The following is a 92,171-nucleotide window of genomic DNA, read 5'->3' on the forward strand; positions in this document are numbered from 1 at the left end:
CGCGGCCCCAACATCGACCGCACCACCTACCAAGCCACCACCGAGATCAACGTCCTGATCTTGACAGAAGCCACCCAGCCCTAACTGAACGGCGTTGGAACTAGATCACCGCCGGGTCAGCACCTGCGGACCGCTCTCCGTGATCGCGATGGTGTGCTCCGAGTGCGCCGTCCGCGACCCGTCAGCCGACCGGATCGTCCAGCCGTCCTCATCGAACTTGATCTTGTCGGTGGTCGCGCACAGCCACGGCTCGATCGCGATCGTCAGGCCGGGCTCCAGCCGGGCGCCACGGGCGCGCCGGCCGTCGTTGGCGATGTGCGGCGCCTCGTGCATGGTGCGCCCGACGCCGTGCCCGCCGAACTCCATGCTCACGCCGTACCCGTACTCGCGGGCGACCCCGCCGATCGCCGCCGAGATGTCACCGATCTTGTTGCCCGGCTGGGCGGCCGCGATGCCGGCCTCGAGGGCGACCTCGGTGGCCTCGATCAGCTTCAGGTCGGCGGGCGCGGGCGTACCGGCGATCACCGAGAGCGCGGAGTCGGCGACCCAGCCGTCGATCGACACGGCCATGTCGATGCTCAGCAGGTCGCCGTCGCGCAGCCGGTAGTCGCGGGGCAGCCCGTGCAGCACCGCGTCGTTCACCGACAGGCACAGCACGTTGCGGAACGGGCCACGGCCGAACGACGGCGAGTAGTCCCAGTAGGACGACACCGCGCCCCGCTCCTTGATCCGGCCGCGGGCGTGGTGCTCGAGGTCCATCAGGTTGACCCCGACGGCGGTCATCCCGGCCAGCTCCGCGAGCAGTTCGCCGACGAATTCCCCGGTGACGGCCATCCGGGCGATCTCGCCCGAAGTCTTCAGTTCGATCATGATAAGCCTCCCTAGCGGTATAGTTATACCACCCGCTGGAGAGACCCACCCCCAGAGCCCAGGCGTGGCTGGTGGCGACGACGCCGGCCACGATGGACAGCTCGGCGTCGTCGCGCGGGCCGAAGACCATCACCATCCCCGGGGTCAGCCGCACCCCACCGTTTGGCCACCGGATCGGGCGGCAGCGCCACGTGCAGTGAGCCGTCGAACTCCGGGTGCAGGTGAGCGAACTCGCCGGCCCGGGGCACGATGACAACGTCGTCACTGGCCGGGTGCGACGCCTCGAGGTGGAACCCGCGGGTGCCGGGCACCGAGATCGCCGACGGGCCACTGGTCACCCCGGCCAGTGCCATGATCCGGGTGAAGAGCTCTTCCTGCAGCCCGGCCGGGGCGTTGTCACTCTCCTGCCGCTGCGGGAGGGCGCTGCTGACCCGGGGTCGCGGTCCGCTGCGCGCCGGCAGGCCGGTCCAGGTGGTCCTGGAGCCATCCGGCGAGCGCCTGCACGGCGGGAGCGGCCAGGCCGTGGCCGACCGGATCACGACGGGCGTTCGCCGACGCACCGGACTCGCCGAGCAGGTAGTCCCACGTGCGGTCAAGCAGCTCCCGCGGGATCACCGTGTCGTGCTCGCCCTGCGCGACCAGCACCGGCAGTCCGCTCAGCCGGGCCGGTGTGGTCGGCACTCCCGCGTCGAACGGCAGCGTGCCGTAGAGGATCGCGGCGCCCGCGTAGCGCGACGGCTCGTCCAGGATCAGCCCACCGGCGAACGCGGCGCCACCGCTGAAGCCGACCAGCACCACCGGTCGCCCGGCCGGCGCGACCGTGGCGAGCCAGCCGGTGAACCAGTCCATCGTCGCGCGCAGCGACTCGGCGATCGGCCGGCCGATGCCCCGGTTGGCGAACCACGCATACCCGCCGCCGGCCGCGATCGGGGCGCGGACCGCCGCGTACGCGAAAGGGGCCGGCAGATGATCGGCCAGTGAGAGGATCTCCTTCTCGTGCGACCCGCGGCCGTGCAGCAGCACGATCAACGGTGCCGACGGATCGGCCGAGCCGGCCGTGGCGACGACCGGCGCCGCAAACCCGGAGCTCATGCCGCCTGCAGCGAACGCTTGGCCAGCCCGAGGGCGTAACCGTCGATCGTGGTGACCGGCGGCGCGGCCGGGTCGGTGGCGGCGCCGAGCGTGACGAACAGCGGCGTGAAGTGCTCCACGGTCGGGTGCGCGTACGGCATGCCGGGCGCCCGCGACCGGAAGTCGGCGAGCTCGTCGACCGCACCGCGGGTCAGCGCGTCGGCGGCCCAGTTGTCGAAGTCCGAGGACCAGCCGGGCACCTTGTCGAGGTTGTTCCAGTCGATGAACGGCAAGCCGTGCGTCATATAGCCGGAGCCGATCACCAGGACGCCGGACTCGCGCAGCGCCCGCAGCCGCCGTCCGAGATTCATCAGCCGGTCGGGGTCGTGGGTGGGCATGCTCAGCTGCAGGACCGGGATATCGGCGTCCGGGTACATGATCTTCAGCGGGACCCACGCGCCGTGGTCGAGCCCGCGGCTGCGGTGCTCGTGGACCGGCTCGGCGTCCGGCATCAGCTTCGCGACCTGGGCAGCCAGCTCGGTGGCGGCCGGCGTGTCGTAGCGCATCCGGTGGTACATCGGGTCGAAGCCGCCGAAGTCGTAGACCAGGTCGCTGGGCCGGGTGCTGCTGAGGCTCAGCGGCGCGGACTCCCAGTGCGCGCTGACGATCAGGACCGCCTTGGGCTTGGGCAGCGCCCGCGCCCAGCCGTGCAGCTGGGTCATCCAGTCGGTCATCTCGAACAGCATCGGCGCGCCGTGGCTGATGTAGAGGCTCGGCAGCGGCCCGTCGTCCGGCGTCCAGGCCCGGTGGGCGGGAGCGGCAGCGGCGCGGCGCAGGTGGGCGGCGAACGGGTGCTGAGCGGGGATGCGCCGGTCCGCGGCCGCAGTCGTGCTGGTCATGACGACTCCTCGAAAGCATTGGTTGTTGCTACAACTAACACCGTACGGCAGGTTTGTTGTAGCGACAACTTTTTCGGCGTGGTGTGACCCGACACTCGATCGGGGCAAGATCAGACAGGGCCGGGATCCTGTGCTAGCGTGACCTCGTTGCAGTTTTGATTTCCGTAGACGTTTTTGGGCGCCTGATGGGTTATCTAAACCATCGGGCGCTTTTTTCGTTTTTCGTGTCGGTTCCGACGCGGGTCATCAACGCAGCGGCGCAAGGGACCGCATAGTGTGGTCTTGAACACCTGCGAAGGAGCAGACAATGGTTACAGGCACCGTGAAGTGGTTCAACGCCGACAAGGGCTTCGGCTTCATCACCCCGGACGACGGCGGCGCTGACGTCTTCGCCCACTTCTCTGCGATCGCGTCGAGCGGCTTCCGCAGCCTCGACGAGAACCAGAAGGTCGAGTTCGACGTCACCCAGGGCCAGAAGGGCCTGCAGGCGGAGAACATCCGTCCGCTCTGAGCTTTAGCTCTCTGAACGGCGGCCCGCTTTCGAGCGGGTCGCCGTTTGGCGTTTCCCGGGCCTTGACAGGATGTCCGGGTGCGCGCCGTAGTGATCGACACCGTCCGGGCCCGGCCGGAGGTTCGTGACGTCCCCGAACCCATCGCCCCGGACGGTGGTGTGGTCGTCCGGGTGCTGGCGACCGGTATGTGCCGCAGTGACTGGCACGGCTGGGCCGGCCACGACGAGATCACCTTCCCGCACGTGCCCGGCCACGAACTCGCCGGCGTGGTCGCCTCGGTCGGCGCCGGGGTCGAACGCTGGCGGGCCGGCGACCGGGTCACCGTCCCGTTCGTCTGCGGCTGCGGGCACTGCGAGTGGTGCCGGAGCGGTCAGGCCCAGATCTGCCCCGCCCAGCAGCAGCCCGGATTCACCCACTGGGGTTCGTTCGCCGAATACGTCGCCCTGCACGCGGCCGACACCAACCTGATCGCGATCCCCGAACGGGTGGACTTCGTCACTGCGGCCGCACTCGGCTGCCGGTTCGCCACGGCGTATCGCGCCCTGGCCGGCCGCTCCCGGGTGACGGAAGGCGAGTGGGTGACCGTGCTGGGGGCGGGCGGGGTGGGACTCAGCGCCGTGATGATCGCCCGCGCGCTCGGCGCCCGGGTGATCGCGGTCGACCGGAACCCGGAAGCCCTCGCTCTCGCCGCCGCCCTGGGCGCCGAACACACCCTGCTCACCAGCAGCATCGCCAGCAGCCGCACCGCCGGTACCACCAGCACCGGCAGCACCGCCCTCGACATCCCTGCCGTCGACAGCGGCGGCCTCGACATCCCGGCGGTCGGCAGCGGCATCGTCGATGTCCCGGCCGCGGTGGCCGGCATCACCGGTGGTGGTAGCCACGTCGCGGTCGACGCGGTCGGCAGCGAGCAGACCTGCGCCGACGCGATCCTCAGCCTGCGCCGCCGGGGCCGGCACGTCCAGGTCGGCCTGTTGCCCCCGGTCGACGGCCACCCGCGGGTACCGATGGCCCGGGTGATCGCCTGGGAACTCGACCTGCTCGGCAGCCACGGTATGGCGGCGGCCGACTACCCGGCCATGATGGCACTGATCGCGGACGGCTCGTTGCAGCCGCAACGCCTGATCGAGCGCACCATCGGCCTGGCCGAGGCGGCTGCAGTGCTGCCCGATTTCGATCAGGCCACGGTCGCCGGCATGACAATGCTCGACCCAACCCGCCCCTAACCCCGCCGCAACTCCACACACAACACGGCGCGACTTCGAGCGTGGGGACTTTCGGTGCGGGGCGCACCACAACTTCACACGCAACGCGGGGTCAGCCCGAACGTGGGGACTTTCGGTGCGGAGCGCACCACAACTTCACACGCAACGCGGGGTCAGCTCTAGCGTGGGGACTTTCGGTGCGGAGTGTGCTGTGACTTCACATGCGACGCCGGGGGCTAGCGGGTGCTTTCGCGGGCTACGAAGTGGGCGGTGGGGGCCTGGTAGACCGTGGGCTCGGCGCCGGCCAGCGCGTCGAGGAGCGCTCGGGCGGCCAGCTCGCCGATCCGGCCCACGTCGTGGCTCATCGCGGACAGCGCCGGGACCGCCAGCTGGCACAGCGTCGAATCGTCCCAGGCGACCACCGAGACGTCCTGCGGCACCTTGACCCCGCGCTCGCGCAGCTCGTCGAGCACCGCCAGGGCCATCAGGTCGTTGTCGCAGACGAACGCGGTCGCGCCACCGGTGAGCAGGCCGCCGGTCTGTGCGCGCCCCGACTCGTACGAATAATCGCCCTCGGCCTGCAGCAACCGCAGGCCGCGCGCGGCGGCCTCGGCCTCGGCGCCCTCGCGGCGCAGTTGGGTGTGCGCGAACGACATCGGCCCGCTGATGTGTCCGATCATCTCGTGCCCGCCCTCGGCCAGCAGCCGGACCGCCTCCCGGGCGAACCCGGCGTCATCGGTCCACACCGTCGGCAGGCCGGACGCCGTGGACGGGGCACCGAGCACCACGGCCGGCAGGCCCAGCCGGTGCACCAGGGCGACCCGGTCGTCCTCGGGTGACAGGTCGACCAGCACCACACCGTCGACCTGCGCGCCGGCCGCCCACCGTTCGTAGGTCTCGCACTCGGCGTCCCGGTCGGTGACGACCTTGACCAGCACCGAGACGCCGGCCGGGGTGAGCACACGCTCCAGGCCCTCGAGGAACTCGTGGTAATACGGCTCCTCGCCGAACACCCGCGACGCACGTGCCAGCACCAGGCCGACCCGCCGTTGTGCCTGTGCCACCACTGCCTCCGGTTCTGCTCGCCCGGCGATACGGTACCGCGACCGCGACCGGCCCGACCGCACCGACAAGACCGCGACAGGCCCGACCGCACTGCCAAGACCGATCGCACCGTTAAGACCGCGACAGGCCGGGCCACGCCGACCGCACCGACCGCACCGACCGCACCGACCAGCCTGATCTTAAATATCCTTAAATTAGTAATCTATCGATTGATTCGGGGCGATCACGCGGTGATGCTGGCGGGAGATCTCTTCCCCCTCTCCCCCGAGGAACCGATGAAAGTCACCCGACGCACCCGCACCGTCTCCGTCGTGACCACCGTCGTCGCGGCGCTGCTGCTGGGCGCCGCCATGATCCGCACCGCCGAGAACGCCGACGCGTTCGCGGTGACCAGCAAGGCGACGGTGCTCAGCTACCTGAAGTCGATCAGCGGCACCGCGATCGTCAGCGGCCAGCACAACAAGGAGCCCGCCAGCGCGCCGCTGCAGTACAGCCAGCAGGCCTTCGACGTCACCGGCCAGTGGCCGGGCCTGTGGGGCGGCGACATGATGTTCAACCCGGCCGACGTGGCCAACCGCCAGCGGGTCGTCGACCAGGCCAAGGCGCAGTGGGCCAAGGGTTCGCTGGTCGCGCTGACCTGGCACGCCTGCTCCCCCACCGTCGGCGAGAGCTGCGCGTTCACCGGCGGCGTGAGCACGAAGATCTCCGACGCGCAGTTCCAGGAGATCGTCACCGGCGGCACCGCGCTCAACACCACCTGGCGTAACCGGATGGCCGCCGTCGTCCCGTATCTCAAGCAGCTCAAGGACGCCGGCATCCCGGTGCTCTGGCGGCCGTTCCACGAGATGAACGAGACCTGGAACTGGCGGCGCCAAGATCTACCAGCAGATGAAGGACTACTTCGACAGCCAGGGCCTGGACAACCTGATCTGGGTCTGGAACGTCCAGGACAACCCCACCGCCAACTGGGCGCAGTACTACCCGGGCAGCACCTACGCCGACGTGGTGTCGCTCGACGCCTGGTACAAGAACTACCCCTCGGCGGCCGACTATCAGCAGCTGCGGGCGATCGACGGCAGCAAGCCGATCGCGATCGCCGAGATGGGCAAGCTGCCGACCGCGGCGCTGCTGAACAGTCAGCCGCAGTGGGCGTACTTCATGATCTGGTCGGAGCAGCTGCGCAGTCTCAACACGAACACGGAGATCCAGACCGCGTACTACCTGCCCCGCGTCCTCAACCAGGGTGAGATCAACCTGGGTGGCGGGACAGCCACCGCAGCACCCACGACAGCGCCGGGCGCCACGAGCGGGAAGATCCGGGCGGTGGCCGCGAACAAGTGCCTCGACGCCGCCACCGTGGTGCAGATCTACACGTGTGACACCAACGGCACGGCTCAGCAGTGGACCGTCGGCGCCGACGGCACCCTCCGGGCGCTCGGCAAGTGCCTGGACGTCACGGCGTCCGGCACCGCCGACGGCACGAAGATCCAGATGTACGCCTGCGACGCCGGCAACGCCCAGCGCTTCACGTACAACGCGACCACCAAGGACCTGGTGAACGTCGGTTCGGGCAAGTGCCTGGACGTGGTGGGCGAGGCGAGCGCAAACGGGACGCGGCTGCAGCTGTGGACGTGCAACGGCAAGGTCAACCAGGACTTCACCCTGCCGGTCTGATCAGGTAGAGGAAGAAGTCACGCTGCCTGCGCGGTGTGATCCATGGCCGGCTGGTACAGCGAGCTGCGGCCCTTCCCCGCCCCCTTGGACGCGTACATGGCGACGTCGGCCCGGCGCAGCAACTCGCCCGGGCCGGCGTCCGGCCAGCTCGCGGCCAGCCCCACGCTGCACCCGACCGGCAGCTCATGGCGCCCGACAACAACCGGCGCCGACACCGCCGCGGACACCCGGGTCAGCACCCCGCCGGCGTCGGCGGCCGATTCCGGCCCGAGCAGCAGGGCGAACTCGTCGCCACCGAGCCGGGCGACCAGATCTCCGGCACCGACCGCGGAACGCAGCCGCTGACCGACGGCGATCAGCAGTTCGTCGCCGACGTGGTGGCCGAGCGTGTCGTTGACGCCCTTGAAGTCGTCCAGGTCGATCAGCGCGACGGCGGCCGGCTCGCCGGAGGCCAGCGCGGCGTTCAGGCGTTCCTCGAACAGCCGCCGGTTGGCCAGGCCGGTGAGTGCGTCGTGGCTGGCCTGGTGGGCGAGCTGGTGTTGCGCCGCGCGCAGGTCGCCGAGGCTGGCGTCGAGCTCGCGCAGCAGCCGGGCGTTGTCGTAGAACGCCAGGATCTGCCGGCCGACGACGATCGCGGTAAGTGTGACCCCGACGATCGTGACCACCGTGGACCGGCCGCCGGTGTGCAACAGCAGCCCGTCCGTGGCGGCGACGGCGAGGTACGGGGCCAGGCTGAACGGGCGGCGTGGCGTGCGGTCCGGCGCGGTCCGCCCGAGCAGCGTACGTTCCCGTTCGATCGTCAGGCTGAACAGGAAGAACGTCAGCGGCACACTGACCGCGATCGCGTTGAGGTCGGGCCGGGCGGCCAGCCGCGGCAGCAGACCGCCGACCAGCGACGAGACGACCACGCAGCAGCCGAGAAAGTACATGGTGCGCCGGTCGACGCCGCGCGCGCCGGCGATGGCGAGCTTGCTGAACGCCAGGGCGGCCGCGCACGCGAAGAGCATCAGCCCCATCACCGGCCCGGCCGAGCCGACCGCCGAGACCAGCTCGTTGAAGTTGCGGAAGTACAGGTACCAGCCGAACAGCCCGACGGTCAGCATCACCACGGCGGCGTCCAGGCCGAACCGCACCACGGCGGTGCCCCGGATCGGAATGCGGGCCGGCAGCCGGAGCAGCGCCCAGAGCACGACCAGGATCGCGCAGCCGAACAGTCCGTTCGCCGGCCCGGCGAGCGTCACCGTCTGCGGCTCGACGAGGGTGTCCCACCCGGTGACCAGGACTGCGGCCACGATCACGAACTGGGCGACGGCCAGCAGCCGCCAGAATCGACGTCCCTCGGCGGACAGCTCCGGGTTGCGGGTCAACCGCCGCAGCTGGAGCTGGTTGACCACGATGACCAGCGGCGCGAAGATCCACCCCAGCCAGCCCGGGCCGGCCTCACCGGGCGCGTTGGCGGCGAACCACACGATGCTGAGCAGCGCCAGGACGCCGGAGATCGCGGTGGGCAGGAGGTGACCGGCCCGCCCGTGCGTTCGCAGCATCCGCAGGTGCCTCCTCGTCGCGTCGAGGTGCCCATCGGCAGACATGGCTGCGGAATGAGAAAAGGGTGCCGCCCGCAGACGGCACCCTTGCGCTCTACTCGTCCCCGGCGAGGACCGTGGCCAGGTCGGTGACCACCCACGGCGCCTTGACCAGCGCCGGGTCCAGCTCGACCGGGCCACGTACCCGGACCGTCGCCGACTCGCCGGGCAGCAGGGTGAGGAAGCCGCGGTCGGCGACCGCCTCCGGGTGGATCCGGTCGGCCTGCAGCAGCACGTCCCGCGCCAGGCCGTCGGCCCGGATCAACACATCGAGACCGCCGGGCACCGGGTCCGCGGTCACCGTCAGGGCCGCGTCAGGATGGGGGAAATCCTTGTCCGGTACGGCGAACCAGAGCGCCCTGGCCTGATCCAACTCGGCCACCAGGAACTCGCCGTCGCCGATCGCCGTCACGTCGCGCGGGATCTCCACCAGCGTGACCTGCCGGGCCGCGACCTCGACCGGTACCGCCCACGCGGCCCGCAACTCCCCGCCGGTGGTCCGCCGGTGCACGGCGAGCCGGCCGGCCCACCCCGCGGGGCTGTCGTTGAGCACCGCCACCACCAGGCCACCGTCGCGCGGTTGCACGGTCAGGCCCCGCGCGGCATGCAGGCTGGCGAGCTCGAAGTAGAGCGGCTTGTACCGCCCGGCCCCGTCGATCGCCGCCCACGAGGTGACCGGCCACAGGTCGTTGAGCTGCCAGAGAATGCTGCCACCGGTGTGCGGCCAGTACGAGCGCCAGTGCTCGACCCCGGCCCGGATCGCCCGCACCTGATTGAGCTGGGTCAGGTAGTGCCAGGCCTCGGTGCTCGACGGCGTGCCGAAGTGCGGGGCCAGCCCGCGGGCCAGCTTGCCGTTGCCGTCCTCGGCCTTCTGGTGGTGCAGCACGCCCGGCGAGTCCGGCAGCATCGGGTCGTCGGAGACCGCGTCGCGCAGCGTGGTCCACGCCGGCGGCGCCTGCCAGCCGAACTCGGCGACGAACCGGGGCGCCGAGTCGCGGTAGTTGAGGTAGTCCTCGCGGTTCCACACCTCCCACGAGTGGAACGTGCCGTGACCGGTGTCGTTGGGCAGGTGGTCCCAGGAGCCCGACCAGGGGCTGCCGGCCTGGTAGGGGCGCGACGGGTCGAGGTCGGCGACGATCGCCGGGAGCGTCTCCAGGTAGTACCGCTCACCCCAGCTCGCCTCGTCGCTCCAGCCCATCGCGCCGTGCAGCCACAGGTTCTCGTTGTTGCCGCTCCACGTGATCAGGCTGGGGTGCGGGGCGAGGCGGGTCACGTTCTCCCGGGCCTCGGCGACCACCTCGGAGAACAGTGGCTCCTCCTCGGGATAGTCGGCGCAGGCGAACAGGAAGTCCTGCCAGACCAGCAGGCCGAGTTCGTCGCAGACCTCGTAGAAGGCACGATCCTCGTAGATCCCGCCGCCCCACACCCGGATCAGGTTGACACCGGCGGCGACCGCCTCGCGCAGCCGGAGCTCGTAGCGCGCCCGGGTCATCCGGGCCGGGAAGATGTCGTCCGGGATCCAGTTCACGCCCTTGACCAGCACCGGCTCGCCGTTGATCTCGATGACGAAGCGGGAGCCGGCCGCGTCCGGGCCCCGGTCGATGGATACGCCGCGGAACCCGGTGCGCCGCTGCCAGCGGTCCAGGAGCACGTCACCGGTGGACAGTTCCACCGTGAGGTCGTGCAGGGGCTGCGAGCCGTAGCCGATCGGCGCCCATTGTCGTACAAAATCGGGGTTTGCCGAGAGGGACAACCGGGAGTCGCCGGGCGGCAGCTCGCCGCGCGCCACCTCGCGGCCGTCCAGCAGGACCCGCACGGACAGCGGCACGTCGTGCAGGCGCTCGGCCTCGATCGTCAGGTCCAGCCGGCCCGCGCCATCGGACCAGGTCGCCAGCGGACGGACCGTGGCGAGGCGGGCGACGCTCCAGCCCTCGAGGCGGACCGGCCGCCAGATGCCCGCGGTGACCAGCGTGGGACCCCAGTCCCAGCCGAAGCTGCAGGCCATCTTGCGGATGAAGTTGAACGGCTCAGGGTACGCGTTGGCGCGCTCCCCGAGCAGCTCACGGACCCGTTCGGCCTCGGTGTACGCCGAGGTGAAAAGCACGTCCAGCGGCTGCGGCGAGCCGTCGAGCAGCGCGGTGACGTCGTAGCGGTAACCGCGGTGCATGTTGCGGGTCGCGCCGAGCGGGGTGCCGCCCAGCGCGACGGCCGCGACCGTGTCCAGGCCGTCGAAGACCAGGTCGACACGCTCGTGCGCGGGCCCGTCCCAGGCGATGTCGCGCCGGTACGCCCAGTCGGCGCGCCCGACCCAGCCCACCGTCGTCTCGTTGTCGTCGAGGAACGGGTCCGGGATCGCGCCGGCGGCGAGCAGGTCGGTGTGCACACAGCCGGGCACCGTGGCGGGTAGCTCGTGGTCGGCGCCGCGCAGCGTCCACGCACCGCCCAGGTCCTGCTTGGAGATCATGGTGGGTTCCCCCGTCACTTGGTGGCACCGGCGGTGATGCCGTTGTAGATGAAGCGCTGCAGCAGCAGGAAGATCACCACGGTGGGCAGGAGGACGATCATCGTGCAGGCGGCGATCGTCTCCCACTGCGCTCCGTAGGGGCCCTTGAACCGGAACAGCGCGGTCGAGATGACGCTGAGATCGGGCGATCGCAGGTAGAGGAACGGGATGTAGAACTCGTTGTAGACGGCGATGCCCTTGATGATCACCACGGTGGCGATGGCCGGCTTCATCAGCGGGAGGATGATCTTGCGGTAGATGGTGAACCGGTTCGCGCCGTCGATCATCGCGGCCTGGTCCAGGCTCTGCGGGATCGACTGCATGAACTGGATGAAGATGTAGATCGACACGATGTCGGTGCCCATGAACAGCACGATCGCCGACCACTGCGTGTTGACCAGGCCCAGCGACTTGACGATCTGGAACGTGGCCACCTGGGTGGTGACCCCGGGCACCAGCGCCGCGACCAGGAACAGCCCGAGCACCGCGCGCTTGAAGCGGAACGTGAACCGGCTCACCGCGTACGCCGCCAGGGTGCCGATCACGACCGTGCCGGTCAGCGACACCACCAGGATGATCGTGGTGTTCCAGAAGCCGCGCAGCATGTTGCCGGCGGTCCACGCCACCGCGAAGTTGTGGAAGTTGAACCAGTTCCGCGGCGGGGTGAGCGGGCCGGTGGCGTTGTACTCGGCGTGCGTCTTGAGCGCGGCGAACAGCACCACCACCAGCGGGACGAGCACCACCAGCGAGGCCAGCACGAGGGACGCGTACTTCGCGGCGCGGAGGAGCTTGCTCATGTCAGCGTCACCTCGTCGTCAGGCAGGATCCGGCGCTGGATCCAGGTGAGCAGCAGCACGATCAGCAGCAGCACCACCGCCATGGCCGAGGCCAGGCCGATCTGCCGGAACTGGAACGCGGTCTGGTACGCCTGGACCACGAACGTGCGGGTGCCGTTCGCGCCGCCGGTCATGATGAACGGGATCTCGAAGACCGCGAGGCTGCCGGAGACCGCCAGGATGAAGGACAGGCTGATGATGCGGCGGATCCCGGGCGCGATGATGTGCCGGAACTGGTGCCACCGGTTCGCGCCGTCGATCTCGGCGGCCTCGTAGATCTCACCGGGGATCGACTGGATCGCGCCGAGGAACAGCACGAAGTTGAGCCCGGTGAACCGCCACACCGACGTGCCGGCCAGCGAGAAGTTCGCGATGTCCGGGTCACCCAGCCAGAGCCGGGTGTGCTCGCCCAGGCCGACGAAGCGCATCAGGGTGTCGAGGGTGCCGTCCGGCTGGAACAGGTACAGGAAGACGAAACCGACCGCGACCCCGTTGAGCAGGTACGGGAAGAACAGGATGCCCTTGAACAGGTTCTTGAACCGGACGTTGAACGAGAGCACCACCGCGAAGTACAGCGCGATCGCGATCTGCGCGAACGACGCCACGAAGTAGTACAGGCTGACCAGGAAGACCCGCCAGTACTGCTCGTCGGTGAAGACCCGGACGTAGTTGGCGAAGCCGACCGGGTCCATCGTGACGTCCAGGCCGTCCCACTTGTGGAAGCTGTACCAGAGCATGTTGCCGACCGGCACGTAGGTGAACGTGATCAGCAGGATCAGCGCGGGCGCCAGGTACCACCACGGCCGGCTGCGAGCGATCACTTCATGACCTGGGACTGAGCGGCACCCCACCGCTTGTTCAGCTCGGCGAAGTACGAGTCCTTGTCACCCTTGGCAGCGCCGCGAGCGGTGTCGATCAGCTTCTGCCGGTAGATCTCGCCCTTGAGGTCGATCTCCGACTCCTTGATGATCTCGTCTTCCTTGCCGGAGTTGGTGACCGCCGCCGGGACCTCCAGCAGCTCGACGCCGGTGCCGGTGAACGCCTGCAGCGCGGCCGGCAGCGGCTGGCTGATCGCCGGCGGAATGGCCTGCTGGTCGGTGGCGAAGCCGGAGTCGTTGACGAACCAGTCCAGGAACGCCTTGGCGGTCGCCTTGTTCTTCGAGTTCTTGCTGACCGCGGCCATTTTGTCGCCGTCGATCGCGGCGTGGAACTTGCCGCCGGTCTGGTACGGGAACGGCCAGAGGCCGATGTCGTCCGGGTTCGCGCCGGCGGCCTTCGCGGCCTCCTGGATCTGCGGGACCGCCCACGAGCCGAGCAGCATGGCCGCGGTCTTGCCGGTGGCCAGCATCGGCTTGGACCCTTCCCAGTTCGTGGTCAGCGGGTCCTTCTCGCTGAGCTTGCGGTTCACCACGTCGTAGAGCAGCCCGTCCGCGAGGTACGCGATCTTGCCGGGCTGCCAGGGGCTGGCGTCGGCCGGGAACTTGTCGTTGATCGCCGGGTCGGCCAGCACGGCCCGCTGGCTGTTCCACTCGCCGAGCGGCCAGGCGTCCTTGTAGTTGGTGTAGTACGGGACGGCGCCGGTCTTGGCGACCGCCGCGAGCCCGGCGAGGAACTCCTCCGGCGTCTTCGGCGGCGCGGTGACCCCGGCCTGCGCCCAGATCCGCTTGTTGACCACGAAGCCCTTGGCGATCCCGCCCAGCGAGAGCCCGTAGACCTTGCCCTGGTAGGTGGCCGGGCTGGTGAACCGGTACTTGGCCTTCAGCTCCGCGTCGGTGCCGAGCGGCTCGAAGAACTGGCCGTACTGGTCCAGCGCGACGGTGCTGGGGATCAGCAGCACGTCGCCGTAGGCGCCGCCGCTGAGCTGGGTGGTGACGTCGTTGTCGTAGTTCGTGACGCCCTCGAAGGTGACCTTCGTACCGGGGAACTTGGCCTCGAAGGCCGCGACGTACTCCTTGAACTTCGTGTCGACCAGGTCGGTCCGGTTGGTCAGGACCGTGATCGAGCCCTTGACCTCGCCGGAGAAGTCGCCGGTCGTGCCGGTGTCCTCGCTGCCGGCGCCGCCGGTGCAGCCGGTCACCAGGGCGAGCGCTGCCACCGTGCCGAGACCGAGGAAGTGCCTTCTATTGATCATGCTGGAATCCGTCCGCTGAAGAGGTCGGTGAGGCGCGCCCAGCATGAGACGGCCGTTACAGCGCTGTCAAGATTAGATTACTAATTTATTTTGGATTCTCCCCGGGACCGTGCGTCACACTCGGGATCTACCGCGGCGGTAAGTTAGCGACGGAGCGGACTGGCCGCTCGCGCAGGACATGAACCGGAGACACCCGTTTATGGCTCGTCGAGAAGCACCCGCAGCCGGACCGGGAAGTCGCGCTCTGATCGTCGACGTGGTCCGGTCCTCAGTGGCCATCAGCCGGGTCGAGCTCGCCGAGCTGACCGGGCTCACCCAGCCGTCGATCTCCAACATCGTCCGCGACCTGATCGCCGACGGCATCATCCACGAGGTCGGCTCGGCCGACTCGGTGCTGGGCCGGCGCCGCAAACTCATCGCGATCAGCCCGGCCAACCGGTTCGGCGTCGGCTTCAACCTCGGGCCGGACACCGTCACCTGCGTCGCGATCGACCTGACCGGCGGGGTGGTCGGCCGCGAGGTCGTCCCGCGCCTGCCTGACGAGATCTGGCGCGCCGACCGGCTGGCGGAGCGGTTCGACGCGTTCACCGACGGGCTGGCGCTGCCCCGCGACCGGATCGAGGGGCTGGCCATCGTCATGCCGGCGCCCGGCCCGGGCGGAGCGGATCGGCCGCAGCCCGGCGGCGGCCATTCGCAACCCGGCCAGGCACATCCCGGCCAGGCGCCGGGCGCAGCCGGGCTCGGCCTTTCGCAGGGCGCCGGGCTCGGCCTTTCGCAGGCAGCCGGGCTCGGCCTTTCGCAGGCAGCCGCCGGGCTCGGTGACGACTCGGCTGAGGTGCGCACCGAGCTGGAGAAGCGGCTCGGCGTGTCGGTGCTGGTGGAGAACGACGCGGCGGCCGCGGCTCTCGGCGAGTTCTGGAGCCGCCGGGTGTCCCGCGAGCAGGCCTTCGGCTGCATCTACCTGTCCACCGGCATCGGCGCCGGGTTCGTCTTCGGCGGGGCGCTCTACCGCGGGGCGAGCTTCGGCGCCGGCGAGCTCGGCCACGTATCCATCGACTACGCCGGGCGCTCCTGCCCGTGCGGCAACCTGGGCTGCGTCGAGCAGTATGCGTCGATGCGCGCCATCGTGCTCGCCGCGCGGGAGCACCCGGGCCTGCGCTCCCGGCTGCCGTTGGACGGGAGCGAGTCGAGTGCCTACGACGCCGTCGCCCGGGCCGCGGTCAACGGCGACCAGGACGCCTACCAGGTGCTGGACCAGGCGGCCGAACGGCTGAGCGCGGCCGCGACCTCGATGGTGAACCTGCTGGATCTCGGCCGGCTGGTGCTCACCGGGCCGGGTGTGGCCCGCGCCGGGTCGATCTTCGCGCGACGGTTGCGCGGTCACCTGGAGCGGACCGCGCACTCCCGGCGGCGGCACGGGGTGACCGTGGAGCTGTCGGCGCAGCCCCGGGACGCGGCCGGCATCGGCGCCGCGGCGCTGGTGGTGCAGGCCTCGGTCGCGCCCGGACACACCCCGGGCCAGACGGCCTGAGGCCGCCCTTCCCCGCTCATGGCGGCCTCCGGGCCGCGCCCGACCCTCACGGCCACCCCCGGCACGGCGGCTGACCAGCCTCCCCCTGCCTCCCGGCCGCGTCTCGGTCCCGGCCGCCCCACGCCTCGCGGCCGCGGCTCCCCTGTCTCCCGGCCGCGCCTCGGTCCCGGCCTCCCCGGGCCTCGCGGCCGCGCCTCGGCCCCGGCCGCCCTCGATCGCTGCTTACTTAAATTATTAATGCACCTATTGACACGTCCGTAACAGCTCCCTGAAGCTGTCGTCACACAAGCGACGCTCCCCCGAAGGAGGTCCACCCCCGTGAAGATCCCCGTTCGCGCACTGACCGCGACGCTGGCCGCCTCCGCCCTGATGGCGACCGCGGCCGTCTCGGTCGCCGGCCCGGCACAGGCGTTCCCCGCCACGTCCAAGCAGACCGTCATCAACTATCTGAAATCGATCACCGGCAACCACATCGTCAGCGGCCAGCACAACAAGGAGCCGGCCACCTCACCCGGCCAGTACACCCAGCAGGCGCACGACATCACCGGCCAGTGGCCGGGCCTGTGGGGCGGCGACATGATGTTCAACTCCACCGACGTCGCCAACCGGCAACGGGTCGTCGACCAGGCCAAGACCGAGTGGGCCAACGGCTCGCTGGTCGCGCTGACCTGGCACGCCTGCTCCCCCACCGTCGGGGCCACCTGCAACTTCGACGGCGGCGTCAAGACCAGCATCACCAACACCCAGTTCCAGCAGATCGTCACCGGCGGCACCAGCCTCAACGCCACCTGGCGCAGCCGGATGGCCGCCGTCGTCCCGTATCTCAAGCAGCTCAAGGACGCCGGCATCCCGGTGCTCTGGCGGCCGTTCCACGAGATGAACGAGACCTGGAACTGGCGGCGCCAAGATCTATCAGCAGATGAAGGACTACTTCGACAGCCAGGGCCTGGACAACCTGATCTGGGTCTGGAACGTCCAGGACAACCCAGCCGGCGGCTGGGCGGGTTATTACCCGGGCAGCAACTACGTCGACGTGGTGTCGCTCGACGCCTGGTACAAGAACTACCCCTCGGCGTCGGACTACTCGCAGATCCAGTCGATCGCCGCGGGCAAGCCGATCGCGATCGCCGAGATGGGCAAGCTGCCCACCGCGGCCCTGCTCGACAGCCAGCCCAAGTGGACCTACTTCATGATCTGGTCCGAGCAGCTGCGCGGCAACAACAGCAACGCGGAGATCCAGTCCGCGTACTACCTGCCCCGGGTCTACAACCAGGGCGAAGTCAAGTTCTGATCGGTCCGGCGCCGCTTGTCCGCCGACAGGCGGCGCCGGCCGTTCATCCCCGTGAAAGAGAACGACGGAGGAACGCGATGGCCAAGCGGCGGGTCGGTCTGGTGCTGGCCCGGGCCTCCCAGGTGCTCGGCGAGGAGCCGTACTACCACGAGTTCATCGAAGGGCTCGAGCGTGTGCTGACCCCGGCCGGCATCTCGGTGCTGGTCACGGTCGTCACCGATCGGGACGCCGAGAAGTCCACCTATCGGCGGTGGTCGGCCGGGCAGCTGGTCGACGGCGTGATCATGGTCGATCTCAGCCCGGGCGACGACCGGGTCGGCCTGGTACGCCGGCTGGGCCTGCGCGTGGTGGTGATCGGCGATCCGTCCACCGCCGGCGGGCTGCCGACGGTGTGGACCGACGACGCCGGGTTCGCGCGCGAGGTGGTCCGGTTCCTGGCCGAGCGCGGGCACGTGGTGCTCGGCCACGTCAGCGGGCCGCGTCGGCTCGCGCACACCCAGCTGCGCTCCGGCGGCTTCGCGATCGAGGCCGCCGCCCGGGGCCTGCGCGTGATCAGCGTCGAAGGCGACTACTCGCAGGAGCACGGCCGCGCGGTCACCGGGCAGTTGCTCACCGCCGGGCCGATGCGGCCGACAGCGATGGTGTACGACAACGACCTGATGGCCCTAGGCGGCCTGGACGCGATCCGGGACCACGGACTGCGCGTTCCCGACGATCTCTCAGTGGTCGCCTGGGACGACTCGGCCCAGTGTCAGCTGGCCGTTCCGGCCCTCTCCGCGATGAGCCACGACGTCAGCCGGGTCGGCGAGATAGCCGGCCAGGCAGTTCTCGACACCCTCCGGGGAGACACGCCTGCCGACGTCTACGAAGCGCCCCGGGCGCACGTCGTCGAACGCGACACCACAGTGAAGGAATAGGAACCGTTGACCCTCTCACCCCTGGACACCGGCTGGCTCCGCGAGGAGACCTCGCGCCTGCTCGATTTCGGACGCGCCTTTCCGCACCCGCGGGGCGGGGCGGCCTGGCTGCGCACCGACGGAACCCCGGACCTCGACGCACCGCGCCACACCTGGATCACCGCGCGGATGGCGCACGTCTACAGCGTGGCCACCCTGCTCGACGTGCCCGGGGCCGGCCCGCTGGCCGACGCGGCACTGGCCGGTCTCACCGGCGTCCTGCACGACCGGCGGCACGGCGGCTGGCACTCCTCGGTCACCTCCGACGACGTTCCCGCGGGCGACAAGACCGGTTATGACCACGCGTTCGTCGTCCTCGCCGCGGCCTCGGGCACGCTCGCCCGGCGCCCGGGCGCGGAGGCGCTGCTGACCGAGGCGCTCGACACCCTCGTAGGGCGCTTCTGGGAACCCGGACCCGCGATGTTCGCCGACCGGTGGGACTCCGGCTGGCAGCGGCTCGACGACTACCGGGGGCTCAACGCCAACATGCACGCGGTCGAGGCGATGCTCGCCGCGTTCGACGCCACCGGCCGGCCGGACTGCCTGGAACGAGCCCTGGCGATCACCGAGCGGACCGCCGGCCTCGGACGGCAGCACGGCTGGCGGCTGCCCGAGCACTTCGACGCCCGGTGGACGCCTCGGCTCGACCATCACCGGGACCGGCCGGACGACCCGTTCCAGCCGTACGGCGCCACGGTCGGGCACGCGCTGGAGTGGTCGCGCCTGATCCTGCCCCTCGAGGCCACCCTCGGCACCGCGGCGCCGGACTGGCTGCTCCCGGCGGCCGAAGCGCTGTTCGCCCGGGCCGTCGCGGACGGATGGGCGGTCGACGGCGCGCCCGGTTTCGTCTACACCACCGACTGGGACGGCACCCCGGTGGTCCGGCAGCGGATGCACTGGGTCGCCGCGGAGGCGATCGCCGCGGCCGCGGCCCTGCACACCCGGACCGGCGACGCGACCTACGCCCAGTGGTACGACACCTGGTCCACCTACGTCCGCGCCCATGTCCTCGACCTGCGGAACGGCTCGTGGTGGCACGAGCTGGACCCCGGCAACCGACCGGCCGATGCCACCTGGTCCGGCAAGCCCGACCTCTACCACGCCGTGCAGGCCACCCTGATCCCCCGCGCCCCGCTCACCCCCGGTCTGGCCGCCGCCTGCGCGATCGGAGCAGTCCGATGAGGCGCTTCCTGGTGGTCGGCGAGGCGATCGTCGACGTGATCTCACAACCGGCACGCGAGATGCCCGGCGGCAGCCCCGCCAACGTGGCAGCCGGCCTGGGCCGGCTCGGTCACGACGTCGACCTGTGGACCCACATCGGCGCCGACCCGGCCGGTGACCTGCTGCGCGAGCACCTCACCGGCTCCGGCGTCACCCTGCCGGCCCCGATCGCCGGCGTGAGCTCCCGCGCCCTCGCCGAGATCCAGCCGGACGGCTCCGCCCGCTACCGGTTCGCCGTCGACTGGCCACGCTGGCCGGACGGCCCGGCCCCCGCCGCACCCGCGCACCACCTGCACACCGGCTCGGTAGCCGCGCTCCTGGCACCCGGCGCCGACGACGTCGCCCGGCTCCTGCGGGATCGCCGCGCCACGACGACGATCAGTTACGACCCGAACATCCGGCCCTCGCTGGTCGGCACGCCGGACGACTGCCGCACCCGGGTGGAGGATCTGGTCGCCACCAGCGACGTGGTCAAGGCGAGCGACGAGGACCTCGCCTGGCTCTACCCCGGCGCACCACCGGCCGACGTCGCCCGGCGCTGGCTCGGTCTGGGCCCGGCCCTGGTCTGCGTGACCGCGGGCGCCGACGGCGCGTTCGGGGTCGCCGCCGACGTGCACGTCACGGTCCCGCGGGTCGCCGTCACCGTCGTCGACACGGTCGGTGCCGGCGACGCGTTCATGTCGGGCCTGCTCGACGCGCTGTGGCAGCGGAACCTGCTCGGCGCCGCCGCCCGCACCCGGCTCCGGCGCATCACCGGCGACGACGTGCACGACGTGCTCTCCCACGCGGCGCTCTCCGCCGCGCTCACGGTCGCCCGCGCGGGCGCCGCCCCACCCACCAGAGACGACCTCCTCGGAGCATCCGCATGAGACTCCCGGCCGCGCTCACGTTCCTCGCCGTCGGCCTGCTGGTCACCGCGTGCGACAGCGGCACCCCCACCTCGACCGACGACGCGCACGTGACCTCCTCGGGCGAGGGCCGCAACGGTGTCGGGGTGGTGCTGCCGGACACCGAGAGCTCACCCCGGTGGAAGACCGATCACCCACAGGCCCTGGCGGCCGCGTTCGAGGCGGCCCAGGTCCCGTACGAGATCCAGAACGCCGAGGGCGACAAGGACGTCTTCACCGCGATCGCCGCCCGCATGCTCGACAGCGGCGTGAAGGTCCTGATGATCGCGAATCTGGACTCGGTGAGCGGCAAAGCCGTGATCGACAACGCCCGGGCGCACCACGTCCCGGTGATCGACTACGACCGGCTCACGCTCAACGGCGGCGCCGACTACTACGTCAGCTACGACAACGAGAAGATCGGTGTCCAGCAGGCGGACGGCCTGATCAGCTGCCTGCGGGCCAGGAAGGCCACCCGGCCGGTGATCGCCGAGCTGAACGGCTCGCCGACCGACAACAACGCCACCCTGTTCAAGGACGGCTACGACGCGGTCCTGCAGCGCAAGTACGACACCGGCGCCTACCTGAAGGGTCCCGACCAGTTCGTCCCGGCGTGGGACCCGGCCGAGGGCAAGACCGTCTTCACCCAGATGCTCCGGCAGTGGCCGGACATCAACGGTGTGCTCGCCGCCAACGACAACCTCGCCAACGTGGTGATCGAGGTGCTCCGGGCCGAGGGCCGCAACGGCGACGTACCGGTCACCGGTCAGGACGCCACCGTGCAGGGCCTGCAGAACGTGCTCGCCGGCGACCAGTGCATGACCGTCTACAAGGCCGCCCGGTCCGAGGCCGAGGCGGCCGCCGAACTGGCGATCGGGCTGGTCCAGAACCGGAAGATCCCGGTCACCGGCAAGGTCAAGGATCCCGGTTCGGGCGCCTACGTCCCGGCCGTCCTGCTGACGCCGACCCCGATCACCGCCGGCAACATCCTGACCACCGTCATCCGCGACAAGGCCGTCACCACCGACCAGCTCTGCACCGCGAAATACCTGGCCAAGTGCCGGAAATACGGCCTCATACCCTGATCAGGAGCGTGATCCACCAGCGGCGAAGGCCCGACAACCACCTATTCGGTACGGGTGACAGCCGCCCTCCGCACGCTCTCCGCCCGCGCCCAGCGCTCCCGGCGGCGCCACCTGCTGCCCACCTGCACCCAGAGGAACGCCGGCACGTGCCGCCACAACTCCGGCGCGGCGAGCACGGCCCTCGCGTTGCTCCGCCCCCGCTCCTCCCGCTCGCCGTTGCACCGCCGCCACCTCGCCAGCTCCGCGTTGCCCCGCCGCCACCGGGCCAGCACCCGGCTCAACTCCGCACCACCCGGGAGCACCAGCAGGAACCCGCCCCCGTCCACGACCACCCGCTCGTCCCGGGCGAACCGTGACCGTACAAAAGCGTCATCGGCGACCACGGCCGGAAAGTCACCCCAGCGACCCCGGCCCGCGGCGTTCACCGCGTAGCACCCGCCGCCGAACACGTCACCGTGCACCGACGGCAGCCGCGACCAGACCTCGGCGAACCCCCGGCCCACCCGGTCGCCCGGGCGCACCAGGACCGGCCGCGGCCCCGCCATGACCGGCCCGCCGGCCGTCTCCAGCACGGCCAGCAGCGCCCGCAGCGTGCCCGGCGTGATCACCGTGTCCGCGTCGAGGTAGACGACCGGGCCGCCGCGCAGGTGCTCGTTCGCCGCGTTCAGCGCCGCGGGCTTCCCGGCGACCGGCAGTTCCAGCACGACCAGGTCGACGCCGGGGCCCGCGGACCGGGCGATCTCCGCGGTGGCGTCCGCACACCCGTTCGCCACCACGACCACCCGCACGTCCAGCCCGCGCGAGTCCGCCACGACCGCGGCCAGGCACGCCCCGACCAGCGCTTCCTCGTCGTGCGCCGGCACCACCACGTCGACCCGCCCACGCACCGCAGCCCCGGGACCGAAATCGTTCACCGGGACCCCTGCGGGCCGGCCAGGCGCGAGGCCGCGTGCACCGCCAGGAAGATCGCTGCCGCGGGCCAGGCCGCCGGCTTCGCCAGCAGCGAGCGGACGATCCCCCGGTGCCGGATGTGGTCGTCCGGGAACGGCGGCCGCGCCGCGAGATCCGCCAGCTCCCGGTTGCCTCGCTGATAGCGGCGCCGCGCACGGAGCAGGTCCATCAGGCCGTCCGGAGCCACCACCTCGTACGACTCGGAGGCGACCACCAGGCGCTCGTGCGGGGCGAAGTGCCACCGCACCCACTTGTCGTCGGAGTGCAGGTCGGGCAGTTCCCCCCAGCGCGACCGCCCCTCGGCCGACACGGCGTAGGCCCCGCACGTCGCCGGCGACCGCCGCACGTAGGGCAGGTCCCGCCAGATCCGGAAGTACGCCCGGGTCACCGCACTGCGGGCGGACACCAGCCGCAGGCTCGGCACCGCGAAGTGCACCCCGGTGCCGGGCGACAGCGCCGCGACCAGCCCGGCCACCGCGCGGGGTGAGAGCACCGCGTCCTGGTCCAGGTAGAGCCGGGCCCCGGGCGGCAGCAACCGGTCGGCGGCCCGTAACGCCGCGGACCGGCCCGCCGTCGTACGGATGACCGTGCACCGCATGCCCACGGCCCGCAGCGTCGGCGCCAGCGCGACGGCCCGGTCGTAGCTGTCGGCGCGGCCGTCGTTCACCGCGACCACGACGTGCAGCCCGCGCGTCCGGGTCTGCCGGGCCAGCGCGGCCATGCTGCGATCCAGCAACGCGGAGCCCCGGTGCGTCGGGATCACCACCCCCAAGCCGGTCACGGTTTCCCCCCGGTCCGTCGACACGACCTGCATCGTCGCATCAGGACAGTGGGCGGCCCATTGACTGATCGTCTCGCATCGATACCCGAGTGGCCGACGGCGCTAGCCGCGCCCCGCGGGTTCGAAGCAGCGGACCACGCCCTTGCCCGCGTCCTTGGCCTGGTAGAGCGCACGGTCGGCGTCGGCCAGGATCTGGTCGAGGTCGTCGCGGGGCCCGACCGCGACGCTGACCCCGATGCTGCCCTTGACCCGCATGGTCACTCCGGCGACGAGCATCGGCGCGGCGAGCTGCTCGAGGATCCGGTCGCCGGCCGCGACGGCGTCGTCGAGGCCGGTGACCTCCGGGACCAGGATCACGAACTCGTCGCCGCCCAGGCGCGCGACGGTGTCACCCTGGCGCAGCGCAGCGCCGATCCGTTCACCGGCCTGGATGAGCAGCGTGTCCCCGGCCGCGTGGCCCTGGGTGTCGTTGACCTTCTTGAACCCGTCCAGGTCGAGGACCATCACCGCGGTGATGGTGTCCGGCGCCGCCCGGGCGAGCACGGCGCGGGCGCCGGTGTAGAAGGCGGCCCGGTTCGGCAGTCCGGTCAGCGTGTCGTGGTGTGCCAGGTGATCCAGGCGGTGCCGCTGCTCCTCCAGGTCGGTGACCAGTGCCTTGACGGCGAGCAGGTTGAGGAACTGCCGGGCCATCGCCAGCACCGAGGTGCCGAGCAGGGTCCAGATCAGGACCGGGTTCAGGACGCCGGTGTGCGCGTACGGAACAGCGACGGAGCTCAGCGCCACAGCTACCGGGAGGTACGGGAGAATGCTCCAGGAGCCGGTGGGCTCACCGTCAGCGGCGTTGTCCTCCGGCGCCACCGCGCTCTGGCTGACCAGTCCGATGGCCAGCCCGGCGATCAGGTACACCGCGCCGAGGCCGTTGGCGTACCAGGTCAGGCCCTCTGTCCGGTTGTGCACACTGATGATCGCGGCGAGGGCGAACGCGCCCATCCCGCCGGCCAGCGTCCGCATCGAGTGGTAGCGGCCCGCCGCCGGGCGTGACATCAGCATCAGCGCGAGCGCCGCGGCGATCACCTCGGGCAGGATCGTCAGCACGAACACCCCGCGCTCACCGGGGTGCAGGCCGACGAACACCTGGGCCAGGACGAGTTGCCAGGCGGTCGCGAAGATCGCCCCGGCCACGGTGGTGACGTCGATGGCGTAGGTGGCCCGGGCGATCCGGTTCGGGAAGGACGGCACGGCCACCAGGACGGCCGGCATCGCCATCAGCGCGGCCGCGGTCCCGAAGGCGTCCGCCGCGCCGTCGACCAGCGAGCGGGAGCCGATCACCGCGTCGGCGGTGTAGAGCAGGTAGGACGTGCCGAGCAGGGCGCCGGCGATCGCGCCGAAGTGCAGTCCTAGGCGCTGCCGGCCACGCTGGGCGCGGGCCTGCCGCCGGAATCCCACCCAGGCGTACCACCCGGCGACCCCGATCGGCAGGCAGCAGGCGATCAGGCCGGCCCGCTCGGAGACGTGCGGCAGCATCAGCTGCAGGGCGACCCCGGCCAGCACGACGGCGGCCACCCTCGCCGCTAACCGGTTGTTCACGGCCTCTCGATCGGCACGGCGGGTGCCGACTGAAGCATCCCCGCGGCCCGGGCCTGGCTACGCTTGCCCGGTGGATCACCATCCACCCGACGAGCCACCGGAGGACCACGTGTCACAGCCGACCATCTACGACGACGTCCAGATCGCCGATCTGCGGGGTGAGCCGCTCGACCTCGACCGGTTCCGCGGCACCGCCACCCTGGTCGTCAACGTCGCCTCCCGGTGCGGCCTGACCCCGCAGTACGCGGTGCTGGAGCAGATCCACGCGCGCTACGCGGACCGCGGCTTCACCGTGCTGGGCGTGCCGTGCAACCAGTTCGGCGGGCAGGAACCGGGCAGCGCCGAGGAGATCTCCGAGTTCTGCAGCGCGACCTACGGCGTCACGTTCCCGATGACCGAGAAGGTGGAGGTCAACGGCGACGGCCGGCACCCGCTCTACCAGGGCCTGACCACCGAGCCGGACGCCGAGGGCTACGCCGGCGACATCCGGTGGAACTTCGAGAAGTTCCTGGTCGGCCCGGACGGCGTGGTCCGCGCCCGGTTCGGCCCGAAGACCCAGCCGGACGCCCCCGAGGTCACCGCCGCGATCGAAGCGGCGCTGCCCGCCTGAGCTCCTTGCCGACCTGCGATGCGGCCGCGCGTCGATCTAGCCGAGTGCGGGTCGCTCGGCGGTGAGCCGGCCGAGCAGGTCGACGAGCCGGCCCAGATCGTCGTCGGACCAGCTCCGGACCCGCCCGTAGAACTCCTTGCCCCGCTCCTCCAGCGTCGCGGCGACCCGGTCCCGGCCGTCCGCGCTCAGCCGCACGACAGTGCCGCGCCTGTCCTCCGGGGCCGGTGACGCGTCCAGCAGCCCGAGCGCCCGCATCTTCCCGATCAGGGTGCTGGTCGAGCTGCGGTCCATGCCGACCGCCTCGGCGACCTGGCTGGGCCGCGCCGGCCCGAACGCGTACAGCCAGCGCGCGATGTGGAACGCGGCCGGTTGCAGCTGCGGGTGGAAGTGCGCGGCACTGCGCTCGCTCAGCGCCCGGGTCGCGCTGACCAGCGCGTTGATCTGCTCGCCGAGCGCCAGCTCGAGATCGTGCCGCCCCGAAGTAGTTTGCATATCTCCACTATACCGCCTACTTTGATGGAGAAATACAAACTACTTTCGCACGGCCGGACAGGACCCCGCATGCCTCTCACCATCGTCATCACCGGCGCCACCAGCGGGTTGGGCCGCCTCGCCGCCCTCGAGCTGGCGCGCCGCGGCGCCCGCGTCGTGATCACCGCCCGCAGCCGCGAGCGTGCCGAGCACACCCGTCAGGAGATCGGCTCGGACCCGGCCGACGTGTTCCTGGGCGACTTCACTCGGCTCGACGACGTGCGGCGCGTCGGCGCGCAGATCGCCGACCGGTACGACCACGTCGACGTCCTGGTCAACAACGCCGGCCTGCACGCCTTCGAGCAGCGCACCACCCCGGACGGCTTCCCGGAGATGGTCGCGGTCAACTACCTGGCACCGTGGCTGCTCACCGACGCGTTGCTGCCCGCCCTGCTCCGCGCTCCCGCGGCCCGGGTCGTCACCGTCGCCTCCGAGGCCTCGCGCCGCCACGGCACGCTGCGGATCCCGGCGGACCTGACCGCGACGACGCCGTTCACCGCTCGCGGATCGTCCGCGCACTACGGCCGGTCGAAGCTGCTCGGCATCATGTTCACCATGGAGCTCGCCCGGCGGCTGGCCGGCACCACGGTCACCGCGAACTGCCTGGACCCGGGCTTCAACACCACCGGCCTGGGCCGCGAGCTCCGCTTCGCCGGCGCCCTGGAGAAGGTGCTCACCCGGCTCGGGATCGGCGATCCGGCCCGCGGCGCCGGCCTGATCGTCGCCCTCGCCGGCGACCCCGCCTACGCCGGTCGCTCCGGCGGCTACTACACCGTCCGCGGGCACCGTGAGATCCAGCCCGCCGCGCCCGGTGACGATCCGCGCCGGCAGGCCGAGCTGTGGGCCGAGACCCAGCAGCTGATCGAAGCCCGCTGACTAGGCTCATGAACCATGACGACCTCAGCCATCCGCACGATCGCGGCCCTGCGCAGTGAGTACGACCTCCTCGCCGGCACGGTCCCCAGCCTCTCCGCCGACCAGCTCACCGGCCCGTCCGGCGCCACCGAGTGGACGATCGCCGACGTCCTCTCGCACCTGGGCAGCGGCGCCGAGATCACCCACGCCGGCCTGCGCGCGGCGCTGGGCGAGGCGGAAGCGCCCGGGCCGGACTTCAACCAGGGCATCTGGGACCGGTGGAACGCGCTCAGCCCGCAGGACCAGGCGCTCGGCTCGCTCGCCGCCAACGACGCGCTGATCACCGCGCTCGAGACGATCCCGGCCGACCGGCACGACGACCTCAAGTTCAACGTCGGCTTCCTGCCCGAGCCGCTGTCGCTGGCGTCCTTCGCCGGCATACGGCTGAGCGAGACCGCCCCGCACGTCTGGGACGTCCTGGTCGGCGTCGACCCGGCGGCCGGGCTCAGCGAGCAGTCCGCGCAGCTGCTGGCCGAGCACCTCAGCGGGGGCATCAGCATCCTGCTCGGCTTCATCGGCAAGCCCGACGCGGTCAGCGCGCCGGCGGTCGTCGAGATCAGCAAGACGCCGTACCGGATCGTCCTCGCCGACAAGGCCGCGCTGACCACGGACGCCACGCCGGCCACCGCCACGTTCGACGGGCCGCTGGAGGCCGCGGTGCGGCTGCTCTACGGCCGGTTGACCCCGCAGCACACCCCGGCCGGCCTCGCGGTCTCCGGCAACGTGACGCTCGACGAGCTGCGCGCCGCGTTCCCCGGTTTCTGACCGCTGTCGTCCGGCCCCTCGTCACGCATAACCGACTGGTTACCTGGGTACATGCGACGTCCCGTAGGTTGGGCGATCACAGGTACACATCCGCTGACGAGGGGCCGGACCACACCATGACAGCGGTATCGGACGACCAGCGGGCCCTCTTCGGGCAGTCCACCGCGGTCTTCGCCTCGCTCACCGGCCCGGCACACGTGGTGGAGTCGGCGAACCCGGCCTACGCCGCCACGTTCGGCGCGGAGCAGTCGCCCGCCGCGCTCGCCGCCGACCTGGACGCGGCCTTCCGTACCGGCGAGGCCAGCACCGCCCGGGACATCCGGATCGTGCTCGGTGCCGGCCCGCTCGAGCGGGAGGCGTTCTTCGACTTCACCTACGAGCCGCGCCTCGACCCGGACGGCGTGGTGACCGGGATCCACCTGATAGGCGTGGAGACCACCCAGGTCAAGCACGCCCAGCGGCTGATGGCCGAGCACCGGGTGCTGCTGGAGCAGATCGCCCGGCAGGCGCCGCTGGCCGAGGTGCTCGACGGGATGGCCCGCAAGATCGAGGATCTCGCGCCGCAGGAGGTGCTCGTCTCGGTGCTGCTCGCCGACCCGGACGGGCTGCACCTGCGGCACGGCGCCGCGCCCAGCCTGCCGGACTTCTACAACGAGGCGATCGACGGGATCGCCACCGGCGACGGTGTCGGCTCCTGCGGCACCGCCGCCCACCGCCGGGAACCGGTGATCGTCACGGACATCACCACCGACCCGTTCTGGGCCGACTTCAAGGACCTGGCTGGCCGGGCCGACCTGGCCGCCTGCTGGTCCACGCCGATCCTGGCCCGCGACGGCAGCCTGCTCGGCACGTTCGCGATGTACCACCGCACCCCGCGCGTCCCGCAGGACTCCGACCTGGCCCTGGCCCAGATCTTCGCCGGCACCGCGGCCCTGGCCATCGAACGCCACCACATCGAGCAGGCGAAAACGGTCGCCGAGGCCCACGCCGCGTCCGCCCGCGACGAGCTGACCAAGGCGGTCCTGGCCGAGCAGAAGCTGCGCGCCGAGGCCGAGGAGCGCGCCGCCGCGGCCGCCGAACTCGCCGCGCAGATGCGCACCGCCGCCGCGGCACAGGCCACCGCCCCGCACCCGGAACGCTGCCAGCTCGGCGGCAAAGCCGGCTGCGCCGAACCCGCCGAGATCAAGCTCGCCGACTCGTGGGGCGACGCGGCGTGGGGCTGCCCGGCCCACGTCGAAGAGGTCATCATCAACGTCCGCTCGGTCTTCATCGCCAGCGAAGAGCTCGGCGGCCTGGCCACCTACCTCAACCGCTGACCCCTTTGTGGTACGCCCACCGGGCGCGAGACCGCAGCCACGCCAGGCCGTGCCGCGACTAGCGACCCCGGCTGGCGCTGGGGGTTGCCTCCGGGCCGTTGAGACAACCCTGAGCACCAGCCGACACCGCGAGTCGCGCCGCGGCCGGGAGTGGTTGCGGTCTGGCGTCGGCCTCACGGGCGGGACGCGGCTCGTAGCCTGCGGACGTGCGCTCCGTGTGCGTACCGGAAAGGGGTTGTCAGAGGCGGCTGAGCGGTGACCACTGCTTGATCGTGAAGGCGTCGGCGTCGCGGGCGATCTCCAGCGCGCCGTGGCCGCTGAAGTGGGCCGGGAGCACCAGCGCTCCGGTGTCGGCGGCCCAGCCGAGCAGCTCGCGGCGGATGTTCCCGGCGGCCCGCGGGTCCTCGCAGAAGCAGCTGCTGTGACCGAGTTCCATCACCTGCAGCGGGGTGTGGACCAGGTCGCCGGCGAACAGCGCACGGTCGGTGCCGGACGTCAGTTTCAGCACGCTCGAGCCGGGGGTGTGGCCGGGCGCGGCCTCCAGGCGCAGGTTCGCGTCGATGTCGTGGCTGCCCTCCCACTGCTGGACCTGACCGGAGCTGAGCACCGGGACGACGCTGTCGGCGAACGCGTTCTCGTTGACGCCGCCGGCGATGGCCGGGTTGTTCGCCGGGTCCCAGAAGACCACGTCGGGCCGGGGCATCAGGTAGGTCGCGTTCGGGAAGGTCGGCACCCACTCGCCGTGGACCAGGCGGGTGTTCCAGCCGATGTGGTCGACGTGCAGGTGCGTGTTGACCACCAGGTCGACGTCCTCCGGCTGGACGCCGGCCCGGGCCAGGCTGCCGAGGAAGTCGGTGCTCAGGTGGTCCCAGAACTCGGCGGCCGGGCGGGGCTTGTCGTTGCCGACGCCGGTGTCGATCAGGATGGTGCGGCCCTCGCTGCGCAGCACCCAGGTCTGCACGGCCGCGTGCACGATGCCGTCGGCGAGGTGGTCCGGGGTCAGCGCGGCCTCGTGGCGCTGCCAGACCTCGTCCGGCACGGTCGGGAAGAACGCGCCGGTGGGCATCAGCGGCCCGTGCATCTCCTCGACCCGGGTCACCGTGACGTCGCCCAGTTTGATGTCGTTCATGCCTTTTGCTCCCAGTTTTGGGGCGCGCGCCATCCACGCACGCCGCAGGGGTGATCAGATTTAGTCGTGCAGTGCGGTGGCCGGGTTGGCGACCGTGGTGCCGTGCGCCAGCAGCGACATCGCCGCCCGGGACGGTGAGCCGGGCTCGGTGGTGGCGATCACCACGATGCCGCCCTGCTCGGTGCGCAGCGACTGCTGGGTCACGGTCATCGCGCCGACCAGCGGATGCCGCATCTCGTAGGTGGCGTGCCCGGCCGCCTTGACCCGGTGCGCCGCCCACATCTCGGCGAATTCCGGGCTGCGCACGGTCAGGTCACCGAGCAGCGCCGCGAGCGCCGGATCGTTCGGGAACTGCCCGGCCGCCAGCCGCAGGGTGCCGACCGCGGCGCGGGCCTTGGCCGGCCAGTCCGCGTACAGCTCGCGGGTGTGTGCGTCCAGGAAGACCAGGCGGGACATGTTCGGCCGGTGCCGGGGTTGGTCGGGACCGGTCACGTCGAGGTGGCCGGCGTAGAGGGCGTGGCCCATCCGGTTCCAGGCCAGCACGTCGCCGATCCGGCCGAGGACCAGCACCGGGGCCTCGCCCATCGCCTCGACCAGCTGCTCCAGCTGGGCCGTCATCCGCTCCGGCGGGGAACGGCGCGACGGCGTGCGGACCCGGGTGCCCGCGGCCAGGTCGGTCAGGTGCCGGCGTTCGGCGGCGTCGAGGCGCAGCGCCCGGGCGATCGCGTCGAGCACCTCCGGGGAGGCGTTCAGCGCGTAACCCTGCTCCAGCCGGGCGTAGTACGACGCGCTGACTCCGGCCAGCAGGGCCAGCTCCTCGCGGCGCAGGCCCGGCACCCGGCGCCGGTCGCCGTACTCGTCGAGCCCCAGATCCTGCGGCCGCACCTGCGATCGGCGCGTCTGCAGGAAACTCTCCGAGCTGCCGCCTGTTGTCCATGAGACGAGTATCGGCACCGGGCCGCGGGCCAGCCACACCCTGCCAGGGGTACGACCGGCCACGCGCGTCAGCGCAGATCCGCCGCGAGCACGCGCGCCAGCCACCCCTCGTAGTCCGCCGCCGCCCAGCCCCGGCCCACGGTGAGCTCGGTGTACGGCCGCGGCCCGGTCAGCACCCAGCAGGCGTCCGGACGGGCCGATCCCCGGCCACGGCGAGCCGTTCACCGGCAGCCCGCAGGCCGCGGCCGACCAGGCCCGCCGGGCCGGAATCCAGTGATCAGGCAGCCGGCAGCGTCTTCGCGACCAGCGTGAGCACGTCGTAGGTGGCGACCGGTGACCCGTCCTGGTTGGTCACCAGCGCGTCCCAGCGCACCTCGCCGTAGTCCGCGCTGTTGCGGGGCTTGATCTGCTTGACGGTGAGCGTCACGCCGATCGTGTCGCCGGCCTTGACCGGGGTAAGGAACCGCAGGTCATCGACGCCGTAGTTGGCCAGCACCGGCCCGGGCGCCGGGTCGACGAACAGACCGGCCGCGAGCGAGACGACCAGGTAGCCGTGTGCCACGATGCCGCCGAACAGCGGGTTGCGGGCGGCCGCCTCCGGGTCGGTGTGCGCATAGAACGTGTCGCCGGTGAACTCGGCGAAGTGCTCGATGTCGGCCAGGCTCACCGTGCGCGTCGCGGAGCGGATGGTGTCACCGACGCGCAGCTCGGCCAGGCTCTTGCGGAACGGGTGGACGGCCTCCTCGCGCCGCGCCGCGCCGGTGGTCCACTGCCCGGTGACCGCGGTCATCAGGTCCGGGGACGCCTGGATCGCGGTCCGCTGCAGGTGGTGCAGGACGGCGCGGACGCCGCCGAGCTCCTCGCCGCCGCCGGCGCGTCCCGGGCCGCCGTGCACCAGCATCGGCAGCGGGGAGCCGTGGCCGGTGGACTCCTTGGCGTCGTCCCGGTCGAGCAGCAGCACCCGGCCGTGCCACGGCGCCAGGCCGAGCACGACGGTCCGCGCGACGTCCGGGTCGTGGGTGGCGACCGACGCCACCAGGCTGCCCTTGCCGCGGGCCGCCAGGGCGACCGCCTCGTCCAGCCCGTCGTAGGTCAGCACCGTGCTGACCGGCCCGAACGGCTCGACGTTGTGCGGCTCGACCGCGCCCGGGGTGGCACGCAGCACCAGCGGGGTGAGGAACGCGCCGCGCTCGGAGTCCCCGTCGAGCAGCGCCCCGCCGTCCAGGTCACCGACGACCACCTCGGAGCTGGCCCGCAGCGCCTCGATCGCCTTGCGCACCTCGTCACGCTGTCCGAGACTGGCCAGCGCGCCCATCCGTACGTCCGGGTTGCGCGGGTCGCCCACGGTGATCCGGGCCAGCTTGGCGGCCAGCGCGTCGACCACCGCGCCGGCGATCGACGACGGCACGATGACCCGGCGGATCGCGGTGCACTTCTGCCCGGCCTTGACCGTCATCTCGGCGATCACGCCCTTGACGAACAGGTCGAACTCCGGGTCGTCGACCCGCACGTCCGGGCCGAGGATGGAGCAGTTCAGCGAGTCGGCCTCGACGCCGAGCCGCACGCCGCCGTCGATGACGTTCGGGTGGCGGCGCAGGATGCCGGCGGTGTGCGCCGAGCCGGTGAACGCCACCGAGTCCTGCACGGTCAGCTCGTCGAGCAGGCTGCCGGCGCTGCCGCAGATCAGCTGCAGGGCGCCCTCGGGCAGGATCCCGGACTCGATGATGCGCCGGACGACCAGCTCGGTCAGATAGGCGGTCTGGCTGCCCGGCTTCACGATGGTCGGCAGCCCGGCGAGCAGCGCCGGGGCGAGCTTCTCGATCATGCCCCAGACCGGGAAGTTGAAGGCGTTGATCTGGACGGCGACACCGGGTCGCGACGTGTAGATGTGCTGCCCGACGAAGGTGCCCTGTTTGCCCAGCCGTTCGAGACCGCCGTCCAGCACGATCGTGTCGTTCGGCAGCTCCCGGACACCCTTGCTGGCGAAGCTGAACAGCGTGCCGATGCCGCCGTCCACGTCCACCGCGGTGTCCCGCACGGTCGCGCCGGTGCGGGTGGACAGCGCGCCGAACTCGTCCCGGCTCGCGCCGAGGTGCTTGGCGACCGCCTTGAGCAGCGACGCCCGCTGGTGGAACGTCAGCGCCCGCAGCGCGGGACCACCGGTCTCCTTCGCGTGACGCACCATCGCGCCGAGGTCGAGCCCACGGCTCGAGATCCGGGCGACCTCCTCGCCGGTGGCGGCGTCCAGCAGCGGGTCACCCTCATCGGCGGCGCGGAACCACCGTCCGGCGGCATAACTCTCCAGCAGCGTGCTCATGCTGCCTCCTCTCACAGGTCCCGATCGCGGCGAACGGTTGCGCTGAGTGCCACGTCCGTGTCACGTTATTACAGACCGATCGTTAGGTAAATGCCAACGTCCCCGGAAGAGGAGCCATGTCGACGACACCCGTGGAGCCGGCGGAGGCTGCTCGGCAAGCCGCGTTCGACGCGACGATCGCGCACCACGACCGGATCGAGCCGCGCGACTGGATGCCGGACGGCTACCGGAAGACGCTGATCCGGCAGATCGCCCAGCACGCGCACTCCGAGATCATCGGCATGCAGCCGGAGGGCAACTGGATCGGCCGGGCACCGTCACTGCGACGCAAGGCGATCCTGCTGGCCAAGGTCCAGGACGAGGCCGGCCACGGGCTGTACCTCTACTCGGCCTGCGAGACGCTCGGCATCGCGCGCTCCGAGCTGGTCGACATGCTGCTCTCCGGCCGGCAGAAGTACTCCTCCATCTTCAACTACCCGACCCTCTCGTACGCCGATGTCGGCACGATCGGCTGGCTCGTCGACGGCGCCGCGATCTGCAACCAGGTCCCGCTGTGCCGCACGTCGTACGGCCCGTACGGCCGGGCCATGATCCGGATCTGCAAGGAGGAGTCGTTCCACCAGCGGCAGGGCTACGAGTTGCTCCGCACGATGATGGACGGCACCGACGAGCAGCGCGCCATGGTGCAGGAGTCGGTCGACCGGTTCTGGTGGCCGTCGCTGATGATGTTCGGCCCGCCGAACACCGAGTCGCCGAACACCGAGCAGTCGATGGCCTGGGGCGTCAAGCGCAACTCCAACGACGAGCTGCGGCAGAAGTTCGTCGACATGACCGTCCCGCAGGCGCAGGCGCTCGGCGTCACCCTGCCCGACCCGGCACTGCGCTGGAACGCCGAACGTGATCACCACGACTTCGGCGAACCGGACTGGAGCGAGCTGACCGCCGTGATCCGGGGCAACGGCCCGTGCAACGCCGAGCGGATGGCGCACCGCCGCGCCGCGCACGAGGACGGCGCGTGGGTCCGCGAGGCCGCCACCGCGTTCGCCGCCCGCAGCGCCGCGAAGGCCGGTGCCCGATGAGCGCCGACCGGCGGGACTGGCCGCTCTACGAGGTGTTCGTCCGCGGCAAGCGGGGCCTGAACCACGTGCACGTCGGCTCGCTGCACGCGCCCGACGACACCCTCGCGCTGCGCAGCGCCCGGGACGTCTACACCCGGCGCAACGAGGGCGTGAGCATCTGGGTGGTCCGCGCCGACCTGATCACCGCGTCCAGCCCGGACGAGAAGGACCCGCTGTTCGCGCCGAGCGGCGACAAGGTCTACCGGCATCCCACGTTCTACGAGATCCCCGACGACGTCCCCCACATGTGAGAGAAGCCTGATGAACCACGACAGCGTCTACGACGGCCTGCTCGGCGGCGACTCGTCGCAGTGGGCGTTCGGCACCGACTTCGAAGATCCGCTGGCCGGTGTCGACACCACCGTGCCGGCCGGGGTCGACGGCGGCGAGCTGGCGGCGTACTGCCTGATGCTCGGCGACGACACGCTCGTGCTCTCCCAGCGGCTGGCCGAGTGGTGCAGCCGCGCGCCGGAGCTCGAGGAGGACATCGCCCTCGCGAACATGGCCCTGGACCTGCTCGGGCAGGCGCGGTTGCTGCTCGCCCGGGCCGCGGCCGCCGACCCGGCCGTCGTGCCGGTGCTGCCCGCGGGTTCCCCGGTTCCGGCCGAGGACGCGCTCGCGTTCTTCCGCGAGGCCGGGCAGTTCCGCAACGTCCGGCTGGCCGAGGTGGTGAACGGCGACTTCGCTCACGTAGTCGTACGACTGCTGCTCTTCTCGATCGCGAGGCTCGCGGTGCTGCAGCGGCTCAGCGGCAGTGGTGACGCGGTCCTGGCCGCGGTCGCGGCCAAAGGGGTCAAGGAGCTGACCTACCACCGGGATTGGGCCGGGCGCTGGTTCCTCACCCTCGCGCAGGGCACCGACGAGTCCCGGAAACGCCTGGTCAGCGCGCTGGAACAGCTCTGGCCGCTGCGCGACGAGCTGGTCACCGCGCACCCGGTCGAACTGTCGCTCGCCGCGGCCGGCATCGGCGTCGACCCGGCCGGCGTCCGCGACGAGACCGACGCCGTGCTCGACCAGGTGCTCGCCGTCGCCGAGGTGGACCGCCCGCAGCGCGCGCCGCTGGCCGGGATCGGCGGGCGCACCGGCCGCGACGGGATGCACACCGAGGCGCTGAGCCGGATGCTGGCCGAGATGCAGGTGGTCGCGCGCGCCCACCCCAGCGGCCGATGGTGAGCCTGCGGGAACGGGCCGCCGCCGTCGCCGGCACGGTCCGTGACCCCGAGATGCCGATGCTGACCCTTGCCGACCTGGGCGTGCTGCGCGACACCCAGGTGGACGGGGAGGTCGTCGTCGTATCGATCACCCCGACCTACTCGGGCTGCCCGGCGATGGCCACCATGCGTGACGACCTGGTGCACCGGCTGACCGACGCGGGGTTCCCGCGGGTCGAGGTGCGGGTGGTGCTCTCCCCCGCCTGGTCCAGCGACTGGATCACCGAGCACGGCCGGGCCGAGCTGCGCGCCGCCGGCCTGTCCGCGCCCGGCCCGGCAAAGAAGGGCCCGGTCGGTCTCACGCTCAGTCCGACCCGGCGGGCCCTGACCTGCCCGCGCTGCGGCTCGCCCCGCACCGAGGTGATCTCGGAGTTCGGCGCCACCGCATGCAAGGCGCTCTATCGCTGCGTGGACTGCTTCGAGCCGTTCGACCACGTCAAGGAGATCTGAGATGACCGCCGCCGTCAGCGACGTGGTCCGGCCGCGGACCTCACCCACGTTCCACGCGCTGCGGGTCAGCGCCGTCGAACGGCTCTGCGACGACGCGGTCGCGGTGACCTTCGACATTCCCGATCAACTGCTTCTTCTGTACGCGTTCCGCGCCGGACAGTCGCTCACCCTCCGCCGAGTGATCGACGGCCGGGAGGAACGTCGTTCCTACTCGATCTGCGCCCCGGTCGGCGCGCCGCCGCGTATCGGGGTGCGCGAGATCCCGGACGGCCTCTTCTCGTCCTGGCTCGTGCACGACGTGAAGCCCGGAACGGTCATCGAGGTGCAGACCCCGACCGGCGCCTGGGACGCCGACCCGTCGCGTGGTGAACGGCACCTGTGCATCGCGGCCGGCTCCGGGATCACCCCGCTGCTCTCCATCGCGGCCACCGTGCTGGCCCACCCGGACGCGCAGGTGTCGCTGCTCTACGGCAACCGGACCAGCAACACGGTGATGTTCGCCGAGGACCTCGGTGACCTGAAGAACCGGTACGGCGCCCGGCTGCAGGTCGCCCACGTGCTCTCCCGGGAACCCCGCGACGCCGAGCTGTTCTCCGGCCGCCTCGACCACGACCGCCTGCAGCGGCTGCTCACCGACCTGATCCCGGCCGAGGTGTTCGACCACGTCTGGCTCTGCGGCCCGCTCGCCATGATCGAGGACGCCCGCGCGGTGCTGACCGGCCTCGGCGTGCCGGCCGAGCGCGTCCACGTGGAACTGTTCTACGTCGACGCACCCCCGCCGCAGCCACGCCGGCCGGTCGCCGAACTGACCGGTGCGACGACCGCGCTGAGCGTGGTGCTCGACGGGCTGCGCACCACGACCAGCGTGCCGCGTGACGTGACGGTCCTCGATGGCGCGCAGGCCGGGCGGGCCGACCTGCCGTTCGCGTGCAAGGGCGGGGTGTGCGGCACGTGCCGGGCCCTGGTCCGGGACGGTGAGGTGGACATGCGCCGCAACTACGCCCTGGAGCCGGCCGAGGTCGAGGCGGGTTTCGTCCTGACCTGCCAGACGTTCCCGGTCAGCGACGCGGTAACCGTCGACTACGACGCCTGAGCCTCTTGGAGAGCCCTCTGATGTCTGAAGCTTTTGTCCTCTCCGGTGTGCGGACGCCGATCGGCCGTTATGGCGGCACGCTCGCCCACGTCCGCCCCGACGACCTCGCTGCCCTGGTGGTCGCGGAGGCCGTCGCGCGGGCCGGGATCGAGCCGGGCGCCGTCGACGAGGTGATCCTCGGCGCGGCCAACCAGGCCGGTGAGGACAACCGCAACGTGGCCCGGATGGCCGCGCTGCTGGCCGGCCTGCCCGACACGGTGCCCGGCTTCACCGTGAACCGGTTGTGCGCCTCCGGGCTCACCGCGGTCGCGACCGCCCGCGCGCTGATCGTCGCCGGGGACGCCGACGTGATCGTGGCCGGCGGGGTGGAGTCGATGACCCGCGCGCCGTGGGTCACCGAGAAGCCGTCGAAGGCGTTCGCCAAGCCCGGCGCCAGCTTCGACACCTCGATCGGCTGGCGCTTCACCAACCCGCGGTTCGACCCGGCGACGACCGCCACGATGCCGCAGACCGCCGAGACCGTCGCCGAACGCTGGAAGCTGACCCGCGAGGAGCTCGACGCGTTCGCGCTGCGCTCGCACCAGCGCGCCGTCGCAGCGATCAAGAACGGTCACTTCGCCGACGAGATCGTTCCGGTCCCGGTCCGCGGCGGCAGCGTCGGCACCGACGAGGGCCCGCGCGCCGACACCAGCCTCGACCGGCTCGCCGGGCTGCGGCCGATCCACGGCGAGGGTGGCCTGATCACCGCCGGGAACTCCTCCTCGCTCAACGACGGCGCGGCCGCCGTCGTGATCGTCAGCGACCGCTTCCTGGAACGCTCCGGGCTCACCCCGCGCGCCCGGCTGGTCGGCGCGGCCAACGCCGGTGTCCCGCCGGAGATCATGGGGATCGGCCCGGTGCCGGCCACCCGCAAGGTCCTGGACCGGGCCGGCTGGACCGTCGACGACCTGGACGCGGTCGAGCTCAACGAGGCGTTCGCGGCCCAGTCCCTGGCCTGCGTCCGCGACCTCGGCCTGGACCCGGAACGGGTGAACGCCGACGGCGGCGCCATCGCCCTCGGTCACCCGCTCGGCGCCTCCGGCACCCGGATCCTGGTCACCCTGCTCGGCCGGCTGGACCGCTCCGGCGGCCGGCGCGGGCTGGCGACCATGTGCGTGGGCGTGGGCCAGGGCAGTTCGCTGCTGGTGGAGCGGGTGTGACCGGCGCCGCGCTCAGCGACGGCGCACCACAGCACTGCGTGTGAAGTTACGGTGCGCACCGCACCCAAAGTCCCCACGCACGGCTCACCACAGCACTGCGTGGGGAGTTGTGGTGCGGAGCGCACCGCAACTTCACACACTCGGGGCTGTCAGCGGCGCAACAAGCCGTCGAAAGCGGTCGCCGCCAGCGCCGCCGCGACTGCCGGCGCGTCGAAGGCGCCGTCCGGCCGATACCACTCCACCAGCGAGTTCACCATGCCGAACAACAGGCGGCTGACCAGCTCCGGCGGCAGGTCGTCGCGCAGCGCGCCCTCGGCCACCGCCGCCCGCACCAGCCCGGCCAGCTGCTCGTCGAGCCAGCGCCGCCGCTTCAGCGCCTCCACCTCGACCGGCGTGTTCCCCCGGACCCGCAGCAGCAGCGTGACCGCCGGCTGGTGCGCGACGAGCACCTCGACCGACCGCCGCACCACCTCGCGCAGCCGGTCGTAGGCGCCACCCTCCGCGGCGTCACCGACCGCTTCGGACACCACCTCGGTCAGCTCGTCGAGCGCGTCGGCCAGGGCCAGCCGCAGCAGGTCGTCCTTGCTGGCGAAGTGGTGGTAGATCGCCGACTTGGTGAGCCCGAGCTCCTTGGCCAGGTCGCCGACGCTCGTCGCGTCGTACCCCCGGCGGTTGAACAACTCCACCGCGGTCCGCAGCACGGCCGCCTGGTCGTACCCGGGCCGGCCGCGCCCCCGGCGCATCTGGGGTACCGAGTCGGCGGTTGTCACCCCGCAAGCCTCTCACGACCCGATCGATGCGGCCCGGCAAGGTCCGCCGTGCGATCAGACCGTTCCCTCCATCGTACGAATGATCAAACCGGTCCCGAGCGCGACCACCACGACCGCGCTGGCCAGAGGCAGCAGCCGGGCCCACCCGCCTGTCCGGAAACGGTCAGAAACCGTGACCAGCCCCCGGGCCCGCACCAGCAGCACGCCGATCCCGATCAGCACGGCGGCGAGTCCCACGCTGAACGACAGGATCAGCAACATCCCGACGGCGACGTGCCCGAGCCCGACCGCCAGGATCATCACGCCGAGCGCCTCCGGACAGGGCACCAGCCCGCCGGAGACCCCCAGCGCCACCACCGACCCCAGCCCCGGCCGGGCAGCGGCCGGAGAGTGATCGTGGTCATGGGTGTGGTCGTGCGCGTGGGAGTGACGGTGACCGTGCACCCACGGCAGCACCCCCCGGCGCTGCCACAACAACCGCAGTCCCAGCCCGAGCACCAGCACCCCGGAGATCAGCTCCAGTGCGGGCACCAGCACGTCCGGCACCGCGAACCGGCTGGCCAGCAGCGCCACCGTCCCGATCACCAGCACCGACGACGTGTGCGTGACGGTCACCGACACGCCCAGCGCCAGCGCGTCCCGGACCCGCGCGCCACTGCCGACCAGGTACGCCGCCATCATGGTCTTGCCATGTCCCGGGGTGAGCGCGTGGAACGCGCCGAGCACCATGGCCAGCGCGATCGCGGCCACCGTGACCCACACCGACCGGGACGGATCCTGCACCATCGACAGCAGGCGCTCGATCCCCCACCCGCCGGGCTCCGGTGGCGCCGCCGGCACCACGGCCGTGTCGCCGAGGACCGTGAACGTCGCGCTGACCTGCTGCTGCGCCTCGTCGTGCCGCTGCTCGCCGATCGTGACCGGCGCCTGCTTCGGCGCGAGCACGGCCACCTGGTACTGCGGCTTGGCCGGGGTGAAGTCGTCGCGGTAGAACAGCGTGTGGTCGCCGGCCGCAGGGATCAGCGGGCCGGTCGCGGTGAGATGCAGGACGCCGTACCCGGCTTGCGACTGGAGGTAGGTCGGCAGTTCCACATCGGTCAGCGCGAGCGGCACCGGGGTGTCGTCCACACGCAGGGACAGTTCCGCCACCACGCGACGGGCGTAGGCGAGGCCCTCGTCCGTACTGAAAAGCTTGTTGTGGTCGCGGTCGAGATCGGCGATGAAGTCCGCGGCGACCAGCACCCCGGCCGCCAGATCGACCTCGACGGTGACCGCGTCGGGAGCGACCGTGACGTAGGAGGTCTGCCGGGACACGTCGAGCGGATGGGCCCAGGCGGGGCTCACGGGGAGCAGCAGGAGGAGGACCGTCACCACAAAGGGCGCCAGCAGCAGGGCCGGCACCCTCCGCGCGCGGCCGGAGGCCGAGGTCGTCATCAGTCGATCGCTGAGCCGTAGTCGTTCTGCGGGTCGCGGTAGATCCCGTGGATCCTGCTGATACGCAGGCAGACAAACGAGAAGCGGGGCGCCGCCGTCGGCAAAAATTACAACAGGATTGTCGATGATATTGATGACGAACGGGGCCCTCAGAGGCGGAACGTGGAGACCAGACTGTTCAGTTCGGTGGACATCCGGGCCAGTTCCGAGGTCGCCTGCTGGGTCTCCACCACGCCTTGGCTGGTCATCCGGGCCGCCTCGGCCACCCCGGTGATGTTCCGCGCGATCTCGCCGGTGCCGCTGGACGCCTCCGCGACGCTGCGGTTCATCTCGGCCGTCGTGGCGGTCTGCTCCTCGACCGCGGACGCGATGGTGGTCTGGAACTCGCTGATCCGCCCGATCACCGTCGAGATCTCCTCGATCGCGGAGACCGCGCCGCTGGTGTCGGCCTGGATCGCCTCGACCCGCCGGGAGATGTCCTCGGTCGCCCGGGCGGTCTCCTGCGCGAGATCCTTGACCTCGCTGGCCACCACCGCGAAACCCTTGCCGAGCTCGCCGGCCCGGGCCGCCTCGATCGTCGCGTTCAGGGCGAGCAGGTTGGTCTGCTCGGCGATCGAGGTGATCACCTTGATCACGTTGCCGATCTCCGCGGACGAGGCGCCGAGTTTGTTCATCGTCGCCGAGGTGGCCGCGGTGACCGTGACGGCCTCCGACGCGACCCGGGCGGCCTCGGCCGCGTTCTGGGAGATCTCCCGGATCGACGCGCCCATCTCCCCGCTGCCCGCGGACACCGTCTCGACGCTGCGGGACACCTCCTCGGCGGCCGCCGAGACGGCCTGCGCCTGGATCGAGGCCTGCTCGGCGGACGCGGCGATCTGCGCGGTGGTGCCGGTCATCTGCTCGGACGCACCGGCCAGTGAGGCGGCCGAGCCCTCGATGGTGGCGATGGTGGCGCGCAGCCGCTCCATCGCGATGTCCAGCGATCGGGCCATCCGGCCGGGTTCGTCACGGCTGTCGAGGCCGGTGTGCCGGGTCAGGTCGCCCTCGGCCAGCCCGTCGCACACGTAGGTGACCTTGGCCAGCGACTTCACGATCTTGCCGGCCACCAGGAATCCCAGCGCCAGGGCGAGGACCAGCCCGATGGCCAACGTGATGATCGACATGGTCCGGCTGGACTCGTAGCCCGACCGCGCCGTCGCGGCGTTCCGCGCCGCGTCCGCGGTCTCCATCGAGTCCAGGGTGGCCAGTTGGGCGTAGATCTCCTTGATCAACGGCAGCACCTCGCTGTCGCGGATCGACGCCCACTCGGCCAACGCGTTCCGGTTGCCGGCTGGGATCAACTTCTTGGTCGCGACGTCGGTGTAGGAATTCCAATTGGCCTGCAGACCGTCGATCAACTGCGCATCGGAAGCCGGGCCGCTGTCCCGGTAGGCGGCCATCGCGGTTGTGAAATCCTGCACGTCGGCGAGGAATGCGTCGGCGAATTTCTTGGTGGAAGCACTGTCGGTGGACAACGCTTGATTGGCGGTGTCCACCCGGGCCTGCGTCACGACACTCTTGAGTTGACCCACCGCTTTGATGCTCGCCACGTTGCTGCGATAAATGAGCTGGGCCGAACTGCTCGCGCTGCTGAGCGAGACCAATCCGACGATGCCGACGACAAGCGCCACCGCGGCCGCTGTCACCACCGCGGCGATCACCTTGACCCGGACGCTGAGGTCGGCCAGCGAAGCCCGGCGGGGCCGCACGTCCGCTGCTGCGGTGGTGGTGTCGGCAGAGCTCATCCTCACACCCAGGCCTTCCTCGTCGTGGACACCGGGCGCTGCCGGTGATCACCTCACTATGCGACTCCCGGCCTGCTCAGGGCTTCATTCGGGAAACCCCGTGAAAGGTCAGTCCTTGCCCGGTAACCGACTTCGCGGCTGGTCGCCACATTTCGGACCTACGCTGAACCGGCAACAAACCTGATGCCGGGATGGCCACGGCGGGACAGAGGGCACCATGACGCTGTCAGTAACCGCAATTTTTGTCCTGATCCTGCTCTGGGTGTCATGGCGGTATCTCCGCGATCGCGACCCATTGCTCCGTGACGTCATCTACGTTTTCGCCGCGGTGGGCATGCTGTTCGTGCTGGCCCTTTTCACCCGCCTGGTCGGCGAGCCGTCCCGGTCGGTACGCGGACTCGTCTCGGCGCTGCTGCTGGCCCAGCCGGTGCTGACCCTGCGGCTGGCCGGTCGGCTCCGTCCGGTGCCGAGGTCCCTGCTGATCGGCGCCACGGGCGCCTGGGTGCTCAGCGCGCTGCCCGTGCTGGTCCTGCCGTATCCGCTGCCACCCCACGTCATCTGGCCCTGCGTCGTGGCGTTCTTCGCCGTCGAGGCCACGGCGGCGTGGTTCCTGGCGATCGAGGCCCGGAGCCGGGGCGGAGCGGCCCGCCTCCGGCTGTGGGCGGCCTCCGGCGGGACCGCGCTGTTCGGGGTCGCTCTGCTGGTCGCCGGCGGTGGCCAGAAGCTGGCCGCGGACGCCCGCATGATCGCGTTGCTGTCGGCGATCCTGTACCTCCTGGCGTTCGTGCCACCCCGCTGGCTGCGCCGGACCTGGTCCTGGCGGGCGGCGTACACCGTCATGCGCCGCCTGCTGGCGGCTCCGGCCGACGAGCCGGCCGCCCGAACCTGGCAGTGCTACTGCGAGGGCGCCGCGCGGGTGCTCGGCGCGGACGCGGTCGTGGTGCTGACCGCGCCGGCGAACGGCCCGGCGCAGGTGGCCGGCGCGACCGGCCCGAATGCGGGCCAGCCGGAATTCACGCGAGCCGACCTGGACGAGTTACTGACCGGCCGCCAGCTCATCGACGCGCTGGCCGGCTGGACCCAGCCGCCCGCGGTGGCCGTGGCATTCGCCCGGGCGACCGGCACCCGGTTCGTGACCGTGGCACCGGTGGACACCTCCGACGGTCCCGGCGCGCTCCTGGTGCTCGGCCGCTATCGCAGCCTGTTCGCCGAGGACGACCTGGCCCAGTTCACCGAGCTGGCCGGGCAGGCCGCCGCGCTGGCCGGGCGGGCACAGGCCCTGGCCGAGCGGGAGCGTCTGGCCGTGATCGTCGCGTCGTCGCCCGACGCGATCATCGCCACGACCGTCGACGGTGTGATCACCGACTGGAACACCGGCGCCGAGAACCTCTACGGGTACCCGCGCACCGAGGCGGTCGGCCGGCGGACGTCCATGCTGGTCCACCCGGGCCAGCGGGAAGCCGGTCGGCAGATGCTGGCGAGCATCGCCGGGGGCGAGCGGATCGAGCAGCAGCAGGTGCAGCGGGTCCGCAAGGACGGCTCCACCGTGACGGTGTCGCTGACCCTGTCGCCGATCGCCGGTTCGGACGGCCGGATCGCCGGCATCGCCTCGATCGCGCGGGACCTCACCGCCCGGCAGCGCGCCGACGCCAGGTTCGAGGGGCTGCTGGAGGCCGCCCCGGACGCGATCATCGGGGTCACCCGGGACGGCACCATCGCCCTGATCAACGCCCAGGCCGAGCGGCTGTTCGGGTACCAGCGGCAGGAACTGGTGGGCCAATCGGTCGACATCCTGGTGCCGGAACGGCTGCGTGGCACCCATCCCCACCAACGCGACAGCTACTTCACCGAGCCGAAGAGCCGGCCGATGGGCGCCGGGCAGGCGCTGACCGCGGTCCGCAAGGACGGCAGCGAGTTCCCGGCCGAGATCAGCCTGTCCGCGCTCGAGACCGAGCAGGGCATGATCGTCTCCACGGCCATCCGCGACGTCACCGACCGCATGATCGCCCAGGCCGAGCGGGAACGGCTGATCGCCCAGGCCGAGCGGGACGCGAGCGAACGCCGCCTGCAGCACACCCGGCGGCTGGAGAGCCTCGGCCAGCTCGCCGGCGGGGTCGCCCACGACTTCAACAACATCCTCGCCGTGATCACCAACTACACCGAGCTGATCATTGAGACCCTCGAGGACCCGGCGGCCGGCCCGGAGGACACGGCCGCGGTACGTACCGATCTCGACCAGATCGCGCGGGCCGCCGAGCGAGCCACCCGGCTCACCAAGCAGCTGCTCGCGTTCGGCCGCCGGGACATCACCCAGGCGCAGGTGCTCGTGCTCAACCACGTGATCGGTGACGTGGAACCGATGCTGCGCCGCACCCTGGGCGAGCACATCCACCTGGTGACCACCCGGGACCAGCAGCTGTGGCCGGTCTACGCCGACCCCGGTCAGATCGAGCAGATCCTGGTCAACCTGGCGGTGAACGCCCGCGACGCGATGCCCGGCGGCGGCACCCTGTCGATCGACACCACGAACGCCGACATCGACGCCGACGACATGTCCGCGACCAACCTCCAGCCGGGCCGCTACGTACGCCTGCGGGTCAGCGACACCGGCACCGGCATGCCCGCGGACGTGATCGAGCGTGCCTTCGAGCCGTTCTACACCACCAAGCCCAAGGGCTCCGGCACCGGACTGGGCCTGGCCACCGTGTACGGCATCGCCACCGCCGCGGGCGGCGACGTCCACCTCTACTCCGAGTCCGGCATCGGGACCACCGTCACGGTCGTGCTCCCCGCCGTGGACGTGCCCGCCGACGTCTCCGCCACCGACGTCCGGGTCGACGTCACGGCGTCGGCCGGCCCGGCGACCGAGACGATCCTGCTGGTCGAGGACGAGGACGCGCTCCGGCAGGTGGCCGTCCGGATCCTGAGCCGGGCCGGATACCACGTCCTGGCCGCCACCGGCGGCGCCCAGGCCATCCACATCGCTCAGACCCACCCGGACCGCATCGACATGATGCTCACCGATGTGATCATGCCGAAGATGATGGGCAACGAGGTCGCCGCACGCGTCCAGGCGATCCGGCCGTCGTTGCCGGTGCTCTACATGTCGGGTTACGCGGAGCCCGTCCTGACCGAGAACGGCACCCTGCAGGACGGCGTCACCATCATCGAGAAGCCCTTCACCAGCCGGGATCTGCTCTGCCGGGTGCACGGCGTGCTGCATCGGCCGGCGGCCGGGCCGGACGAGCGTGAACCGCTGCCGCGGGACCGGCATCCGCAGGCCCCGCAGCGGCACCCGCAGACCACCTGACCCCGCGACGACGAGCCGGCCCGCGGGTCAGGAACCCGAGTCGGCGGACGCGTCCGGGTCGGCCGAGTCCGTCGGGTCCGGGGTGGCGGTGGGCGTGGCCGTGGGCGCGACGGTGACCGTCGGCGTCGCGGTGGGGGTCGCGGTGGGGGTGGCCGTGGGCGTCGCGGTGGGCGTGGCCGTCGGCGTAGCAGTGGGGGTGGCCGTCGGCGTCGCGGTGGGCGTGGCCGTCGGCGTCGCGGTCGGTGACGGCGTGACGCGCCGGCCGGTCGCCTGAATCCTCGCTGCCGTGAAGACCACGCCGACCTGCGTGCCGGTCACCGTGATCCGGTTGCCGGCGGCGAGAGCGGCCAGGTTCCGCCGGGCGCCGTTGAGAACGATGCGGGTGTCCTCGGGCACCGTGATCACCACGGTCTTGCCCTTGACGTTCTTGGTGCCCGCCTTCGCCGCGACGGTGACCGTCCCGGCGGTGGCGTCGACGGCGGTGACCGTTCCGTTCACCGCGAAGACGGCCTTCGCCGGCTTGGCGGGTTTGGCGGGCTTGGCCGGTTTGGTCTTCGGGCTCTTGGCCGGCTTTCCGAGCGCGCTCACCCCGGACGATGGCTGCGCGAAGGCGGCCACCCCTACGGAGACGGCGGGAACGGTGACCACTACGGACAGGGCGACGGCGACAGCGGTGCGACGCAGATTCACGGTTACTCCTTGATGCGGGGGTGTCGCCAACCCTGGCCCCGCCCGGGTGCGAGCGGGCTCCTCCCCCGGTTGCGATTCAGGTGCTCCCATAGCGTTCAGTTTTCACCCAATGCAACGATGCGTTGCATTGAAATCCTACCCGTTGCAACGATTACGCTCGATCTAGCTGCAACAACGTGGCGGCGTGGCAACTTATCCGTTGCCCGATCCGCGAACGCAACGTAGCGTTTTGCACATCGGAAACAACGGATCGAAGGAGTTCGTCATGCAGCAGTTCGCCACCACCAGCCCGATCACCGCCGTCCTCGACATCCCGGCCGGGCGCATCCAGTTCATCGCCGCCGACCGCGCCGACACCACCGTCGAGATCCGGCCGGCCGACGCCGCGAAGGGCCGCGACGTCAAGGCCGCCGAGCAGATCACCGTCGACTACCGGGACGGCGTGCTGCGGATCGAGACGCCGGCGCCCCAGCACAAGCTGCTCGGCAACTCCGGGGTCGTCGAGGTCACCGTCCAGCTCCCGGCCGGTTCCCGGGTCGAGGCGAAGACGGCGGCCGGCGAGGTCCGCGGGGTCGGCCGGCTCGGCGACGTCACCGTCGAGGGCGCGCAGGGCTCGATCGAGCTCGACGAGAGCGCGGCGGCCAGCCTCACCCTGCTCCACGGCGACATCACCGTCGGTCGTCTGACCGGTTCTGCCCAGATCACCACCCAGCACGGCGACATCCGCGTGGCCGAGGCCGTTGCCGGGGCGCTTGTCCTTCGTACCCAATCGGGCAACATCTCGGCCGATGCGGCCCGCGGCGTCTCCGCCTCCCTGGACGCCGGAACCACCCACGGCCGGATCCGCAACGCCCTGTCGAACACCGGCGGCGCCGGCGTGACGATCCAGGCCACCACCGCTCACGGCGACATCACCGCCCGCAGTCTCTGACTCTCACGACAAGGACCCCGAAACCATGAGCATGACCGAGAACTACCAGACCGCCGAGCTGCTCCTGCGCCGCCCGGCCCGCCCCGGCGAACTCGTCATCGGTGACCGCGTCCGCCCGCGGTGGATCAACGGCAAGGACCATTTCTGGTACGCGGTGAGCACCGGCGGCGGTAAACGCTTTGTGCTGGTCGACCCGGAAGCGGGCACCCGCGAGCCCGCTTTCGATCACGCCCGGCTCGCCGCCGCGCTGGCCACCGCGGCCGGCCACCCGGTCGACCCGGACGCCCTGCCGATCACGGCCATCGACCCGGCCGGATCCACCGTCGAGTTCGACGCGTTCGGCGAATACTGGCGCTGCCACCTGGACACCTACGCGGTCGAGCGCGCCGAGTTCACCATGCCGGGCAGCCCGCTCGACGTGCCGTCGCCGGATCACAAGGTCGCGGTGTCCCAGCGCGGCCACGACCTTTGGGCGCGCTCGCTCACCGACGGCCACGAGTGGGCGCTGACCAGCGACGGCGCGCCCGCCTACCGGTACGGTTCCAGCCCGGAATGCCTCGGCAACGGCACCCTGTTGCGGAAATTCGGGTTGCCACACCTGCCGCCCGCGGTGGCCTGGTCACCCGACTCGACGAAGGTGCTCACCCACCGCACCGACGAACGCGAGGTCCGCGAGACCCACCTGATCGAGGCGCGACCCACCGACGGCGGCCCGCCACAACTGCACACCCAACGGTACGCGTACGCCGGCGACGAGCACCTGCCCCGCGGTGAGCTGGTGGTGCTCGACGTGGCCACCGGCACCGTGGTCCGCGCACAGGCCGAGCCGCTGAACATGCCGATGATGTCCCCGGTGATGGGCGGCTCGGCGTGGTGGGCCCCGGACAGTTCCGCGGTCTACTACCTCAGCCAGCCCCGTGACCGGCGCACGCTCACCTTGCACCGGCTCGACCCGATCACCGGCGCGGTCACCACGGTGGTCAGCGAGACCGGCGCCACCCGGGTCGAGCCGAACCAGTGGGCGTACGACCTGCCGATCGTGCGGGTGCTCGCCGGCGAGGTGCTCTGGTATTCGCAGCGTGACGGCTGGGGCCACCTCTACCGCTACGACCTGCACACCGGCGAGCTGCTCGGCCAGGTCACCACCGGCGCGTGGGCGGTACGCCAGATCCTGCACGTGGACGAGGCCGAGCGGGTCGTCTACTTCGTCGCGGCGGGACTGGTGGCGGAGGACCCGTACCGCCGTACCGTGTGCAGAATCGGTCTGGACGGCACCGACTTCCGTAGGTTGACCGACGACGCCCTGGACCACGTCGTCACGCTGCCGGAGCACTGCCGCTACTTCCTCGACGCCGCCTCCACCGTCGACACCGCCCCGGTGACCACGGTCCGCGACTGGAGCGGGCGGGTGCTCGTCGAGCTGGAGCGCGCCGACATCGGCAAGCTCACCGCCACCGGCTGGACCCCGCCGGAGCGCTTCCGGGTGAAGGCCGCCGACGGTGTCACCGACATCTACGGCATCCTGTACCGCCCGCACGGCTTCGACCCGTCCCGCAGCTACCCGGTGATCGACACGATCTACCCGGGTCCGCAGGTCAACCGGGTCGCGCCGGGCTTCGACCCGGGCGGCATGGGCCTCGACGCGGAACCTCTCGCGGCGCTCGGCTTCGTGGTCATCGCGGTGGACGGCCGGGGCACCCCGGGCCGTGACAAGGCGTTCCACGAGGCCCGGCTCGCCGACGCCGGCACGCTGACCGACCACGTCGCGGCACTGCGGCAGCTCGCCGAGAGCCGGCCGTGGCTGGACCTGGAGCGGGTGGGCGCTTTCGGTCACTCGGGCGGCGGCTTCGCCACGGTCCGGGCGATGCTCGACTTCCCGTCGCTGTACAAGGTCGGCGTGGCGATGTCCGGTTATCACGACGCCCGCTTCTTCAGCCTGGACTTCGTCGAGACCTACGACGGCGCCGGCAACCCGGACGCGTGGCTGAGCGCCTCCAACGTGGAGATCGCCGACCGCCTGGAGGGCAAGCTCCTGCTGGTGCACGGCGAGATGGACGACCGCGTCCACCCGGACCACACACTGCGCCTGGCCGACCGGCTGGTCGCCGCGAACAAGCCCTTCGACCTGCTCATCGTGCCGGGCGCCGAACACGCCTTCATCGACTGCCTGGCCTACGTCCGCACCCGCGCCTGGGACTTCCTGACCCGCGAACTCCTGGCCACCGATCCCCCGGCCTACCGCCCCGCCCCCATCCTCCTGGACCCCGACCTGCTCAGCGAACTCTTCGCCTAACCCGCAGCGCGACGCGGCTGCCCCTCCCGGCCGCCGCGCGCCTCCGGCCCGCGGGCTGGTCCCCAGGGGTGTCTCCCGGCTCGGGAGACACCCCTGGGGACCAGCCGGGGCCGGGACCGCAACGCACGCCGCGGCGCCGGCTGGTGCTGCCGGCTGTCTCGACGCCGCTGAGGCAGCCGTGAACACCAGCCCGGGCCGGGACCGGCCGCTCCGCCGGCGCCAGCCCGGACCGGGGCTGGTCGGTGCCGGGCTCACTCTGCTGGCGTGGGCAGGGTGGGGCCCAGCCTGCGCAGCGGCGACAACGTCATGGCCAGGGGTGACAGCAGCATGGCGGCCGCGGTGAGCAGCAGAGTGGTGCGGAGACCCCAGTGCTCGGCGAGCAGGCCGCCGAGCAGGGCACCGATCGGGGCCAGGCCCATCCCGGCGAAGGAGATCGTCGCGGCGACGCGGCCCTGCATCGCGTCGGAGGTGACCGCCTGCCGCACGGCCATCACCGTGACGTTGACCAGCTGGCCGAACGCGCCGAAGACCAGGTTGACCACGATCAGCGCGGCGACGGTGCCACCGGAGGCTCCGTGCAGGGCGGGCAGGCACAGCATCACCCCGTCGCCGAGGAACGCGGCCGCGATGAGCACCGGGCCATATCCGAATCGGACAGGGAGCCGCGCGGCGAGCAGTGCGCCGAGGACCGCGCCCGGGCCGGTGGCGGCGAGGGCGAGGCCGATCGTCGTACCGGAAAGGTGCAGTTGTCTCGGCAGGAAGAGCAGGTAGGCGGTCATCAGAGCGGCGAAGGACACCTGGAACGCGGCCGAGGCCAGGCAGATCGGCCGCAGCAGCGGGTGATCGGCGACGAAGCGGAGCGCTTCGCGGATCCGCCGGCCGCCGACGGCCGGCTCCGGCACGGTTTCCCGGCGCCGGATCCGCGCGATGGCCAGGACCGACACCACGAAGAACAGCGCGCCGGACACCGCCGCGACCGGCGCGGACAGCAGCGACATCATCGTCCCGCCGAGCGCCGGGCCGCCCAGCTGCGCCACGGATCGACTGCCCTCGAGCGCGCTGTTGCCGCGCAGCAGCTGGTCACGGCGCACCAGCCGGACCAGCGACGCCTGGTAGGCCACGTCGAAGAGCACCGACAGGGTGCCGGTGGCGAACGCGGCGACCAGCAGGACCGGCAGACCGAGGCCACCGACGAGGGCGGCGAGAGCGACCGCGCCCAGGGTCAAGGCCCGTCCGAGGTCCGACAGAACCATCACGGTACGGGTGCGCCGGCGGTCCACCCACACCCCGGCGAGCAGCGTGAACAGCAGTTGCGGCGCCTGGCCACGGCCCGCAGCACACCCAGCTGATCCGCGCCGACGCCGAGCGTCAGCACCGCGACCAGCGGCAGGATCACCAGACTGGTGTGTTCACCGAGTTGAGAAGCGGTCTGCCCGAACCAGAGACGACGAAAATCGGCGTTACGCAGCACGAAGGAACCCCTGGAAGGCGAGGTGGTTTCCGCAGTGCCGCACGTGTCAGGAGCAGCACGCGTCTGACGGGCCGCTCACGGCCATGACGTCAACGCGCGCTCTGACGACCGGGCATCCTCAACTCCTCGCCGGGTTTCCCCTCACCGAACCTGACCATACGTCGACCGCCCGAACTGGCCGCGTGCTCCGCGTTCCCGGCTGGTGCTCAGGGGTGCCTCCTCGTCCTCGAGGCACCCCTGAGCACCAGCCGGGAATCGGGACCGGCACCGCGACCGTCGTCGTTCATGCCCGTGGCGGATGGCGATAGGGTACGGGTGGCCGTGGCACTGCTGGAGGAGGTGAGACCCCGTGAACGTTGGTTCGGTGTGGGTGCTCCCCCTCGTTGTCACAGGTGGGCGACTGACGTAAGGGTCGCTGGGGAGCCTGTCGACGAGTAGCTCTCGGAAAGGCGATGCCTCATGGATATGGACAAGCACGTCGTCGTGGTCACGCGGGTTTCGGAACGGCACTGGCACGCCCTCGACGACGATCAGGTGATCGGGCGCGGTGAGGGAACCCGCAGGCCGGACGGGCGGATGTTTCTCAGCGTCGACGCGTGGGACGGCGCGGTGTTCGCGCAGCTCGCCGCGGCCATGCTCACGGACCTACCGCGGCCGCTCTACACCGTGGTGGACGAGGCCGACCTCGACCTGCTGATCAGCTGGGAACGGATCGGATTCGGGCCCCGGCGCCGGGAGTGGGAGTACGTGATGCCCACCGATCCGCAGCTCACCGGGCTCGGCAAAACCCCGCCGCCGCCGGACGTGACCATCGCGGCGGCCGACGAGGAGCCGCTGCGGGAACTGGACCGGGTCATCCGGGACGAGGTCGAGGCCACCGTCGGATGGCAGAACATGCCTGCCGAGGTGCTGTGGCCCCCGCTCGACCCGGCCAGGTACACCGTGGCGGTGCATGCCGGTGACTACGTGGGACTGGTCCGGGTGGCGCCGCTGCCACGGCAGCCCCGGATCGGGCTGATCGCGGTGCGGGACGGGCTGCGCCGCCGGGGGATCGCTCGGGCGCTGCTGGCCGAGGTCCTCGGCGCGACGCACCGGCGCGGGATCGAGACGGCGTCGGCGGACGTGAACCAGGCCAATGGGGCGGCCATCGCGCTGTTCGAGAGCGTCGGCGCGCGGCGGGCGGGCAGCAACCTGGAGCTGGTGCTCCGCTAAGCCGGTGCCGGGTAACCGATCTCGGCGGCGTCCGCGGCCAGGTTTCGCAGGGTCAGGTCGGGGTTCAGACGGTGGATCAGGTCCTCGGAGAGGGGGTGGTGGGCGAAAACGGACGTGACCGCGTCGAGGTGGACGGTGGTCTCGTAGTAGGCCTCGGCGAAGTCCTGATATGCCGCCGGGGTGCCCTGGAGCAGGACGTGGAACAACCAGCCGGCGCCGTCCGGGTCGTCGCCGTCCGGGAAGTCGATCTGGCCGGCCCGCCAGCGGTCGTCGTCGGGCCGGCGCCACAGGCAGAGGGTCGCTGCCAGCGTGCCGTCGATGAGGAACGCCGGCTCGGTGACCTGCGCGGCGAAGACCTCCGGGAGGCCGGTGAGCAGGCCCGGCCACGGATCGAAGGAGTCGCCGGTGGTGTTCATCGGCGACTCGTGGTCGAAGCCGCGCAGGAACGCGCCGGCCGGGGTGAACACGATCGACCAGGCGTCGCCGGCACCGTTGTGCATCGAGGCCAGCTCCTGGTCCGGTGCCCAGTGCGCGTCGAACGCGTAGTACCTGGTCTCCCGATCCGGGTTCAGGATCGCCTCCACCATGGCCAGGGCCCGGCACCGGTCACGGAGCGACGGGATGCCGGGCAGGGCAGCAGCCAGATCATGGACGGTCACCGCCCCATTCAACCGGACCGCGGGTGGTTCAACGGGTCAAGACCGGCTTCAGTACGTCGTACACAAAGGTGTTGGGGTGTTTCCCGGTGAACCTGTCGGCGAGCGGACCGTAAGCGGTGATCGGCACGTCTTGGCCGGTGTGCGCGGTGGTCGTCCAGTCGATGACGAAGCGGAACGTGCTGCCCTTGACCGGGAACGGGCCGTCCTCGGCGGAGGTGCCGTCACCCGACTCGTCGGCGGCGTTGACCTCCTCGACCGCCAGGCCACCGGTCTCGTGGTCACCGGTCACCACGACCAGGGTGTCGCGGTGCCGGGCGGCGTAGTCACGGGCGACCGTCACCGCCTTCTCCAGCTCGCCCATCGCCTGCAGGGTGCGCGCGCCGTTGTTGTTGTGCGCGAACTCGTCGACACCCTCCTCCTCGATCAGCAGGAAGAAGCCGTCCCGGTCGGTGGCCAGGGTGTCCAGCGCCTTGCGTGCCATGGTGGCCAGGCTGACCACCGGGTCGTATTTGTCGCCCTGGCCCTCCGGGCGCTGCTGGAACATCTCCTGGTTGGCGAAGAGCCCGAGCAGCTTGCCGGGGCCGGCCGCGGCGAGCTGGGCGGGGGTGGAGACGTAGCGGTAGCCGTCGGCGCGGGCCTGCGCGATCAGGTCACCCTTCGTGCCGCGGCTGCCCTCGGTGGGATCCTCGGCGGGCTGATCGGGGTAGGCGCCCGGTGAACCGGCCGGCAGCCACCAGTCCTCGCCGCCACCGAGGATCACGTCCGGCTTGGAGACCTGCAGGTATTGCCGGGCGATGTCGTCCTGCACGGCCCGGTCGGTGGCGTTGGCGAAGAACGCCGCCGGGCTGGCGTCGGTCACCTGCGCGGTGGTGACCAGGCCGGTCGCCTTGCCGGCCGCCTTGGCCTGCGCGCCGAGGGTGGGCAGCGCCTTACCGGCCGGGTCGACGCTGATCGCGCCGTTGTACGTCCGCACGCCGGTGGCCCACGCGCTGGCGCCCGCGGCCGAGTCGGTCACCACGTCCTCGGGGTCGTCCGGGCTGGTGGTCAACTGCCCCGAGGACGGGAACGTGTCCATGGTGAGTTGCCCGTCGAGGCCGGCGTAGTACAGGCGGGCGGCCTCGCGGTGGGCGGCGGCCATCCCGTCGCCGTTGATGAAGATGACGTTGCGGACCGCGGGGCGGCCGGACCCGTGCGGGGCGGCTCCGGTCAGCGGGTTCGCCAGGACCAGACCGGCCGCGGCCAGCACTCCCGTCACGATCGGTGCCGTCACCCGGCGTACGTCCCTGACCATCGTGTCCTCCTCCAGCGTCGGTGTTCACCGCGAGTGTCCGCCCAGTGACGGACGTCGATCCTCAGTAAACGCCTCGGCGGTCGCCAGATCCATTTCAGCAGGTCAGAGGCGCTGGGACAGGACGACACGGCGCCGCGCCGGGTCGATTTCGAGAATCGTGACGGCGACCTCGTCACCGACCCGGATCGCCTCGGGTGCGGCGGCGAGGTCGTTCAGGTGGATCAGGCCCTCGATGCCGTCCGCGACCCGGACGAAGACCCCGAACGGGACCAGCTTGGTGACCGGACCGCGCAGGACCTGCCCCGGATGAACGGTCTCAGCGAACTGCTGGAACGGGTTGGGCCGGGTGGCGCACAGTGACAGGCGGGCCTCGCCGTTGGTGGTGTCGAACTGCAGGAATTCGCAGGTGATCCGCTCCCCGACGGAGACGATCTCTGACGCGTCGGTGAACCAGAGCCAGGACAGTTCGGGCATGGTGATGAAGCCGACGCCGGGGAAGACGGGATGCTTCGGTCCCTCGTCCAGGTCCACGAAGACGCCGAAGCGCTCGATGGCCGCCACCGTGCCGGTCAGCGACTGTTCCGGGCGGAGCGCCCCGAGAAAGGCCCACAGCTCAGGATTCTCGGACTGGTTCACCCACCGGATGATGCCACGGCCGGCGCGGGCTGCTCAGGCTCGGAGCCAGCGGTCGAACCAGGCGCGGGTGCGGTGCAGCAGGTCGAGCAGGATCAGGACCGGGGTACGGATGCGGCCGGCGAAGGAGATCGGGCTGACCGCGTCATGCGGGTGCGGGCCCGGGCCGGACCAGCCGGTGCTGCCGCCGAGAGCCGCGTGATGAGCAGGTCGATTCCGGTCAGGATGTCGGTCCATTCCTCCTGGCCGACTCGGCCGGCGACCCGATCCGACGGCCGTCCGGGGCGAGAGCCGGGGTCTGCGGAGCGCGACCATCCACCACGTGTTCCGCGGTCAGACCTGTCATGCGGGCCAGTGTGCCAACCGGCTGGGCGTCAGGGGTGTCTCGAGGGGGCGGACACACCCCTGGGAGCCAGCCGGGACCTGGGGACGCGCCTCGGCCGGGAGTGGCTGCGGTGTCGCGCGAGACCGGCACGGGACGTGGCTTGTAGCCTACGGACGAGCGCTCGTTATTCGTACCATATGGGGTTTTAAGCGAACGTCTCGGTGCCGAGGACCGTGAGCAGGGAGAGTTTGTCGTTACTCTCCGTGCCGGGCGAGGCGGTGAAGATCAGCAGGGACTGGCTCTGGTCCGGGTCGAGCAGGGTTTGGCAGAACAGGTCGAGGCGGCCGACTTCGGGGTGGACGAAGCGTTTCGCGTTGCTCCAGCGCAGGCCGACCTCCTGACGGTGCCACAGCTCGGTGAACTCCGGGTATTCCTGCAGGTCAGCGACCAGTGACGCGGCCGGCGAGCCGGGACCCTGTGCGGTCATGACGGTGCGCAGGACGGCGACGTAGACGCGGCTGTGCAGGTGATGGTCCTCGGGCAGGTAGCGGTCGCGGGCGCGCGGATCGGTGAACCAGCGGTAGAGGGCGCTGCGGGCCGGGCCGGTGTGCCGGGTCTCGTCGCCGAGCAGTGCGACCGCGGGCGGGGTCTGCAGCAGCGTCTCGCCGATCGGGCCGACGATCTGGGCCGGGGTGTCCTGCAGGCGGTCCATGACGCGGAGCAGTCCGGGGCTGATGTGCGTGTCGCCGCGGTGCTGGGGTTGCCGGCGGTGACCGCAGAGCAGGAACAGGTGGTCACGTTCGTCCGGGGTCAGGCGAAGGCCGCGGGCGATGGCGGCGGCCATCTGTGCGGATGGTTGCGAGCCGCTGCCCCGTTCGAGGCGGGCCAGGTAGTCGGCGGACATGTCGCACAACTCGGCCACCTCCTCGCGGCGCAGGCCGCTGGTGCGCCGGCGGGGGCCGCGGCGCAGTCCGACGTCCTCGGGTTGCAGGGCTTCCCGGCGTCCGCGCAGGAAGGCGGCCAGGCCGTCCCGGTCCAGTGCTGTGTCCACCCGCTCATCGTCCAGCAGCCGGGCGGTGGTTAGCCACGCCCTGGCATTCAGCGGTTGAGCAGGGCCTTCATCCGGGTGGGCCGAGCGGCGCCTACTGGAGGCCCCCTACTCGAGGAGTTTCGGTAATGGCCAAGTGGACCGCGGAGCAGCTGACGGGCATGACCGGTAAGACAGTGGTGATCACCGGCGCGGGCGGCGGGATCGGGCTGGTGACGACGCGTGAGCTCGGGCGGGTCGGCGCGCACGTGGTGCTGGCCGTGCGTGACGTGCACAAGGCGCGGCGTGCGGTGGCCGGGATGCGCGGAGAGTTCGAGGTCCGGCGGCTCGATGTCGCTGACTTCGATTCGGTACGACAGTTTGCCGCGTCCTGGACCGGTGACATCGACGTGCTGGTCAACAACGCCGGGGTGATGGACGTCCCGGCGGCACGCACGGCGCAGGGGTTCGACGTGCAGACCGCGACCAACTACTTCGGGCCGTTCGTGCTGACCGACCTGTTGCTGCCCCGGATCACCGGCCGGGTGGTGACGGTCGGCAGCCAGCTGCACCGGTTCGCCAAGCTGGACCTGTCCGATCTTGATTGGCGGGCTCGCAAGTACAACTCGCTGGCCGCCTATGAGGCGTCGAAGCTCGCGGTGGTGCTGTTCTCGCTGGAATTGCAGCGCCGGCTGACGGCGGCGGGCAGCCCGGTCCGGTCGGTGATCGCGCATCCGGGGGTGGCGCGGACCGGCCTGGTGTCACATTCGACATTGGGCCTGATCAATCGGATGCCGTTCCTGGTCCAAGGGGTGGAGCAGGGCGCGTTGCCGCTGCTGTACGCGGCCACCGAGGACGTGCCGGGGAACGCCTACGTGGGGCCGGACGGGCTTTTCAGCTTCACCGGGTATCCGCTGATCCGCCAGCCCAGCCGGGCCGGGCAGGACGCGGCGGTGGCCCGGCAGCTGTGGGAGGCGACGGCCGCGCTCGTCGGCTAACCTCCGCCCGGCAACGTCCGGGCGAAGCCGTCGAGCAGCCAGGTCAGCCCCTCGTCGAAGTCCGCGATCCAGTCGTCACCGGCGCCGCGCAGCAGCCAGCCCAGACCCGCACGGCCACGCGGTTGTGGCTGCTCCCTCCGGCCAGCTGAGGCAGCCGTCACCGCCAGCCGGGCGCGGTCAATGCCGCTCAGCCCATTTTGATCTCGGTGGGGCTCTGCGGTCTTGGGGTGGTTCCCGATGTGTTCGGCGCGGGTGGGTAGGGGTGTTGTTGCGGGCCGAGATGTCCAGTCGCTCGGTGTTGTTGTAACGGTCAGCGTTGTTGGTGATCGGTGCCGGTGCGGTGGAAGTCCGCGCTCGGCACCGAAGGGGCGGCAGCCGTCCGCGCTCGGCGCCGAAGGGGCGGCAGCCGTCCGCGCTCGGTCGGGTTTGGGGCGGTGGCTGTCCGCGGTCGGGTTGTGCGTGCGGTTACCGCCCCCAGGTGGGCGGTAACCGCACGCGATCTGGCATTGCGGACTCTTACCGCCCCGCCCAGCAGTGACAGGTGCATCCGAGCGGGCATGTGCACCCCTCGCCGGCCACAGGGTGATCGAGGGGCGACCAGCCGGCGATTAGCGTGCTCGACGCTTCCCGGGCAGACACCGTGTTCACCCCTCGGTCGGGACCGGTTACATCCCGGCCGCGAGCGCACGGCCGCGTACTCGCCGGCAGCCGGTCACCCGCGCCACCGCCAGGGCCGGGATGACCTCGCGGGCCGGGCGGTTCCGGCCGCCACCGGCCCATCGAGATCAACTTAAGCTGAGCGGCATTGGGCGCGGTCAGCTGGTGCTGGCGGCCGTCTCGGATGGCCGGAGGCAGCCACCAGCACCAGCCGGGGCAGCAGCAGGTGGCGGTCACGGCAAGGCGGGGGCGGGCGGATCACCGTCCTGATCGGAGGAAGCGGCGGCCGGAAATCCGGCGGCACGCACTGTCCATGATGGCTGATCGCAGGATTTCGGGCTGGGCGGCGGGCGGTAGATTCCGGTCAAGGCGGCCGGCCACTGCGTGCGGGGGATAGATGACGATGCGTGTTCTCAAGCCACTTGAATTGGACCGGCTGGTTCGGAGCAACCGGCGGTTGAAGATTTCGATGCTGGTCACGATCGCGGTGGTGCTGCTCCTGCTCGTCGTGCTGATCGCCACCGACACCGACTTCCCGGTCGGGCTCGGGGCGCCGATCGGGCTCGCCCTCGGTGCGCTGCTGCTCATCCCCCAACGTCGGCTGCTGTCCGAACTGAACCTCACGGCCGCCGAGGGTCGCGCGATCTTGGAGGCCGAACGGCTGCGACGCAATGGCGTGGCCGACCTCCCACCGCAGGCGCGCGCCCAGCGCGAGACCTTGCGCGGACGCATCTGGATGGCCGTGGGCCTGATCAGCATCGTGATCTTCGTGGTGGCCGCGCGGTACTTCTTCAGCAAGGCCGGGCAGACGGTCGAGGAGGACGCGCCCACCGACGTCTGGTTCGGGGTGAGTTTCTTCGCCGGGTTCGCCGCCCTGTGCGTGGCACCCGGCGCACTCTGGCAGGCGAAGAACCACCGGGAGGCCGCCCGCGCCTTCGAAAGCTTGGGCGTCGAACCCGCCGAGTGAGCCGGCCCGGATCAAGCCATCCGGATCAAGCCGCCCGGATCAAGCCGGCCGGATCAAGCCTCGGTGATCGCTTGCAGGGTTTCACGGAAGGCGGCGTAGGTCGCCGCGCCGAGTTCCGCGGCGTGCCGGCGTTCGATATCGGCGACGATGCCGTCGGAGAGGTCCATCCACTCCCGGCCGCGGGCAGTCGGGACGATCAGGCGGGCGCGACGGTCGGCCGGGTCCGGAACGCGGGAGACGTAGCCAAGTTTCTCCAGTTCGTCGAGGATCGCGCCGATCGTCTGCTTGTTACGACCGGCGAGACGGGTGAGCTCGGTCTGACGGGAACCCTCCTCGTCGAGATAGGCCAGGACAGCGCCGTACTGCGGGCGCAAGTCGCCGAACCCCAGCTCGGCGCCGCGGCGGAACAACTCGGACTGGAGGCTGAACAGCAGCCGGGCCGCCAGCATGCCGAGGTCCGGCGACTCCGTCTTGCGTGCGGTGCGACCCATGTAACCTACGCCACCCTTCTGGATTAGTCCACAGATTGGACGGTCCAAATTCTGGACTATATTGTGGTAGTAGCCGAAGCGACCTGGAGGATCTCATGGCCACCGTTGAACTGACCCGATTCCGCGTTGTCCCGGAGCGTGCCGCAGACCTGGTCGCGGCCCGGCCTGCGATGCTCGCCGACTTTCGCGCCGACCGCGCCGGTTTCCGCGACGCGCACCTGGTGCAGCTGCCCGGCGACGAGTGGCTCGACATCGTGTTCTGGGACAGCCCAGCGGACTTCGCCGCGTCCCGGGCCAAGGGCGCCAACCTGCCCGGTATCACGGCCTTCTTCGCCGCGATCGCCGAGCTGATCAGTTCAGAGGAGGGAGCGGAGCAGTAGCCGGCCGAGCCGACGGGCACTCCGAGGGCGCGGAGCCGCAAACCAGCCGAGCCAAGCAAGCGCCGAGCCCAACTACTCCGAGGAACTGCAGAGCGGTGGGCAACCGCGCCGATCTGGTCAGGTTCGGGGAGGGGTGCCACGCCGGGAGGTCAGGCCAGGTCGGCGTCGTGGACCAGCAGGGCGATCTGGGTGCGGTTGTCCAGGTCGAGCTTGGTCAGGATGTGCGACACGTGGGTCTTGACCGTGGCCAGGGTCATGTCGAGGGAGCGGGCGATCTCGGTGTTGCTGCCGCCTTGACCGATGGCGATCACCACGTCGCGTTCCCGGGGGCTGAGCGCGGCCAGGGTCGCGCGGGCCCGGGCGTAGGCGCCGGCCTGGACCGCGACCCGGTCCATCAGTCGGCGGGTGATCCGCGGCGACAGGATCGGCTCGCCGGCCGCAACCTGGCGGACCGCCTCGGCGATCCGGGCCGGTGGGGTGTCCTTGAGCAGGAAGCCGCTGGCTCCGGCGCGCAGCGCGTGCAGGATGTTCTCGTCGGTGTCGAAGGTGGTCAGCACGATGATCTCGGGCGGTCGCGGGCGGGCCCGCAGGCGCCGGGTCGCGGTGATCCCGTCGACGCGCGGCATGCGCAGATCCATCAGTACGACGTCGGGGGCGTGCGCGTCGACCATGGCCGACACCTCGTCGCCGTCGGTGGCCTCGCCCACCACGATGATGCCCGGCGCGCCGTCGAGCATCATCGTCAGCCCGGCGCGGACCAGGGCATCGTCGTCCACCACGAGCACGCGCACCGGAGTGTCGTCGCCGAGCGCACGTACCGGGAGGTTCACACCGGCCATGGTATCGACGCGTGCAGCCGGAACTCGCCGCCGATCTCCTGATGGTCGAGCGTGCCGCCGGCCAGGCTGACCCGTTCGGTGAGCCCGACCAGGCCCGCTCCCCCGGACCATGCGGGTGGCGCGGGCCGGGGTGGCAGTTTATTTCGTACGTCGATCAGCAACCCCGCGCCGGGACCACCGCGCAGCTCGACCTCGACCGGCTGGCCCGCGGCGTGTTTGCGGGCGTTGGTGAGTCCCTCCTGGATCACCCGGTACGCGGTGCGAGCCACCGCCGGTGGCGCCTCGGCCGGCTCGTCCACCGCGTCGCGCAGCAGCACCTCGGTCCCGGCGTCGCGGGACTCGTCGACCAGGCGCGGTACGTCGGCGAGCACCGGCTGCGGACGAGTGCCCTCCCCCGTCGGCGGCTCGTCGTCGCGGAGCAGCGAGATCACCTCGCGCAGTTCCTCGAGGGCCTGGTGCACCCCGGCCCGGACCACCCCGGCGGCCTGCGACAGGCGCTCGGGCGAGGAGTCCGGCCGGTATTCCATCGCGCCGGCGAACGTGGCCAGCAGCGACAGCCGATGCGCGAGCACGTCGTGCATCTCGTGGGCGATCTTGCGGCGTTCCAGCATGCGCGCCTCGGCCACCCGGCGGCCCTGCTCCGCCTCGGCACGGCGGGCCCGCTCGTGCAACGACCGGATCAGCGCCTCCCGGGCCTGGGCCCACGCGCCCCAGCCGAGCAGCGCGCCGTATCCGATAGTGATCAGCGCGAGCCACCAGCCGTAGGACATCCCGCCGTTGGCCCGCCAGACACCCTGGACCGCGTGCGCGACGACACCACCGGCCGCGACGGCGATCGCGACCGGGAAACGGCGGCGGCGCGCCACCTGGAGCGCGCCCATGGTGGCCGGCGCGGTGGCGACCGGCGACAGCGCGGCCAGGACGGTGAGCACGACCGTGCCGAGGACCGGCCGCCAGAGAATCAATGGGGTCAACGCCCAGCTCAGCACGCCGATGACCAGGTCGAACACGAACAGCGATCCAGTCGGCTGGTCGCTCCACCAGGACACCAGCGTCACCGCGATCAACACTCCCGAAACGGCCGTCACGACGGCGACCGCGCCGACGATCTCGTGCCGCCCGCGCTCGGCCGGCTCAAAGGCATTCACACCGACGACCCGGACAACGCGCACATGCCGCAGGCCCGGAAGAGCGCAGACCCAGCCGAGACAGCCGGTCCGACGAAGGCGCAGGCAGGCCCGGCCGGGACAAAACCGACATGGGCCGACGCGCGCCTGGAGAGAGCAGACCCGGCCGAGGCAGGCTCGACGGAGGCGGAGATGTTCACCAGGCGACGGTAACCGGCAGGTGGCGAGCGGCGACACCATCCAAAGTTGTAGGTACCACCGTCGAAGGCGGGTGGCCGGGCAGCCCGCGGTCCGATGTGGCCGGGGTGGCCGGACCGGCACGCTCAGCGGCATGACAACCGAGATGCGTACCAGGAAGAACTCGACCATCGGCCGGGCCGTCACCGTCGCCGCCGGTACCGCCGGAGCCCTCCTGCTGTGGGTGGTCGACGACCCGTGGGCCGGCCACGACCTGACCGTCCGCCAGGGTGGCACGGTCCAGCACGTCGGCCCGGTCGCGGTCGCGGTGACCGCCCTGGTCGCCGGCCTGGCCGCGTGGGGCCTGCTCGCGGTGCTGGAGCGCGGCACCCGCCGCCCGGCCCGGACCTACCGGATCATCGCGACGATCGTGCTGCTGATCTCGCTGGCCGGGCCGCTGGGCAGCGGCGTCGACCTCGGCAGCAAGCTCGGCCTGCTCGGCCTGCACCTGACCGTCGGCCTGGCGCTGATCATCGGCCTCCCGTCCCGACGCGGCTGCTGAACACCAGCGCCGCTACCGAGTGTGTGAAGTTTAGGTGCGGAGCGCACCCAAACTTCACACACAAGCCACGCACGCACCGCGAGCACCCCGCACACCGCGAGCACCGCCAGACGGGCGAGCACCGCGAGCACCGCGAGCAGCGCGAGCAGCGCGAGCAGCGCGAGCAGCGCGAGCAGCGCGAGCAGCGCGAGAAAACACGGGACGCGCGGAGGCGGGTTGGGGTTTTGGCTGGTCAGAAAATTGTTTGACAGTGCCGATAATCTGATCCTCCGTATCTTCGGCGGACCGTGAGAGCGGACGGCGAGAGGCGAGGGGGCCCTGCCCTCTCGACACTCTGGAGCCACGATGCACCGGGCACCCGCCCTCCCCTTCCTGCTCGTCACCGTCTTCGTCGACATGCTCGGGCTCGGCCTGATCGTGCCGATCACGCCGGCCCTGCTCACCGCCGTGACCGCCGATCCGGGCACCGCCGCACTCTGGTCCGGGCTGCTCGGGTCGGTGTTCGGGCTGCTGCAGTTCGTGGCCGCGCCGCTGCTCGGCCGGCTCTCCGACCGGTACGGCCGGCGTCCCGTCCTGCTCACCTCACTGGGCTGCCTCGGCGTCGACTGGCTCGCCCACGCCGCGCTGCCGAGCCCCTGGACCCTGCTGGTCTTCCACGCGATCGCCGGGGCGTGCGCCGGCACGAACACCGTGGTCAACGCGTACATCGCGGACGTCACCCCACCGGACGGGCGGGCCAAGGCGTACGGGCTGATCGGCGCGGCGTTCGGGCTCGGGTTCGTCGCCGGACCGACCATCGGCGGGCTGCTCGGCACCGTGGACGTACGGCTGCCGTTCCTCGCCGCGGCGGCACTGTCGTTCGCCAACGTCGCGTACGGATGGTTCGTCCTGCCCGAGTCCCGGGCCGGCGACCGCAGCACCCCGCTCACCCTCCGGACCACGAACCCGATCTCCGCGGTCCTCGACGTGCTGCGCCGGCCGGTGCTCGGGCGGCTCGCGCACGCCCGGCTCTGGAGCGACGTGGCCCGGATGATCCACCAGTCGAGCTGGGCGTTCTTCCTGACCTACCGGTTCGGGTGGGGCACCGCGCAGGTCGGCGCCGTGATCGCCGGCAGCGCGCTGGCCGGTGCGCTGTTCCAGGCGCGGGCGGTCGATCCGATCGTGCGGCGGCTCGGCGACAAGCGGGCCGCGGTCGCCGGCGGCCTGGTCGGTGTCGTGAGCTTCGCCGGCATGGTCGTCGCCTCCGCGCCGTGGATGCTCTTCGTGCTGCTCACGATCGGAGTGCTGGGTGCGGTCGGCGCCGCGGCCGGGCAGGCGTGGATCTCGCGCGCCGTCGGGGACGCGGAGCAGGGCGCGGTGCAAGGTGCGCTGACCGGCATCGGCGCGCTCGCGGAGACCGCTGTTCCGGTCGCGGGCGGCGTCGTGTTCGGGTGGTCACTTTCGTACGGAAATCCGGGTTTGATTTTTGTCGGCGCCGCGGGTTGCGCGGCCCTGTCGGTGCTGATCCTGGCGGTGACCCCGCAGCACACGGAGCTTCGTTCCAGCTGATCAACGCGCTGTTAAAGATTGACCACCATCAGTGACATATTGATCAGCCCCCACTAGCATCCACAGACATCGTATTGATGTTGATCAGTGGGGGCTGAGCATTGAACGAAGTCAGCAGACGTCATCTCCGGAGGGTGACCACGATCCTGGCGATCGGGGTCACCACCGTGGGTCTCACCACGCCCGGCGCGAACGCGAAGGCGCCGGACGATCCGGCAGCGCGCACCTACGCACAGATCGCCGCGCTCCAGCAGCTCAAGAAGTCGTTCACGCCGGCCGAGCGCAAGCTCGACAGCCGGCTCGCCATCGAGCTACGTCAACGCGGCGGCAAGGTGCCGGCCGGCGCGCTGCCCAAGGTGTCCACCGGTGTCGAGGTATCAAAATCGGGCACCACCGAGGTCGAGGTGCACGCCGACAAGGTCGGTGACGACCTGCTCGCCCGGCTGCGCGGGGTCGGCGCCGGGATCCGCTTCCCGTCCGCGGCAACCGGCACCGTGCTGGTCGAGGCGCCGCTCACCGCGCTGCCGACGATCGCCGGTTGGAAGGACGTCACCGGCGTCAACCTGAAGCACGGCCTGATCAGCAGCCGGGAGACCGACCCGGGCAAGAAGCCGGTCACCGAGTCGAAGTCCGCAAAGGTGGCCCGGATCGAGGGCGCCCTGCAGGCCGCGAAGGCCGCCGCGCCGAAACTCGCCGCACCCAGTCAGGGATCGGTCGTCTCGGAGGGTGACCGCACCCACGCCGCCGACACCGCGCGGACCAAGTACAAGGTGACCGGCGTGGGCGTGAAGGTCTGCGCACTCTCCGACGGCATCGACTCGCTCGCCGAGTCGCAGGCCACCGGTGACCTGCCGGCCGACCTCGACGTGCTGCCCGGCCAGGAGGGTTCCGGCGACGAGGGCACCGCGATGCTGGAGATCATCCACGACCTGGCGCCGACCGCGAAGCTCGGCTTCGCGACCGCGTTCACCAGCGAGGCGAGCTTCGCCGAGAACATCCGCGCGCTGCGCTCCCAGGCGCACTGCGACATCATCGTCGACGACGTCGTCTACTACCACGAGAGCCCGTTCCAGGACGGCCTGCCGGCGCAGGCGGTCAACGCGGTCACCGCGGACGGGGCGTACTACTTCAGCTCGGCCGGCAACGAGGGCAACACCCTCGACGGCACCTCCGGCAACTGGGAGGGCGACTTCGCCGACTCGGGCAAGGGGATCGGCAAGTTCGCCGGCATCGCGCACGACTTCGACCCGGGGCCGGGCGTGCAGGTGTTCAACCCGCTGTCGCCGAACAGCGCCGGGCGGGTGACCACGCTCTGGTGGGCCGACCCGCTGGCCGGCTCGGCCAACGACTACGACCTGTACCTGACCGACTCGGCCGGCAACGTCACCGACTTCTCCCAGGACACCCAGGACGGCGACGACGATCCGTTCGAGATCCTGGCCGCCGGCTCCGGCGCGGGTCAGCGCCTGGCCGTGGTGAAGTACGCGGGCGCCGACCGGTACCTGCAGCTCTCGGTGTTCCGCGGCCGGTTCGTGGACGTGGGCGCGCTCAAGGGCTTCTCCACGCCCGGCGTCACCCGCGGGCACAGCGCCGCGGAGAAGGCGTTCTCGGTGGCCGCCGCACCGGCTGCCGCGCCGCTGCCGTTCGCCCTGGAGACCGGTGACCCGGCGAACCCGGCCGGGCCGTACCCGGAGGTGTTCACCAAGCAGACCAAGCCGGAGCGGTTCACCTCGGACGGCCCGCGCCGGATCTTCTTCAACGCCGACGGCACGCCGATCACGCCGGGCGACTTCAGCGCGACCGGCGGGACCGTGCGGGCCAAGCCGCAGATCACCGCGGCGGACGGGGTGCGGACGTCGATCGCCGACTTCGACCCCTTCTTCGGTACGTCAGCAGCCGCACCGCACGCCGCCGCGATCGCCGCGCTGGCGCTCTCCGGCAACCCGGGGCTGTCCAACGCGGAGATCCGTACCACGCTGACCGGCACCGCGCTGGACCTGACGCCGGCCGGGTACGACAACCGCACCGGCAGTGGTGTGGTCCGCGCCGACCTGCTGCTGCGCAACACCGGCGCCACCCCGCAGCCGCTGGTCCAGGCCGGCACGCCGACGGTCACGCCGTCGACCGGTGACGGGGACGCGTACCTGGAGCCGGGTGAGCAGGCGACCGTGGCGCTGCCCGCGGTGAACAACGGCGACGGCACGGCCACCGGCGTGAACGTGGTGGTCGACACGGACGACCCGCTGGCGACGGTCACCCCGCGGGCCGTGTCGTACGGGAACCTGGCCGCGGGCGCCACCAAGTCGAAGAACTACAAGCTGAAGCTGGCCGCCGGGTATCCGCTCGGCCGGCCGGTCACGCTCCTGGTGAAGATCTCGTTCGCCGGTTCGCTCTCGCCGACCACCAGCACGGTCGTGGTGCCGACCGGGCAGCCGTCGGCGACGGTCACCGACTTCGCCTACACCGGCCCGGTCACCCCGGTGCCGGACAACGACCCGACCGGCGCCACCGCGACCGTCGACGTCAGCGGGGTCGGGTACGCCTCCGGCCTGACGTTCTCGATCGACGGCACCACCTGCACCACCGACACCGCGTCGACGACGGTGGGGCTCGACCACACCTTCGTCGGTGACCTGACCGGAACGCTTACCGCACCGGACGGCCGGACGGCGACGCTGTTCGCCCGGCGGGGCGGCGGCGGCAACAACCTGTGCCAGGTGGTGTTCGACGACGCGGCGGCGACCCCGTTCGCCACGGTGACGTCGAGCAACGCGCCGTTCACCGGGTCGTGGAAGCCGGCCGGCGCGCTGTCGTCGCTGCGGGTCTCGCCGGCCGACGGCACGTGGAAGTTCACGGTGACCGACGCGGCGAACGCGGATGTGGGCTCGATCCGGGCCTTCTCGCTGCACCTGACCGGCTTCGCGCCGGCCTGACGAGAAAGCCGGCCTGACAAGAAGGCCGGCCTGACAAGAAGGCCGGCCTGACAAGAAGGCCGGCCTGATCGGAGAACCGGTCCGGGGGCGCCACGGCGCTCCCGGACCGGTGGTCCCGCCCCGCGCGGATTCGGGCCGGACGGTGATACCCGACTGAACGGGGACATCGGAGCCGGCCTCCAGGAAAATTCGTGAACGTCAATGAGCACCAGGAGATGAGGACTGCACGGATCAGGGAGGAATCGTGTTCACCGAACTCAGACAGGGCCGGATGGGGATCGTCGCGGGAGTGTTCTCGCTGACGGTAGGAACGGTCATTCCGGCCGAGGCGCCCGGCGGCGAACGGCCGGTATACGTGACGAATGCCGAATCTGCCGACATCTCCACGTTCGCCACCGACGTGACCACCGGGCACCCGGTCCTGACCGGCCGCAAGCCGACCCGGGCGGGAGCCGGGGTCCGGCAGATGACCTTCACCCCGGACGGCCGGACCGCCTACGCCGCGAACTCCGCGGTCGAGCTCGGCCCGGATCTCCTCGGCACCATCTCGGTCTACCGCGTCGGCCCGCACGGCCGGCTGACGCCGCAGGAAACCGTCAGCTCCGGAGGCGAAACCCCCTTGGGCGTCGCCGTCACTCTCGACGGGCGGACCCTGTACGTCACGAATGTCTTCAGCAAGACGGTGGTGGCCTTCCGGATAAGCTCCGACGGGAGCATCCGGCAGTTCCGCACCTTCCCCGTCGCGGTGGACAATCCCCGCGGGCTCGCGCTGTCACCCGACGGCCGGTTCCTCTTCCTCAGCTACGGCGACGTCACCGATGGCCGGCCCACCTCCGTCGGCGGGATCAGCACGTTCGTCATCGGCCGGGACGGTGGCCTGACCGAGGCCGGACCACCGGTCCGGGTGGGCCGGTTCGACGGGACGATGGCCACCACCCCGGACGGCCGGTACCTCTACCTCACCAGCACCGACACCGACCAGGTGTTCGGTTTCGCGATCGGCGCCGGCGGCGGGCTCACCGCGCTGCCCCGGTCACCGTACGCGGTGTCGGACTGGCCCGAAGGGATCGCCACCACGCCGGACGGGCGGTTCGTCTACATCGCCAGCGTGGGTCTGAGCACGCCTGACGGCCCGGGTTACGTGACCGGTTTCGCCATCGGCGCGGACGGCTCGCTGACCGCGGTGGCGAAACCGGTCCGGGCCGACCTGTTCCCGGTCGGGTTCGTCGTGGTGCCGAGCGGGCGGTTCGCCTACGCCTCGGGCGGGTTCGACGCGGGCCGGCTCAGCGCGTTCGCGATCGGCACGGACGGCAAGCTGAAGCCGCTCGACGGCACGCCGTTCGACACCCGTGGTTTCGGCCCCGCCTACAGCTCCGCCTCGGTCCTGCCCGACCAGGGCCCGGTCGCCGGCTTCGCGGCCGTCGCCGACCACCGGTCGGTGACCTTCAACGCGTCGTCGTCGGCCGACCCGGACGGCAGCGTCGCCAGCTACGGCTGGGACTTCGGCGACGGCACGACCGCGACCACCACCGCACCCCGGACCACCCACCGCTATGCGCGGGCCGGAACGTTCCGGGTGACCCTCACCGTCACCGACGACGAAGGCTGCTCCACCGTGCTGGTCTCCACCGGGCAGGGCGTCCTGCGCAACGGCACCGCGGCCGCCGCCACCACCCGTGACATCACGGTCAGCGGCTGACAACGGCTGATCGAACCCGGTCCGGGCCGGCTTCGCGCGATCGCGCCATGCCCGTGCCCGGACCGATTTACGCTGTTCGCGGTGGATTCGGGCGAAGGGGCGTTATGCGAAGCAGGGTTCGATCGCGGTGGCTGGTTTCCCCGGTCGCCCTCCTGATGGTTCTGGCCGGTTTCCCGGCGCCGGCACTCGCCGCGAACGACGTGGGGAAGTGCAGTGTGAGCCGCTCGACCGGCGCGTACTGCACGACCGGCACGATCACCGCGAACAACACCCGGCACTGGCTCCGCGTCTACGCCGCGAACGTCCGGTCGGTCGCCGTCTGGGACGCCGACACCAACGTCCAGGTGTTCTACAACGACGAGGGCAGCGTCGGGCCGGTCGCGGTCTACGGGCTGCACGGCCGCTACTACGCCGTCGCCACCCGGCACGACGACTCGGCCGGCTTCGTGCAGATCTGCAACTACACCCAGGTCTACGGTGATCCCTGCGCCGTGCTGTGAGCCGCCGGCCGGCTCGCGGAGCCCGGTGGCAGCCGGATCGTGAAGACCGTGCCCTCGCCGAGGACGCTCTCCACTGCCAGCGTGCCGTCGTGGGCCTCGGCCAGCTTGCGGGCGATCGCCAGGCCCAGCCCGCTCCCGCCGGTCGCCCGGCTGCGGGACTCGTCGGCACGCCAGAACCGGTCGAAGATCTTCGGTAGGTTCTCCGGCGCGATACCGACGCCGGTATCCCGTACCGAAATGGTGTTCTCGCTGGCTGCGACGGTGACCGAACCGCCTCGCGGGGTGTAGCGGATCCCGTTGGCCACCAGGTTGCCGACAAGCTGCCGCAACCGGACCGCGTCGGCCGGCAGCACCGGATCGCCCTCGATCCGCATGGTCAGGGTGACACCCGCGGCGTGCGCCGGGGCCCGATGAGAATCGGTCACCTGGACCAGTACGTCCCGGACGTAGGTCGGCTCGGGATGGACACGCAGCGTGCCCGCGTCCGCGGCGGCCAGGTCGCTGAGGTCGTCGATGATGTGCTGCAGCAGCACCGCCTCCTCGTGCAGCAGGTCGAGCAGCTGCCCGTCGGTCGGGGCGAGATCGTCCTGGGCGGCCTCCAGCCAGCTGCGGATGTTGGTCAGCGGGGTACGCAGTTCGTGCGCCACGTCGCTGACCATCGCCCGGCGCTGCCCCTCGGCCCGGTCCCGGCGCTCGGTGGCGTCGTTCAGGGCACGGGCCAGCCGGCCGATCTCGTCGTGGCCGGCGACCGGGACCGGCGACTGCCCGTCGGCGGCGTCGGTGAGCGCGCGCAGCGGGCGGATCAGCCGGTGGCCGACCAGCACGGTGACCAGGATCGCGGCGAGCAGGACGCCGCCGGTGACGGTGACGATCCGGATGGTGTTCGCGCGCGACAGGGTGAACCGGGTCTGGTCCGCGCCGGTCCGCGGGTCGGTGACGAACAGCAGCGCCGGCGGGGTGACGAACGGCTGCAGCATGATCCGCCGGGACTTCTCCAGGCAGCCGCGGGTCCGGCCGTCGTTGCCGACCGGGGCGACCGCTTTCACCCCGGTCTCGAGCTCGGACACCACGTCCGCCTTCGCGACGTACGTGGTGAAGTCCGGCCACACGCCGAGCTGGTAGTTCGCCGACAGTCCGAGGCAGCGGCCGGCCAGCCGGCCCAGCTCCCGCAGCGGCTTGACCTCACCCTTGGTGACCGAGTAGGTCAGCTGCGTCACGCATCCGGCCGCGCGCTGGTCCGGGTCGAAACCGGACACCGCGACGGAGGGCCGGCCGCTCGGCAACTCCACCACCTTGCCCTCGGCGCCGGTCTTGCGCACGCAGGACAGCACGTCGGCGACGACCTTGCCCAGCTCGGCGCGCTGGGCCGCGGAGACCCGGAACGGGCCGGCCGCCCGGGTGTCGATCCGGTCGGCCGCGCCGGTCAGGGCGGTGTCCACGTTGAGCGGGTCGACGGTGGCCGACGGGCGGGCGGCCGCCAGCGACGGGCCCGGCCCGGAGTCCGCGATGATCGCCCGGTCCGGGGTCATCAGCGTGATCCGGCGGTCCAGTTTCGCGGCCCGGGCCTGGATCAGCGCGGGGGCGCCGGACCAGTCGCTGTGCGTGGCGGCGTAGCCGAGGAGCAGGTCGTACACGCCCTTGTCCTCGGTGAGCGAGCGGCCCTGTTCCTGCGAGATGGCCCGGGTGGCGGTGCTGGCGGCCAGCCAGGCGGTCGCCACGATCGCGGCGACCACGATCAGCACCGAGGTGGCCAGCAGCCGGGTGACCAGGCTGTGCCGCAGCGGCACCCGGGCCCGGCTCACGTACCGGCCGCCATCTTGTAGCCGACCCCGTAGACGGTGAGCAGGCAGGCGGGACGCTGCGGGTCCGCTTCGATCTTGCGACGCAGATTCATCATGTGTACGTCGATGGTCCGCTCGGTCGAGCTCCGATCGATGCCCCGGGTGTGATGCAGCAGCTGAGCACGGGTGAACACCCGGTCCGGCTGCTCGGAGAGCGCGGCCAGGATGGCGAACTCGCCGCGGGTGCACTCGATCTCGACGTCGTCCACGGTGACGATCCGCCGGGCCGGGTCCACGCCGAGCCGGCCGATCCGGCGTACCCGCGGCCCGGCCTCCACCGGCGCGCCCCGGGACACTCGCCGCAGCAGCGTCCGCACCCGCGCCATCAGCTCCCGCGGGCTGTACGGCTTGGTCAGGTAGTCGTCCGCCCCCAGCTCCAGCCCGAGCAGCAGATCGTCCTCACCGGTACGCGCGGTCAGCATCAGCACCAGCACGTCCGACTCCTGGCGCAGCGTGCGGCACACGTGCAGGCCGTCGAGGCCGGGCATCATCACGTCGAGCACCAGCAGGTCGGGCCGCCAGCGCCGGGCCTCGTCCAGCGCGGCCCGGCCGTCGTGCACCACGAGGGTCCGATGCCCGTCCGCGGCGAGGTAGCGTCGGACCACCTCGGCTTGGCGGGGATCATCCTCGGCGACCAGGACCTGTGCACACATGGCGGCGATGATAGGTCTGTCGCGCCCGGGTGCGGCGAACTTCCGGCGATACCTGACAGCTTCCTAACGATCTCCGGCCACGCTCGTCGCCATGCAACCGACGGCTGACTCCCCCACCGAGATCATCACGCTCGCCCCGGAACCGCCACCGCGGCGGCGCGGGGCCGTGACGTGGCTGGTCGGCGTCGTGCTGGTGGCGGCGCTCGGCGCCGGAACGGCAGTCCTGGTGACCCGGCACCGGTCGGCCGGCGCACCGGTGGCGGCGGAACCGGTCTCGGCCGAGACGGTGCGGATCGAACGGCGGGACCTGTCCACCACCCGCAAGCTCAGCGGGAGCATCGGGTTCGGCACGGCGCGGCCGCTGTCCGGGCACACCGCGGCGACGGTGACCTGGCTGCCGGCGGTCGGCGCGACGATCAAACGCGGTCGTCAGCTGTTCCGGGCCGATGACCGGCCGGTGCCGCTGTTCTATGGCGGGATGCCGCTCTACCGCGCGATCACGGGGGCGAATCTGGTCGGCCGGGACGTGCGGATCGTGGCGGACAATCTCGACGCACTGGGTTACCACATCGGACGGCAGCCGTCGGTCGTCGACTCCCCCAGGGCCGGCGGCTCACCGGCGGCTCCGGGAGCACCGCCGGCGACCGTGAAGAAGACCGTCAAGGACGGCGAGAGCGTCCTCACCCCCGCCCTGGTCAAGGCGATCAAGAAGTGGCAGGAGGACACCGGGCTGCCGAGCACCGGGTCGATCGCGCTCGGTGACGTCGAGGTGCTCGCCGGCGCGGTCCGGGTCGAGTCGATCGCCGTGCAGCCCGGTTCTCCGGCGAACGCCCCGCTCATGTCGGTCACCTCGACCCGCAAGGTGATCACCGTGGCGGCGGCGCTCACCGAGGCCGCGGCGCTGCGCCGGGGCGACAAGGTGACGGTGACGCTGCCGGACGACCGTACGGTGAAAGCTCGGATCCTCTCGGTGGGCCGCAGCCTGGCGGCGGCGGACGGCGGTGTCGCGGACGGCGATCCGAAACTGACAGTGACGGTGACCGTCGACGACCCGAAGGCGATCACCCGGCTGGACGCGGCCGACGTCGCGGTGAACGTGGCCGGCAAGACCGCGAAGGACGTGCTCGCCGTCCCGATCGAGGCGCTCATCGCGCTCCGCGAGGGCGGGTACGCGGTGCAGGCCCCGGCCGGCATGGTCGGCGTCGAGACCGGGATGTTCGCCGACGGCTGGGTGGAGATCACCGGCGCCGGGCTGACCGAGGGCACGGCCGTGGTGGTCGCGTCGTGAGCGTGCTCTCGGTCCGCAGCGCCAGCATGATCTATCCCGGTCCGGTGACCGCCCTCGACCGGGTGAGCCTGGAGATCGCCCGCGGCGAACTGGTCGCCATCGTCGGCCCGTCCGGCTCGGGCAAGTCGACGCTGCTCAACATCATCGGCACCCTGGACCGGCCCACCTCGGGCGCCGTGCACCTCAACGGCCAGGACGTCGCCACGCTCAGCGACCGGCGGCTCTCCGGGCTGCGGGCCCGCGAGATCGGCTTCGTCTTCCAGCAGTTCCACCTCACCGACGGGCTGACCGCGCTGGAGAACGTCGCCACCGGCCTGCTCTACGCCGGCGTGCCCCGCCGGCACCGCGGCGAACGGGCCCGGCACGCGCTGACCAGAGTCGGTCTCGCCCACCGTGCCGGACACCGCCCGCAACAGCTCTCCGGCGGCGAACGGCAACGCGTCGCGATCGCCCGCGCCCTGGTCAACCGGCCGTCGCTGGTGCTCGCCGACGAGCCGACCGGCGCGCTGGACAGCACCACCGGCCACGCCGTGCTGCAGCTGCTGCGCCGGCTCAACGAGGAGGGCACCACCATCGCGCTGATCACTCACGACCGGGACATCGCCGCGTCGCTGCCCCGCCAGATCGAGATCCGCGACGGCCGCTTGGTCCGCGATCAGGTCGCGTCATGAGCCGCCTCGCTCCCCTCGACCTGCTCGGGCTGGGCCTTATCGGTCTGCGGACCCGGCCGGCCCGCGCCGCGCTCTCCGGACTGGGCATCGCGATCGGCATCGCCACGATGATCGTGGTGACCGGCATCCCGGCGTCCAGCCAGGCCGCCCTGCTGGCCAGGCTCAGCGCGCTCGGCACCAACACGCTGCAGGTGATGGCGTTACCGGACACCCAACCGCCGGCTTCGCTGCCGGAGACCGCTGTCGAGATGGTCCGCCGGATCGGCCCGGTGTCCGCGGGCAGCGCGGTCGCCAACACCCATGCTTTCGTACGACGTAACGACCGCACCGACCCGCACGACGGATCCGGCCTGACCGTCCTCGCGGCCCGCCTCGACCTGCCGTCCGTGATCAACGCCCGGGTCCGGTCCGGCCGGTGGCTGACCACCGCGACCGAACGGTTCCCGGCCGTGGTGCTCGGCTCGGTCGCGGCCACCCGGCTCGGCGTCACCGATCTGCCGGCCGGCGGGCCCGCACCGCAGGTGATGATCGCCGATCGCCGGTTCACCGTGGTCGGCATCCTGGCCACCACCCCGCTCACCCCGGACATCGATCGCTCGGTGCTGGTCGGCTGGCCCGCCGCGAAGTCCGAACTGGCCTTCGACGGCCACCCCACGGTCCTCTACGTGCAGTCCGACGAGTCGCAGATCGAGGCGGTCCGCGGGGTGCTGGCCGAGACCGTCTCGCCGGAGCGCCCGGGCGCCGTCCTGGTCACCCGGCCGTCCGACGCGCTCGCCGCGAAACGGGCCACCGAGAGCAGCTTCTCGGTGCTGTTCCTGGCCCTGGCCGGGGTGGCGCTGGTGGTCGGTGGCATCGGGGTGGCCAACACCATGGTCGTGTCGGTGCTGGAGCGACGATCCGAGATCGGGCTGCGGCGGGCGCTCGGCGCGACACGGGGTCAGATCCGGAGCCAATTTCTCACCGAATCGGTGATCTTGGCCACGGCCGGCGGGGTTGCCGGAACGTCCCTCGGTCTGCTGGCCACCGTCGGTTACGCGGCCTGGCAGGACTGGCCGGTGGTCGTTCCGGCGCAGTCGGCTCTGTTCGGTGTGGGCGGTGCGATCGTCATCGGAGTGCTGGCCGGGGTGTACCCGTGCGTGCGCGCGGCCCGTCTGACGCCGACCCGGGCACTGGCGACGGTGTAGCAGAATGCGGCGGCATCACATTCGCCAGGCCTTATGGCCACAGTTTTCAGTTCATTCACAGCTTGCGTCCGGTCAAGAACCCCATCTTCCGATGGTGAGATCGGTTCACTATCCTTCCCGCCGCGGGCTGGATGCGAGCGCCGCGTTCCGCCCTTCAGCTCGAGGAGTCATCGCATGCCAGTGGCAACAAACCGCCAGCCCCTGGCCGAGGGCTCACCGGGCGGCACGTACGGCGGCGGCTCCGGAGGTGGCAAGGCCAAGAAGGCCAAGCCGAAACGTCGCCGGTCGCCGTTGTGGACCAAGCTGACCACCGCGCTCGGCGCGCTGTTGCTGCTGGCCAGCCTCGGCACCGGCGTCACCGCGAAATACCTGCTCAGCCAGGTCACCAGCAACGTGCAGACCACCGAGTCGGTGCTCGACAGCGGCGACGGCGTGGGCGCGGTGAGCACCGGCAAGCTGCCCACCGGCGCGATCAACCTGCTGATGCTGGGCCTGGACACCCGGGCCGGCTGGGAGGAGTCCGGTGAGGGCTCCCGCTCCGACACGATCATCGTGCTGCACATCCCGGCCGCCCACGACAAAGCTCAGATGATCTCGATCCCCCGGGACACGCTCGCCGAGATCCCGGGCGCCGGCACCGAGAAGATCAACGGCGCGTTCTACTACGGCTCCACCGGCAAGGGCGGCTGGAAGGGTGGCGCGACACTGGCCGCCAAGACCGTGCACAACCTCACCGGGATCAGCTTCGACGGCGTGATCGTCATCGACTTCGCCGGTTTCAAGGACATCCTCGAGGCGCTCGGCGGCGTCCACATGTGCGTCGACATGGACATGTGGTCGAGCCACTACATCATCAATTCCAAGGGCAAGGTCGAGTACGCCAAGGGCGCCGACCCGGAGTCCGCTCCCAAGAACGCCCTGTGGTTCAAGAAGGGCTGCCGGGACATGGCGGCCTGGGAGGCGCTGGAGTACTCCCGGATCCGGCACTCCGCGCACGGCGACTACGACCGCCAGCGGCACCAGCAGCAGCTGCTCAAGGCGATGGCGAAGAAGGCCACCAGCAGCGGTGTGCTGACCGACCTCAGCAAGGTGTCGAAGCTGCTCGCCGCGGCCGGCTCTTCGCTGAAGATGGACACCAACAAGGTCTCGACGCAGGACTTCTTCTTCGGCCTCAAGAACCTGGCGACCGCCGACATGATGCCGATCCGCAGCAACAGCGGCAACTTCAACTCCAGCCAGAACAACAACGGCGAACTGATCAACGACGTGACCAAGCAGCTCTTCCAGGCGGCGGCCGCGGACAAGATGGAGCCGTTCCTGCTGGGCCACCCGGAGATGGTCATCGACAGCAACAGCACGTCGTAACGCCACACTCACCGACAAGCGGCGGCCGGGTCTCCCCGGCCGCCGCTTTTCTTGTCAGTCCTTCAACGCGGCGGCGATCTTGCGTTCGCAGCCGGGGATCAGGTCCAGGCCCATCGAGATCGAACGGGAGTCGTTCTGGTCGCCGCCCAGCGCGATGCTGATGCCGTCCGCGTCGACCTCGACGTACTTCACGCCCTTCGCCCGCAGGCACTTGACCACGTCGCGGGCGAAGTCCTTCGCCTCCGGGTTCGCCGGGTCCTTCTCCCACGGCGGCAGCGGCAGGTACTGCGGCTCGCAGACCCGGTTCGCCTCGTCGAACTCCGCCACGTCCTTCTCCGAGGCCGGTTTCGCCCCCGTTCCGCTCCCCGTGCCGCCCACCCCCTTCGGGTTGACGCCGTGCTCCGTCATGCACGTGGTGTACGGCCCGAGCATCTGCTCGTACTCCTCGGGCGTGGTGTCCAGGCGCTCCCGGGGGCGCTGCGCCTTGGGCGAGGCGGACACCGCGGCCGACGGGCTGGTCAGCGTGGCCACCTGGCCACCTGTCGCGGTGTTCCCGGCCGCCTCGGTCTGCTCGGGTGATCCGCAGGCGGACAGGGCGAGCGTCGCCACCGCCACCAGCACAAGCGTTCTCCGCATCGGTAGTTCTCCTCCCACGCCGGGACCGTCCCGGTCGGAGAGTGAGCCTGCCGACCACTCGTCAGGAACTGATCAGGTTCACCAACCGCCTTGGAAGAAGGCGAGCAGGGCCGGGGCCGGGTCGGAGGCGACACCCATGTTCGCCACCCCGACGACGATCAGGGCCAGCGCCGACCCCGTGCCGACGAGGCCGAGCGCCCCGAACACCCGCCGCGCCCGGCCGACGCCCCGCCGCACATCCGCTGACCCGGCGCCGGCACGCGCCGCTCGCCCGAACGCCCGCCAGGCCAGCACGCTGACGCCGGCGAGCAGGAGCGCGGTGATCGGCGCGAGGACGGCCATCGCCGCGTGGTACCGGCCGAAGTCGTCGATCATCGCGGCCAGCGGCGGGTAGGCCCGGTCCCCCGCCGAACCGGCCAGCCGCCGGGTCACCGGGTCGCCCTCGCTGCCGGGCAGCAGGGACAGCAGCGAGGCGAACGGCGCCACCGCGCCCTGGATGTTGGCCAGCACGGTCGCCACCGCGAGCAGCGCGAGCCCGGAGACCAGCACCCCGGCCGCCGCGAGGGCCCGCCCGCCGGCACGCAGGAACGCCCGGCCGAGCAGCAGGACCAGCGGGATCAGCACGAGCAGCAGCAGCCCGGCGAACACACCCTTGGTGACGTGGTACCGGAACCAGAAGTCGACGGTCTCCTGGAGCTCGGGCGCGAAGGTGCGCTCGCCCGACGACCAGTACTCGGCGAAAGCCTCACGGAACGTCTCGCTCAGGTTGCGCGGATCGGCCAGGTTGATCGTCGGCCCGGCGCCGGCCAGCGCGCCCGGGGCCGCGACGAGCGCGGTCAGGAAGACGGCGGCGAGGGCGCCGAGCACCGGAACGGCACGGAGCGAGGAAGTCGACGTCATAACGACAAACTATGCGTACGACGATGGAAGGGGACACGTCTCGTGGTGCCACCACCATCCCGGTCACCTGGATCATGAAAGATGGTGCCATGATCCGAGCCGTCATCATCGATGTCGACGACACCCTGTGCCTGACCGAGGCAGCGTCGTTCGACCTGGAGAACGAGGTGCTGGCCGAACTGGGCCGGCCGCCGATGTCCCGGACGGTGCACCTGTCCACCTGGGGCGAGAAGCTGCTGGACGCCATGCAGCACCGCTCACCCGGCCTGGATCTGGACCGGTTCGCCGCCCTGTTCCCGGTGTTCCACCAGCGCTACCTGGCCGAGGGCAAACTGGACGTTATCCCGCCGGAGAACCTCGGCACCCTCGACGAGCTGGTCGCCGACGGTCGTACCGTGCTGCTGCTGACCTCCCGCACCGGCCCGGAGGTCGGGCACCTCCTCGCGCCGGACCACCTGCTCGCCGACCGGGTGACCGCCGCCTATCACCAGGACAACACCCGCTTCCACAAGCCGGACCCGCGGGTGTTCGACGAGCTGCTCGCCGAGACCGGCATCCGGCCCGGCGAGTGCGTCTACGTCGGAGACTCCCCCGGTGACGCGGTCGCCGCGGGCGGGGCCGGCATCCGGTTCATCGCCTGCCTGCAGAGCGGCGTGCGTGCCCTCGACGACTTCGACTCGGCCCACGTCACCGCCGCCGTCGACACGTTCCCGGAGATCCTCCCGGTCATCCGTTCCCTGCCCTGAGCGATCACACGCGTCCGCCGCTGCGCTGGCACCGGGCGCTCTTCGGTGCTCGATCACGGGCGTTCGACGGAGGGGGTCACCGCCACGATCGCGGCGTGCGGGCGGACCGCGCCGTCGCCGGGGCGCTGGTGGCGCTCGATCTCCCGGAAACCCGCGTGGGCCAGCCGGGCGGAGAACGGCTCGGCGGGCCAGCGATAGGCCGTGATCACCTTGTGGTCGAAAGCGGACACCTCGTCGCCGTCGACGAAGCCCACCACCAGCGTGCCGCCCGGTGCCGTCACCCGCCGCAGCTCGGCGAGCACACCGTCGAGGCCGGACGGCGGCAGGTGGATCAGCGAGTACCAGGCCAGGATCCCGGCGACCGAATCGTCCCCGGCGTCGAGGCTCGCCAGCGAGCCGAGCCGGTAGTCGCCGTCCGGGTGGGTGGCCTTCGCGTGGGCGATGAACTCCGGGACCAGGTCGATCCCGACCGCGTCGACGCCGCGCGAGCGCAGGTGAGCGGTGTAGTGCCCGGGACCGCAGCCCAGGTCGAGCACCCGCCCGGGGCGGATCGTCAGGTGACGCTCGACGAGGGCGAGATCGTCCGCGTGGTGCTGCTCCGTCGTACCGAAAAGGTTGATGTAGAGACCGGCGAGCGAACCGTAGGCGTCCCGGACCTGTTCCGCACTCATCGCGTGACTATACGAAAACGGCCGTCCCCGGAGGGGCGGCCGTTTCCTGTCAGAGAGCGGTCAGGGCAGGGTCCAGCGCTGGTTCGTGCCGGCGAAGCAGTCCCAGATCTGCAGCCGGGTGGCGTTCGCCGAGCTGTTGTTCTGCGCGTCCAGGCAGCGGCCGCTGACCGGGTTGCGCAGCGTGCCGTCCGAGCCGGCCTGCCACTGCTGCGCGCCGGTGCCGTTGCAGTCGTAGATCTGCGCCAGCGACCCGTTCGCGGTGCCGGCGGACGCCACGTCCAGGCACTTGCCGAGCGCGCGGACCGTGCCGTCGGTGCCGACCGTCCAGGTCTGCGCGGCCGTGCCGTTGCAGTCGTAGAGCTGCACAGCGGTGCCGTTGGCGCTGCTCGCGGCCGCGATGTCGACGCACTTGCCGCCGATCCCGGTGATCCGCCCGGTCCGGCCGGACGGCGGCGGGGTGGTCGGGCCGGTGCCGCCCATCACGGTCTCGTAGATCGCGCTGACCAGCGACGTCGAGCCGGTGGTGTCCTGCGACAGCTCCCAGTTCATGATGCCGCCGGCGTTCGCGAGCGCCCACTGGGTCTTGCGACGGATGGTCGGCAGGCCGTTGTAACACTCCTGCGCGCCGTTCACCGTCGTGCAGTCCCGGTTGGCGTTGGCCGGGTCGAGCGCCACCAGCTGGGCGTACGTGACGTAGCCGTTGCGGCTGTAGAACGGCACGCCGAGCACGGTCTTGGCCTTGGGCAGCCCGCGGTTCTTCCAGAAGTTCGCCGAGGCGATCGACCAGTCGTAGTTGGCGTGCGGGCTGCCGCCGTCGTAGGCCATGATGTTCAGCCAGTCGACGTAGCCGAACACGGCCGGCTGCACCCCGTTGGCGGTGCCGCCCTCGCTGACCACCGCCGCGGTGAGCAGCTTGCCCTCGTTGTGCAGGGCCGTGCTGAGCTGCTGCATGAGCGCCGTGTAGTTGTTGCCGGAGGCACCCGGGTCGGGGTACTCCCAGTCGATGTCGATGCCGTCCAGGTTGTACTGGCGGACCACGTTCATCACCGAGGTGACGAATGTGGTACGGGTGCCGGCGTTGGCGGCCAGGGACTCGAACGCGGAGTCGTTGCCGTCGTTCCAGCCGCCGACGGCGAGCCCGACCTTGGTGTTGTTCTGGTGCCCGAGCGTGACGAGCTGCTGCAGCTTGGCGGTGTTGTCGATGGCCTGCAGCGTGCCGTTCGCGTTGGGCAGCGCGAACGAGTAGTTGATGTGGGTCAGCTTGCTGTACTGGATCGTGCTGACGTTGCCGGCCCAGGACGGCATGTATCCGACGCTCTTGAAACCGTTGGGGAGCACGGCGGCCTCGGCGGCGCCCTGGCCGGCGAGCGCGACGGCGGTGCCGGTGGCGGCGAGGGTGAGCGCCGCTGCGACCGACGCCCATCTGCTGCTTCTTCTGATCATCTGAGGGCGACCCTTCGTGTCCGGCGCGCGAGCACGCCGTGGGGAATGACTGCGGGTTGCCGAAAGATTAAGAAGGTTTACAAATAATGGTCAATGTTTACCGACGGTTCCGGAACAAGATGACGTGTTACACAGCCCGGGCGGGCCGCACCGGCGGCGCGGCCCGCGCACCACATCGGCGTGCCGATAACTATCCCGGCCATATAATCCCGGTACTAGTATCGGATCCATGGTCAGGTTGCCGCTCAATCCCGCCGAGGTCGAACGCGGACAGCGCCTCGGCGCGCTCCTGCGACGCGCCCGGGGACAGAGGTCGATGCTCAACACCGCGCTGGAAGCCGGTGTCTCACCGGAGACCCTTCGGAAGATCGAAACCGGTCGCGTCGCCACACCGGCGTTCCCGACCATCGCCGCCATCGCCGACGTGCTCGGCCTCTCCCTGGACGCCGTGTGGTCCGAGATCAACCAGACCGCCGGCAGCGCCCCGATCACCGTGGACGAGCGACTCGCGTCCTAGCCGGCCGGCACCTGAGCGAAGGCGACCAGGTCTGCCGGGCTGAGCGGCTTCGCGTACAGAAATCCCTGCCCGATGTCGCAGCCGAGCGCCCGCAGCTCCGCCGCCTGGTCCTCGGTCTCGATCCCCTCGGCGACCGTGCTCAGATGCAGCACCTGGGCCAGCCGGATGACCGCCGCGGCGACCGCCGAGCCCTCCGGGGTGTCGTCCATCTCGGCGACGAAGCTGCGGTCGATCTTGAGGATGTCGACCGGCAGGCGGGTCAGGTACTGCAGCGACGAGTAGCCGGTGCCGAAGTCGTCGATGGCGATCCGGATGCCGTGCTCGCGCAGAGCCCGCAGCGCGGCGATCTCACCGGCCTCGTCGACCAGGGCAGATTCGGTCACCTCAAGGACCAGCCGGCGCGGGTCGGCGCCCACCCGGCGGAGCACGGCCAGGATGTCGTGGACGATCGTCGGCTCGCGCAGCTGCCGCGGCGAGACGTTGACGCTGACGTGGAACGGGTCGTCGAAGACCGTCATCTGCCGCAGCGCCTGTTCCAGCACCCAGAGGCCGATACCGATGATCGTCGCGGAGCGTTCCGCGACCGGGATGAACCGCACCGGCGAGATCGGGCCGCGGGCCGGGTGCTGCCACCGGATCAGCGCCTCGGCGGCGATCGGCGCACCGGTCGCCAGGTCCACCTGCGGCTGGTAGAGCACGTGCAGCTCACCCCGGTCCAGGGCGTGCTGCAGGTCCTCGGCGAGGGCCGCGTCGTCGGCGCGGTGGTCGACCATCGACGGCTGGTAGCAGGCGTAGCTGTGACTGCCGGCCCGCTTGCTGTGGTACATCGCGGTGTCCGCCTGCCGCAGCAGGAGCTTGCCGTCGTAGTCGTCCACGGCGCACGCGATGCCGATCGAGGCCCGGACCGGCACCACGTCGTCGTCGATCCGGACCGGGCGGCCGGCCCCGTCGGCCAGGATCCGCTCTGCCACCTCGACCGCCGCCTCGACGCCGCCGGCGCAGGCGCCGGTGAGCAGGACGACGAACTCGTCGGCCCCGATCCGGGCACACACGTCGGTGCTGCGGACCGCGGAGCGCAGCTGCTGGGCAACCTGGATCAGGAACGTGTCGCCGGCGGCGTGCCCGTACGCGTCGTTGACCAGCCGGAAGCCGTCCAGGTCGACGAGCAGCAGGGCGGCCGGGTCGCCGCGCTTGATCGCCCGGTCGATGGCCTCGTCCAGGCCGGCCCGGTTGGCCAGCCCGGTCAGCGCGTCCGCGGTGAGCTGGCCGCGGGTCTGCCGCAGCGAGATCAGCTGCCGCAGGGCCGCCGTGCAGGTCATCACGATCAGCCCGCAGACCAGCCCGCCCCACGGCAGCAGCTGCCCCTCGAGCAGCGTCACGGTCAGCATGAGCAGGCAGCCGACCAGCATGGCGGCCATCGGCAGGTGGGTGGCCCAGGCCGGTGGCCGGTTCGTCCGGGTGGTGACGTAGTGGCCGCGGCGGGAGACCGTGAGGATCGGGGCAGCCGTCATGAACAGGCCGGCCAGGACCATGACGATCAGAACGGGCAGGTCCTCGCCGGCCGCGGCAGCGCCGTTCGCCATCCAGATCACGTCCCCGGCCAGGTAGAGCGCGAGACCGACGCCGAACAGGGTGATCGGGGCGGCGATCCGGTTGATCGCACCGCGCAGCACGATCGACGCGACCGCTCCGAGCAGCAGCAGGTCGCCCAGCGGCCAGCCGATCGTCCCGACGCCCGGCTCGGCCCGACCCTGGTGGGTCAGGACCGGGGCGAGGACGAAATACCAGACCACCATGAAACCGGCGGCGAGCACCGTACCGACCTCGGCCAGCAGGGCGGTCCGGGACCGGCCGGTGTACAGCCGGAACATCGGGATGAGCACACCTGCCGCGAGCAGCACGTACATCAGCACGCGCAGACCGGCACCGAACCCGGCCCACCATCCGGTGGTGTGATCCAGCGCGGCACCCCACAGCCCGACGGTGACGCCGGCCGAGGCGGCCCGGCCCCCGGCGACCAGCAGCCACGGTGCCCGGCCGGCCGGGCTGTACTGCGCCGCCCGCCAGCTGTAGGCGGCACCGATCAGGTCCAGCACCAGCGCGGACAGGCTGATGGCGACCAGTCGTCCCCGGTCGCCGAGCATGGCGAGCGCCAGGCCGGCGGTCACCAGCCCGATCAGGGCCAGGACGACCGGGGTCCGGCGCCGTGGTTCGCTGCGCACGCCGGTCAGACCTGGTACGCCGCGACGGTCGCCTGCAGCTCCGCCGCGGTGTCGGCCAGTTGGGCCGCGGTCTGCGACGTCTCGGTGGCGCCCTCGGTGACGTGCCGGGCCGCCTCGGCCACCCCGGAGATCGTGTCGGCGATGCTGGCCGAGCCCGCGGCGGCGTGCTCCACGCTGCGGGAGATCTCCGCGGTGGTGGCGGTCTGCTCCTCGACCGCGGCGGCGATCGTCGTGGTGTAGTCGTTGATCGTCGCGATGACCTGGCCGATCTCCTGGATCGCGGTGACCGCGGCGCCGCTCTCCGCCTGGATCGCGCTCACCTGGGCGGTGATCTCCTGGGTGGCCCGCGCGGTCTCCTGGGCCAGGTCCTTGACCTCGGCGGCGACCACCGCGAAGCCCTTGCCGGACTCGCCGGCCCGGGCCGCCTCGATCGTCGCGTTCAGGGCCAGCAGGTTGGTCTGCTCGGCGATCGAGGTGATCATCGCGACCACCGTGCCGATCTGGTTCGACGCCTGGCCGAGGCGGGCGACGCTGGCGTTCGTGGACTCGGCGGCCTTCGCGGCGTCGGCGGCGACACCGGCCGCCTCGTTCGCGTTCGTGGAGATCTCCCGGATCGAGACGCCCATCTCGTCGGCGCCGGCCGAGACGGTCCGCACACTGTGCGACACCTGCCCGGCCGCGTCGGAGACCGCGCCGACCTGGGCCGCGGTCTCCTCCGCCGACGCGGAGAGCTGCGCCGACACCGCGGACAGCTCCTCGGACGCCGAGGCGAGCAGCTCCGAGCTGGTGCTGATCCGCCCGACCATGCCGGCCATCGCGGCCGCGGTCTCGTTGAGGGTCGCGGACATCCGGCCCACCTCGTCGGCGCTGTCCACCGGCACCCGTACGGTCAGATCGCCCTTGGCGATCCGGCCGAGCGCGGCCACGCACCGCGACAGCGGCCGGACGATGAGCCGGGCGATCGCGGCGGCCAGGGCCAGCCCGAGCACGGTGCTCAGCGTCAGCATGGTGATCACCCACCACTTGGTGGAGTGGTAGCGGTCCTCGGCGATGTCCTTCTCGGCGGCGCCGGCCTGCACGGTGAGATCGGCGAGACCGGTCAGGTCGGCCCGGACCGCCTTCATCGCGGTGGCCAGGTCACCGGAGCGGATCTTGTTGAGCGCCGCCCGGTCGCCGTCGGCCGCCAGCGGCAGCACCCGCTTCTCGGCCACGTCGGTGAACGCCGCCCAGTCCGTCTCGAACGTGGCGACCGAGGCCTGGGCGGTGTCGCCGATCGGGAACGTCCGGTACGCCCCGGCATGCTCGGTGACCTGGCCTTCCGCGGTGTCCATCGCCGTGGTGGCGGTGGCGCGCTCGGCCGTGCTCGAGGCGAGCAGGTAGTCGTCCATCGCCAGCCAGGTCCGGTTGGCGGCGGCCCGCAGGTTACCGATGGCGTTGAGCTCACCGTTCATCTGGTAACCGATCTTGACCTGCTCGTTGGTGGCGCCCAGCCGGTCCATCGCGAACAGGCCGTCACCCATCCCGAACAGGGTCACCACCCCGACCGCGACCATGATCTTCGTGCCGACCCGCCGGTCGGCCAGCCACCGTCGGCGGCCGGTCGTGGCCGTACCCGTCTCGTTTGTCACCTGTACCACGATCGGCCCCCGCGGCCGTCCGGACAGCGGTTATCGCAAGTCTCCCGCCGAGAACTTGGTGTCGAGCCGCCCCAGCGCCCCGGCGGCGTCCGCCGGCACCGGTGTGCCGCGCAGGAACGCCGTGGTGACCCGCTGGATCAGAGCGACCCGTTCCGGGCTCTCGTCGGTCGTCTCGGTGCTCAGGTACCCGGTGATCCCGCCCAGCGAATGCTCCGCGCCGAAGACCGTGAGCAGGCTGGTGACGCCCGGGCTCAGCGGGTAGGCCTCGGTGAACCACTCCGGGCCGACCGGGCTCAGCATCGACTGGTCCTTGTCACCGGCGACCATCAGCGACGGCGTGCTGAGCTGCCCGAAGTCCGGGTTCATGAACGGGAAGTGCTCGGCGGCGAACGGGGTCAGGTTGTCGCCGCCGGTGCCGGTCAGGGCGAGCAGCACCCCGGCGGTGATCCGCGGATCGCGACGGTTCTCCCCCGCCACGCCGTCCGCGTCCAGGACCCGCGCGCCGAGCAGCATGCTGACCGTCTGCGCGCCCCAGGAGTGCCCGGCCGCGGAGATCCGGCTCCGGTCCAGGCGCCCGGCGAGGCCGGGCACGGCCGCCTCGATGCGGTCCAAGCTGTCCAGCACGCGGACCAGGTCGTCGACCCGATGACCCCAGATGTACGAGTACCGCGGGTCCCCGGGCACCACGTTCAGCGTCGTCGAGTCCAGGTGGGTCGGCTGCACGACGGCGAACCCCTGCGCGGCCCAGTGATCGACCAGCGGGGCGTAGTCGTCCATCGACTTGCTGAAGCCGTGCGAGAAGACGATCACCGGCAGGTCGCCGCCGGCCACCGGTGCGGTGACCCGGACCTGTAGGTCGTCGCCGCGCTCCGGGGCGGGCAGGACGACCGGGCGGACCGAGATGACGGGAGTGTTCATGGAGCATCTCCTAGCGACGAATCAAGTGGAACCCTGTTCCGCTTGAACCATACGGAACCGGGTTCCGTTTCGCCAACAGCCGGGAGGGTGATCAGGGCGACATCCGTGCGTTCTCATCCATTTACATATCTGAATAGAAAGTTTACGATCCTGTAACGCAAAAGGTCGCACATAATCGCGCATAAGCGCACGCTGGAGGTCGTCGTGGATCGTCGTACCCTGTTGGCCTCAGCGGCAGCCGCGGCCGCTGCCGCCCCGTTCGCCGGGGTGACATCGGCGCAGGCCGCCGTGCCCGGATACGTCGTGAACCGCTCCCCGCTGCGCCCCGACGCCTTCCTCCGGCTGCCGCCCGGTGCCACCCGGGCCGGCGGCTGGCTGGCGACACAACTGAACTACCAGCTGACCGGGATCAACGGCCGGATGACCGAGATCTCGCACTTCCTGCAGTACGACAACACCGGCTGGGTGCGCCCGGAACTGGGCGGCTGGGAGGAGCTGCCGTACTGGCTCAAGGGTTTCTCCAGCCTCGGCTACGTGACCGGCGACGCGCGGGTGCAGACCGAGACCACGCGCTGGGTGGGCGGAGTGCTGGCCACTCAGGCGAGCGACGGCTATTTCGGCCCGGCCGGGCTGCGCACCAGCCTGGGCGGCGGGCCGGACTTCTGGCCGCACATGCCGATGCTGCACGCGCTGCGCTCCTACGCCGAGTACACGAACGACAGCCGGATCGTGCCGTTCTTCACCCGGTTCTTCCGGTTCGTCAACGCGCAGGGGCCGGGCGCGTTCAACCAGAGCTGGGGCAGCCTGCGCTGGGCGGACACCCTCGAGGTGGTGTTCTGGACGTACAACCGGACCGGCGACGCGTTCCTGCTCGACCTGGCCCGCAAGATCCACACGAACTCGGCGAACTACCTGAACAACCTGCCGTCGCTGCACAACGTCAACCTGGCTCAGGGCTTCCGCGAGCCGGCCGTCTACTCGATCCTCAGCGGCGACGCGGCGCACCGCCAGGCGAGTTACACCGACTACAACACCATCATGAGTACGTACGGGCAGTTCGCCGGCGGGGGCTTCGCCGGTGACGAGAACGCCCGGCCCGGCTTCGGGGACCCGCGGCAGGGGTTCGAGACGTGCGGGATCGTCGAGTTCATGGCCAGCCACGAGATGCTGACCCGGATCACCGGCGACCCGGTCTGGGGCGACCGCACCGAGGACCTGGCGTTCAACTCGCTGCCCGCGTCACTCGACCCGCAGCAGCGCGGCATCCACTACATCACCAGCGCGAACAGCGTCGCGCTGCTGGACTCCCCCGGGCACGCCGGGCAGTTCCAGAACGGGTTCGCCATGCAGGCGTACATGCTGGGCATCGACAACTACCGCTGCTGCCCGCACAACTACGGGATGGGCTGGCCGTACTACGTCGAGGAGATGTGGGTCGCCACCCCGGACGGCGGGCTGGCCGCGACCCTGCACGGCCCGGCGACGGTCACCGCGAAGGTCGGCGACGGCACCACCGTCTCGATCAAGGCGACCACCACTTATCCCTTTCAAGACACGATTGCGTACGAGGTGAGCACGCCCAAATCGCTCGCCTTCCCGGTCTACCTGCGCGTGCCCGCGTGGTGTGCGAGTCCGACGCTGACCGTGAACGGGTCGGCAGTGGCAGTGGCCGCCGGTCCGTCGTACGCAAAAATCTCCCGGACCTGGAACAACGGCGACAAAATCGTCTTCCGCCTGCCGATGCGGACGACCACCCGCAGCTGGCCCGCGAACCGCAAGGCGGTGTCGGTCGACTTCGGCCCGCTCACGTTCTCCCTGGCCATCACGGAGAACTGGTCGCAGACCGGCGGGACGGCGACCTGGCCGACCCGCGAGGTGCGCCCCGGCTCGGCCTGGAACTACGGGCTGGACGGCGCGGCCCAGTTCGCCGTGACGACCGGCCTGGGCAACGCCAACGACCCGTTCACCCCGGCCACCGCGCCGATCCGGATCACCACCCCGGCGCGGAAGATCCCGGGCTGGACCGCGGACGCCGACGCGATCGTCACGCCGCTGCAGGACAGCCCCACGCCGTCCAGCGAGCCGCTCGAGCAGGTCACGCTGATCCCGATGGGCGCGGCCCGGCTGCGGATCACCTCGTTCCCGACGATCGGCGCGGGCACGCCGTGGCAGACCGCCGTGGTCGCGTTCCGGATCCAGAACCAGAACAGCGGCAAGGTCCTCGGTGTCGACGGCATGTCGACAGCGAACAGCGCCCGGGTCGTCCAGTTCGGCGACACCGGCACGGCGGACCACCTGTGGCGGATCCTGGACAACGGCGACGGCTGGCTGAAGATCCAGAACGTGAACTCCGGCAAGGTGCTGGGCGTCTCCACCATGTCGACCGGGGACTCGGCGCAGGTCGTGCAGTACGAGGACAACGGTACGGCTGATCACTTGTGGCAGATCGTCGAGGGCAGTACTGGATATGTCCGGATAAAGAATAAAAACTCCGGCAAGGTGCTCGCGGTCGCCGGGATGTCGACCGCGGACTCGGCGAACGTCGTCCAGTTCGCCGACAACGGCTCGGCCGACCACAACTGGCACCTGATCCCGGACGGCTCGGTGAAGCTGCAGGCCACCCACTCGGGCCAGGTCCTCGCGATCAACAACATGTCCACCGCGAACGGCGCCCAGCTGCAGCAGTACCCGCCGGTCGGCTCCCCCGACCACGTCTGGAAATTCCAGGACGCCGGCAGCGGCTGGTTCACCATCGTCAGCACCCTGACCGGCAAGTGCGTCGACATCTCCGGCCAGTCCACCGCCGACGGCGCCAAAGCCGTCCAGTGGGACAACGTCGGCGGCACCAACCAGCAGTTCCGCCTCACCTGGACCACCCCGAACGTCTTCGCCCTGGTCGCCAGGCACAGCGGCAAGGTCCTGGAGGTCCAGGGCCAGTCCACCACCAACAGCGCGGATGTCGGCCAGTGGCCCGACCTGGGCCTGCCCCACCAGCGCTGGCGCATCATCCCGGCGTGACCAGGTGGTCAGGGTGCCGCCGGAATCAACCTGATGTCGGGGATGACGGCGGCACGCTCTTCCGGAGTCGCGTCGAAGGACAGCATCTCCGCCCCCTCCGGGATACCGACTCGGGATAGAAAAATGCCATTACGCCCGGCATCGCACCAGATCGTGGCGAACCCTATTCTGGTCTCCGGGCTGCCGGTGTAGGTGATGTGCAGTCGTCCCTGATCTCTGTCCGGGCAGGGGACATCGATCGGTTCCGGCCACGCGTCCCGGATCTTCGTGAAGGCGTCGAACCACGCCTCCCACCTGCGTCCGGCGTCTGGCATCTCAGGCATCAGGGAATTCACTCCGGGTCGAGTAACTGCTTCTTCGACTGCCACCATCGATCCTCATGGGCATATGCCCGCACCTCGTAAGCCGCTCGGTCCGCTTCGTTCCAGGGAAAGCCGAAACCCTTGCGCAGTTCGTCGAGATGGAATCGTTCATGCGCCAGGGTCGCTCACCACGGCTACCCAGGGCCGTGGTCGGATTCGGTCAGCTGCTGCGCACTGTCGACGTCCGTAACCTCGATCGTGTCCGCGGTCGCGCGGAGCATGAGTGCCGTCTCGGCCAGCGCGTCGACGGCACCGTTCACCACCTCGACCGCACCGGCGAACAGCGGGCTCAGCAGACCGGGCAGGAACCGGCAGATCTCCCCGTACGCCTGGTCGTCCATGACGATCTCGTGCACCGCCGACCTGGCCTGAGTCATCTGCTCGACGACCTCGCTGACCGCGGCCGCATGCTGCCGGACCGCCTCGGCGGGAAAGCCCATGCCCGCGCTCATCGGCCCTCCCGCTCATCCGGCACCGGAAACCGGGTGTCGAACGAGCCGATCACCGCTCGGCCGGTTTCGCTGTCCGTGCCAACCGTCGCCCGCACCTGCTCGGTCACCTCGGCCGACAACACGGCCTGTGCCCTGCGCATCACCGCCATGATCTCGCGTGCCAGCTCGGGACCGGACAGCTCATGGACCCGATCGTCGAGTTCAAGCGATGTCACCTGCCCGGACGACCCCACCGTCACCCGGATCGCACCGCCCCGGCCGTCTGCCGAACCGGTCAGAGCCGCCACCCGCCGGGCCAGCTCAACGCCGCGCTCGGCCTGAACGTTCACCTGCGAGACCCACGAGTCCAGCCACTGCTCCGCAGCGTCGATATCGCTCACCGGCGGCCCGCCTTCATCGATGTCCGCCACACTCTACCGATCCTGGACCAGAGAAACGGTCTACGCCCGCCCGGCCATCTTCGCCAGGCCTTGACCGCGGCGCTATCGAAGCGCTTCGATGGCCTTGCTGGCGCGCCGTGGCGACCCCCATCGCCGGGCGCGGACCGGAGACACCGCCGGTTCCAGCGTTCGAGTCCCCACGAGAGGAAGAACCATGAGTACGACAGCACGAAGGGCCGGGCTCGCGATCGTCGCCGCAGCCCTGGCCCTCACCGGAGCCGTGTACGGCGCGACAAGGCCCGCCTCGGCCGACGTCACCGCCCAGCTGACCGCCTCTCAGCTGGTCGCCGACATGGGTGCCGGCTGGAACCTCGGCAACCAGCTGGAAGCCAACGCCAACGGCATCCCCAACGAGACGGCGTGGGGCAACCCGGTTGTCACGCAGGCCCTCATCGACCGGGTGAAGGCGTCGGGCTTCAAAACGATCCGCATCCCGGTCTCCTACCTGGGCAACATCGGGGCCGGCCCGAACTACACGGTCAGCGCCGCCTGGCTGACCCGCGTCGCGGAAGTCGTCAACTACGCCTACAACCAGGGCCTGTACGTGCTGATCAACATGCACGGCGACGGCTACAAGGCGGTCACCGGCTCCTGGCTGATCTGCGACTCCTCCGACCAGACCACGATCAAGGACAAGTACCAGAAGGTCTGGCAGCAGATCGCGACGAAGTTCCAGAGCTACAACGAGCACCTGGTCTTCGAGTCCATGAACGAGGAGTTCGACGGGCAGTACGGCAACCCGACCTCGGCCTGCTACTCGAACATCAACGCCTACAACCAGATCTTCGTGGACACGGTCCGCAAGACCGGCGGCACCAACGCCTCGCGCTGGCTGCTGGTGCCGGGCTGGAACACCAACATCGAGTACACCGCGGGCAACTACGGCTTCGTGCTGCCCACCGACCAGTACCGGTCCACGTCCATCCCCAGCGCCGAGCAGCGACTGATGATCTCCGTCCACTACTACGACCCCTGGGACTTCGCGGGCCAGGAGGACGGCACCATCACGCAGTGGGGAGCGGCCGCGACGAATCCGGCGAAGAAGTCGACCTGGGGCCAGGAAGACTACATGGACACCATGCTGAAGAAGATGTACGACGCCTTCGTCACGCGCGGCTACCCGGTCTTCGTCGGTGAGTACGGCTCGATCGACAAGACAACCTACGACGCGGCCAGCAACACGTACCGCGTGAACTACGCGAAAGCCCTGGTGTCCACCGCCAAGAAGTACGGAGCGGCCACCGCCTACTGGGACAACGGCTACAACGGCCAGCACGGCTTCGGCCTGTTCAACCGCAGCTCCGCCACGGTGACCCAGCAGGGCATCATCAGCGCGATCGTCACCGCCGCCGGCGGCAGTCAGCCGACCACCACACCCACCTCGGCGCCGACCAGCTCGCCCACTTCCTCGCCGACTTCCTCGCCGACGGCGGGCCCCAGCGGCACCTGCCGGGTCGTGAACGCGGTCAACGCGTGGAACACCGGCCTGACCAACACCATCACGATCACCAACACCGGTACGGCCGCCATCAACGGCTGGACCCTGACCTTCACCCTGCCCTCGGGGCAGACGATCGTCTCCGGCTGGAGCGCCACCTACACCCCGGCCAGCGGCACGGTGACCGCGACAAACGCCAGCTACAACGGCGCCCTGCCGGCCGGCGGCTCCACCTCCATCGGCTACCAGGCCAACCACACCGGCAACGCCGCCGCACCCACCACCGTCAAACTCAACGGCGCCACCTGCAGCTGACAGCACAACGACGAACGGCCCGCCCTGGTCGGGGCGGGCCGTTCGGTTCAGTGCGTCACTCCTCGGTGGTGGGAGCGGCTTCCAGGTCGTCCGGGACCGTCTCCGGGACCGCGCCGGCCTTTTCCGCGCCGCGGAAGACCAGCTTGGACTTCTCGATGTTGGACGGGTCGCCCTCGCAGTCCACCACGACGATCTGGCCGGCGCGCAGCTCGTTGAAGAGGATCTGCTCGGACAGGGTGTCCTCCAGATCGCGCTGGATCGTCCGGCGCAGCGGCCGGGCACCCAGGACCGGGTCGAAGCCCTTCTTCGCCAGGTACTTCTTGGCGTTGTCGGTCAGCTCCAGACCCATGTCCTTGTTCTTCAGCTGCCCCTCGATCCGGGCGGTGAAGATGTCCACGATCTGCAGGATCTCTTCCTGACGCAGCTGGTGGAAGACGATCGTGTCGTCGATACGGTTCAGGAACTCCGGGCGGAAGTGCTGCTTCAGCTCGTCGTTGACCTTGACCTTCATCCGGTC

The 92,171-nt window shown here is 71.0% G+C and carries 81 protein-coding genes and 4 pseudogenes; 41 read left to right on the plus strand and 44 right to left on the minus strand.

The window, feature by feature from the left end:
* Nucleotides 1-105 precede the first annotated feature (105 nt).
* The 3 genes from map to ADL15_RS30740 form a co-directional block, all read right to left on the minus strand.
* Complete coding sequence (map, locus tag ADL15_RS30730; RefSeq protein ID WP_067698470.1) at nucleotides 106-870, minus strand: type I methionyl aminopeptidase; 765 nt, start codon at nucleotides 868-870, stop codon at nucleotides 106-108.
* Nucleotides 871-1,266: 396 nt separating this feature from the next.
* On the minus strand, nucleotides 1,267-1,962 hold the full coding sequence (locus ADL15_RS30735; protein WP_083971943.1) for an alpha/beta hydrolase: 696 nt from the start codon (nucleotides 1,960-1,962) through the stop codon (nucleotides 1,267-1,269).
* Nucleotides 1,959-2,840 carry a dioxygenase family protein gene (locus ADL15_RS30740; RefSeq protein WP_067698472.1) on the minus strand — a complete coding sequence of 294 codons (882 nt, stop codon included), beginning with the start codon at nucleotides 2,838-2,840 and terminating at the stop codon, nucleotides 1,959-1,961. The genes ADL15_RS30735 and ADL15_RS30740 overlap by 4 nt, the downstream gene beginning before the upstream one ends.
* 307 nt (nucleotides 2,841-3,147) lie before the next feature.
* On the opposite strand from ADL15_RS30740, the gene cspE reads away from it, so the two are divergent.
* Both cspE and ADL15_RS30750 read left to right on the plus strand, forming a co-directional pair.
* Complete coding sequence (cspE, locus tag ADL15_RS30745) at nucleotides 3,148-3,351, plus strand: transcription antiterminator/RNA stability regulator CspE (RefSeq protein ID WP_067698474.1); 204 nt, start codon at nucleotides 3,148-3,150, stop codon at nucleotides 3,349-3,351.
* A 78-nt stretch (nucleotides 3,352-3,429) separates the two neighbouring features.
* Nucleotides 3,430-4,578, plus strand: coding sequence for an alcohol dehydrogenase catalytic domain-containing protein (locus ADL15_RS30750; protein WP_067698476.1), 1,149 nt, complete (start codon nucleotides 3,430-3,432; stop codon nucleotides 4,576-4,578).
* Nucleotides 4,579-4,793: 215 nt separating this feature from the next.
* Here ADL15_RS30750 and ADL15_RS30755 read toward each other — a convergent pair whose 3' ends face one another.
* Nucleotides 4,794-5,621 (minus strand): LacI family DNA-binding transcriptional regulator, encoded by an 828-nt coding sequence (locus ADL15_RS30755; RefSeq protein ID WP_067698601.1) that lies wholly within the window; start codon nucleotides 5,619-5,621, stop codon nucleotides 4,794-4,796.
* Between the two features lie 351 nt (nucleotides 5,622-5,972).
* Here ADL15_RS30755 and ADL15_RS56580 point away from each other — a divergent pair.
* Together ADL15_RS56580 and ADL15_RS56585 are read left to right on the plus strand one after the other, a co-directional pair.
* Nucleotides 5,973-6,428: pseudogene (locus tag ADL15_RS56580) on the plus strand (glycosyl hydrolase); the annotation flags it as partial.
* Nucleotides 6,429-6,510: 82 nt separating this feature from the next.
* The gene (locus ADL15_RS56585; RefSeq protein ID WP_269748394.1) at nucleotides 6,511-7,296 is read left to right on the plus strand and encodes a ricin-type beta-trefoil lectin domain protein; all 786 of its coding nucleotides are present in this window, start codon (nucleotides 6,511-6,513) and stop codon (nucleotides 7,294-7,296) included.
* A 17-nt stretch (nucleotides 7,297-7,313) separates the two neighbouring features.
* Here ADL15_RS56585 and ADL15_RS30765 read toward each other — a convergent pair whose 3' ends face one another.
* From ADL15_RS30765 to ADL15_RS30785, 5 genes are all read right to left on the minus strand, one after another.
* A complete protein-coding gene (locus tag ADL15_RS30765) occupies nucleotides 7,314-8,840 on the minus strand; it encodes a GGDEF domain-containing protein (protein ID WP_067698478.1) in 1,527 nt (508 codons plus the stop codon).
* Nucleotides 8,841-8,934: 94 nt separating this feature from the next.
* On the minus strand, nucleotides 8,935-11,343 hold the full coding sequence (locus tag ADL15_RS30770) for a glycoside hydrolase family 2 protein (protein ID WP_067698480.1): 2,409 nt from the start codon (nucleotides 11,341-11,343) through the stop codon (nucleotides 8,935-8,937).
* A 14-nt stretch (nucleotides 11,344-11,357) separates the two neighbouring features.
* The gene (locus tag ADL15_RS30775; RefSeq protein ID WP_067698482.1) at nucleotides 11,358-12,179 is read right to left on the minus strand and encodes a carbohydrate ABC transporter permease; all 822 of its coding nucleotides are present in this window, start codon (nucleotides 12,177-12,179) and stop codon (nucleotides 11,358-11,360) included.
* On the minus strand, nucleotides 12,176-13,039 hold the full coding sequence (locus tag ADL15_RS30780; protein WP_232344519.1) for a carbohydrate ABC transporter permease: 864 nt from the start codon (nucleotides 13,037-13,039) through the stop codon (nucleotides 12,176-12,178). The genes ADL15_RS30775 and ADL15_RS30780 overlap by 4 nt, the downstream gene beginning before the upstream one ends.
* Nucleotides 13,036-14,349, minus strand: coding sequence for an ABC transporter substrate-binding protein (locus ADL15_RS30785; protein WP_083971946.1), 1,314 nt, complete (start codon nucleotides 14,347-14,349; stop codon nucleotides 13,036-13,038). The genes ADL15_RS30780 and ADL15_RS30785 overlap by 4 nt, the downstream gene beginning before the upstream one ends.
* 199 nt (nucleotides 14,350-14,548) lie before the next feature.
* On the opposite strand from ADL15_RS30785, the gene ADL15_RS30790 reads away from it, so the two are divergent.
* From ADL15_RS30790 to ADL15_RS30815, 7 genes and pseudogenes are all read left to right on the plus strand, one after another.
* On the plus strand, nucleotides 14,549-15,880 hold the full coding sequence (locus ADL15_RS30790) for an ROK family transcriptional regulator (RefSeq protein WP_083971948.1): 1,332 nt from the start codon (nucleotides 14,549-14,551) through the stop codon (nucleotides 15,878-15,880).
* A gap of 369 nt (nucleotides 15,881-16,249) precedes the next feature.
* Nucleotides 16,250-16,717: pseudogene (locus ADL15_RS56590) on the plus strand (glycosyl hydrolase); the annotation flags it as partial.
* An 82-nt stretch (nucleotides 16,718-16,799) separates the two neighbouring features.
* A complete protein-coding gene (locus tag ADL15_RS56595) occupies nucleotides 16,800-17,171 on the plus strand; it encodes a glycosyl hydrolase (protein WP_269748397.1) in 372 nt (123 codons plus the stop codon).
* A gap of 77 nt (nucleotides 17,172-17,248) precedes the next feature.
* A complete protein-coding gene (locus ADL15_RS30800; protein WP_067698494.1) occupies nucleotides 17,249-18,088 on the plus strand; it encodes a LacI family DNA-binding transcriptional regulator in 840 nt (279 codons plus the stop codon).
* A 6-nt stretch (nucleotides 18,089-18,094) separates the two neighbouring features.
* Entirely contained in the window at nucleotides 18,095-19,309 is a 1,215-nt protein-coding gene (locus ADL15_RS30805) for an AGE family epimerase/isomerase (protein WP_067698496.1), read from the plus strand.
* Nucleotides 19,306-20,217: a carbohydrate kinase family protein gene (locus ADL15_RS30810; RefSeq protein WP_067698498.1), complete on the plus strand. Its 912-nt coding sequence runs from the start codon at nucleotides 19,306-19,308 to the stop codon at nucleotides 20,215-20,217. The genes ADL15_RS30805 and ADL15_RS30810 overlap by 4 nt, the downstream gene beginning before the upstream one ends.
* On the plus strand, nucleotides 20,214-21,320 hold the full coding sequence (locus ADL15_RS30815; RefSeq protein WP_067698500.1) for a sugar ABC transporter substrate-binding protein: 1,107 nt from the start codon (nucleotides 20,214-20,216) through the stop codon (nucleotides 21,318-21,320). Before ADL15_RS30810 ends, ADL15_RS30815 begins: the two co-directional genes overlap by 4 nt.
* A 41-nt stretch (nucleotides 21,321-21,361) precedes the next feature.
* On the opposite strand, the gene ADL15_RS30820 is transcribed toward ADL15_RS30815, so the two are convergent.
* From ADL15_RS30820 to ADL15_RS30830, 3 genes are all read right to left on the minus strand, one after another.
* Nucleotides 21,362-22,234, minus strand: a complete 873-nt coding sequence (locus tag ADL15_RS30820; protein ID WP_198171083.1) for a glycosyltransferase — start codon at nucleotides 22,232-22,234, stop codon at nucleotides 21,362-21,364.
* Entirely contained in the window at nucleotides 22,231-23,076 is an 846-nt protein-coding gene (locus tag ADL15_RS53345; protein ID WP_198171084.1) for a glycosyltransferase family protein, read from the minus strand. The genes ADL15_RS30820 and ADL15_RS53345 overlap by 4 nt, the downstream gene beginning before the upstream one ends.
* Nucleotides 23,077-23,154: 78 nt before the next feature.
* Nucleotides 23,155-24,639, minus strand: a complete 1,485-nt coding sequence (locus ADL15_RS30830; RefSeq protein WP_157441703.1) for a GGDEF domain-containing protein — start codon at nucleotides 24,637-24,639, stop codon at nucleotides 23,155-23,157.
* Between the two features lie 142 nt (nucleotides 24,640-24,781).
* Between ADL15_RS30830 and ADL15_RS30835 the strand changes: the two genes are divergently transcribed.
* Nucleotides 24,782-25,249, plus strand: a complete 468-nt coding sequence (locus tag ADL15_RS30835) for a glutathione peroxidase (RefSeq protein ID WP_338025587.1) — start codon at nucleotides 24,782-24,784, stop codon at nucleotides 25,247-25,249.
* A 36-nt stretch (nucleotides 25,250-25,285) separates the two neighbouring features.
* Here ADL15_RS30835 and ADL15_RS30840 read toward each other — a convergent pair whose 3' ends face one another.
* The gene (locus tag ADL15_RS30840; RefSeq protein WP_067698509.1) at nucleotides 25,286-25,741 is read right to left on the minus strand and encodes a MarR family winged helix-turn-helix transcriptional regulator; all 456 of its coding nucleotides are present in this window, start codon (nucleotides 25,739-25,741) and stop codon (nucleotides 25,286-25,288) included.
* Between the two features lie 69 nt (nucleotides 25,742-25,810).
* Between ADL15_RS30840 and ADL15_RS30845 the strand changes: the two genes are divergently transcribed.
* The 3 genes from ADL15_RS30845 (at nucleotide 25,811) to ADL15_RS30855 (ending at nucleotide 28,776) form a co-directional block, all read left to right on the plus strand.
* Nucleotides 25,811-26,656 carry an SDR family NAD(P)-dependent oxidoreductase gene (locus ADL15_RS30845; RefSeq protein ID WP_067698511.1) on the plus strand — a complete coding sequence of 282 codons (846 nt, stop codon included), beginning with the start codon at nucleotides 25,811-25,813 and terminating at the stop codon, nucleotides 26,654-26,656.
* Nucleotides 26,657-26,671: 15 nt separating this feature from the next.
* On the plus strand, nucleotides 26,672-27,460 hold the full coding sequence (locus ADL15_RS30850; protein ID WP_067698513.1) for a maleylpyruvate isomerase N-terminal domain-containing protein: 789 nt from the start codon (nucleotides 26,672-26,674) through the stop codon (nucleotides 27,458-27,460).
* Nucleotides 27,461-27,576: 116 nt separating this feature from the next.
* A complete protein-coding gene (locus ADL15_RS30855) occupies nucleotides 27,577-28,776 on the plus strand; it encodes a GAF domain-containing protein (RefSeq protein WP_067698515.1) in 1,200 nt (399 codons plus the stop codon).
* A 238-nt stretch (nucleotides 28,777-29,014) separates the two neighbouring features.
* On the opposite strand, the gene ADL15_RS30860 is transcribed toward ADL15_RS30855, so the two are convergent.
* The 3 genes from ADL15_RS30860 to paaZ all read right to left on the minus strand — a co-directional run bounded on the left by ADL15_RS30860 (nucleotide 29,015) and on the right by paaZ (nucleotide 33,158).
* Nucleotides 29,015-29,905 (minus strand): MBL fold metallo-hydrolase, encoded by an 891-nt coding sequence (locus tag ADL15_RS30860; protein ID WP_067698517.1) that lies wholly within the window; start codon nucleotides 29,903-29,905, stop codon nucleotides 29,015-29,017.
* A 60-nt stretch (nucleotides 29,906-29,965) separates the two neighbouring features.
* Complete coding sequence (locus ADL15_RS30865; RefSeq protein ID WP_067698519.1) at nucleotides 29,966-30,790, minus strand: helix-turn-helix domain-containing protein; 825 nt, start codon at nucleotides 30,788-30,790, stop codon at nucleotides 29,966-29,968.
* Nucleotides 30,791-31,118: 328 nt separating this feature from the next.
* Nucleotides 31,119-33,158: a phenylacetic acid degradation bifunctional protein PaaZ gene (paaZ, locus tag ADL15_RS30870; protein ID WP_067698521.1), complete on the minus strand. Its 2,040-nt coding sequence runs from the start codon at nucleotides 33,156-33,158 to the stop codon at nucleotides 31,119-31,121.
* A gap of 116 nt (nucleotides 33,159-33,274) precedes the next feature.
* Between paaZ and paaA the strand changes: the two genes are divergently transcribed.
* From paaA to ADL15_RS30900, 6 genes are read left to right on the plus strand one after another with little or no spacing between them, the layout of a single operon-like run.
* Nucleotides 33,275-34,237: a 1,2-phenylacetyl-CoA epoxidase subunit PaaA gene (gene paaA / locus ADL15_RS30875; RefSeq protein ID WP_067698523.1), complete on the plus strand. Its 963-nt coding sequence runs from the start codon at nucleotides 33,275-33,277 to the stop codon at nucleotides 34,235-34,237.
* Entirely contained in the window at nucleotides 34,234-34,527 is a 294-nt protein-coding gene (paaB, locus tag ADL15_RS30880) for a 1,2-phenylacetyl-CoA epoxidase subunit PaaB (RefSeq protein ID WP_067698525.1), read from the plus strand. Before paaA ends, paaB begins: the two co-directional genes overlap by 4 nt.
* 10 nt (nucleotides 34,528-34,537) lie before the next feature.
* Complete coding sequence (paaC, locus tag ADL15_RS30885) at nucleotides 34,538-35,449, plus strand: 1,2-phenylacetyl-CoA epoxidase subunit PaaC (protein WP_157441704.1); 912 nt, start codon at nucleotides 34,538-34,540, stop codon at nucleotides 35,447-35,449.
* Nucleotides 35,443-35,937 (plus strand): 1,2-phenylacetyl-CoA epoxidase subunit PaaD, encoded by a 495-nt coding sequence (paaD, locus tag ADL15_RS30890; protein WP_067698528.1) that lies wholly within the window; start codon nucleotides 35,443-35,445, stop codon nucleotides 35,935-35,937. The genes paaC and paaD overlap by 7 nt, the downstream gene beginning before the upstream one ends.
* A gap of 1 nt (nucleotide 35,938) precedes the next feature.
* Entirely contained in the window at nucleotides 35,939-37,030 is a 1,092-nt protein-coding gene (gene paaE / locus ADL15_RS30895; RefSeq protein ID WP_067698530.1) for a 1,2-phenylacetyl-CoA epoxidase subunit PaaE, read from the plus strand.
* A 20-nt stretch (nucleotides 37,031-37,050) separates the two neighbouring features.
* A complete protein-coding gene (locus tag ADL15_RS30900; protein WP_067698532.1) occupies nucleotides 37,051-38,229 on the plus strand; it encodes a thiolase family protein in 1,179 nt (392 codons plus the stop codon).
* A gap of 149 nt (nucleotides 38,230-38,378) precedes the next feature.
* Here the strand turns inward: ADL15_RS30900 and ADL15_RS30905 are convergent, their stop codons facing one another.
* From ADL15_RS30905 to ADL15_RS30915, 3 genes are all read right to left on the minus strand, one after another.
* Nucleotides 38,379-38,999, minus strand: a complete 621-nt coding sequence (locus ADL15_RS30905; protein WP_232344521.1) for a TetR/AcrR family transcriptional regulator — start codon at nucleotides 38,997-38,999, stop codon at nucleotides 38,379-38,381.
* A 54-nt stretch (nucleotides 39,000-39,053) separates the two neighbouring features.
* Nucleotides 39,054-40,433, minus strand: coding sequence for a nickel/cobalt transporter (locus ADL15_RS30910; protein ID WP_157441705.1), 1,380 nt, complete (start codon nucleotides 40,431-40,433; stop codon nucleotides 39,054-39,056).
* A gap of 149 nt (nucleotides 40,434-40,582) precedes the next feature.
* A complete protein-coding gene (locus ADL15_RS30915) occupies nucleotides 40,583-42,217 on the minus strand; it encodes a methyl-accepting chemotaxis protein (RefSeq protein WP_067698536.1) in 1,635 nt (544 codons plus the stop codon).
* Nucleotides 42,218-42,434: 217 nt separating this feature from the next.
* On the opposite strand from ADL15_RS30915, the gene ADL15_RS30920 reads away from it, so the two are divergent.
* The gene (locus ADL15_RS30920; protein WP_198171085.1) at nucleotides 42,435-45,527 is read left to right on the plus strand and encodes a PAS domain S-box protein; all 3,093 of its coding nucleotides are present in this window, start codon (nucleotides 42,435-42,437) and stop codon (nucleotides 45,525-45,527) included.
* A 27-nt stretch (nucleotides 45,528-45,554) separates the two neighbouring features.
* Here the strand turns inward: ADL15_RS30920 and ADL15_RS54535 are convergent, their stop codons facing one another.
* A complete protein-coding gene (locus ADL15_RS54535) occupies nucleotides 45,555-46,217 on the minus strand; it encodes a hypothetical protein (protein WP_067698540.1) in 663 nt (220 codons plus the stop codon).
* Between the two features lie 265 nt (nucleotides 46,218-46,482).
* Here ADL15_RS54535 and ADL15_RS30930 point away from each other — a divergent pair, with 265 nt between their 5' ends.
* Together ADL15_RS30930 and ADL15_RS30935 are read left to right on the plus strand one after the other, a co-directional pair.
* Nucleotides 46,483-47,148, plus strand: coding sequence for a DUF4097 family beta strand repeat-containing protein (locus tag ADL15_RS30930; RefSeq protein ID WP_067698607.1), 666 nt, complete (start codon nucleotides 46,483-46,485; stop codon nucleotides 47,146-47,148).
* A 25-nt stretch (nucleotides 47,149-47,173) separates the two neighbouring features.
* Nucleotides 47,174-49,441 carry a S9 family peptidase gene (locus ADL15_RS30935; protein ID WP_067698542.1) on the plus strand — a complete coding sequence of 756 codons (2,268 nt, stop codon included), beginning with the start codon at nucleotides 47,174-47,176 and terminating at the stop codon, nucleotides 49,439-49,441.
* Nucleotides 49,442-49,692: 251 nt separating this feature from the next.
* Here ADL15_RS30935 and ADL15_RS30940 read toward each other — a convergent pair whose 3' ends face one another.
* Together ADL15_RS30940 and ADL15_RS54540 are read right to left on the minus strand one after the other, a co-directional pair.
* Complete coding sequence (locus ADL15_RS30940; protein WP_338025586.1) at nucleotides 49,693-50,727, minus strand: MFS transporter; 1,035 nt, start codon at nucleotides 50,725-50,727, stop codon at nucleotides 49,693-49,695.
* On the minus strand, nucleotides 50,694-50,912 hold the full coding sequence (locus ADL15_RS54540) for a hypothetical protein (RefSeq protein ID WP_198171087.1): 219 nt from the start codon (nucleotides 50,910-50,912) through the stop codon (nucleotides 50,694-50,696). The genes ADL15_RS30940 and ADL15_RS54540 overlap by 34 nt, the downstream gene beginning before the upstream one ends.
* Nucleotides 50,913-51,371: 459 nt before the next feature.
* Between ADL15_RS54540 and ADL15_RS30945 the strand changes: the two genes are divergently transcribed.
* Nucleotides 51,372-52,124 carry a GNAT family N-acetyltransferase gene (locus ADL15_RS30945; protein ID WP_067698544.1) on the plus strand — a complete coding sequence of 251 codons (753 nt, stop codon included), beginning with the start codon at nucleotides 51,372-51,374 and terminating at the stop codon, nucleotides 52,122-52,124.
* Here ADL15_RS30945 and ADL15_RS30950 read toward each other — a convergent pair.
* The 5 genes and pseudogenes from ADL15_RS30950 to ADL15_RS30970 all read right to left on the minus strand — a co-directional run bounded on the left by ADL15_RS30950 (nucleotide 52,121) and on the right by ADL15_RS30970 (nucleotide 56,083).
* Nucleotides 52,121-52,783 carry a hypothetical protein gene (locus ADL15_RS30950; protein ID WP_067698546.1) on the minus strand — a complete coding sequence of 221 codons (663 nt, stop codon included), beginning with the start codon at nucleotides 52,781-52,783 and terminating at the stop codon, nucleotides 52,121-52,123. The genes ADL15_RS30945 and ADL15_RS30950 overlap by 4 nt on opposite strands.
* A 28-nt stretch (nucleotides 52,784-52,811) precedes the next feature.
* A complete protein-coding gene (locus tag ADL15_RS30955) occupies nucleotides 52,812-54,074 on the minus strand; it encodes an alkaline phosphatase (RefSeq protein WP_083971953.1) in 1,263 nt (420 codons plus the stop codon).
* A gap of 102 nt (nucleotides 54,075-54,176) precedes the next feature.
* On the minus strand, nucleotides 54,177-54,710 hold the full coding sequence (locus tag ADL15_RS30960) for a S1 RNA-binding domain-containing protein (protein WP_067698548.1): 534 nt from the start codon (nucleotides 54,708-54,710) through the stop codon (nucleotides 54,177-54,179).
* Nucleotides 54,711-54,743: 33 nt separating this feature from the next.
* Nucleotides 54,744-55,066 (minus strand): annotated as a pseudogene (locus tag ADL15_RS30965) (hypothetical protein); the annotation flags it as partial.
* Between the two features lie 171 nt (nucleotides 55,067-55,237).
* A complete protein-coding gene (locus ADL15_RS30970) occupies nucleotides 55,238-56,083 on the minus strand; it encodes a helix-turn-helix transcriptional regulator (protein ID WP_067698551.1) in 846 nt (281 codons plus the stop codon).
* Between the two features lie 125 nt (nucleotides 56,084-56,208).
* Here ADL15_RS30970 and ADL15_RS30975 point away from each other — a divergent pair, with 125 nt between their 5' ends.
* Complete coding sequence (locus ADL15_RS30975; protein WP_067698553.1) at nucleotides 56,209-57,057, plus strand: SDR family NAD(P)-dependent oxidoreductase; 849 nt, start codon at nucleotides 56,209-56,211, stop codon at nucleotides 57,055-57,057.
* Here the strand turns inward: ADL15_RS30975 and ADL15_RS53350 are convergent.
* Nucleotides 57,054-57,218, minus strand: a complete 165-nt coding sequence (locus ADL15_RS53350) for a hypothetical protein (RefSeq protein ID WP_157441706.1) — start codon at nucleotides 57,216-57,218, stop codon at nucleotides 57,054-57,056. The genes ADL15_RS30975 and ADL15_RS53350 overlap by 4 nt on opposite strands.
* Nucleotides 57,219-58,183: 965 nt before the next feature.
* Here ADL15_RS53350 and ADL15_RS30980 point away from each other — a divergent pair.
* Complete coding sequence (locus ADL15_RS30980; RefSeq protein WP_157441707.1) at nucleotides 58,184-58,681, plus strand: hypothetical protein; 498 nt, start codon at nucleotides 58,184-58,186, stop codon at nucleotides 58,679-58,681.
* A gap of 53 nt (nucleotides 58,682-58,734) precedes the next feature.
* Here the strand turns inward: ADL15_RS30980 and ADL15_RS30985 are convergent, their stop codons facing one another.
* Nucleotides 58,735-59,172, minus strand: a complete 438-nt coding sequence (locus tag ADL15_RS30985; RefSeq protein ID WP_067698557.1) for a MarR family winged helix-turn-helix transcriptional regulator — start codon at nucleotides 59,170-59,172, stop codon at nucleotides 58,735-58,737.
* A 95-nt stretch (nucleotides 59,173-59,267) separates the two neighbouring features.
* On the opposite strand from ADL15_RS30985, the gene ADL15_RS30990 reads away from it, so the two are divergent.
* Nucleotides 59,268-59,552: an antibiotic biosynthesis monooxygenase gene (locus ADL15_RS30990; protein ID WP_067698559.1), complete on the plus strand. Its 285-nt coding sequence runs from the start codon at nucleotides 59,268-59,270 to the stop codon at nucleotides 59,550-59,552.
* A gap of 149 nt (nucleotides 59,553-59,701) precedes the next feature.
* Here ADL15_RS30990 and ADL15_RS30995 read toward each other — a convergent pair whose 3' ends face one another.
* Both ADL15_RS30995 and ADL15_RS31000 read right to left on the minus strand, forming a co-directional pair.
* The gene (locus ADL15_RS30995) at nucleotides 59,702-60,391 is read right to left on the minus strand and encodes a response regulator (RefSeq protein WP_067698561.1); all 690 of its coding nucleotides are present in this window, start codon (nucleotides 60,389-60,391) and stop codon (nucleotides 59,702-59,704) included.
* Nucleotides 60,379-61,539 carry a sensor histidine kinase gene (locus ADL15_RS31000; protein WP_083971956.1) on the minus strand — a complete coding sequence of 387 codons (1,161 nt, stop codon included), beginning with the start codon at nucleotides 61,537-61,539 and terminating at the stop codon, nucleotides 60,379-60,381. Before ADL15_RS31000 ends, ADL15_RS30995 begins: the two co-directional genes overlap by 13 nt.
* Nucleotides 61,540-61,849: 310 nt before the next feature.
* Between ADL15_RS31000 and ADL15_RS31005 the strand changes: the two genes are divergently transcribed.
* The 5 genes from ADL15_RS31005 (at nucleotide 61,850) to ADL15_RS31025 (ending at nucleotide 68,937) form a co-directional block, all read left to right on the plus strand.
* On the plus strand, nucleotides 61,850-62,257 hold the full coding sequence (locus ADL15_RS31005) for a DUF6069 family protein (RefSeq protein WP_067698613.1): 408 nt from the start codon (nucleotides 61,850-61,852) through the stop codon (nucleotides 62,255-62,257).
* Between the two features lie 345 nt (nucleotides 62,258-62,602).
* Nucleotides 62,603-63,805, plus strand: coding sequence for an MFS transporter (locus tag ADL15_RS31010; RefSeq protein ID WP_067698563.1), 1,203 nt, complete (start codon nucleotides 62,603-62,605; stop codon nucleotides 63,803-63,805).
* 134 nt (nucleotides 63,806-63,939) lie between these two features.
* The gene (locus ADL15_RS31015; RefSeq protein ID WP_067698565.1) at nucleotides 63,940-66,738 is read left to right on the plus strand and encodes a S8 family serine peptidase; all 2,799 of its coding nucleotides are present in this window, start codon (nucleotides 63,940-63,942) and stop codon (nucleotides 66,736-66,738) included.
* A 244-nt stretch (nucleotides 66,739-66,982) separates the two neighbouring features.
* Complete coding sequence (locus ADL15_RS54545; protein ID WP_198171088.1) at nucleotides 66,983-68,437, plus strand: beta-propeller fold lactonase family protein; 1,455 nt, start codon at nucleotides 66,983-66,985, stop codon at nucleotides 68,435-68,437.
* 215 nt (nucleotides 68,438-68,652) lie between these two features.
* Nucleotides 68,653-68,937 carry a hypothetical protein gene (locus ADL15_RS31025; protein ID WP_157441709.1) on the plus strand — a complete coding sequence of 95 codons (285 nt, stop codon included), beginning with the start codon at nucleotides 68,653-68,655 and terminating at the stop codon, nucleotides 68,935-68,937.
* Here ADL15_RS31025 and ADL15_RS31030 read toward each other — a convergent pair.
* Nucleotides 68,910-70,739 carry a sensor histidine kinase gene (locus tag ADL15_RS31030; protein WP_067698571.1) on the minus strand — a complete coding sequence of 610 codons (1,830 nt, stop codon included), beginning with the start codon at nucleotides 70,737-70,739 and terminating at the stop codon, nucleotides 68,910-68,912. The two genes, ADL15_RS31025 and ADL15_RS31030, sit on opposite strands and share 28 nt — an antisense overlap.
* The gene (locus ADL15_RS31035; RefSeq protein WP_067698572.1) at nucleotides 70,736-71,431 is read right to left on the minus strand and encodes a response regulator transcription factor; all 696 of its coding nucleotides are present in this window, start codon (nucleotides 71,429-71,431) and stop codon (nucleotides 70,736-70,738) included. Before ADL15_RS31035 ends, ADL15_RS31030 begins: the two co-directional genes overlap by 4 nt.
* Nucleotides 71,432-71,522: 91 nt before the next feature.
* Here ADL15_RS31035 and ADL15_RS31040 point away from each other — a divergent pair, with 91 nt between their 5' ends.
* The 4 genes from ADL15_RS31040 (at nucleotide 71,523) to ADL15_RS31055 (ending at nucleotide 75,939) form a co-directional block, all read left to right on the plus strand.
* Nucleotides 71,523-72,719, plus strand: coding sequence for an efflux RND transporter periplasmic adaptor subunit (locus ADL15_RS31040; protein WP_083971958.1), 1,197 nt, complete (start codon nucleotides 71,523-71,525; stop codon nucleotides 72,717-72,719).
* Between the two features lie 2 nt (nucleotides 72,720-72,721).
* Nucleotides 72,722-73,390, plus strand: coding sequence for an ABC transporter ATP-binding protein (locus ADL15_RS31045; RefSeq protein WP_394326960.1), 669 nt, complete (start codon nucleotides 72,722-72,724; stop codon nucleotides 73,388-73,390).
* Nucleotides 73,387-74,574 (plus strand): ABC transporter permease, encoded by a 1,188-nt coding sequence (locus ADL15_RS31050; RefSeq protein WP_067698574.1) that lies wholly within the window; start codon nucleotides 73,387-73,389, stop codon nucleotides 74,572-74,574. Before ADL15_RS31045 ends, ADL15_RS31050 begins: the two co-directional genes overlap by 4 nt.
* Before the next feature lie 174 nt (nucleotides 74,575-74,748).
* Nucleotides 74,749-75,939, plus strand: a complete 1,191-nt coding sequence (locus ADL15_RS31055) for an LCP family protein (protein ID WP_067698576.1) — start codon at nucleotides 74,749-74,751, stop codon at nucleotides 75,937-75,939.
* Between the two features lie 54 nt (nucleotides 75,940-75,993).
* On the opposite strand, the gene ADL15_RS31060 is transcribed toward ADL15_RS31055, so the two are convergent.
* Nucleotides 75,994-76,575, minus strand: coding sequence for a hypothetical protein (locus ADL15_RS31060; protein ID WP_067698578.1), 582 nt, complete (start codon nucleotides 76,573-76,575; stop codon nucleotides 75,994-75,996).
* Between the two features lie 78 nt (nucleotides 76,576-76,653).
* Complete coding sequence (locus ADL15_RS31065) at nucleotides 76,654-77,475, minus strand: hypothetical protein (RefSeq protein ID WP_067698580.1); 822 nt, start codon at nucleotides 77,473-77,475, stop codon at nucleotides 76,654-76,656.
* An 89-nt stretch (nucleotides 77,476-77,564) separates the two neighbouring features.
* Here ADL15_RS31065 and ADL15_RS31070 point away from each other — a divergent pair, with 89 nt between their 5' ends.
* Nucleotides 77,565-78,221, plus strand: coding sequence for an HAD family hydrolase (locus tag ADL15_RS31070; protein WP_232344524.1), 657 nt, complete (start codon nucleotides 77,565-77,567; stop codon nucleotides 78,219-78,221).
* A gap of 53 nt (nucleotides 78,222-78,274) precedes the next feature.
* Here ADL15_RS31070 and ADL15_RS31075 read toward each other — a convergent pair whose 3' ends face one another.
* Nucleotides 78,275-78,892 carry a class I SAM-dependent methyltransferase gene (locus ADL15_RS31075; RefSeq protein ID WP_067698582.1) on the minus strand — a complete coding sequence of 206 codons (618 nt, stop codon included), beginning with the start codon at nucleotides 78,890-78,892 and terminating at the stop codon, nucleotides 78,275-78,277.
* Between the two features lie 60 nt (nucleotides 78,893-78,952).
* Nucleotides 78,953-80,335, minus strand: coding sequence for a glycosyl hydrolase family 18 protein (locus ADL15_RS31080; protein ID WP_067698584.1), 1,383 nt, complete (start codon nucleotides 80,333-80,335; stop codon nucleotides 78,953-78,955).
* 229 nt (nucleotides 80,336-80,564) lie between these two features.
* Between ADL15_RS31080 and ADL15_RS31085 the strand changes: the two genes are divergently transcribed.
* Complete coding sequence (locus ADL15_RS31085; RefSeq protein ID WP_067698586.1) at nucleotides 80,565-80,852, plus strand: helix-turn-helix transcriptional regulator; 288 nt, start codon at nucleotides 80,565-80,567, stop codon at nucleotides 80,850-80,852.
* Here ADL15_RS31085 and ADL15_RS31090 read toward each other — a convergent pair.
* The 3 genes from ADL15_RS31090 to ADL15_RS31100 are packed head-to-tail and all read right to left on the minus strand — an operon-like array spanning nucleotide 80,849 to nucleotide 85,629.
* On the minus strand, nucleotides 80,849-83,074 hold the full coding sequence (locus tag ADL15_RS31090) for a putative bifunctional diguanylate cyclase/phosphodiesterase (RefSeq protein WP_067698588.1): 2,226 nt from the start codon (nucleotides 83,072-83,074) through the stop codon (nucleotides 80,849-80,851). The genes ADL15_RS31085 and ADL15_RS31090 overlap by 4 nt on opposite strands.
* A gap of 5 nt (nucleotides 83,075-83,079) precedes the next feature.
* Nucleotides 83,080-84,702 carry a methyl-accepting chemotaxis protein gene (locus tag ADL15_RS31095; protein ID WP_232344526.1) on the minus strand — a complete coding sequence of 541 codons (1,623 nt, stop codon included), beginning with the start codon at nucleotides 84,700-84,702 and terminating at the stop codon, nucleotides 83,080-83,082.
* 39 nt (nucleotides 84,703-84,741) lie between these two features.
* Nucleotides 84,742-85,629 carry an alpha/beta hydrolase family protein gene (locus ADL15_RS31100; RefSeq protein ID WP_067698589.1) on the minus strand — a complete coding sequence of 296 codons (888 nt, stop codon included), beginning with the start codon at nucleotides 85,627-85,629 and terminating at the stop codon, nucleotides 84,742-84,744.
* A gap of 204 nt (nucleotides 85,630-85,833) precedes the next feature.
* Between ADL15_RS31100 and ADL15_RS31105 the strand changes: the two genes are divergently transcribed.
* The gene (locus tag ADL15_RS31105; protein ID WP_083971963.1) at nucleotides 85,834-88,647 is read left to right on the plus strand and encodes an RICIN domain-containing protein; all 2,814 of its coding nucleotides are present in this window, start codon (nucleotides 85,834-85,836) and stop codon (nucleotides 88,645-88,647) included.
* A gap of 8 nt (nucleotides 88,648-88,655) precedes the next feature.
* On the opposite strand, the gene ADL15_RS31110 is transcribed toward ADL15_RS31105, so the two are convergent.
* The 3 genes from ADL15_RS31110 to ADL15_RS31120 form a co-directional block, all read right to left on the minus strand.
* Entirely contained in the window at nucleotides 88,656-88,970 is a 315-nt protein-coding gene (locus ADL15_RS31110) for a hypothetical protein (protein WP_157441710.1), read from the minus strand.
* Between the two features lie 173 nt (nucleotides 88,971-89,143).
* Nucleotides 89,144-89,461 (minus strand): hypothetical protein, encoded by a 318-nt coding sequence (locus ADL15_RS31115; protein WP_157441711.1) that lies wholly within the window; start codon nucleotides 89,459-89,461, stop codon nucleotides 89,144-89,146.
* Nucleotides 89,458-89,871, minus strand: coding sequence for a YbaB/EbfC family nucleoid-associated protein (locus ADL15_RS31120; RefSeq protein ID WP_083971965.1), 414 nt, complete (start codon nucleotides 89,869-89,871; stop codon nucleotides 89,458-89,460). The genes ADL15_RS31115 and ADL15_RS31120 overlap by 4 nt, the downstream gene beginning before the upstream one ends.
* Nucleotides 89,872-90,055: 184 nt before the next feature.
* Here ADL15_RS31120 and ADL15_RS31125 point away from each other — a divergent pair, with 184 nt between their 5' ends.
* Complete coding sequence (locus ADL15_RS31125) at nucleotides 90,056-91,654, plus strand: cellulase family glycosylhydrolase (protein WP_067698597.1); 1,599 nt, start codon at nucleotides 90,056-90,058, stop codon at nucleotides 91,652-91,654.
* Nucleotides 91,655-91,709: 55 nt separating this feature from the next.
* Here the strand turns inward: ADL15_RS31125 and ADL15_RS31130 are convergent.
* A pseudogene (locus tag ADL15_RS31130) lies at nucleotides 91,710-92,171 on the minus strand (ATP-dependent Clp protease ATP-binding subunit); the annotation flags it as partial.

The sequence above is a fragment of the Actinoplanes awajinensis subsp. mycoplanecinus genome, assembly GCF_001509495.1.
Taxonomy (GTDB): domain Bacteria; phylum Actinomycetota; class Actinomycetes; order Mycobacteriales; family Micromonosporaceae; genus Actinoplanes; species Actinoplanes palleronii.

Excerpts from the sequence above, each read along its gene's own strand:
- ADL15_RS30920 (WP_198171085.1), top strand. The coding sequence starts at position 42,435 with ATGACGCTGTCAGTAACCGCAATTTTTGTCCTGATCCTGCTCTGGGTG.
- ADL15_RS30815 (WP_067698500.1), top strand. The coding sequence starts at position 20,214 with ATGAGACTCCCGGCCGCGCTCACGTTCCTCGCCGTCGGCCTGCTGGTC.
- ADL15_RS30980 (WP_157441707.1), top strand. The coding sequence starts at position 58,184 with ATGCTGGTCACGATCGCGGTGGTGCTGCTCCTGCTCGTCGTGCTGATC.
- ADL15_RS31005 (WP_067698613.1), top strand. The coding sequence starts at position 61,850 with ATGACAACCGAGATGCGTACCAGGAAGAACTCGACCATCGGCCGGGCC.
- ADL15_RS56585 (WP_269748394.1), top strand. The coding sequence starts at position 6,511 with ATGAAGGACTACTTCGACAGCCAGGGCCTGGACAACCTGATCTGGGTC.
- ADL15_RS31035 (WP_067698572.1), bottom strand. The coding sequence starts at position 71,431 with ATGTGTGCACAGGTCCTGGTCGCCGAGGATGATCCCCGCCAAGCCGAG.
- ADL15_RS31075 (WP_067698582.1), bottom strand. The coding sequence starts at position 78,892 with ATGAGTGCGGAACAGGTCCGGGACGCCTACGGTTCGCTCGCCGGTCTC.
- ADL15_RS31110 (WP_157441710.1), bottom strand. The coding sequence starts at position 88,970 with ATGCCTGAGATGCCAGACGCCGGACGCAGGTGGGAGGCGTGGTTCGAC.
- paaZ (WP_067698521.1), bottom strand. The coding sequence starts at position 33,158 with ATGAGCACGCTGCTGGAGAGTTATGCCGCCGGACGGTGGTTCCGCGCC.
- ADL15_RS30810 (WP_067698498.1), top strand. The coding sequence starts at position 19,306 with ATGAGGCGCTTCCTGGTGGTCGGCGAGGCGATCGTCGACGTGATCTCA.
- ADL15_RS30785 (WP_083971946.1), bottom strand. The coding sequence starts at position 14,349 with ATGATCAATAGAAGGCACTTCCTCGGTCTCGGCACGGTGGCAGCGCTC.
- ADL15_RS30915 (WP_067698536.1), bottom strand. The coding sequence starts at position 42,217 with ATGAGCTCTGCCGACACCACCACCGCAGCAGCGGACGTGCGGCCCCGC.
- ADL15_RS30860 (WP_067698517.1), bottom strand. The coding sequence starts at position 29,905 with ATGAACGACATCAAACTGGGCGACGTCACGGTGACCCGGGTCGAGGAG.
- ADL15_RS30910 (WP_157441705.1), bottom strand. The coding sequence starts at position 40,433 with ATGACGACCTCGGCCTCCGGCCGCGCGCGGAGGGTGCCGGCCCTGCTG.
- ADL15_RS31010 (WP_067698563.1), top strand. The coding sequence starts at position 62,603 with ATGCACCGGGCACCCGCCCTCCCCTTCCTGCTCGTCACCGTCTTCGTC.
- ADL15_RS30765 (WP_067698478.1), bottom strand. The coding sequence starts at position 8,840 with ATGCTGCGAACGCACGGGCGGGCCGGTCACCTCCTGCCCACCGCGATC.
- ADL15_RS31115 (WP_157441711.1), bottom strand. The coding sequence starts at position 89,461 with ATGAGCGCGGGCATGGGCTTTCCCGCCGAGGCGGTCCGGCAGCATGCG.
- ADL15_RS31040 (WP_083971958.1), top strand. The coding sequence starts at position 71,523 with ATGCAACCGACGGCTGACTCCCCCACCGAGATCATCACGCTCGCCCCG.
- ADL15_RS30770 (WP_067698480.1), bottom strand. The coding sequence starts at position 11,343 with ATGATCTCCAAGCAGGACCTGGGCGGTGCGTGGACGCTGCGCGGCGCC.
- ADL15_RS30945 (WP_067698544.1), top strand. The coding sequence starts at position 51,372 with ATGGATATGGACAAGCACGTCGTCGTGGTCACGCGGGTTTCGGAACGG.
- ADL15_RS31085 (WP_067698586.1), top strand. The coding sequence starts at position 80,565 with ATGGTCAGGTTGCCGCTCAATCCCGCCGAGGTCGAACGCGGACAGCGC.
- ADL15_RS30850 (WP_067698513.1), top strand. The coding sequence starts at position 26,672 with ATGACGACCTCAGCCATCCGCACGATCGCGGCCCTGCGCAGTGAGTAC.
- ADL15_RS30800 (WP_067698494.1), top strand. The coding sequence starts at position 17,249 with ATGGCCAAGCGGCGGGTCGGTCTGGTGCTGGCCCGGGCCTCCCAGGTG.
- ADL15_RS31050 (WP_067698574.1), top strand. The coding sequence starts at position 73,387 with ATGAGCCGCCTCGCTCCCCTCGACCTGCTCGGGCTGGGCCTTATCGGT.
- map (WP_067698470.1), bottom strand. The coding sequence starts at position 870 with ATGATCGAACTGAAGACTTCGGGCGAGATCGCCCGGATGGCCGTCACC.
- ADL15_RS30985 (WP_067698557.1), bottom strand. The coding sequence starts at position 59,172 with ATGGGTCGCACCGCACGCAAGACGGAGTCGCCGGACCTCGGCATGCTG.
- ADL15_RS30790 (WP_083971948.1), top strand. The coding sequence starts at position 14,549 with ATGGCTCGTCGAGAAGCACCCGCAGCCGGACCGGGAAGTCGCGCTCTG.
- ADL15_RS30900 (WP_067698532.1), top strand. The coding sequence starts at position 37,051 with ATGTCTGAAGCTTTTGTCCTCTCCGGTGTGCGGACGCCGATCGGCCGT.
- ADL15_RS30735 (WP_083971943.1), bottom strand. The coding sequence starts at position 1,962 with ATGAGCTCCGGGTTTGCGGCGCCGGTCGTCGCCACGGCCGGCTCGGCC.
- ADL15_RS30740 (WP_067698472.1), bottom strand. The coding sequence starts at position 2,840 with ATGACCAGCACGACTGCGGCCGCGGACCGGCGCATCCCCGCTCAGCAC.
- ADL15_RS30935 (WP_067698542.1), top strand. The coding sequence starts at position 47,174 with ATGAGCATGACCGAGAACTACCAGACCGCCGAGCTGCTCCTGCGCCGC.
- paaD (WP_067698528.1), top strand. The coding sequence starts at position 35,443 with ATGGTGAGCCTGCGGGAACGGGCCGCCGCCGTCGCCGGCACGGTCCGT.
- paaC (WP_157441704.1), top strand. The coding sequence starts at position 34,538 with ATGAACCACGACAGCGTCTACGACGGCCTGCTCGGCGGCGACTCGTCG.
- ADL15_RS31125 (WP_067698597.1), top strand. The coding sequence starts at position 90,056 with ATGAGTACGACAGCACGAAGGGCCGGGCTCGCGATCGTCGCCGCAGCC.
- ADL15_RS30930 (WP_067698607.1), top strand. The coding sequence starts at position 46,483 with ATGCAGCAGTTCGCCACCACCAGCCCGATCACCGCCGTCCTCGACATC.
- paaE (WP_067698530.1), top strand. The coding sequence starts at position 35,939 with ATGACCGCCGCCGTCAGCGACGTGGTCCGGCCGCGGACCTCACCCACG.
- ADL15_RS31055 (WP_067698576.1), top strand. The coding sequence starts at position 74,749 with ATGCCAGTGGCAACAAACCGCCAGCCCCTGGCCGAGGGCTCACCGGGC.
- ADL15_RS30995 (WP_067698561.1), bottom strand. The coding sequence starts at position 60,391 with ATGGCCGGTGTGAACCTCCCGGTACGTGCGCTCGGCGACGACACTCCG.
- ADL15_RS31070 (WP_232344524.1), top strand. The coding sequence starts at position 77,565 with ATGATCCGAGCCGTCATCATCGATGTCGACGACACCCTGTGCCTGACC.
- cspE (WP_067698474.1), top strand. The coding sequence starts at position 3,148 with ATGGTTACAGGCACCGTGAAGTGGTTCAACGCCGACAAGGGCTTCGGC.
- ADL15_RS30990 (WP_067698559.1), top strand. The coding sequence starts at position 59,268 with ATGGCCACCGTTGAACTGACCCGATTCCGCGTTGTCCCGGAGCGTGCC.
- ADL15_RS30840 (WP_067698509.1), bottom strand. The coding sequence starts at position 25,741 with ATGCAAACTACTTCGGGGCGGCACGATCTCGAGCTGGCGCTCGGCGAG.
- ADL15_RS30955 (WP_083971953.1), bottom strand. The coding sequence starts at position 54,074 with ATGGTCAGGGACGTACGCCGGGTGACGGCACCGATCGTGACGGGAGTG.
- ADL15_RS30975 (WP_067698553.1), top strand. The coding sequence starts at position 56,209 with ATGGCCAAGTGGACCGCGGAGCAGCTGACGGGCATGACCGGTAAGACA.
- ADL15_RS30845 (WP_067698511.1), top strand. The coding sequence starts at position 25,811 with ATGCCTCTCACCATCGTCATCACCGGCGCCACCAGCGGGTTGGGCCGC.
- ADL15_RS31060 (WP_067698578.1), bottom strand. The coding sequence starts at position 76,575 with ATGCGGAGAACGCTTGTGCTGGTGGCGGTGGCGACGCTCGCCCTGTCC.
- paaB (WP_067698525.1), top strand. The coding sequence starts at position 34,234 with ATGAGCGCCGACCGGCGGGACTGGCCGCTCTACGAGGTGTTCGTCCGC.
- ADL15_RS30855 (WP_067698515.1), top strand. The coding sequence starts at position 27,577 with ATGACAGCGGTATCGGACGACCAGCGGGCCCTCTTCGGGCAGTCCACC.
- paaA (WP_067698523.1), top strand. The coding sequence starts at position 33,275 with ATGTCGACGACACCCGTGGAGCCGGCGGAGGCTGCTCGGCAAGCCGCG.
- ADL15_RS56595 (WP_269748397.1), top strand. The coding sequence starts at position 16,800 with ATGAAGGACTACTTCGACAGCCAGGGCCTGGACAACCTGATCTGGGTC.
- ADL15_RS31065 (WP_067698580.1), bottom strand. The coding sequence starts at position 77,475 with ATGACGTCGACTTCCTCGCTCCGTGCCGTTCCGGTGCTCGGCGCCCTC.
- ADL15_RS31100 (WP_067698589.1), bottom strand. The coding sequence starts at position 85,629 with ATGAACACTCCCGTCATCTCGGTCCGCCCGGTCGTCCTGCCCGCCCCG.
- ADL15_RS30775 (WP_067698482.1), bottom strand. The coding sequence starts at position 12,179 with ATGAGCAAGCTCCTCCGCGCCGCGAAGTACGCGTCCCTCGTGCTGGCC.
- ADL15_RS31080 (WP_067698584.1), bottom strand. The coding sequence starts at position 80,335 with ATGATCAGAAGAAGCAGCAGATGGGCGTCGGTCGCAGCGGCGCTCACC.